This window comes from Actinoallomurus vinaceus, assembly GCF_039542055.1.
GTDB lineage: Bacteria > Actinomycetota > Actinomycetes > Streptosporangiales > Streptosporangiaceae > Actinoallomurus > Actinoallomurus vinaceus.
On sequence record NZ_BAABHK010000019.1, the window covers coordinates 113533 to 223101 of the forward strand.

98 protein-coding genes, 1 other RNA gene and 2 pseudogenes (1 of these 101 only partly in view) are annotated in these 109569 nt (G+C 70.7%); 65 read left to right on the forward strand and 36 right to left on the reverse strand.

The window, feature by feature from the left end; genetic code table 11:
• Together ABEA24_RS44550 and ABEA24_RS44555 are read left to right on the forward strand one after the other, a co-directional pair.
• Positions 1-28, forward strand: the 3' end of a protein-coding gene (locus ABEA24_RS44550) for a glycoside hydrolase family 3 protein (protein ID WP_345440219.1). 1802 nt of this gene lie to the left of the window's left edge; 28 of the gene's 1830 nt are visible here — the last part of the coding sequence; its start codon lies off the left edge, out of view; the stop codon is at positions 26-28.
• 270 nt (positions 29-298) lie between these two features.
• Positions 299-1948 carry a hypothetical protein gene (locus tag ABEA24_RS44555; RefSeq protein WP_345440222.1) on the forward strand — a complete coding sequence of 550 codons (1650 nt, stop codon included), beginning with the start codon at positions 299-301 and terminating at the stop codon, positions 1946-1948.
• 56 nt (positions 1949-2004) lie between these two features.
• Here the strand turns inward: ABEA24_RS44555 and ABEA24_RS44560 are convergent, their stop codons facing one another.
• Positions 2005-3042 (reverse strand): N-acetylglucosamine kinase, encoded by a 1038-nt coding sequence (locus ABEA24_RS44560; protein WP_345440225.1) that lies wholly within the window; start codon positions 3040-3042, stop codon positions 2005-2007.
• 60 nt (positions 3043-3102) lie between these two features.
• Here ABEA24_RS44560 and ABEA24_RS44565 point away from each other — a divergent pair, with 60 nt between their 5' ends.
• The 6 genes from ABEA24_RS44565 (at position 3103) to ABEA24_RS44590 (ending at position 9617) form a co-directional block, all read left to right on the forward strand.
• Positions 3103-4032, forward strand: a complete 930-nt coding sequence (locus ABEA24_RS44565; RefSeq protein WP_345440228.1) for a MurR/RpiR family transcriptional regulator — start codon at positions 3103-3105, stop codon at positions 4030-4032.
• On the forward strand, positions 4029-4952 hold the full coding sequence (gene murQ / locus ABEA24_RS44570; RefSeq protein WP_345440231.1) for an N-acetylmuramic acid 6-phosphate etherase: 924 nt from the start codon (positions 4029-4031) through the stop codon (positions 4950-4952). Before ABEA24_RS44565 ends, murQ begins: the two co-directional genes overlap by 4 nt.
• 40 nt (positions 4953-4992) lie before the next feature.
• Positions 4993-6258, forward strand: coding sequence for an ABC transporter substrate-binding protein (locus ABEA24_RS44575; RefSeq protein WP_345440234.1), 1266 nt, complete (start codon positions 4993-4995; stop codon positions 6256-6258).
• Complete coding sequence (locus tag ABEA24_RS44580; protein ID WP_345440237.1) at positions 6234-7184, forward strand: carbohydrate ABC transporter permease; 951 nt, start codon at positions 6234-6236, stop codon at positions 7182-7184. Before ABEA24_RS44575 ends, ABEA24_RS44580 begins: the two co-directional genes overlap by 25 nt.
• Positions 7181-8074, forward strand: a complete 894-nt coding sequence (locus tag ABEA24_RS44585) for a carbohydrate ABC transporter permease (RefSeq protein ID WP_345440240.1) — start codon at positions 7181-7183, stop codon at positions 8072-8074. Before ABEA24_RS44580 ends, ABEA24_RS44585 begins: the two co-directional genes overlap by 4 nt.
• A gap of 154 nt (positions 8075-8228) precedes the next feature.
• Positions 8229-9617 (forward strand): serine/threonine-protein kinase, encoded by a 1389-nt coding sequence (locus ABEA24_RS44590; protein WP_345440243.1) that lies wholly within the window; start codon positions 8229-8231, stop codon positions 9615-9617.
• Between the two features lie 63 nt (positions 9618-9680).
• On the opposite strand, the gene ABEA24_RS44595 is transcribed toward ABEA24_RS44590, so the two are convergent.
• Complete coding sequence (locus ABEA24_RS44595) at positions 9681-9926, reverse strand: hypothetical protein (RefSeq protein WP_345440246.1); 246 nt, start codon at positions 9924-9926, stop codon at positions 9681-9683.
• A gap of 214 nt (positions 9927-10140) precedes the next feature.
• Between ABEA24_RS44595 and ABEA24_RS44600 the strand changes: the two genes are divergently transcribed.
• Together ABEA24_RS44600 and ABEA24_RS44605 are read left to right on the forward strand one after the other, a co-directional pair.
• On the forward strand, positions 10141-11781 hold the full coding sequence (locus ABEA24_RS44600) for an HNH endonuclease signature motif containing protein (RefSeq protein ID WP_345440249.1): 1641 nt from the start codon (positions 10141-10143) through the stop codon (positions 11779-11781).
• Positions 11782-11805: 24 nt separating this feature from the next.
• Positions 11806-12372 carry an SMI1/KNR4 family protein gene (locus tag ABEA24_RS44605; protein ID WP_345440252.1) on the forward strand — a complete coding sequence of 189 codons (567 nt, stop codon included), beginning with the start codon at positions 11806-11808 and terminating at the stop codon, positions 12370-12372.
• A 91-nt stretch (positions 12373-12463) separates the two neighbouring features.
• On the opposite strand, the gene ABEA24_RS44610 is transcribed toward ABEA24_RS44605, so the two are convergent.
• Positions 12464-12805, reverse strand: a complete 342-nt coding sequence (locus ABEA24_RS44610) for a hypothetical protein (RefSeq protein ID WP_345440255.1) — start codon at positions 12803-12805, stop codon at positions 12464-12466.
• A 23-nt stretch (positions 12806-12828) separates the two neighbouring features.
• Positions 12829-13134 carry a hypothetical protein gene (locus ABEA24_RS44615; RefSeq protein WP_345440258.1) on the reverse strand — a complete coding sequence of 102 codons (306 nt, stop codon included), beginning with the start codon at positions 13132-13134 and terminating at the stop codon, positions 12829-12831.
• A gap of 118 nt (positions 13135-13252) precedes the next feature.
• On the opposite strand from ABEA24_RS44615, the gene ABEA24_RS44620 reads away from it, so the two are divergent.
• Together ABEA24_RS44620 and ABEA24_RS44625 are read left to right on the forward strand one after the other, a co-directional pair.
• Positions 13253-14071, forward strand: coding sequence for a helix-turn-helix domain-containing protein (locus tag ABEA24_RS44620; RefSeq protein WP_345440261.1), 819 nt, complete (start codon positions 13253-13255; stop codon positions 14069-14071).
• Positions 14068-14205 carry a DUF397 domain-containing protein gene (locus ABEA24_RS44625; RefSeq protein ID WP_345440264.1) on the forward strand — a complete coding sequence of 46 codons (138 nt, stop codon included), beginning with the start codon at positions 14068-14070 and terminating at the stop codon, positions 14203-14205. Before ABEA24_RS44620 ends, ABEA24_RS44625 begins: the two co-directional genes overlap by 4 nt.
• Positions 14206-14271: 66 nt before the next feature.
• Here the strand turns inward: ABEA24_RS44625 and ABEA24_RS44630 are convergent, their stop codons facing one another.
• The 4 genes from ABEA24_RS44630 to ABEA24_RS44645 all read right to left on the reverse strand — a co-directional run bounded on the left by ABEA24_RS44630 (position 14272) and on the right by ABEA24_RS44645 (position 18389).
• Positions 14272-14829 (reverse strand): hypothetical protein, encoded by a 558-nt coding sequence (locus ABEA24_RS44630; protein ID WP_345440267.1) that lies wholly within the window; start codon positions 14827-14829, stop codon positions 14272-14274.
• A gap of 73 nt (positions 14830-14902) precedes the next feature.
• Positions 14903-15643, reverse strand: coding sequence for a copper homeostasis protein CutC (locus ABEA24_RS44635; RefSeq protein ID WP_345440270.1), 741 nt, complete (start codon positions 15641-15643; stop codon positions 14903-14905).
• A 40-nt stretch (positions 15644-15683) separates the two neighbouring features.
• Positions 15684-17144, reverse strand: coding sequence for a M81 family metallopeptidase (locus tag ABEA24_RS44640; protein WP_345440273.1), 1461 nt, complete (start codon positions 17142-17144; stop codon positions 15684-15686).
• Between the two features lie 123 nt (positions 17145-17267).
• On the reverse strand, positions 17268-18389 hold the full coding sequence (locus ABEA24_RS44645) for an ROK family transcriptional regulator (RefSeq protein ID WP_345440276.1): 1122 nt from the start codon (positions 18387-18389) through the stop codon (positions 17268-17270).
• 323 nt (positions 18390-18712) lie between these two features.
• Between ABEA24_RS44645 and ABEA24_RS44650 the strand changes: the two genes are divergently transcribed.
• The 6 genes from ABEA24_RS44650 (at position 18713) to ABEA24_RS44675 (ending at position 25667) form a co-directional block, all read left to right on the forward strand.
• Positions 18713-20536 (forward strand): peptide ABC transporter substrate-binding protein, encoded by a 1824-nt coding sequence (locus tag ABEA24_RS44650; RefSeq protein ID WP_345440279.1) that lies wholly within the window; start codon positions 18713-18715, stop codon positions 20534-20536.
• A gap of 61 nt (positions 20537-20597) precedes the next feature.
• Positions 20598-21551: an ABC transporter permease gene (locus ABEA24_RS44655; RefSeq protein ID WP_345440282.1), complete on the forward strand. Its 954-nt coding sequence runs from the start codon at positions 20598-20600 to the stop codon at positions 21549-21551.
• 102 nt (positions 21552-21653) lie between these two features.
• The gene (locus tag ABEA24_RS44660) at positions 21654-22553 is read left to right on the forward strand and encodes an ABC transporter permease (RefSeq protein WP_345440285.1); all 900 of its coding nucleotides are present in this window, start codon (positions 21654-21656) and stop codon (positions 22551-22553) included.
• A 26-nt stretch (positions 22554-22579) separates the two neighbouring features.
• Complete coding sequence (locus ABEA24_RS44665; RefSeq protein WP_345440288.1) at positions 22580-24346, forward strand: ABC transporter ATP-binding protein; 1767 nt, start codon at positions 22580-22582, stop codon at positions 24344-24346.
• 115 nt (positions 24347-24461) lie between these two features.
• Positions 24462-25106: an HAD family hydrolase gene (locus ABEA24_RS44670; protein WP_345440290.1), complete on the forward strand. Its 645-nt coding sequence runs from the start codon at positions 24462-24464 to the stop codon at positions 25104-25106.
• A 54-nt stretch (positions 25107-25160) separates the two neighbouring features.
• The gene (locus ABEA24_RS44675; protein ID WP_345440293.1) at positions 25161-25667 is read left to right on the forward strand and encodes a DUF6912 family protein; all 507 of its coding nucleotides are present in this window, start codon (positions 25161-25163) and stop codon (positions 25665-25667) included.
• Between the two features lie 65 nt (positions 25668-25732).
• Here ABEA24_RS44675 and ABEA24_RS44680 read toward each other — a convergent pair whose 3' ends face one another.
• The 3 genes from ABEA24_RS44680 to ABEA24_RS44690 all read right to left on the reverse strand — a co-directional run bounded on the left by ABEA24_RS44680 (position 25733) and on the right by ABEA24_RS44690 (position 28559).
• Entirely contained in the window at positions 25733-26791 is a 1059-nt protein-coding gene (locus tag ABEA24_RS44680) for an ABC transporter substrate-binding protein (protein ID WP_345440296.1), read from the reverse strand.
• A 71-nt stretch (positions 26792-26862) separates the two neighbouring features.
• The gene (locus ABEA24_RS44685) at positions 26863-27744 is read right to left on the reverse strand and encodes an ABC transporter permease (protein ID WP_345440299.1); all 882 of its coding nucleotides are present in this window, start codon (positions 27742-27744) and stop codon (positions 26863-26865) included.
• Positions 27741-28559, reverse strand: a complete 819-nt coding sequence (locus tag ABEA24_RS44690) for an ABC transporter ATP-binding protein (RefSeq protein WP_345440301.1) — start codon at positions 28557-28559, stop codon at positions 27741-27743. The genes ABEA24_RS44685 and ABEA24_RS44690 overlap by 4 nt, the downstream gene beginning before the upstream one ends.
• Positions 28560-28733: 174 nt before the next feature.
• Here ABEA24_RS44690 and ABEA24_RS44695 point away from each other — a divergent pair, with 174 nt between their 5' ends.
• From ABEA24_RS44695 to ABEA24_RS44755, 13 genes are all read left to right on the forward strand, one after another.
• A complete protein-coding gene (locus tag ABEA24_RS44695) occupies positions 28734-30425 on the forward strand; it encodes an ATP-binding protein (RefSeq protein ID WP_345440303.1) in 1692 nt (563 codons plus the stop codon).
• Positions 30422-31126: a response regulator gene (locus tag ABEA24_RS44700; RefSeq protein ID WP_345440306.1), complete on the forward strand. Its 705-nt coding sequence runs from the start codon at positions 30422-30424 to the stop codon at positions 31124-31126. Before ABEA24_RS44695 ends, ABEA24_RS44700 begins: the two co-directional genes overlap by 4 nt.
• A gap of 120 nt (positions 31127-31246) precedes the next feature.
• The gene (locus ABEA24_RS44705; protein ID WP_345440309.1) at positions 31247-31882 is read left to right on the forward strand and encodes an HAD family hydrolase; all 636 of its coding nucleotides are present in this window, start codon (positions 31247-31249) and stop codon (positions 31880-31882) included.
• A 136-nt stretch (positions 31883-32018) separates the two neighbouring features.
• Positions 32019-33647: an L-glutamate gamma-semialdehyde dehydrogenase gene (pruA, locus tag ABEA24_RS44710; RefSeq protein WP_345440312.1), complete on the forward strand. Its 1629-nt coding sequence runs from the start codon at positions 32019-32021 to the stop codon at positions 33645-33647.
• A gap of 117 nt (positions 33648-33764) precedes the next feature.
• A complete protein-coding gene (locus ABEA24_RS44715; RefSeq protein WP_345440314.1) occupies positions 33765-34298 on the forward strand; it encodes a hypothetical protein in 534 nt (177 codons plus the stop codon).
• Positions 34299-34552: 254 nt separating this feature from the next.
• The gene (locus tag ABEA24_RS44720; protein WP_425551310.1) at positions 34553-35257 is read left to right on the forward strand and encodes an HAD family hydrolase; all 705 of its coding nucleotides are present in this window, start codon (positions 34553-34555) and stop codon (positions 35255-35257) included.
• Positions 35258-35375: 118 nt separating this feature from the next.
• Positions 35376-37331 (forward strand): acetoacetate--CoA ligase, encoded by a 1956-nt coding sequence (locus tag ABEA24_RS44725; RefSeq protein WP_345440319.1) that lies wholly within the window; start codon positions 35376-35378, stop codon positions 37329-37331.
• A gap of 306 nt (positions 37332-37637) precedes the next feature.
• A complete protein-coding gene (locus tag ABEA24_RS44730) occupies positions 37638-39563 on the forward strand; it encodes a serine/threonine-protein kinase (RefSeq protein WP_345440322.1) in 1926 nt (641 codons plus the stop codon).
• 270 nt (positions 39564-39833) lie between these two features.
• Entirely contained in the window at positions 39834-40046 is a 213-nt protein-coding gene (locus ABEA24_RS44735; protein ID WP_345440325.1) for a hypothetical protein, read from the forward strand.
• A gap of 111 nt (positions 40047-40157) precedes the next feature.
• Positions 40158-45050: an NAD-glutamate dehydrogenase gene (locus ABEA24_RS44740; RefSeq protein ID WP_345440328.1), complete on the forward strand. Its 4893-nt coding sequence runs from the start codon at positions 40158-40160 to the stop codon at positions 45048-45050.
• Between the two features lie 104 nt (positions 45051-45154).
• The gene (locus ABEA24_RS44745) at positions 45155-46060 is read left to right on the forward strand and encodes a DUF8094 domain-containing protein (protein WP_345440331.1); all 906 of its coding nucleotides are present in this window, start codon (positions 45155-45157) and stop codon (positions 46058-46060) included.
• 198 nt (positions 46061-46258) lie between these two features.
• A complete protein-coding gene (locus tag ABEA24_RS44750; RefSeq protein ID WP_345440334.1) occupies positions 46259-48070 on the forward strand; it encodes a serine/threonine-protein kinase in 1812 nt (603 codons plus the stop codon).
• A gap of 191 nt (positions 48071-48261) precedes the next feature.
• Positions 48262-49218 carry a DUF8094 domain-containing protein gene (locus tag ABEA24_RS44755; RefSeq protein ID WP_345440337.1) on the forward strand — a complete coding sequence of 319 codons (957 nt, stop codon included), beginning with the start codon at positions 48262-48264 and terminating at the stop codon, positions 49216-49218.
• A gap of 64 nt (positions 49219-49282) precedes the next feature.
• Here the strand turns inward: ABEA24_RS44755 and ABEA24_RS44760 are convergent, their stop codons facing one another.
• Positions 49283-50329, reverse strand: coding sequence for a DUF8094 domain-containing protein (locus ABEA24_RS44760; RefSeq protein WP_345440340.1), 1047 nt, complete (start codon positions 50327-50329; stop codon positions 49283-49285).
• A 207-nt stretch (positions 50330-50536) separates the two neighbouring features.
• Between ABEA24_RS44760 and prfB the strand changes: the two genes are divergently transcribed.
• On the forward strand, positions 50537-51658 hold the full coding sequence (gene prfB / locus ABEA24_RS44765; protein WP_345440343.1) for a peptide chain release factor 2: 1122 nt from the start codon (positions 50537-50539) through the stop codon (positions 51656-51658).
• A 96-nt stretch (positions 51659-51754) separates the two neighbouring features.
• Here prfB and ABEA24_RS44770 read toward each other — a convergent pair whose 3' ends face one another.
• Positions 51755-51940 carry a hypothetical protein gene (locus tag ABEA24_RS44770; RefSeq protein ID WP_345440346.1) on the reverse strand — a complete coding sequence of 62 codons (186 nt, stop codon included), beginning with the start codon at positions 51938-51940 and terminating at the stop codon, positions 51755-51757.
• A 269-nt stretch (positions 51941-52209) separates the two neighbouring features.
• Here ABEA24_RS44770 and ftsE point away from each other — a divergent pair, with 269 nt between their 5' ends.
• The 6 genes from ftsE to ssrA all read left to right on the forward strand — a co-directional run bounded on the left by ftsE (position 52210) and on the right by ssrA (position 58157).
• A complete protein-coding gene (gene ftsE / locus ABEA24_RS44775) occupies positions 52210-52908 on the forward strand; it encodes a cell division ATP-binding protein FtsE (protein ID WP_345440348.1) in 699 nt (232 codons plus the stop codon).
• 54 nt (positions 52909-52962) lie between these two features.
• A complete protein-coding gene (ftsX, locus tag ABEA24_RS44780) occupies positions 52963-53868 on the forward strand; it encodes a permease-like cell division protein FtsX (RefSeq protein ID WP_345440350.1) in 906 nt (301 codons plus the stop codon).
• A gap of 55 nt (positions 53869-53923) precedes the next feature.
• Positions 53924-55075 (forward strand): S41 family peptidase, encoded by a 1152-nt coding sequence (locus ABEA24_RS44785; protein WP_345440353.1) that lies wholly within the window; start codon positions 53924-53926, stop codon positions 55073-55075.
• Positions 55076-55079: 4 nt separating this feature from the next.
• Positions 55080-55553 carry an SsrA-binding protein SmpB gene (smpB, locus tag ABEA24_RS44790; protein WP_345440356.1) on the forward strand — a complete coding sequence of 158 codons (474 nt, stop codon included), beginning with the start codon at positions 55080-55082 and terminating at the stop codon, positions 55551-55553.
• A 2-nt stretch (positions 55554-55555) separates the two neighbouring features.
• Positions 55556-57418, forward strand: a complete 1863-nt coding sequence (locus tag ABEA24_RS44795) for a penicillin-binding transpeptidase domain-containing protein (protein WP_345440359.1) — start codon at positions 55556-55558, stop codon at positions 57416-57418.
• 364 nt (positions 57419-57782) lie between these two features.
• Positions 57783-58157: a transfer-messenger RNA gene (gene ssrA / locus ABEA24_RS44800) on the forward strand.
• Positions 58158-58513: 356 nt separating this feature from the next.
• Here ssrA and ABEA24_RS44805 read toward each other — a convergent pair.
• On the reverse strand, positions 58514-58870 hold the full coding sequence (locus ABEA24_RS44805; RefSeq protein WP_345440362.1) for a tetratricopeptide repeat protein: 357 nt from the start codon (positions 58868-58870) through the stop codon (positions 58514-58516).
• 183 nt (positions 58871-59053) lie between these two features.
• Between ABEA24_RS44805 and ABEA24_RS44810 the strand changes: the two genes are divergently transcribed.
• Positions 59054-59482 carry a helix-turn-helix domain-containing protein gene (locus tag ABEA24_RS44810; RefSeq protein ID WP_345440365.1) on the forward strand — a complete coding sequence of 143 codons (429 nt, stop codon included), beginning with the start codon at positions 59054-59056 and terminating at the stop codon, positions 59480-59482.
• 52 nt (positions 59483-59534) lie between these two features.
• On the opposite strand, the gene ABEA24_RS44815 is transcribed toward ABEA24_RS44810, so the two are convergent.
• The gene (locus ABEA24_RS44815) at positions 59535-60026 is read right to left on the reverse strand and encodes a VldE C-terminal domain-containing protein (RefSeq protein WP_345440368.1); all 492 of its coding nucleotides are present in this window, start codon (positions 60024-60026) and stop codon (positions 59535-59537) included.
• Between the two features lie 148 nt (positions 60027-60174).
• Between ABEA24_RS44815 and ABEA24_RS44820 the strand changes: the two genes are divergently transcribed.
• The 15 genes from ABEA24_RS44820 (at position 60175) to ABEA24_RS44890 (ending at position 82884) form a co-directional block, all read left to right on the forward strand.
• Positions 60175-61530, forward strand: a complete 1356-nt coding sequence (locus ABEA24_RS44820) for a cryptochrome/photolyase family protein (RefSeq protein WP_345440371.1) — start codon at positions 60175-60177, stop codon at positions 61528-61530.
• 2 nt (positions 61531-61532) lie between these two features.
• Positions 61533-63041 (forward strand): SDR family oxidoreductase, encoded by a 1509-nt coding sequence (locus ABEA24_RS44825; RefSeq protein ID WP_345440374.1) that lies wholly within the window; start codon positions 61533-61535, stop codon positions 63039-63041.
• Positions 63042-63094: 53 nt separating this feature from the next.
• Complete coding sequence (locus tag ABEA24_RS44830; protein WP_345440377.1) at positions 63095-63877, forward strand: EI24 domain-containing protein; 783 nt, start codon at positions 63095-63097, stop codon at positions 63875-63877.
• 102 nt (positions 63878-63979) lie between these two features.
• Entirely contained in the window at positions 63980-65959 is a 1980-nt protein-coding gene (locus ABEA24_RS44835; RefSeq protein ID WP_345440380.1) for a hypothetical protein, read from the forward strand.
• A gap of 109 nt (positions 65960-66068) precedes the next feature.
• On the forward strand, positions 66069-68267 hold the full coding sequence (locus ABEA24_RS44840) for an acyl-CoA dehydrogenase family protein (RefSeq protein ID WP_345440383.1): 2199 nt from the start codon (positions 66069-66071) through the stop codon (positions 68265-68267).
• Positions 68268-68292: 25 nt separating this feature from the next.
• Positions 68293-70719, forward strand: a complete 2427-nt coding sequence (locus ABEA24_RS44845; RefSeq protein WP_345440386.1) for an acyl-CoA dehydrogenase family protein — start codon at positions 68293-68295, stop codon at positions 70717-70719.
• A 130-nt stretch (positions 70720-70849) separates the two neighbouring features.
• A complete protein-coding gene (locus ABEA24_RS44850) occupies positions 70850-72172 on the forward strand; it encodes a Dyp-type peroxidase (RefSeq protein WP_345440389.1) in 1323 nt (440 codons plus the stop codon).
• A gap of 24 nt (positions 72173-72196) precedes the next feature.
• Positions 72197-73243, forward strand: coding sequence for a YVTN family beta-propeller repeat protein (locus tag ABEA24_RS44855; RefSeq protein ID WP_345440392.1), 1047 nt, complete (start codon positions 72197-72199; stop codon positions 73241-73243).
• A 75-nt stretch (positions 73244-73318) separates the two neighbouring features.
• On the forward strand, positions 73319-75349 hold the full coding sequence (locus ABEA24_RS44860) for an MmpA family trehalose lipid delivery protein (RefSeq protein WP_345440395.1): 2031 nt from the start codon (positions 73319-73321) through the stop codon (positions 75347-75349).
• Positions 75349-75480, forward strand: a complete 132-nt coding sequence (locus ABEA24_RS44865) for a hypothetical protein (protein WP_345440398.1) — start codon at positions 75349-75351, stop codon at positions 75478-75480. Before ABEA24_RS44860 ends, ABEA24_RS44865 begins: the two co-directional genes overlap by 1 nt.
• Positions 75481-75483: 3 nt before the next feature.
• On the forward strand, positions 75484-76257 hold the full coding sequence (locus ABEA24_RS44870; protein ID WP_345440401.1) for a glycosyltransferase: 774 nt from the start codon (positions 75484-75486) through the stop codon (positions 76255-76257).
• On the forward strand, positions 76254-77417 hold the full coding sequence (locus ABEA24_RS44875; RefSeq protein ID WP_345440404.1) for a glycosyltransferase family 4 protein: 1164 nt from the start codon (positions 76254-76256) through the stop codon (positions 77415-77417). The genes ABEA24_RS44870 and ABEA24_RS44875 overlap by 4 nt, the downstream gene beginning before the upstream one ends.
• 83 nt (positions 77418-77500) lie before the next feature.
• The gene (locus ABEA24_RS44880) at positions 77501-81568 is read left to right on the forward strand and encodes an alpha-(1->3)-arabinofuranosyltransferase domain-containing protein (RefSeq protein ID WP_345440407.1); all 4068 of its coding nucleotides are present in this window, start codon (positions 77501-77503) and stop codon (positions 81566-81568) included.
• A 140-nt stretch (positions 81569-81708) separates the two neighbouring features.
• Positions 81709-82125: a peptidase inhibitor family I36 protein gene (locus ABEA24_RS44885; RefSeq protein WP_345440410.1), complete on the forward strand. Its 417-nt coding sequence runs from the start codon at positions 81709-81711 to the stop codon at positions 82123-82125.
• Positions 82126-82458: 333 nt separating this feature from the next.
• On the forward strand, positions 82459-82884 hold the full coding sequence (locus ABEA24_RS44890) for a flavin-dependent monooxygenase (protein ID WP_345440413.1): 426 nt from the start codon (positions 82459-82461) through the stop codon (positions 82882-82884).
• A gap of 11 nt (positions 82885-82895) precedes the next feature.
• On the opposite strand, the gene ABEA24_RS44895 is transcribed toward ABEA24_RS44890, so the two are convergent.
• On the reverse strand, positions 82896-83966 hold the full coding sequence (locus ABEA24_RS44895; protein ID WP_345440416.1) for an oxidoreductase: 1071 nt from the start codon (positions 83964-83966) through the stop codon (positions 82896-82898).
• Between the two features lie 71 nt (positions 83967-84037).
• Between ABEA24_RS44895 and ABEA24_RS44900 the strand changes: the two genes are divergently transcribed.
• Positions 84038-84913, forward strand: coding sequence for a sigma-70 family RNA polymerase sigma factor (locus ABEA24_RS44900; protein WP_345440419.1), 876 nt, complete (start codon positions 84038-84040; stop codon positions 84911-84913).
• Here ABEA24_RS44900 and ABEA24_RS44905 read toward each other — a convergent pair.
• The gene (locus ABEA24_RS44905) at positions 84902-85816 is read right to left on the reverse strand and encodes an alpha/beta fold hydrolase (protein ID WP_345440422.1); all 915 of its coding nucleotides are present in this window, start codon (positions 85814-85816) and stop codon (positions 84902-84904) included. The genes ABEA24_RS44900 and ABEA24_RS44905 overlap by 12 nt on opposite strands.
• A 214-nt stretch (positions 85817-86030) precedes the next feature.
• Positions 86031-86726 carry a hypothetical protein gene (locus ABEA24_RS44910; RefSeq protein WP_345440425.1) on the reverse strand — a complete coding sequence of 232 codons (696 nt, stop codon included), beginning with the start codon at positions 86724-86726 and terminating at the stop codon, positions 86031-86033.
• Positions 86727-86962: 236 nt separating this feature from the next.
• Here ABEA24_RS44910 and ABEA24_RS44915 point away from each other — a divergent pair, with 236 nt between their 5' ends.
• Positions 86963-87643, forward strand: a complete 681-nt coding sequence (locus tag ABEA24_RS44915) for a TetR/AcrR family transcriptional regulator (RefSeq protein WP_345440428.1) — start codon at positions 86963-86965, stop codon at positions 87641-87643.
• A 22-nt stretch (positions 87644-87665) separates the two neighbouring features.
• Here the strand turns inward: ABEA24_RS44915 and ABEA24_RS44920 are convergent, their stop codons facing one another.
• The 3 genes and pseudogenes from ABEA24_RS44920 to ABEA24_RS53855 form a co-directional block, all read right to left on the reverse strand.
• Positions 87666-87872, reverse strand: coding sequence for a WD40 repeat domain-containing protein (locus ABEA24_RS44920; protein ID WP_345440430.1), 207 nt, complete (start codon positions 87870-87872; stop codon positions 87666-87668).
• Positions 87873-87968: 96 nt separating this feature from the next.
• Positions 87969-88058, reverse strand: a pseudogene (locus ABEA24_RS53850) (hypothetical protein); the annotation flags it as partial.
• A 344-nt stretch (positions 88059-88402) separates the two neighbouring features.
• Positions 88403-89173: pseudogene (locus ABEA24_RS53855) on the reverse strand (serine/threonine-protein kinase); the annotation flags it as partial.
• Between the two features lie 125 nt (positions 89174-89298).
• Here ABEA24_RS53855 and ABEA24_RS44930 point away from each other — a divergent pair.
• The 3 genes from ABEA24_RS44930 (at position 89299) to ABEA24_RS44940 (ending at position 92031) form a co-directional block, all read left to right on the forward strand.
• Positions 89299-89655 carry a hypothetical protein gene (locus ABEA24_RS44930; RefSeq protein ID WP_345440436.1) on the forward strand — a complete coding sequence of 119 codons (357 nt, stop codon included), beginning with the start codon at positions 89299-89301 and terminating at the stop codon, positions 89653-89655.
• Between the two features lie 149 nt (positions 89656-89804).
• Positions 89805-91445: a serine/threonine protein kinase gene (locus tag ABEA24_RS44935; RefSeq protein ID WP_345440439.1), complete on the forward strand. Its 1641-nt coding sequence runs from the start codon at positions 89805-89807 to the stop codon at positions 91443-91445.
• Positions 91446-91464: 19 nt separating this feature from the next.
• Entirely contained in the window at positions 91465-92031 is a 567-nt protein-coding gene (locus tag ABEA24_RS44940) for a YciI family protein (protein ID WP_345440442.1), read from the forward strand.
• 345 nt (positions 92032-92376) lie between these two features.
• Here the strand turns inward: ABEA24_RS44940 and ABEA24_RS44945 are convergent, their stop codons facing one another.
• On the reverse strand, positions 92377-92586 hold the full coding sequence (locus ABEA24_RS44945) for a hypothetical protein (RefSeq protein ID WP_345440445.1): 210 nt from the start codon (positions 92584-92586) through the stop codon (positions 92377-92379).
• Positions 92583-92966: an ATP-binding protein gene (locus tag ABEA24_RS44950; RefSeq protein WP_345440448.1), complete on the reverse strand. Its 384-nt coding sequence runs from the start codon at positions 92964-92966 to the stop codon at positions 92583-92585. The genes ABEA24_RS44945 and ABEA24_RS44950 overlap by 4 nt, the downstream gene beginning before the upstream one ends.
• A gap of 127 nt (positions 92967-93093) precedes the next feature.
• Between ABEA24_RS44950 and ABEA24_RS44955 the strand changes: the two genes are divergently transcribed.
• Genes ABEA24_RS44955 through ABEA24_RS53865 form a run of 3 tightly spaced genes read left to right on the forward strand, consistent with a single transcriptional unit; the run spans position 93094 to position 94152 of the window.
• The gene (locus tag ABEA24_RS44955; RefSeq protein WP_345440451.1) at positions 93094-93918 is read left to right on the forward strand and encodes a helix-turn-helix domain-containing protein; all 825 of its coding nucleotides are present in this window, start codon (positions 93094-93096) and stop codon (positions 93916-93918) included.
• Between the two features lie 5 nt (positions 93919-93923).
• Complete coding sequence (locus ABEA24_RS53860) at positions 93924-94031, forward strand: DUF397 domain-containing protein (RefSeq protein ID WP_425551311.1); 108 nt, start codon at positions 93924-93926, stop codon at positions 94029-94031.
• Between the two features lie 13 nt (positions 94032-94044).
• On the forward strand, positions 94045-94152 hold the full coding sequence (locus ABEA24_RS53865; protein ID WP_425551309.1) for a DUF397 domain-containing protein: 108 nt from the start codon (positions 94045-94047) through the stop codon (positions 94150-94152).
• A 33-nt stretch (positions 94153-94185) separates the two neighbouring features.
• Here ABEA24_RS53865 and ABEA24_RS44960 read toward each other — a convergent pair whose 3' ends face one another.
• Positions 94186-95559 (reverse strand): aldehyde dehydrogenase family protein, encoded by a 1374-nt coding sequence (locus ABEA24_RS44960; protein ID WP_345440454.1) that lies wholly within the window; start codon positions 95557-95559, stop codon positions 94186-94188.
• On the reverse strand, positions 95559-96650 hold the full coding sequence (locus ABEA24_RS44965) for an AMP-binding protein (RefSeq protein ID WP_345440457.1): 1092 nt from the start codon (positions 96648-96650) through the stop codon (positions 95559-95561). The genes ABEA24_RS44960 and ABEA24_RS44965 overlap by 1 nt, the downstream gene beginning before the upstream one ends.
• Positions 96651-96773: 123 nt before the next feature.
• Here ABEA24_RS44965 and ABEA24_RS44970 point away from each other — a divergent pair, with 123 nt between their 5' ends.
• The gene (locus tag ABEA24_RS44970) at positions 96774-97379 is read left to right on the forward strand and encodes a TetR/AcrR family transcriptional regulator (RefSeq protein ID WP_345440460.1); all 606 of its coding nucleotides are present in this window, start codon (positions 96774-96776) and stop codon (positions 97377-97379) included.
• 37 nt (positions 97380-97416) lie between these two features.
• Here the strand turns inward: ABEA24_RS44970 and ABEA24_RS44975 are convergent, their stop codons facing one another.
• From ABEA24_RS44975 to ABEA24_RS45005, 7 genes are all read right to left on the reverse strand, one after another.
• Positions 97417-98610: an ABC transporter permease gene (locus tag ABEA24_RS44975; protein WP_345440463.1), complete on the reverse strand. Its 1194-nt coding sequence runs from the start codon at positions 98608-98610 to the stop codon at positions 97417-97419.
• 67 nt (positions 98611-98677) lie between these two features.
• Complete coding sequence (locus tag ABEA24_RS44980) at positions 98678-99406, reverse strand: ABC transporter ATP-binding protein (protein WP_425551312.1); 729 nt, start codon at positions 99404-99406, stop codon at positions 98678-98680.
• 80 nt (positions 99407-99486) lie between these two features.
• The gene (locus ABEA24_RS44985) at positions 99487-100569 is read right to left on the reverse strand and encodes an efflux RND transporter periplasmic adaptor subunit (RefSeq protein ID WP_345440465.1); all 1083 of its coding nucleotides are present in this window, start codon (positions 100567-100569) and stop codon (positions 99487-99489) included.
• Positions 100566-101066 (reverse strand): hypothetical protein, encoded by a 501-nt coding sequence (locus tag ABEA24_RS44990; RefSeq protein ID WP_345440467.1) that lies wholly within the window; start codon positions 101064-101066, stop codon positions 100566-100568. Before ABEA24_RS44990 ends, ABEA24_RS44985 begins: the two co-directional genes overlap by 4 nt.
• A gap of 115 nt (positions 101067-101181) precedes the next feature.
• Complete coding sequence (locus tag ABEA24_RS44995; protein ID WP_345440469.1) at positions 101182-102057, reverse strand: hypothetical protein; 876 nt, start codon at positions 102055-102057, stop codon at positions 101182-101184.
• Complete coding sequence (locus ABEA24_RS45000) at positions 102054-102611, reverse strand: RNA polymerase sigma factor (RefSeq protein WP_345440472.1); 558 nt, start codon at positions 102609-102611, stop codon at positions 102054-102056. Before ABEA24_RS45000 ends, ABEA24_RS44995 begins: the two co-directional genes overlap by 4 nt.
• A 179-nt stretch (positions 102612-102790) precedes the next feature.
• The gene (locus ABEA24_RS45005) at positions 102791-103747 is read right to left on the reverse strand and encodes an NAD-dependent epimerase/dehydratase family protein (protein ID WP_345440475.1); all 957 of its coding nucleotides are present in this window, start codon (positions 103745-103747) and stop codon (positions 102791-102793) included.
• Positions 103748-103833: 86 nt separating this feature from the next.
• Here ABEA24_RS45005 and ABEA24_RS45010 point away from each other — a divergent pair, with 86 nt between their 5' ends.
• The gene (locus ABEA24_RS45010; RefSeq protein ID WP_345440478.1) at positions 103834-104283 is read left to right on the forward strand and encodes a MarR family winged helix-turn-helix transcriptional regulator; all 450 of its coding nucleotides are present in this window, start codon (positions 103834-103836) and stop codon (positions 104281-104283) included.
• Positions 104284-104336: 53 nt separating this feature from the next.
• Here ABEA24_RS45010 and ABEA24_RS45015 read toward each other — a convergent pair whose 3' ends face one another.
• From ABEA24_RS45015 to ABEA24_RS45025, 3 genes are all read right to left on the reverse strand, one after another.
• A complete protein-coding gene (locus tag ABEA24_RS45015) occupies positions 104337-104834 on the reverse strand; it encodes a DUF3592 domain-containing protein (protein WP_345440481.1) in 498 nt (165 codons plus the stop codon).
• Between the two features lie 91 nt (positions 104835-104925).
• On the reverse strand, positions 104926-106158 hold the full coding sequence (locus tag ABEA24_RS45020) for an acyltransferase family protein (RefSeq protein ID WP_345440484.1): 1233 nt from the start codon (positions 106156-106158) through the stop codon (positions 104926-104928).
• On the reverse strand, positions 106155-106844 hold the full coding sequence (locus ABEA24_RS45025) for a class I SAM-dependent methyltransferase (RefSeq protein WP_345440526.1): 690 nt from the start codon (positions 106842-106844) through the stop codon (positions 106155-106157). The genes ABEA24_RS45020 and ABEA24_RS45025 overlap by 4 nt, the downstream gene beginning before the upstream one ends.
• A gap of 187 nt (positions 106845-107031) precedes the next feature.
• Between ABEA24_RS45025 and pgfA the strand changes: the two genes are divergently transcribed.
• Positions 107032-108069: a cell envelope lipid trafficking protein PgfA gene (pgfA, locus tag ABEA24_RS45030; protein WP_345440487.1), complete on the forward strand. Its 1038-nt coding sequence runs from the start codon at positions 107032-107034 to the stop codon at positions 108067-108069.
• On the opposite strand, the gene ABEA24_RS45035 is transcribed toward pgfA, so the two are convergent.
• A complete protein-coding gene (locus ABEA24_RS45035) occupies positions 108070-109434 on the reverse strand; it encodes a M1 family metallopeptidase (protein ID WP_345440490.1) in 1365 nt (454 codons plus the stop codon).
• Between the last annotated feature and the right edge of the window lie 135 nt (positions 109435-109569).

Here is a 109569-nt window from a genome sequence, read left to right on the forward strand (position 1 = left end):
CGGCACGGGCCTGACCTTCCGCAAGTAGTCCGCCCCGCCTCCCGCCTCATCGATGTCCGGATCGATGAGGCGGGGTCGGCGTCCCTGGACCGGGCGTGGGACGGCGGGACCCCGCCGGTCGCCGTCCCACGCCCCGCTCATCCGGGTGATCGATGAACACCATTCCCGGCTTCGGCGAAGCATGGAAGGACGTCGATCTTCGGGAACCCCATGCCCCTCTCCGGCCAGGTACGGGGGACGTTGATCAACGACGTCCGTTCCCCGGCGCCGCGACGGCGCCCGAAGGCAAGGAGTGGGAATGGTCAAGAGGACGCTGATCGGGCTGGGAGCCCTCGCCCTGGTCGCGGCGGGACCCGTGCCGCACGCCTGGGCGACGGCACCGGCCTCGCCGGTCAAGGTCGAACCGGCGCAAGGCGGGCACGGCACCTTCCAGCGCGGAACGGTGATCAAACGTACGAAGAAGGCGCCGTCGTTCCGGCGGCTGTCGCGGACCAAGGCGGCGGACGAGCACAAGCTGCAGGTCACCGTGCTCGATCGCAAGGGCGCGGTCGCCACGTCGGAGGAGGCGAGCCGGCTCTACATGTGGCCGCTGGACGGCAGCGACCCGTCCGGCGCCGACGTGGAGAACGGGCACGCCGAGGGTTCGCTGCCCCCCGGCGACTACGCGATGCACGCGGAGGTGCGAACCCCGGAGGCCGACGGTACGACGTCGACCACACTGATCTACCTGCCGAAGGTGACGGTGACCGGCGACCTGTCGCTCACGCTGGACGCCCGGAAGGCCGCCCCCGTCCAGGTGGAGGTGGACAGGGCAGGGGCGAAACCGGTGGGCGGAGCCGTCGTGATGATCTCCCAGCGGCTCGGCGGCGTGTTCCGGGACATCACCGAGATGGACGGAGACCACCTCTACGTCACGCCCGCAGCCGCGGAGGGCGGCCTCGAATACGAGGTGCAGTCGCTGCTGAGCCAGGACGGGAAGCAGGAGGGGAGTCCCTACACGTACAACGTCGCGAGCAAGGCGGCGGGCATCCCGGCGGACCTGAAGCTCAGCGTGCGCACCAAGGACCTGGCGGCCGTCAAGGTCGGGTACGCGGGCGAAGGCCGACCTGCCTGCGCCGGCGAACATGCGGGGGTCGACTGGGGCAGCGGCATGATCACCTTGTCCTACTGGCAACCGGGGGCCGTGCCGACGACGCAGACCCAGTACTACACCCCAGGGTTCGACTGGTCGCTGGATCAGGCCGTCACCACCCCGGACTGCGCCTTCAACGACCTGGACGTCCGGTTCCGTACCGACCGGTTCCCGAAGGCGGGGACGTACACACGGAGCTGGAACAAGGGCCCGCTCGGCCCGGCGGACGGTGAACTCGTCCTCGACACGGGTGACGGGACGGGGTACGACGCGGCGATGCTGTCCGGGACCGACGGGGTGAGCAACGTCGGGGGCTACTCCTTCATGAAGGGCGACTCGGCGTTCGTGAGCTCGACCGGCGAGTCCATCGGCCAGAGCATCGTCCCCGGATTCGGCCGGATCTGGGCGCGCCCGGCGCCGGGCAAGTACACCCTCACTACGAACGCCACCCGGTCGGCGCCCTGGTCGGACCTGGCGACGAGTCAGCACGTCGTCTGGGACGTCACCGTGGGCACGGACAACGTCATCAAGCTGCCGACCGTGCAGTACCGGACGGCGCTCGACGATACGAATCAGGCCCACGCGAACACGACGCAGACCCTGAACGTGGTCCCGCAGCAGGCGAAGGCGGGCGCGAAGGTATCGCTGTGGACGTCCTTCGACGACGGTGACTCCTGGACGCCGGTGCCCCTCCGCGCCGACGGTGACCAGTGGGTGGCGTCCTTCCGTAACCCGGCCAAGGGCTTCGTCTCCCTGCGGACGAAGATCGAGGGTGCGGTCGACCAGACGGTGATCCGCGCCTACGGCATCCGCTGACGCCGAACCGCATGACGTGACGGCCCTCCGAGGCGAGGGCCGTCACCTCACATGACTCACTCGCGGATGGTCACGCCGGCGCGGCGGAGGGCCAGGCGGGTGGCGCCCAGCGTGCCGTCGTGGGCCACGGACGCCTCGACGCCGAACCGCTCGCGGAGCCCGGCGCGTACGGCGTCGGCGACCGGTCCGTTCTCCAGCAGGGAGCCGGCCACCACGACGCCCGGACGGCCCCGCGACCGCGTGGTCTCCTCCAGCGCGGGTCGTACGGCGTCGACGTCGGCGAGCAGCCAGTCCGCGGCCTCGGCGACGATCCGCCGGGCCACGTCGTCGCCCGCCGTCGCGGCGGCGGTGACCAGTGGGGCGAGACGGCCGAGCCCGGCGGGCGGCCCGTCGTACACCTCCTTGAGGATCGCCTGCGGGAGCGCGGCCCCTGAGGACATCGCCGCTCCGGTCGTGTCGCCGGTGCCGATGGTCAGCGTCTTGAGGTCGACTTCCGCGAGGAGGGGCGCGGCGGCCTCCCCGAGCAGCAGCCTCGGCACGCTCTCGGCCAAGGTGGTGGGGGCGCCGCGCCCGTCGTACGCGCGCAGCGCCGCGCGAACCGCCTCGGTGCCGATCCACACCGCGGATCCCTCGTCCCCGACGAGCCATCCGTAGCCGTCGGCACGGCGGACGAGCGCGCCGTCGTCGACCACGGCGGCGCCCGCGCCCGTGCCCGCGAAGATCACCAGGCCGGCCGGCTCGGGGCTGGCCGCGGCGAACGCGATCGCGATGTCGGTGACCACTTCCGGCTCTCCGTGGATGCCCAGCGCCCGCCACGCGGCGTTCGCGGCGGCGACCGCCTTCGGCCGCCCCGCCGACCCGGCACCCGCGATGCCGAAAACGCCGCCTACTACCTGTAGCGGGTCCAGATCGCCCAGCGCGGCCCGTACCGCCGTGGTCAGCGCACCGGCCGGGTCGGCACTGGAGTTAGGATTGGCACCTGGGCCACGGCCACGACCAGCGACAACGCCGTCGACAGTGACGATCGTGGCACGAGTGTTGGTGCCTCCCGCGTCCACACCCACGACGTACGGACCCCTCACGTTAGAGCACACACTGTGACCGTAGAACATGGCATATTGACAGTGAATCATTTTCGTAAGAAAATTTCCTGCATGAGCAAGGTCGGGCCCGACCCCGGGCCGGCGGCCGACGGTGCGAGCGCGTCGCTCAGCACGGTCGTTCGCGTCCGTTCCCTGTTGCCCTCGCTGCCTCCCGCTGAAGCGCGTGTCGCCCAGCGCGTCATCGACGATCCGGAGGCGGTGGCCAACTCCACCATCACCGAGCTGGCGCAGGCCTGCGGCACCTCGGAGACGACGGTCATCCGGTTCTGCCGGGCGATCGGCTTCGCCGGCTACCCGGAGCTGCGGCTGACCCTGGCCACCGAGGCCGGGCGCGCCCAGGGGGTCACCGGCGGGCGCGTCGTCGGCAGCGACATCAGCACCGACGACACGCTCCAGCAGGTCGTGGAGAAGATCTCCTTCGCCGACGCGCGGGCCGTCGAGGAGACCGCCAACCAGCTCGACATCGAGGCGCTCGAGCGGGTCGTCGCGGCGATCGTCGACGCGCGCCGGGTCGACATCTACGGCGTGGGCGCCAGCGCGTTCGTCGCCCTGGACTTCCAGCAGAAGCTGCACCGCATCGGGCGCACCTCCTACGGCTGGTCGGACGCGCACATCATGCTCACCAGCGCGGCCGTCCTGGAGCCCGGCGACGTCGCGGTCGGCATCTCGCACACCGGCACCACGGTGGACACGATCGACGCGCTCAACGTCGCGAAACGGCGCGGCGCGACCACGGTCGCGCTGACCAACTTCCCGCGCTCGCCGATCGCCGAGGTCGCCGACTACGTCCTGACCACGGCGGCCCGGGAGACCACCTTCCGGTCGGGCGCGACGGCGAGCCGGCTCGCCCAGCTGACCGTCGTGGACTGCGTCTTCGTCGGCGTCGCACAGCGCACGTACGAGCCGACCCGTGAGCATTTGGAGGCGACCCGCGAAGCGGTCCGGGTCCGCCGCGTCGGACCGGATCGGAGGCGCCGGTGACCGATCGCCTCTCCGTCGGGGTTTTGCAGGGGGTCCCCACCGAGGGTCGCAATCCGCGCACCGTCGACATCGATCTGCTGCCCACCCTGGACGTGCTCCGTCTCATCAACGCCGAGGACGAGCAGGTGCCCGGGGCGGTGGCGAAGGTGCTGCCGCAGGTCGCCAAGGCCGTCGACCTCGCCGTCGACGCGCTGCGCGGCGGCGGGCGCGTGCACTACTTCGGTGCCGGCACCTCGGGGCGGCTGGCGGTGCTGGACTCCGCCGAGCTCCCGCCGACGTTCGGCATCGAGCCGGGCCTCATCGTCGCCCACCACGCGGGCGGGCTCGGCGCGCTGTCCCAAGCGATCGAGGACGTCGAGGACGACGAGGACCTCGGGGCCCGTGACGCCGAGGACGTGCGCCTCGGCGAGTTCGCCGTGGGGATCACCGCGAGCGGCCGCACGCCGTACGTCGTGGGCGCGCTGCGCGCCGCGGCGGCGCAGGGCGCGCGCACCGCATTGATCAGCTCCAATCCGGGCGCGGCCTTCGGTACGGAGGTCGACGTCAACATCGCCGTGGAGACCGGGCCCGAGGCCGTGACCGGCTCGACCCGGATGAAGGCGGGCACCGCCACCAAACTGGTGCTCAACGCCATGTCCACGGCCGCGATGGTGCGGCTCGGCCGCACCTACTCCAACCTCATGGTCAGCGTGAACGCGCTCAATTCCAAGCTGCGCGGCCGCGTGATCAAGATTCTGGTCGAGGCGACCGGTCTGGACGCCGAGACGTGCGCGGCGGCGCTGGCGGATGCCGGCGGTGACACGCGCACCGCATTGCTGTCCCTGTTGTGCGACGTACCCCCCGACCACGCGGCCGAGGCGCTGGCGGCGGCGGGGGGCTCCGTACGGGACGCCATGCGCGGGATCCGGCCTGAGGTCTAGTCAGACGTCGGGGGCAGCTGAGAAAGGGGTCATCCTCCTGATGCGGAAGTTCTGCACGCTTGTCGCGGCGCTCGGCGTCGCCTTCGCCCTCCCGGCGTGTGCACCGAGCACGAGCAGTGGCGGTGGCAAGGTCCACCTCACGGTCCTGTCGTGGCGTCCTGAGGACACCGCGGGATACAAGAAGATCTTCGCCGCGTACGAGAAGAAGCACTCGAAGGTGACGATCGACTTCAAGCCGATCAAGTCCACCGACTACCTGACGGTGCTGCCGAACGAACTGAAGAAGTCGATGGGCGGGCCGGACGTCGTCCAGCTGAAGCCGTACGGGCCGCTGCAGTCGTACGTCAAGGCGGGCAACCTCGTGCCGCTCGACGGCCAGGTGAACACCACCGGCTGGCCGGACAAGGTCCTGCAGGCCGCCAAGGGCAAGGACGACGGCAAGCTGTACGGCGTCCCGTACGCCCTGCAGACCCTGCAGATCATCTACAACAAGAAGATCTTCGCGGACCAGAAGATCGACCCGCCGAAGACGTGGGCCGACTTCACCGCCGCCTGCGACAAGCTCAAGAAGGCCGGCATCACCCCGCTGGCCACGAGCGGCCTGCAGCCGTGGGTCCTCGCCATCGACCACCAGATCTTCGGCGCGACCCGCTACGGCGGCAACGACTTCGAGCAGGCCGTCCTCACCGGGAAGAAGAACTTCACCGACCCGGACTACACGGCCTCGCTGGAGACCGTCACGAGCCTGAAGTCGTACTTCCCGGACAAGGTCGCCGCCGTCGACTACCCGGACGCGCAGACGCTGTTCACCAGCGGCAAGGCCGCGATGTACCCGGGCGGGTCGTACGAGGTCGGGCCGTTCACCAAGACGGCTCCGGACCTGCAGCTCGGGTTCTTCGACGCCCCGCCCGCGCCGGGCGCCAAGGTGAACCAGCCGCTCACCTCCGGCTACGTCGACGGGTCGTACGGCGTCAACGCCCACTCCGAGCACAAGGCCGAGGCCACCGAGCTGGTGAAATGGATGGCGACGCCGGAGTTCGGGCAGCTGTACGCGAGCACGCTCAAGCAGATCTCGCTCGTGCCCGGCACGACGCCCGGCGACCCGCTGCTCGCCCAGGCGTACCAGAACTATCAGTCTCACGGAGCGACCTACATGATGGTCGTCGACTTCGGCTACGGGAACCCGCTCGGCCGTGACCAGGAGGGGCTGGCCCTGCAGAAGATGCTGGGCGGCACCTCGGCCGCGGACGCGGGCAAACTCGTCCAGAAGGGCATTTCAGCGTGGTTCAAGCCCAGCGGAGGCTGAGGCGTCCGGTCGGCACCGGCGGCGGGCGACCCCGCCGCCGGGTCCTGCTGACCTTCCTGCTGCCCGCTCTGGCGCTGTACACGGTGTTCATCGTCTATCCGCTGATCTCCGCCGCGCAGTACAGCGTGTACTCGTGGTCGGGGAACAAGCAGAGCGGCTTCGCCGGCCTCTCGAACTTTCGTGACCTGTTCACCAAGTACCCGCTGAGCGAGCAGGTGTGGCGCGCACTCGGCCACAACGTCCTGTTCTTCATCGGCACGATGCTGATCCAGACCACCCTCGGACTGACGTTCGCGGTGCTGCTGCACAAGTCGCGGCGCGGCAAGCGGTTCCTGCAGACCGCCTACACGCTGCCGCACCTGGTCAGCCCGATCGTCGTCGGCTACCTGTGGTCGATCATGCTCAACCCGCAGTTCGGCGCGATCAACGCCGCCCTGCGCGAGGTCGGCCTCGGGTCGCTCGCCCAGCCGTGGCGCGGCGACCCGCACCTGGCGCTGCCCGTGGCGATCGTCGTGAACGCCTGGCAGTGGGTCGGCTTCCCGATGCTGCTGTTCGGCGCCGCCCTCGCCGGGATCCCCGACGAGTACGAGCAGGCCGCCCGCGTCGACGGCGCGTCGTCGTGGAAGGTGTTCCGGCGGATCACGCTGCCGCTCCTCACGCCCGTGATGGGCATCGTGACCGTGCTGACCTTCATCGGCACCTTCAACGTGCTCGACCTGATCTACGCGCTGCAGGGGTCCCAGGGCAACCCGCAGTACGCCACCGACGTCCTCGGCCTGGTGTTCTACCGGACGGCGTTCGAGAACCCCGACCCGAACGCCATCGGCCAGTCCTGCGCGCTCGCCGTCTGCATGTTCGTCCTGATCTTCGGGGTCTCTTTGGCGGCCAACCACGTCTTCCGCCGGATGGAGGAACGCGTGCGATGAGCAGCACACTCACGGTCCGTAAACCGACCGCCGTGGCCGCGGCCACGCGGACCTTCCGCAAGCGCCCGCGGGTCGGCGGGGTGGCCTCGGTCCTCCTGCTGTGGGTGTACGCCCTGGCGGCCCTCGCGCCGCTGATCATCATGGCGTTCAACTCGCTGCGCACCGAGCAGGACCTGGCGAACCAGCCGCTCGGGCTGCCCCTCCACCCGGCGTTCGAGAACTACGCCCACGCCTGGTCCGAGGGCAACTTCAGCACCTACTTCGTGAACTCCGTGGTGATCACGGTGAGCTCCGTGGTGCTCGGCACGGGGGTCTCGGTGCTCGCCGCCTACCCGCTGGGGCGCTACCGCTTCCGCGGCCGCGGGGTGCTGTCGTCGTACTTCCTCGCCGGCCTCATGCTGCCGATCCGGCTCGGCGCGGTCCCGGTGTTCTATCTGGTCAACTCGCTCACGACGGCGATGCCGGGCGTCGACTCCCGGTTCTGGCTGATCTGCGTGTACGCGGGCAGCGGCGTGCCGTTCTCGGTCTTCGTGCTGACGGCGTTCTTCCGGCAGCTGCCGATGGAGCTGGAGGAGGCGGCCCGCATCGATGGCGCGGGCGAGCTGCGGCTCTTCGCCCGGATCATGGTGCCCATGGTCCGGCCCGCGCTCACGACCGTGGCGCTGTTCCAGTTCATTCCACTCTGGAACGACTTCTTCTTCCCGCTGGTGTTGCTGAAGGACGATCAGTACACGCTGCCGACCGGCCTGACCCGGTTCTTCGCCGAGTTCGAGGCCGCGCACGCGCAGCTGTCCGCCGGACTCGTCATCACGACGATCCCACTCGTGCTGCTCTTCCTGGTGGCCACCAAACAGATCGTCGCCGGCCTTACGGCCGGAATGTCCAAATAGTTCTGGCGTGTTGATCGCGCGTCCGGCTGGCGTGAATCAGGTCCGTTCAGGTCGGCTGTAGCATGCCATCGTTAAACAGACGATAGTGTTTGCTCAGTGAGGAGTGCGATGGACGAGAGCCCACCGCAACCGCCGTCCTCCAGGGATCTGTGCCGTGGCTGAGGATCTTGGGCGTGTGCTGCTGGGAAGGTACCGGCTGATCGAGCCGCTGGGGCGGGGCGGAATGGGCACGGTCTGGCGTGCGCACGATGAGCGGCTCGGCCGGCAGGTAGCCATCAAGGAACTGCGGTTGCCCGACGACCTGGACAGCGAGCAGCGGGCCACCTGGACGGCGCGCCTCGACCGGGAGGCACGCGCGGCCGCCCGGCTGCGCCACCCCGGCATCGTCGGCGTCCACGACCTGGTCATCGGCGACGATGGGCAGCCGTGGATCGTCATGGAGCTGGTGCAAGGCCCCTCTCTGGCCACGCTGCTCGCCGAGCAGGGGCCGATCTCACCGGCCCGCGCCGCCGCCCTCGGCCTGCAGATCCTGGAGGCGCTGGCTGCCGCGCATCAAGCAGGAATCATTCATCGCGACCTCAAACCGGCCAACGTGCTCTTGGAAGGCGACCGGGTCCTGCTGACAGACTTCGGCATCGCCGTGGTCGATGGCGATGCCACCCTCACCCGGTCGGGCGCGCTGCTGGGCACGCCCGCGTTCATGGCCCCCGAACAGATCCGCGGCCAGGCCGTCACCGCCGCCTGTGACCTGTGGGCGCTGGGGGCGACCTTGTACACGGTCGTCGAGGGGCATCCTCCGTTCGAGGGCGCGACCACCGGGGCCGTCCTGGTCGCCGTCGCCACCGACGATCCGGCCCCGATGACCGCCGCGGGCCCGCTCGCGCCCGTCATCGGCGCCCTCCTCCACAAAGACCCGGCGCAGCGTCCGACCTCCGACGACCTTCGGGCGATGCTGACCCACGTCACCTCCGCCCCGTCGAACCCCGCCCCGTCCACACCTGCCGCGGTGACGGCAAGCGAGCCGCCGCCACCGCGCGCTTACGCACCACCGGTCCCCGGCCCGACCCCTCGATATCCGCATCCCGCACCGCTCCCGCCAAAACGCAGACCGGCTGTACTGATCGGGGCGGCCGCCGCGGCCATACTCATTCTCATAGGGGCCGGTGCGGCGCTCGTCTATGCCCTCAAGAACCCCGCCTACGATGCCAACAAGCGCGCCGCCGCGGCCCTGGGAGCGCCCTCCGGATTCACCCTGAAAAGCGAGCACAAGATCGAGGGCGACCGGGTGCGCCGGACGTTCTCGGGGTGCCGAATGTTCTGCGGCCAGGGCGCGAGGTTGCAGGCCACACAGATCAACTACGTCCGCAACTGGCTGCGGACGCTCCATTCGGTGGCCGCAGTGTCCCCGCCCCAGATCATGCCGGACGGCACGAGCTGCGTCGTCCCCGTCCGGACCGCCACCGGACCCGAGATCTCCAACGTGCGGATCACGATTTCACAAAAGCCGAAGGAGGACTTCCTCCTCCAACTGGACGTCGGCTGACGCGCGGCGGCCACACCGGCCCGGGGAACTTGCTGTGGGTCACCGGGTGGGGACACGAGACGCTCAGCCTCCGCGGGGAGTGTCAACGAGTTCCTCGACGAGCACGGTGAGCAGGTTTCGCGGGAGGTGGCCGACTTCCTGCAGAACAGTCGGCAGGTGCTGAGCATCGGTCTCAGACCGGACCTTCTGAACGACGACGCGTGGGAACTGCTCGACCAGACCCAGGCGTTCATCGCCGGACGACTGGACGGGATACTCGCCATCACCGGTGACGGTGTCTACGACCGGGATCTTCAACTCCGAGTCCATCTCGGCGAATCCCCGACCTGACCAGGCCGGCCTCACCGGCGACCGCCTCGTTTGAAACAGGTTTTTAGGGGCTCCCGAGTCGTCGCTCAATATTTTCGAGTCCAGTTTTTCGTCTGTCGTTTTTGTGGAGATATGAGACGTCGTTTAGTAATGATCTTGCGATAGTATGTTCGATGATTTGACGCGTTGAGAGCATGTCCAAAGGGGGTGCGGCATGACTCAGATAGCGTGTGCCGTTCCCTCATACGGATATGCGACGGGGCGGGACGGGGATTCGCCCTACGTATGGCCGGGTGAATTCATCGAAGAGTCGGCACCGGCGCTGTGGTTCGACGACGGCCTGGACGTTGACGTGTCCCACCTGGAGGTTTCACCGGGCCCAAGGTCGGCGGCGGCGCTGGCCGCCACAAGTCCGGCATCGCTGGACGATGATGGTCTGCTGACTGCGATCGGCGCGTGGCGACGGCTGGGATCGTGGGCGAAGGCCGGGGAACTGGCCGCCGTGGCCGCGTTGCTCGAAAAGCGCACCCGGTGTGGGGGCGGCGTGCAGGCGTTCGAGTCCGCCGTGAGTGAGATCCAGTTGGAGCTCACCTTGACCGGATGGGGCGCCGCGCGGTTGCTGGAGCTGGCCTGCCCGCTGGCCGACAAGCTGCCGGGCACCCTGGACGCTCTTCGCCAGGGGCTGATCGATGAGGCCAAGGCGCGGGTCATTGCCCAGGCCGTCGACGGTGTTGTAGACGCGACTGCCGCGCGGCTGATGGAGCGTCGTGTGCTGCCCGAGGCGCCACGGCAGACGACAGGGCAGTTGCGGAGCGCGGCCCAGCGGGCGCTGATCGAGGTCGACCCCGGCGCGGCCGAGCGCCGGCGCGTGAATGCCGAAGCCGGTCGCCGCGTCGAGTTGCGGGCTACGGACGGCCACACCGCCGATCTGTGCGGGCGCGACCTTCCCGCCGACCGGGCATTGGCCGCCGACAATCGCATCACCGCATTGGCACGGGCGCTCAAGACCGACGGATCCTCGCATTCCCTGACCTTCCTACGTGCCCAGGTCTTCCTCGATCTCCTGCTGGGCACCGGCCCCACGCCCAGCCGGCCGCCGGCGAGCGATCTGCCCGACACCGGTCGAATCGATGAGGCAGGCGACATCGATCCGGCCGACCAGTGGGTGGGCACGCACCGAGCGAACCAGCCGGCCGCCCCGTACGCGGCCGACCGACCCGCAGGCGCCGGCGTCGCCGGCACGGTCCATCTGATCGTGCAGCTTCACACGCTGCTCGGCATGGCGGAGTGGCCCGGCGAAGTTCCCGGCTACGGCGCGGTCCCGGCCTCGGTGGCGCGCGCGATCGCGGCCACGGCCACCGGACGGCGCTGGTGCTACACCGTGATCGACCAGTCCAGGTGTGCCGTCGGTCACGGGCACATTCCGCCACCTCATGACGGCGGCGAGACGATGAGCCGAGAAGCCTTGGCCGACCTCATCACCGCACATCTCGGCGGTCTCGAGACGCGCCCTGGCTGTGGGCATGGGCCCGACTCAGTCGATGATCCGGACGACCGGCACACCCAGGGCTCCTACCGGCCACCGGGGGCCCTGCGTCACAGGGTCGAGACCCGCGACCGTACGTGCAGATTCCCGACGTGTCGAAGACCGGCGGAAGCCTGCGACCTCGACCACACCGTTCCGTATGACGAGGGCGGAACGACCTGCGATTGCAACCTCGCGCCGCTGTGCCGGAAACACCATCGGCTGAAGCAGTCCGCGGAATGGACATTGCTTCACCCGGAGCCAGGGCGGCTGGTCTGGGTGACACCCGCCGGGCGGAAATACTTCGTCAGCCCAGACCCGTACGTATAGCGGGCTTTGGTACCTATGGGCGGCATGGACGCTGATCATGCTGACCCTGCTGATCTGGAAGCCCTTCGGGCTGCCTTCGATGTGGACTCGTGCGAACCGCCTCTGGGCTGGGAAGCGGTGCGTGCTTATGAAGCGGAACGCGGGATCGTGCTGCCCGAGCCGTATCGGACGTTCGTCGCGGAGGTCTGCGACGGCTCTGCCTCGGGGCCGCCGGACTACGGACTCCTCCCGCTGGTGGAGATGCCTGAGGACTGGGGAGATGACCGCCCTCAGCGGGTGCTGGCCAAACCGTTCCCGTTGACCGTGCCTTGGCTGTGGGAGGGAGACGAGGGCGACCCGCGGCAGCCAGAAGAGATCGACGAAGCCAAGTCCCAGGTCTTCGATCACGGTTCGATCGTTCTGGGCACTGACGGCTGCGGCATGTATTGGCATCTCATCGTCACGGGGCCTCACCGCGGACATATCTGGAATATCAGCGGCGAAGGCGCCGCTCCTTTCGGTGCCGAGTTCGGGTTCACTACCGGATCCCCCGGCTTCGCCGGATGGGTGAAGCATTGGGCTGCCCACGAGCCCTGGTTCGATGCCGTATGAGGCAGGAGTCATGACCTGACCTGACCTGACCTGATCCAGCACACATTGTCACCAGCGCAACTGGGCGTAACTGCGTACGCTGTCCGTCCGGTCAGTCGCGCAGGTAGGCGTCGAGTTCCTCGGCGGTCATCTCATCGAACCGTCTCAGGGCGACTCCGAGGAATCGGAGCTGGTCGGTGTCACCGGTGGCCGCACAGACCTGGCCGCCGGCCCACCGCCATAGTGGCAGCCCGCCGGTGTCCAGGGCCGACGACCATCCCTGTGGCGGTATCGGCAGGTCGGTATGAGCCCGCTGCCGACGCTGCAGGCTCATCCGGGCGGCGGCCGGGTACTTGCGGACGAGGAAGTCGAGTTGTAGCAGGTCCCTCGCCTCGGACGGTGGTCGTGCCGCCAGCGAGTCGACCAGGGCGCGTAGCGCCGGAAGTGAGCGCATGAGCCGTTCTTCGGGCGTCATCGTCACATGCCCCGCCGCACGGGCACGCAGACGACCTTGCTGATCGAGCTGATCAGCTCTTCGATGTCGTCGACGGCGAGGAGCCGGGACGAGTCGTTCAGGCGGCCGATCGGGACTCCCCACGACCAGTGCCATCGGAGGCGATCTTGTGCATCCGGTTTGCAGATGATCCTCTCGCTGAGGTGATTGCTTGCTCCGTGTATAAAGATCTCCGCGCCGTACTGCTCGGCGTTCAGCCCCGCCGCCTGGCATTCCTGGGTCAGCCACTTTGCGTACGCGTGAATGTCTTCTGGTCTGTACGGTCTCACGACTTATTCCCTTTTATTCGCCTGCCGATTTTCGGTGACCAGACTCACACGCTGAGTTACTTTGGGGCTACATACAGCCAACAACCCAAGGACACCCTCGCCCCCCGAAGGACTCACCATGGCGAATGGCGCTCTCACCCGAGACCCCCTGATCCGAGCGTTCAGCGCGGTGTTGCGCGGCCACCGCGAGGCGGCCGGTCTCTCCCGTCCAGCGCTGGCCAAGGCGCTGGGCTGCACACCCCAGTGGATCGAGAAGCTGGAGACCGGCCAGCGCGCACCATCGGAGGCGGCTGCGGAAGACCTCGACACCTACTTCAAGACCCCGGAGACCTTCCACCGGATGTGGATCGAGATCCGGCGCGCCGGCAAGCACGCGGAGCTACCCCCGGGTTTCTCTGGATTCGTCGGTCTAGAGGCCAAAGCGAGCATGATGTGCATCTTCGAGAACATGGTCGTCACGGGTCTGTTCCAGGCGCCTCGGTACGCCCATGAGGTGCTCAGGACCGGGCGGAAGCCAGAGGTGGTCGAGCATCTGGTCGCCACGCGTATGGAACGCCAGGAAATCCTCGCCCGAGAGGCGCCACCCGAGATCGTGCTCGTCCTCGACGAAGGCGTCCTCCACCGGCCGATCGGCGACGAGGAAACCCGTAAAGAGCAAATCGGTCACTTGATCAAGCTCGCCGAAGAACCGAATATCACGATGCAGATCGTTCCGAGTCGAACTGGCGCCTATCCCGGCGTCATGGGCGCATTCACCTTGATGAGCTTCGACGATGGACCAGATCTGGTTTACGTCGAGGGCCACACGGAAGGGCAGGTAATCGATCACCCCGACAAGGTTCGAACCCATACAGTACGCTTCAGCTTGATCAGGGGTGCGGCCATGTCCGTAGATGATTCCCTGAAGCTGCTTCGCACGGTGTGGGAGAGCTTATGAAGACGCTGGACTGGTCGGACACAGCGTGGCGCAAGAGCAGCCGTAGCGGTGACACGGGCGGCCAGTGTGTCGAGGTCGCCGCCGTATCTCCGATGGTCACCGCTCGCGACGCCGCCCCGACGACGGACGCGTAGCCGACGCGATCGAGGCCGGCGACGTTCTCCGCCGCCGGGTCGAACGGCCGGTGGTGGCGAGGGCGGTCAGTAGCCGGGGTCCGTGCCGCCGCTCGCCTCGATCAGCCAGTACAGCGTTCCGGTGCCGAAAGGCAGTCCGGTCGTGGCGACGTCGATCCAGCCCGTGCCCGGTGCGTCGGTTCCGGCATGCCACCACCACCAGCTCCGGTCGTCGCCACCCTCCTCTTCGTTCGGGTCGAAATAGAAGAGCCAGTTCGAAAGGCTCCACGGCGCCTTGTCAGCGGTGGTCTCCTCTGCAGCGGTGGTCTCCTCTGTCGGAGTCGTAGCCTGCCAGCGCTCCAGCCAGGCGGCGGCCCGGTCGGCAGGATCGAAGACCGGTCCCGGCGGCTTGACCTCCGGTGCGGACCGCTCGACGAACCAGGAGGGGAGGATCTTCGGCCACTCTTCCTCAGCGGGCCATGAGTCCATCCGCTCGACGACGCATCCGAGCACCTCGCGCGCACGGGTGATCACGGCCGCCGGATCGGTCGCCGTGAAGAACACTCGTACGAGCAGCAGGCCTTCGTCGTCATCTTCGGCGGGGCCGGACCGGATGCGCCGCAGCTCGCTATCGGAGATCCTCATATCCCGAATTTTGCAGGATCTTGGTGAATGCTCGGGCTTTGGGATGCATCCTCCGCCTCCGCTCGACAAGAAATCACCCGGCGGCGGCGATGATGCTCTGGACCCGAGCCGTGGTGGTGACCGCGCGGACGGCCTCCGGCGGGTACAGCGCGCCGCCCATGTAGATGTCCGGCCGGGCGAAGCGGGACGGCGACGGCAGCGCCTCGGAGGCGGTGAAGTGCATCTCCTCGGTGCCGGTCTGCTCGGCGACGCGGGCGGCGGTGCGTTCGTTGATCCCGCCGGCCGCGAGGATGACGATCCGGCCGGCGGCCTTCTGGACGAGCCGCGCGATCAGGTCCGCGCCCTCCAGGGCCGACGGGGCCGCGCCGGAGGTGAGCAGCCGGTCCACGCCGAGGGCGACGACGTCCTCGAACGCCGCCTCGGGGTCGCGGGTGACGTCGTACGCCCGGTGGAAGGTGACGCTGAGCGGGCGGGCGGCCTCGACGAGCCGTGCGCACAGTTCGGTGTCGATGTCCGCGTCGGGGGTCAGGGCGCCGATGACGACGCCGTCCGCGCCGCCGGCCTTGACCGCAGCGATGTCGCGCAGCATCACCTCCGCCTCGGCGGGGGTGTACACGAAGTCCCCGCCACGCGGGCGGATGATCACGTGGACCTTGATCCGGCCGGCCGCGGCGGCGACCGCCTGCTCGATCATCCCGATGCTGGGCGTGATCCCGCCCTCGAACAGGGCGGCGCAGAGCTCCACCCGGTCGGCACCGGCCTCCGCCGCGGCCGCGACGCCGTCGGCCGAATCCAGGCAGATCTCGTAGCGCACGTTTCGGTTCCTTTCGGAGAGGGGCAGAGCAGCTCTGAGGTCAGAGCAGTTCCGGGGTCAGGTCCGGGTCGGGCATGTCGGAGTCGAATGGGAACAGCGGCCGCCGTACGCGGTGGTGGCCGAGCCGGAGCAGGTCCTGGTCGACGCCGCCCGGCGTGAGGGCGAGCAGCCAGTCGGCCGCGAGGTCGTAAAGCTCCGGCTCCAGGTAGCCGATCTTGACGATGACCAGGTCGGTCGCGGCGGGGTCCAGGCCGAGGAAGGTGAAGTCGCGGATCTCGTGGTACGGCTTGCGGCGGGCCGTCACGATCACCTGGAGCCCGCCGGTCCGGATCACGGCGATGTCGCCGCCGACCGGGTCGTCGCGGCGGAGCGCCTGGACCGTGCCCGCGAGGGCGGCCGGGCCGGCCGGGCCCGAGTCGATCTTGCCGCCGACCCGCAGCATCACCTCGGCGCCCTCGCCGGCGGCGAACGCGGCGTCCACCGCCTCGGGATCCACGATGCTCGCGTAGATCGCGCTGACCTTGCCGAGCCGCAGTTCCTCGACGCCGAGCAGGTACTCCAGCGTGGCGGAGACGTCGCCGGCACCACCGGCGGTGGGGTTGTCCCCGGAGTCGCTGATCAGGAACGGCCGGGCGTCGCTGTCGATCGCGGACCGGACGCAGTTCTCAAGGTCGCCGGTGGGGGCGACGAAGGCGAAGTCCGCGCGGGCGTCCCAGTACGCCTCGGCCAGGCCGCGCGCCTGCGCGGTGACGGTCGCCTCGTCGTCGCCGGTGACGACCACGGCGGCCCGGCAGCGGGGCTCGTCGGCCCAGGCGTACCCGACCCAGATCGCGGCGTCGAGCACGCCCGGCGTCGCCTCGACCTCGGGCACGCGGGCGTACAGGCTCTTGGCGGGCTCGATGCGGGTGCTCGTCTTCTCGCCGGGCAGCAGCACCGGCACCTGCACCCAGGCCTTGAGCGGGCGCCCGCCCTCGCGCAGGCGGGCCACGAGGTTGCGCGCCGCGCGCTCCCGGGACTCCCAGGCGTCCTCGTGCGGCGCCATCCGGTAACAGGTGATCAGGTCGACCGTGGAGGCCAGCTCGCGAGAGACGTTCCCGTGGAGGTCCATGGACGCGGAGATCAGCGTCTCCGGGCCGACGGCCGCTCGTACGGCGGCGGCCAGGCCGGCCTCCGCGTCGGTCCGTCCGGTGACGCTCATGGCGCCGTGGATGTCGAAGAACAGGCCGTCCAGCGGTCCGGCGGCCGTGGCACGTTCCACGATCTCGGCCTCGAGGGCGTCGTACACGTCCGGGTCGACGGCGCCGCCCGGCAGGGAGACCGCGTGCAGCAGCGGCACCCACTCGACCGCCGCGCACCACGGCCGCGGCTCCCGGATCCAGGGATACCGCGCCAGCAGGGCGTCGTCCCGGGTGACCGTGAAGTCGGCCAGGCGGGTCAGGTGCGGGGAGAACGTGCTCGACTCGATCGCGATGCCGGCGATGCCGATGCGCAGTGGTCTCACGGGGCTCCTTGGCTAGGAGGGGCGGGTCACGCCCTGGTCGAGGATGAGCCGGCGGATTCTCACGAGGGCTCCTTGGCTAGGAGGGCAGGGCCACGCCTTGGTCCAGGATGAGCCGACGGGTTCTCACGAGGGCTCCTTGGCCGGCAGGGCCACGCCCTGGTCGAGGACGAGCCGGCCGATGCCGAGCAGGCCGGCGTCGGGCCCGGCGACGCTCTCCCCGATCTCCAGGTCCTGGGTGGTGGGGGGCAGGCATCGCTCGTACAGGACGCCGCGCGCCGCCGCGACGAAGAGGTCGCAGGCGGCCAGCGCGCCGCTGAGGATGACCGCCTGGGGGTTGAGGAAGTTCACGATCGTGGTGAGGACCTCGCCGAGCTGCCGGCCGGCGAACCGGACGTTCGTCGTGACCGTCGGATGCCCGTCACGGGCGAGGCGCACGAGGTCGGCGGTGTTCTTGACGTCGACGCCGTCGGCGTTCACGGCGGCGACCAGCGCCGCGCCGCTGGCGATGGTCTCCAGGCAGCCGAAGTTGCCGCAGCTGCACGGCCGCTCGCCGCCCGCCGGGACGCGGTTGTGGGTGATGTCGCCGGCGAAGCCGCGGGCGCCCCGGTGCAGCCGGCCGTCGCTCACGACCGCCGCGCCGACGCCGGTGCCGGCCTTGACGAAGACGAAGTCGCGCAGGGCCGGGCCGCGCGCGACGGTCTCGCCCATCGCCATGAGGTTCGCGTCGTTCTCGACGACGAGCGGTGCCGTGAACCGCCGGCCGAGGCGCTCACGTACGGAGTAGCCGTTCCAGCCGGGCATGCGGGCGGGCCCGATCATGACGCCGTCGAGGTCGACCGGACCGGGCAGTCCGATCCCGGCGCCGAGCACCGGGCGTCCCGCGCCGAGGTCCTCGAGGGCGTCCATGACCTGATCCAGGATGGGCTCCGGCCCGGAGCCGATGTCGATCTCCAGATTGCGGACCGTCTCGGGCCGGCCCGTACCGTCCAGCGCCGCCAGGCGTGCGTGGTGGCCGCCCAGGTCGGCGGCCAGCATCACGCCCTCGCCGGCGGGCACGCTGAGCAGGCGCGGACGTCGGCCGCCGCGTGAGCGGCCCTCGCCGGACTCCAGGAGCAGACCGGAGTCGAGCAACTCCTGCACGTGGGCGGAGACCGTCGACGGGGCCCAGCCGAGCAACCGGGCCAGCTCGGCCCGCGACGTGGCCTGGCCCGACGCGACGAGCCCGATGATCTGCGCGGCCGACACGGCGGCTCCTTCGTCGAACGACTGGGAACTTAATTCGATTCCGAACATTCATAGACCGGATCGAGCGGAACAATAGCAAGCGGATGCCCGAGAGTCCATCGAGTGGTCGCGTAACACGACGGTAATCGGGGGATTCGTGAGGGTCGAGGGTGTTACTTGATTCGAATCAGTCTTGTCTTGATTCGATGAGGCGATGTATCGTCGCCGCCACATCGCCACTGATCCCCACCGGACCGGCCCCCTCGTACGAAGCCGCCGGCCCGGTCGGCCGAACCGACTCGCTGAACCGCGGACGACGTCCGTCCCTCCCGGCAGGAGCACCGATGAAGAGACCTTCGTTCCCGGCGGCCGCTCGCACCCCGCTGGCGGTGCTCGGCGTGGCCGCCACCCTGCTGGCGGCCGGATGTTCCTCCGGTACGCAGGGGTCGACGGCGACCGGCGGCACACCGCAGAAGGGCGGGGCGGTGACCTTCGCGCTGCCGCCCAACGCCACCCCCAACTGGATCTTCCCGCTCGGCACCCCCGGCCACCTGGCCTCGTACAACAGCTCGATCCGGCAGAACGTCTTCCTGCCGCTGTACGCCTACAACGGGTCGAGCGGCACCGTGGCCCTGGACGAGAAGGCCGGTGCGGCGAAACCGCCGGTCTACTCCAGCGACGGCAAGACCGTCACCATCACGCTGAAGGACCTGACCTGGGCGAACGGTCAGAAGATGACCAGCCGCGACGTGGAGTTCTGGTTCAACCTGGCCAAGGCCAACAAGGACCAGTGGGGCAACTACAACAAGGGTGACCTGCCGGACAACGTCGCGAAGTTCACGACCGTCAACGACACGACGTTCAAGCTCGACCTGACTCAGGCGTACAACCCGGACTGGTTCACCGCCAACCAGCTCACCTACGTCACGCCGATCCCGCAGGCCGCCTGGGATGTCGAGGCCGCCGGCGGCAAGGTCGGCGACTACGACCGTACGACGGACGGCGCCAAGAAGGTCTTCAAGTACCTCACCGGCGAGGCCGGCAAGCTCGCGGAGTACGCCACCAACCCGCTTTGGAAGGTCGCCAACGGGCCGTTCACGGTGAAGGAGTTCACCACCACCGGCCAGGTGACGCTCGCCAAGAACCCGAAGTACACCGGCGACGACGCCGCCCACCTGGACACCGTCACTTTCAAGCCGTTCACCTCCGCCCAGGCGGAGCTCAACGTCCTGCGCTCCGGCGGCGTCGACTACGGCTACCTGCCGGCGCTCGCGCTCTCGCAGCAGAAGACGCTCGAGAACAGCGGGTACCAGGTCAAGCCATGGAACGGCTGGGCGATCACCTACATCCCGTACAACTTCAACAACCCGGACATGGGCGCGGTGTTCAAGCAGCTCTACATCCGGCAGGCCGTGCAGACGTCGATCGACCAGGCGACCATCTCGCGCGTCATCTGGCACGACCAGGCCGCCCCCGGGTACGGGCCGGTGCCCCAGCAGCCCGTGTCGAAGTACCTGTCGGCCGACCAGAAGAACAACCCGTACCCCTACGACGTGAACAAGGCCAAGGCGCTGATCACGTCGCACGGCTGGACGATCACGAACAACGTGGCGTCCTGCACGAAGCCGGGCACCGGGGCCGACCAGTGCGGGGCCGGGATCAAGGCGGGCACGCAGCTGAAGTTCTCCCTGCTGACCGAGAGCGGCAGCACCGAGACCGACAACACGATGCAGGAGCTGCAGTCCTCCCTGTCGAAGATCGGCATCGCGCTGTCGATCAAGTCGGAGCCGCTCAACTCCGTCCTCGACCACACCCCGGAGTGCAAGCCGAGCCAGTCGACGTGCTCCTGGCAGCTGTCCTTCTTCGGGACGCAGGGCAGCTGGTACTTCCCGGCGTACCCGAGCGGCGAGCAGATCTTCTCCACCGACGCCGGCACCAACCTCGGCAGCTACAGCGACCCGGCCGTCGACAAGCTGGTCAAGGAGTCGACGAGCTCGTCGTCGCCCGCGGCGATGCAGGAGTACAGCTCCTACCTCGCCAAGAACCTGCCGGTGATCTGGATGCCGAACCCCGCCTACCAGGTGTCGGCGATCCGCAACAACCTGCGCGGCGTCGTCCAGGACCCGCTGGCGTCCATGCAGCCGCAGCGCTGGTACCTCGCGAAGTGACCGACGCGCCCGGGACGGCCGGCCGCCGTCCCGGGCCCCACTCTGGCCGGAGGAACCCCCGTTGATCCGCTTCCTGGCAAAGCGCCTCGGGCAGGCGATCGTCGTCATCCTGCTGGTGACCGTGATCGTCTTCCTGCTGCTGCACTCGGTCCCCGGCGGGCCCGCCCGGGGCATCCTCGGTCCGCAGGCCAGCCCGCAGGCGATCGCGGCGTTCAACCACGAGCACGGCTTCGACAAGTCGCTCGTCCAGCAGTACTGGGCGTTCCTCAGCCGCCTGCTGCGGGGCGACCTCGGCGACTCGTACACGCTGAACCAGTCGGTCGGCTCGCTCATCGCCCAGCGCCTGCCCAAGACGCTGGTCCTGACCGGCATGTCGACGCTGCTGGCGCTCGTCATCGCCGTCCCGCTGGGGGTGTGGCAGGGGCGGCGGCGCCGGGGCCTGACCGACTACGCGGTCACGGCCGTGGTGTTCATCGGGTACGCGACGCCGGTCTTCTTCCTCGCGCTCATCCTCGTGATCGTCTTCACCGAGAAGATCCCGATCCTGCCCCCGCAGGCGCCGCAGACCCAGTCGCTCGCCGGGCTGTTCGCCGACTCACGCGGGCTGATCCTCCCGGTCCTCGCCGGGGCGATCGCCACGGTCGCGGCGTTCAGCCGGTACATGCGGTCGGCCGTGCTCGACAACCTCGCCGAGGACTACGTACGGACCGCCCGCGCCAAGGGCGCCTCGGAACGCCGGGTGGTGTGGCTGCACATCATGCGCAACTCGCTGACCCCGATCATCGCGATGCTCGGCTACTACCTGCCGGTGCTGTTCTCCGGCGCGCTGGTCATCGAGTCGGTGTTCAACTACCCCGGGATGGGGCTGCTGTTCTGGAACGCCGCGCAGACCTCCGACTACCCGATCCTGCTCGGCACGGTCCTGGTGATCGCGCTGGCCACCGTCATCGGCTCGCTGCTCGCCGACATCGTCCAGGCGCTCGTCGACCCCCGCGTCCGGGGAGCGATCCGTTGACGGGCACCGCCAGGGTTCCGACGAAGGAGGATCCGTGACCGAGCGAAGCGAGGGAGCCAATCAGCAGAGCACCTCGGTCATGAGGCCGACGAAGGAGGACACATGACCGTCTCCGCCCCGCTCCTTACCGAGCAGGCGCCCGCGACCACCGCGGCCGGGCCGTACCGCCGGATGGTGAAGCTGTTCTTCGCCAACCGGCTGGCCGTCACGGGCCTGGTGATCCTGGGAACGCTGCTGATCTTCTGCTTCCTCGGCCCGCTGATCCACCACACGGACCAGACGCACACGCGGTTGTCCGACGCCAACCTCTCGCCGGGAACGCGCGGGCACCTCCTCGGCACCGACGACGTCGGCCGCGACGTGCTGGGACGCCTGATGGTCGGCGGCCAGACCTCCCTGGAGATCGGCATCGCCGCCGGCCTGCTCGCGACGCTGATCGGCACGGTCTGGGGCGCGATCTCCGGGTACGCCGGCGGCTGGGTCGACGCGGTGATGATGCGGGTCGTCGACGCGGGCATCGCGATCCCCGCCCTGTTCCTGCTCCTCGTGACCGCGACGATCCTCCGCCCCACGGTGCCGGTGCAGATCCTGATCATCGGCTGCGTGTCGTGGCTCGTGCCGGCCCGGCTCGTACGCGCGGAGGCGCTGTCGCTGCGCAGCCGCGACTACGTGCAGGCCATGAAGGCGATGGGCGGCGGTCACGGCCGGGCGGTCTTCCGCCACGTCATCCCCAACGCCATCGGGACGGTGGTCGTCAACGCCACCTTCCAGGTGGCCGACGCGATCCTGCTGATCGCCTATGTCAGCTTCCTCGGTCTCGGCGTGGCCCCGCCGAAGACCGACTGGGGCGGCATGCTCAGCAAGGGCATCTCCTACACCTACGACGGCTACTGGTGGCTGATCTTCCCGGCGGGCCTGGCGATCGTGCTGGTCGTGTGCGCGTTCAACTGCATCGGCGACGGCCTCCGCGACGCCTTCGAGGTACGGCTGCAGGGGCGCTGATGCGGAACACGACGGAAGGTGAGACGGTGAGCGACTCTCCGGCGCTGGCCATCGAGGACCTGAGCGTCTCCTTCTCGGGCGGCCCCGAGACGGTGCGCGCGGTCGACGGCGTCAGCATCCGCGTCCGCCCGGGCGAGATCGTCGCGGTCGTCGGCGAGTCCGGGTCCGGCAAGAGCGTCACGTCGATGTCGACCCTGGGCCTGCTGCCGCCGACCGCCACCGTGAGCGGCACGATCCGGGTCGGCGACGTCGACGTCACGACACTGGACGGCGCGGCACTGCGGGCCGTACGCGGATCCGAGATCGCCATGGTGTTCCAGGAGCCGATGACCGCGCTGAATCCCGCGTTCACCGTCGGCTGGCAGGTGGCCGAGGCGCTGCGGCTGCACATCGACGGCCTGTCGCGGAAACAGGCCCTCGACCGCGCCGCCGAGCTCCTGGAGACGGTCGGCATCCGGGACGCGAGGCGCAGGCTCGGGCAGTACCCGCACGAGCTGTCCGGCGGCCTCCGCCAGCGCGTCATGATCGCCATGGCGATCGCCTGCGAGCCGAAGGTGCTGATCGCCGACGAGGCGACCACCGCCCTCGACGTCACCGTGCAGGCGGAGATCCTCGACCTGCTGCGCGGCCTGCGGGACCGGTTCGGCACGGCGATGCTCGTCATCACCCACAACATGGGCGTCGTCGCCGACATCGCCGACCGCGTCGTCGTCATGTACCAGGGCAAGGTCGTCGAGGAGGCACCGGTCGAGGAGCTGTTCGCCCGGCCGCGCGCCGACTACACCAAGCGGCTGCTGAGCGCCGTCCCGCGCCTGGCCCCTCGAGGCGACGCACCGCGGACCGCGCCGGTACGGGATGAGGAGACCGCACCGGCGGACGTCCCCGGGCACGAGGAGGACGCCGCCTCGGCGACGTCCCGGGACGGCGGATCGCCCGGCGTCTCCCCGGACCGCGCACGACCGGACACGCCCGACGGCGAGTCGGCGCTCGCCATCGAGAACCTCGTCGTGCAGTTCCGCGGCAAGGGCGGCGTCAAGGTCCGCGCGGTCGACGACGTGTCCCTCACCATCGCCCGGGGCGAGGTCCTCGGGCTGGTCGGCGAGTCGGGTTCCGGCAAGTCGACCGTGGGCCGCGCGGCGATCGGGCTGATCACGCCGGCCTCGGGCACCGTACGGCTGCTCGGCGACTCGCTGACCGGGGCGCGGGGGAGCGCGCTGCGGAAGCTGCGGCGACGGTGCGGAATCGTCTTCCAGGACCCCGCGTCGTCCCTGGACCCCCGGATGACCGTCGGCGACTGCGTCGCCGAGCCGCTGGTGATCAACAAGGTCGGTGGCCGGGACGAGCGGGTCGTCGCCCTGCTGGAGAGCGTCCGCCTCGACCCGGCGGTACGGCTCCGCTACCCGCACGAGCTGTCCGGTGGCCAGCGGCAGCGGGTCGGCATCGCGCGGGCGCTCGCCCTCGACCCCGACCTCGTGATCGCCGACGAACCGACCAGCGCACTGGACGTCTCGGTGCAGGCCGCCGTGCTCGACGTGTTCCTGGACCTGCAGGCCCGCCTCGGCTTCGCCTGCCTGTTCATCACGCACGACCTCGCCGTCGTCGGGTTGGTCTCCGACCGGGTCGCGGTGCTGAACGAGGGGCGGCTCGTGGAGGAGGGCCCGCGCGAGCAGGTGCTGTTCGACCCGCGTGAGGACTACACGCGCCGCCTGGTCACCTCCGCGCCCGTTCCCGACCCGGTGGAGCAGCGCGAACGCCGGGCCCGTGCGGCGGAGCTGAGAGCGGCCCGCGGCTGACCGCGGCCGCCGCCGTCGGCCCGGTGCCCCAGGGCCCCGGGCGAGGGCGGCCGCCGGCCACTGTCCCGTAGAACCGCGTTCGGTTGTCGGAGGATCGGTGGCTTACGATCGGCGCGTGACGGTTCGCGGACTCATCACCGACTGGGGCGGCGTGCTCACCACGCCGCTGAAGGAAACGATCACGGCGTGGATCGAGGCGGACGACATCGACCCCGACACCTACAAACTGGTGATGCGGGAGTGGGTGAGCCAGGCGTACGCCGGTGACGGCGTCGTCAACCCGATCCACGGGCTGGAGGACGGGTCGCTGAGCCCCGCGGAGTTCGAACGCCGCCTGGCCGAGCGGCTGCGCACCCGGACCGGCGCGGCGGTGCCCGCCGACGGCCTGCTGACCAGGATGTTCCTCGCCTTCGAGCCGGTCGAGCCCATGTACGACGCGCTGCGCCGTGCGCGGGCCGCCGGCGTCCGTACGTGCCTGCTGTCGAACTCCTGGGGCAACACCTACCCGCGGGAGCTGTTCGCCGAGCTGTTCGACGCGGTCGTGATCTCCTCGGAGGTCAGGCTCCGCAAGCCGGACCCGGCGATCTTCAACCACGCCCTGGAGCTGATCGGGCTGCCGCCCGAGGAGTGCGCGTTCGTCGACGACATCGAGCACAACGTCAGCGCCGCCGAGGAGCTCGGCATCACCGGCGTGCACTACGTGGACACCGGCAGCACGGTCGCCCGGCTGGAGCACCTGCTGGGAATCTCGCTGAGCTGAGTCCGTCGGCGGAGCGCGCATTAGCGGCCCCGTACTGGCACACTCTCCAGGGTCATGCGTGTCTATTTGCCGTCCACCCTCAACGGCCTGGCCCGGATCCTCCGTGATCGGGAGCTCGGGCCGGTGCCGCTGACCGCCTACGCCGTGACCCCGGCGTTGCGTGAGTGGTATGCCTCCGCGGACCTCGAAGAGCTCGAGTACGCCGCGATGTCGGACGCCGCGAAGGCGTCCCTCCGGCTGCTGGCCGATGACCCGGAGGCGCCGTCCCGTCGCGTCGTCATCGTCGCCGAGGCGCCCGACAAAGCCGTCACCTACGCCGCCGGCGACCTCGTCGACGCCGAGGACCGCGCGGTCGTACGGGTGTCGGAGCCGATCCCGTTCAGCCGGATCGTCTCCGGGCACATCGACGACGCCGAGGCCGAGCCGGACATCCGTGCCGCGCGCGCCGCCATCGGGGCCGCCGACGCGGGCGACGAGGACGCCCGGTTCACCGTCGACGGGGCCGCCGGGCATGACCTCATGTGGTACGCCACCCAGGAACTCCCGCATTTGCTGCCCTGACGACTGCGGCCACGGCCCTCGGGGGCTTTCTTCCAAGGACCGCGGCCGCGCTGCTTGGTCGAGTCCTACTGGCCGGCCTGCTGGACGAAGGCGTTCGTGTAGGTCTTGCTCAGGTCGACCTGGTGGCCCTTGACGTCGGGGGAGAAGCTGCTCAGGACGTTCAGGACCGTCTTGGGGCCGTCGGCCGGCATGAGGCCGTCCGGGCTGTACATGCCCTTCTCGTTCTGTAGTGCCTTGACGTAGGCGTCCAGGCCGACGCCGGAGTAGTAGGCGGTCGGCATTTTGCCGGCGATCTCGGCCGCGCTGTGGGTGTTGATCCACTTCAGCGTCTTGACGAACGCGGTTACGAGCTTCTGCACGGTGTCCTTGTGGGCGCTCACCCAATCCGTGCGGAGGTACAGGCACGACGACGGGTAGGTGCCGCCGAGCGCCTGGCGGGCACCCTGGGCCGTCCGCATATCGATGAGCGGCTGCGCCAGGTGCTTCTGGATCAGCGCGGTGATCGTCGGCTCGGTGGTCATTCCGGCGTCGATCTGGTGATGCTGCATCGCCGCGATGAACGTCGGACCGGCTTCCACCGGGATCGAGGTGATCTGGTTCACCGGCACTCCGGCGTGCACGGCGAGGGCCTTGGTGAGGAAGTTGGTGGAGGAGCCGAGGCCGGTCACGCCGAGGTGCCTGCCCTTGAAGTCCGCCGCGGACTTGATCTGGCCGGCCTCGTCGGTGCGGACCATCTCCACCTCGCCGGGCGCCTGTAGCAGCTGGACCACGGACTCGGTCTGCTTGCCCTTGGCCTGCAGATCGATGTTGTGGTCGTAGAAGCCGACGACGCCGTCGACGTTGCCGGCGAGCATCTGGTTCTCGGCGTCCACGCCGGCCGGTTCGTCGGACAGCTGCACGTTCAGACCCGCGGCCTGGAAGTAGCCGAGCCGCTGAGTGAGCATGGCCGGTAGGTAGATCTGTTTGTCGAGCCCGCCGACCATGAGTTTCACGGTGGTGGACCCGCCGCCGCCCGACGTGCCGCTGCCGGCGGACGCCTTCGAACCGCTCGAACCGCAGGCGGTCGCGGACAGGGCGAGTGTGGCCGCGGCCATGCCGATCAGGACTCTTCGTGGCAGGGACATGACGAATCTCCTTTGGAGTGATGCGGCCGGGACACGTGCCCGCGGACGGGGGCCGGGCCGCCGGGGGTTCTCTACAGACCGCTCTCGGGGTCGCGGTCGTTGGACGGGCGCCAGGCCAGCAGCCGGCGTTCGAGCACCGTGAGCAGGAATTCGGCGGCCAGCGCCATCACCGCGACCAGCACGGTGCCGGCGTACACGCCGTTGGGGTTGAAGTTGCCCTTCGCCTGGTTGATCAGCAGGCCCAGGCCGTGCTGGGCACCGATGATCTCGCCGACGACCGCGCCGATGAGGGCGAAGCCGAAGGCGACGTGGAGGCTGGCGATGATCCACGTGAACGCCGACGGGATGACCACCTGTGTGGTGACCTTCCACGGCGAGGCGCCGAGGATCCGCGCGTTGGCGATCAGGTTCCGGTCGACCTCGCGGGTGCCCTGGAAGGCGTTGAAGAACACCACGAAGAACACCAGGACGACGGCGGTCGCCACCTTGCCGGGAATCGCGAGGCCGAACCACAGCGCGAAGATCGCTGCGAGCACGATCCGGGGGATGGAGTTGAAGAGCTTGATGAACGGGCCGAAGACCGCGGCGAGGATCCGCACCCTGCCGAGCGCGACACCGAGCACGATGCCCGCGACCGAGCCGATCAGGAAGCCGAGGAGGGCCTCTTCCAGCGTCACCTCGAACTGCTGCCAGATGGACCCGACCTCGGTGCCGTGCTCGAACCAGTCGACCAGCTGCTTCCAGACGCCGGACGGCTGCCCGTAGAGGAAGGTGTCGATCCATTTCTGACGCGCGGCCAGCTCCCAGCTCCCCAGCACGGCGACGACCAACACCGCCTGGATGGACAGGATCGTCGCCCGGCCGCGCAGTCGGCGCCTCCTCGCCGCCGCTGCCGTCTGTGTGTCACGAGGCGTCGCCTCTCGCGGGTCGGACACCGCCGTCTGCTCGCTCATGCCGCCTCACCTGCCGTACGCGTGTAGGCCGCCTGCACCTCGTCGCGCAGCGAGTTCCAGATCCGCTCGTACAGGGCGACGAAGCGCGGCTCGAACTTGATCTCCTGGACGCGGCGCGGGCGGGGAAGGTCGATCGGGAAGACGTCCTTGACGCGGCCGGGGCCGACGGTGAGGACGACGACCTTGTCGGCCAGGGCGATGGCCTCTTCGAGGTCGTGCGTGACGAAGACGACCGAGGGCCGGGTCAGTTCCCACAGGTCGAGCAGCTCGTCCGACATGATCTGCCGGGTCTGCACGTCCAGGGCGGAGAACGGTTCGTCCATCAGCAGGATCCGCGGCTCGTTGATCAGCGTCTGGGCGAGCGCCACGCGCTTGCGCATGCCACCGGACAGCTGATGCGGATAGTGGCCCTCGAACCCAGACAGTCCGACCCGTCGCAGCCAGTCCCGCGACCGGTCGATCGCCTCGCGTCTGGCGGCGCCCCGGAACAGCGGCCCGGCCGCGACGTTGGTGAGCACCGACTTCCACGGGAAGACGGCGTCCTGCTGGAACATGAAGCCCACCCGCCGGTCGATCCCGCCGACCGGCCTGCCGTCGATCGTCACCGTTCCCGTGCTCGCCTCCTCGAGGCCGGAGATGAGCGAGAGGGTGGTGGACTTACCGCAGCCGGTGGGGCCGACCACGGCGCAGAACTCGCCGGGCGCGACCGTGAGATCGATGTCGCGCAGTGCGGTGTAGGTGGAGCCATCCGGCGTCCGGAATCTCTTGGTGACGCCGCGCAGCTCGATCGGCGGTGTGGCCTCGGACTGGGTCATGGGACTCTCCCCGCGTTCGTGTTGCGGAGACGTTAAGGAGCCCTCACGCCGCAGGGCGATCCTTCTGTTCGTTGTGGCGGATCTTCGGCTTTCTCGCTGTTTTGAGCGTTTTGTTTATCGTTCCGAAACGGACAAAACGGGTGTTACGGCTGTGTTGCTTGGCATACTCATCCCATGTGGCCCGCCCGTGGCCGGAAGCTGTCCACCCGCATTTTGACCAGCCAGCTCAGCATTCTGGTGGCGAGCATGCTGGTCGGCTTCGCGCTGTTCGCCCACGAGGAAAGGGCGAAGCTGGACGAGCAGTACCGCCGCCGGGCCCTGGCGATCGCCCAGACGACGGCGGGCACGCCGGAGATCCAGGCGGCGATGGAGTACGGTGGCGCCGGCGATCTGGTGCAGAGCACCGCGGAGCGGATGCGCAAGGCCTCCGGCGCCGGCTACATCGTGGTGCTCGACCTTAAAGCGGTCCGGCACTCCCACCCCAACCCCGCCCTGATCGGAAAGCCGGTCGCGGAACCACTCGTCGCGGCCGACGGGCGCGGCCATACCGGCATCGACCACGGCAGTCTCTGCCGGTCCGCGAACGGCAAGGCCCCGCTGTACGGGCCGTCCGGCGCTCTCGTCGGGGAGGTCTCCGCCGGGATCTGCGAGCGCGCCGTCTCCAGCACGCTTTGGAGTGAACTACCCGCGTTCGGCCTGTGGCTGGGCATCGCGCTGGCCTTCGGCGCGGGCGCGTCGTACGTGCTCGCGTCGCGGCTGAAGCGCCGCACGTTCGGGCTGGAGCTGGAGGAGATCGCCAAGCTCCTGCAGGAACGCGAGGCCATGCTGCACGGGATCAAGGAGGGCGTGATCGGCTTCGACCGCGCCGAGCGGATCACCATCGTGAACGACGAGGCCCGGCGGCTGCTCGGGCTCGGCGCGTCGGCGGTCGGGCGCCGGCTGGAGGAGGTCGTGCGGCCCGGGCGGCTGCGCGACGTCCTGGCCGGCGCGGACGGCGGCGCCGACGCGTCCGTGCTCACCGACGAGCACTATCTGACGGTCAACCGCCGGCCGGTACGCCTGCGCGGCCGGGAACTGGGCGCCGTCGTGACGCTGCGGGACCGCACCGAGCTGTCGGGGTTGCTGCGCGAGCTGGACGGCGTGCGCGCCCTGACGGATGCGCTCCGGGCCCAGCAGCACGAATTCTCCAACCGCATGCACACCGTCGCGGGGCTGCTGGAGCTCGGCGACCATGACGAGGCGATCGCCTACCTCACCACCGCGCAGGGCGCCGAGGCGGCGCTGTCGGAGTCGGTGCGGGAGCGCATCGCGAACCCCCTGGTCGTCGGCCTGATCCTGGCGAAGTCCGTGGTCGCCGCCGAGCGCGGCGTCACCCTGACGCTCACCGAGGACTCATGGTTGGGAGAGTCTCCCTCGCACGTCCAGGCGGTGCTCACGATCCTCGGCAACCTCGTGGACAACGCCATCGACGCCGCCGGGAGGCCGCGGCCGGGAGCGCCGGCGGCGCGGCCCACCGAGGTGACCGTTCGGCTCACCGACGGTGACGGGATCACGATGGTCGTCTCTGACACCGGTCCCGGTATCCCGCCCGGCTGCGCCGATCTGATCTTCACGGACGGGTACAGCACCAAGCACACCGATCGCGGCGGCACGGATGACGCGAGGCGAGCGTTCGAGGTGCGCCGTCGCGGGCTCGGCCTGGCCATCGTCCACCGGCTCGTCCGCCGGATCGGCGGCAGCATCCACGTCGGCGAGGGCCCGGGGGCCACCTTCACGGTGCGACTGCCCGACTCCACCCGGCTCCACGAGGCCGGTGAGCATCGCGAGCCCGGTCCGCAGCCACACGCGAAGGAGACGATCGGATGATCGGTGTGCTGGTCGCCGATGACGACTTCCACGTCGCCAAGATCCACACGAAGTACGTCGAGCGCGTCCCGGGGTTCTCGGTCCTCGGGCAGGCGCACAGCGCCGCCGACGCGCTCACCGCCGTCGCCGAACTGCACCCCGATCTGGTGCTGCTCGACATCTACCTGCCCGACGACAACGGCCTGAACGTCATCCGGCGGGTGCTCGACCAGGCGGCCAGTGACGACGGTTCCGCGCCTCCGGACTTCATCGTGATCAGCTCGGCCCGCGACGTGGCGAGCGTGCGACGGGCCATGCAACTCGGAACCGTGCACTACCTCGTCAAGCCCTTCGGCTTCGCGGCACTGCGGGAGCGGCTGACCGCGTACGAGGAACTCCACGCCCGGCTCACCACGCTGGATGACCAGACCGCCGATCAGGCCGACGTCGACGCGCTGTACGGCCTGCTCCGCGGGCCCGCGGCCCTGCCGTCGACCCTGCCGAAGGGGCACTCGGCGCCGACGCTGCAACGCGTCCGGGACGCCGTACGGTCGGCGTCCGACGACATGTCGGCCGCCGAGGTCGCCGCACTCGTGGGCATCAGCCGCCCGACCGCCCAGCGGTACCTCGCCTACCTGGCCCGGCACGGCGTCGTCGAGCTTCGGCTCCGCTACGGCGTCACCGGCCGGCCGGAGCATCGCTACAGCGCCGCCACCTCCTGACCTTCACCGTCATCGCGGTGCGGGGCCGGCCTGAGCCGGCTGCTGGGGCCACCGCCCCTGACGGGACGCGGCGCCCGGTGGACCTTTGATCTACGGTCCGTGGATTATCCTCTGGACGTTATGGCGCACATCGTGTGGGACTGGAACGGCACGCTCTTCAACGATCTCGACGCGGTCGTGGACGCCACCAACGAGATCTTCATCTCGTACGGCCTGGCGCCGGTGGACCTGGACTCGTTCCGGGCGATCTACACCCGTCCGATCTGGGCCTGCTACGAGCGCATGCTGGGCCGCCCGCTGGAGGACGGGGAGTGGGAGCGGCTCGACGCCGCCTTCCACGACTCCTACCACCGGCTGATGGAGCGCTGCCGGCTCGCGGCGGACGCCCAGCACGCGATCGACACCCTCGCCGGCGCCGGGCACAGCCAGTCCCTGCTGTCGATGTGGCACCACGACCGGCTGACCGTCGCGGTTCACGAGCACGGCATCGGGAAGGTCTTCCGCCGGGTCGACGGCCTGCGGCCGGAGGAGGCCGGCGGGTCGAAGTCGGAGTTCATGGTCCGGCACCTGTCCCGGCTCGGGGTCGACCCGGCCGAGGTGATCGCGATCGGGGACAGCATCGACGACGCGGTGGCCGCCCGGCACGCGGGGGCGCGCGCGGTCCTGTACGCCGGGGGCATGCAGGCGAGGGCCGAACTGGACCGGTTCGGGGTCCCCGTGGTGGACCGGCTCACCGAGATCTCCGCATACATTTGACCTGCATGAAGCGTGTTTTGTCCGCTTGACGAGGGCATGCGAGGATGCACAGAGCGATCCTCACGAGGGATCGCGACCATGATCCCGACCCCGGGATCGACTGACGACGCTGTCACGAACTGCGGGGAGCTTTCTCATGGACGCTGTGACGAACGTGCCGGTCCCCGTGAACGAGCCGGTCAAGGCGTACGCCCCCGGCAGCCAGGACCGGACCGCCGTCGAGGCGAAGCTCAAGGAGCTCGCCGGCGAGCAGATCGACCTCACGATGACCATCGGGGGCGAGCAGCGGCTCGGCGGCGGGCGGCCCGTCGACACGGTGCAGCCGCACAAGCACCGGCACGTCCTCGGGCAGGCCCGGGAGGCCACCGACGACGACGTGCGCGCGGCCGTCGACGCCGCGCGGGAGGCCGCTCCGGCGTGGCGGGCCCTGTCGTTCGACGACCGGGCCGCGATCTTCCTCAAGGCGGCCGACCTGTTGTCCGGACCGTGGCGGTCCACGCTGAACGCCGCGACCATCCTCGGCCAGTCGAAGTCGGTGCAGCAGGCCGAGATCGACGCGGCGTGCGAGCTGATCGACTTCCTGCGCTTCAACGTCGCCTTCGCGCGCGAGCTGCTCACCCAGCAGCCGATCTCCTCGCCGGGCGTGTGGAACCGCCTGGAGTACCGGCCGCTCGAGGGCTTCGTCACCGCGATCACGCCGTTCAACTTCACGGCGATCGCCGGCAACCTGCCCACCTCGCCCGCGCTGATGGGCAACGTCGTCGTGTGGAAGCCCTCCCCGACGCAGCAGTTCGCCGCACACTTCACGATGCGGCTGCTGGAGGAGGCCGGCCTGCCGCCCGGCGTGATCAACCTGGTGACCGGCAACGGTGAGGCGGTCTCCAACGTCGCGCTGCGCCACCCGGACCTGGCGGGTATCCACTTCACCGGCTCCACCGCGACCTTCCAGCACCTGTGGCGCACCGTCGGGGAGAACATCTCCGGCTACCGCTCCTACCCCCGGCTGGTCGGCGAGACCGGCGGCAAGGACTTCGTCGTCGCCCACCCGTCGGCCGACCCTCGGGTGCTCGCCACCGCGCTGATCCGCGGCGCGTTCGAGTACCAGGGCCAGAAGTGCTCGGCCGCCTCGCGCGCGTACGTCCCGCGCTCGGTGTGGAACACCATGCGCGACGACTTCCTCGCCACCGTCGAGTCCCTGACCGTGGGGAACGTCGCCGAGGACCTGTCGGCCTTCATGGGCGCGGTGATCGACGACCGGGCGTTCGCCAAGCACCGGGCGGCCATCGAGCGCGCCCGCTCCCACGACGGCATCGACATCCTCACCGGCGGCGGCCTCGACGACTCCGAGGGCTACTTCGTCCAGCCCACGGTCCTGCTGAGCGGCGACCCGGAGGACGAGATCTTCACCAAGGAGTACTTCGGCCCGATCCTCGGCGTGCACGTCTACGACGACGCCGACTACGACACCGTGCTCACCCAGATGGAGAGCGCCGCGCCGTACGGGCTGACCGGGGCGGTCATCGCCCAGGACCGTCAGGCCATCGCGGAGGCGTCGGAGAAGCTGCGGTTCGCCGCCGGCAACTTCTACGTCAACGACAAGCCGACCGGCGCGGTCGTCGGCCAGCAGCCGTTCGGCGGCGCGCGGGCGAGCGGCACCAACGACAAGGCCGGCTCGATCTTCAATCTGATCCGGTGGGTGAACACCCGCTCGATCAAGGAGACGTTCGTGCCGCCGACCGACCACCGATACCCCCACATGGGGTGATCGCCTCGGCTCCCCCCGGCCGGTAACGTTCGTCTTGGAAGTGCCATGACATAGCCTGTGAGCAGGCAGGATGCGTGGCACGCCTGAAGCAGACCGGGGGGCTGTGTGGGGCGCTTGATGTCGGTTGGCGCCGTCGTCGCCTGTGCGGCGGCGGCGGGGTTCGCGGTCAAGGCCCTGACCGTGCCCGAGTCGCGTCCCGCACGCGTGGTCGACGCGGAGGGCGACGCCGACCTGGGCCGCCTCACGCTGCGCGCCGATCCCCGGCTGGCCCCCGCGGCGGGGGACCGGCTGGCGCCCGGAGAGCGGGCCGGCTACAGCTTCAGCGTCACCAACGCCGGCTCGGACACCATCCGGCATGTCGTGGTCCGCAGCGTCAAGGTCGCCGCACCGGGGACCGACGAGCGGCTGGCCGTCGTGTCCGTGAGCGACCCGTCATGCTGGGGAATCGGCCGGGTCGAGTGCATCTTCCAGGAGCTCGCCCCGGGACGGACCAGGACCGTCCACGTGGTCGTGGACACCCCGGCGAACCGGCCGCCGCGCGGCCGCATGGTGATCCAGACGTTCATGGGCCGCTTCACCGAGCCCGTCGGCGGGGCGATCCCGCTGGAGGTGATCGGCGAGATCAAGGTGACGACGGGCCGCTTTCCCTGACGTGCCGGGCTGACGCAGCGCGCTGACGGAGCGGGCTGCCCCCGACGGAGTGGGCTGCCCTCCCTGGCGGGGCGGGCACTTTCCCCGGCGGGACGTGGCTCCTTTCCCTGACGGTTTGCGTCGGCGGGCCGCAGCCTCCACGATTGACCAGCGAGTCGACCGGCTCGACGGCCGAGATCCACGGCTCCCGGACGCACAAACGTCCGGCGGTGCCCTTCGGCCGTACTCGCGGGGAGTACGTCCAGGAGACCGCCATGCCTCGTCTGGTGCTGTGGAACGTCGATCACACGCTGGTCGACGTCGGCAAGGTGACCCGGGAGGCGTACGCCGAGGCCTTCGAACGCGTCACCGGGCGGCCGCTCGTCCGTCTCGCCCCGACCCACGGGCGTACCGAGTCGGAGATCATCTTCGAGACGCTGGCGTTCAACGACGTCGAGACCACCGAGGAGCACCTGCCGGCGTTCATGAGCGCGCTGGCGGACGCGTTCTCGGCGCGCAAGGGGGCCGTCCGCAAGGAGGGGCGGGTGCTGCCCGGCGCCCGCGAGGCCCTCGCGGCGGTGGCCCGGCGGCGTGACGTGGTGCAGTCGGTCCTGACGGGCTCCATCCAGCCGAACGCGATCACCAAGCTCAAGGCGCTCGGCCTCGACAAGTACCTCGATTTCAAGGTCGGCGGGTACGGCTCGGAGACCTACCCCAAGGCCGCGCTGGTCGAGCTGGCCCGCACCCGGGCGGGGGAGAAGTACGGCGCGGTGATCGCGGAGTCCGCGACCGTGCTCGTGGCCGACTCGCCGCGCGACGTGCAGGCGGCCCGGATCAGCCACGCGAGGACGATCGCGGTGGCGACCGGCACGGCCACCCAGGCGGAGTTGCGTTCCGCGGGCGCGGACGTCGTGCTGCCGAGCCTCGCCGAGACCGATCAGGTCGTCGCCGCGATCGAGGACCTGACGTCCGGCTCCTGACGGACAGATCCGCCCGGGGCGCGTATTCCGGCACGCGATAACGTCCGATCAGCGGCCGTTTGCGGCCCGGTGGCCGTCGGCTCGATGCTGGAGCCACGAGACTGCGAGGAGGCGTGCCGTGTCCGTTGCCGAGGGTGACCTGCTGTGGGATCCGTCCGAGGAGGTCCGCCGGACCGCCCGTGTCGCCCGTTTCATGCGTGAGCGCGGGTTCGGTTCGTACGAGGAGCTGTGGCGGTGGTCCGTCACCGACCTGGACGGCTTCTGGGACGCGATCTGGGCGTACTTCGGCGTGCTGGGCGAGCGTGGCGACGGGCCGGTGCTGGAGCGGGCGGAGATGCCGGGCGGCCGCTGGTTCCCCGGGGCGACGATCAACCACGCGCGGAACATGCTGCGCCGGGCCGAGGAGGATCCGGACGCGACGGCGGTGGTGTTCCGTACGGAGGCCGACGACGACGGCGGGCCGCGCCGCTCGCGGACGCTGACGTATCGGGAGCTCGCCGCCGAGGTCGCCGAGGTGCGCGCGGGGCTGCGGGCCCTCGGCGTCGGCCGGGGCGACCGCGTCGCGGCGTACGTGCCGAACATCCCCGAGGCGCTGGTCGCCTTCCTCGCGACCGCGTCCCTCGGCGCGATCTGGTCATCGTGCTCACCGGACTTCGGCGCGCCGAGCGTGATCGACCGGTTCACCCAGATCGAGCCGAAGGTGCTGATCGCGGTGGACGGCTACGCCTACAACGGCAGGCGGTTCGACCGGTCCGCGGTGGTCCGCGACATCCAGGCGTCGCTGCCCACGCTGGAGGCCACGGTCACGATCCCGTACCTCGACTCCGGCGCCGCCGCGATCGGCGAGGGCCGCGCGCTCCGGTACGCCGACCTGCGGCGCTCCGGAGAGCCGCTCGCCTTCGAGCCGGTGCCGTTCGACCATCCCCTGTGGATCCTGTACTCCTCGGGCACCACCGGGCTCCCCAAGCCCATCGTCCACGGGCACGGCGGCATCGTCCTGGAGCACCTCAAGGCCCTCACGTTCCACCAGGACCTCGGCCCCGGCGACGTCTTCTTCTGGTACACCACGACCGGCTGGATGATGTGGAACTACCTCATCGGCGGCCTGCTCGTCGGCGCCACGGTCGTGCTGTACGACGGCGCGCCCGGCGGCGACGTCCTGTGGCGGCTGGCCGCCGAGACCGGGGTCACCTATTTCGGCGTCGGCGCGCCGTACGTCCTGGCGTCGATGAAGGCGGAATCAGACCCCGCCCGGGAGCACGACCTGTCCCGGATCCGCGGGATCGGCTCGACCGGCTCCCCGCTGCCGCCCGAGGGCTTCCGCTGGCTGTACGACCACGTCGGACGCGACCTGCTCGTCGGGTCCTTCTCCGGGGGCACCGACGTGGCGACCGGATTCGTCGGGCCGTGCCCGCTGCTGCCGCTGCGCGCCGGCGTGATCCAGTGCCGGGGGCTCGGCGCGAAGGTCGAGTCGTACGACGAGAAGGGCGAGCCGGTCGTCGGCGAGGTCGGCGAGCTGGTGGTCACCGAGCCGATGCCGTCCATGCCGATCTACTTCTGGAACGACCCGGACGGCGAGCGCTACCGCGACTCCTACTTCGGGGTGTTCCCCGGCGTCTGGCGCCACGGCGACTGGATCAAAATCCTGCCCGACGGCGGATGCGTGATCTACGGGCGGTCCGACTCCACCCTCAACCGCGGGGGCGTCCGCATGGGCACCGCCGACTTCTACCGCGTCGTCGAGGGGTTCGAGGAGATCGCCGACTCCCTGGTCGTCGACACCGGACAGCTGGGCCAGGAGGGGCGGCTGCTGCTGTACGTTCAGCTCGCCGAGGGCATCGCCCTGTCCGACGACCTGGTCGGCCGGATCCGTGTCGCGCTGCGGTCGACGCTGTCGCCCCGGCACGTTCCCGACGAGATCCGGGTGGTGCCCGGAGTCCCGCGGACCCTGTCCGGTAAGAAACTCGAGGTTCCAGTCCGTAAGATCTTGCTCGGCACGCCCATCGACAAGGCGGCGAATCCGGACGCGATGGCCAACCCCGAGGTGCTTCGGCACTTCACTCCGGATTCGTGACCCTGGGGCATGTCCGGTGGATCTTGTTCGCGCAGCCGAACGGAGATCCACCGGACACACCCCGGAGCTGGGCGCGTCTCTTGTACGGGACATGTCCGTCACCTGGTGCGGCCTGCTCTGGGCTCGCGGAGTCGGTGGCGGATATGTTCGGCAGATGCGGTTCGTCGTCCATGACCGGATCGGCGGGTTGACCGGGGGCTGACAATCCCGGTCGATTGAACCGGCCGGACGTAAGCCGCATCTCAACCGATATGCCCGACCGTGGGGACGGTCGGCGGGGAGCTCACGGAAGGGATGCGGTCGGCCATGGATCGGTCTGCGGAGGGCCATAACGCGATTCCCCTGCAGCCAAGGGATCCGCGGCGGCTGGGGGCGTACGAAGTCATCGGCCGGTTGGGGAGAGGCGGCCAGGGCGCCGTCTTCCTGGGCACCTCCCCGGAGGGCACCCAGGTCGCGATCAAGCTGCTCCACCCCGAACTGGCCCAGGACGCCAAGGCGCGCGCCCGCTTCGTCCGCGAGGTGGCCGCCGCCAAGCGGGTCGCGCGGTTCTGCACCGCGCAGGTGCTCGACGCCGACGTCGAGGGCGACCGTCCCTACATCGTCAGCGAGTACGTCCCGGGCCGGTCGCTGTACGACCTGATCAAGGAGAGCGGGCCGCTCAGCGGCGCGCCCCTGGAGCGTCTGGCGATCGGCACGGCCACCGCGCTCGTCGCCATCCACCAAGCGGGCGTCGTGCACCGGGACCTCAAGCCGCACAACGTGCTGATCGGGCCCGACGGCCCGCGGGTCATCGACTTCGGCATCGCGAAGGCGCTGGACACCACCGCGACGGTGTCGAGCCGGATCGTGGGCACGCCCGCCTACATGGCCCCGGAGCAGATCCGCGGCGAGACGGTCGGACCGGCCACCGATGTCTTCGCGTGGGCCGCCACGATCGTCTTCGCGGCCTCCGGCGCGCCGCCGTTCGGCAGCGACGCGATCTCCGTGGTGGTGAGCCGGATCCTGCTCGAGGAGCCCCGGCTCGGCGACCTGCCCGCCCCGATCCGCGCGCTCGTCGCCGGGTGCCTGCAGAAGGACCCCGCCGATCGGCTCACCGCCAGCGCCCTCCTGCTGCACCTGCTCGGCGGGGGCGGTCAGGAGGCCCGTCCCCAGGAGCCGCGCACCGAGGTGCTGCCGCCGGTCGAGACCATGGCCGACGCGGGCCCCGCGACGGTCCCCGCCGACCTGCTCGAACACGCCGCCACGGTCGCGGCCTACCGGACGCCGCCGCACGGCACGGCCCTGGCCGGGAACCCCCAGCCCGGCACCACGGCGTTCCCCAAGACACCCGTCGGGGCCCCGAAGACCCCGGTCGGAACCCACAAGCCGCCGGTCGGGGCTCCGAAGACCCCTGTCGGGAGCCACAATCCGCCCGTCGAGCTCCGTGCGACGGCCGCCGAGGCGCCCACGGCGCCCGTCACGGCCCAGGGAACGCCCGACTCGGGCGGGCGGACCCCCTATATCGGCGCGGCCGGACAAGCAGCGGGCGCGGGGGCTCCGTACTTCGGCGCGGCCGCGGAGACGCCAGGCGCGGGGCTTCCGTATCTGGGCGCGGGGGAGCCGACGTCGCCCGCCCTGTCGGGCATTTCGGGCACGGCGCGTGGCCGGTGGTCGGGGCTGTCGCGCGGCCGCCGGGCGCTGGCCGCCGCCAGTGCGGCGTTCGTCGCGGCCGCGGCGGTCGTCAGCGCGATCGCCCTGACTTCCAACGCGGACGACCGCCACGGACAGCAGACCGGTTATCAGCCCCAGGGCACCCAGAGCAGCGTCTCTCCGTCGAAGTCCCGGCGGACGTACGGAGGCGTGCCGGTGCACCCGGCGACCAGCCACACGACGGACCGGTCACCCACGCCGACGGACTCCGAACCCTCGAACTCCTCGGAGCCCTCCACCCCGACGAGCCCGGACCCGAGTTCGAGCGGTGGCACGACCCACACTCCGGGTGGCGGGACCCACACTCCCGGTGGTGGCTCGACTCATACTCCGGGTGGCGGGACCCACACTCCCGGTGGTGGCACGACCCACACTCCGGGCGGCGGCTCGAGTCCCGGGAGCGGTGCCACGCACGGATCCGGGAGCGGCGGCGGCTCGGGCGGCGGCAAGACCTCGGGCTCCGGCGTGACCGGCGGCGGCGCGGGATCCCACGCCTCGCCCGCGGCCCATTCCGGCGCCACTACCAGCGCCGGGGGCCGGTGAACCCGCTCCGCCGAGTCGGCTGATTTCGGATTTCGCGTTAACCTGGCCGCCGTGAGCACAACACCACAACGGCGTGGTGCGGCCGCGTCCGATTCCGGCGTGTCCGGATTCGGGTCCGGCGTGCCCGGGCGTAGCTTCGTAATCCTTCCGCGAAAACACGGTCCGCCCACCAGGGACGCCCACAGCGGGCGTTCCCCGGAGCCGGCACCCGACCGTGACCGTCATGACGACCTCAGGCGACTCGCCGAAGATCTTCTCGAATCCGACGAGATGGCGGCGCCGCACCGCGCACCGCACGGCCGGCCGACCGAGCGGCGGCCCGTTCCCCGACCGGGGACGGGCGGCTCCACCGGCACGCCGCACCCGTACGGCCGATCGATCCACGCGATCACCGTCGCCGTGGCGAACGGCCGCCCCGGCTCGCCTTCCCCGCCTGTCCTGACGGGAACGACGGTCGCCGGAGACCGCGAGCGTGTGAAGTGAAGCAATGGATTTGCGAAGGTACTGAGGGAGACTTGAGATGAGGGGCGAACCGACGACGGGTCGGAGCCGACGAGCCTGCGAAGGTCCGGTCCGGCCGTCCGGGGGGCACGAATGAACACGAGTGCCAAGGTCAACGGCACCGGTGGTCTTGACGACGCGAAGGACGAGCTGCTGGGACGCGCCGCACAGGCGTGCAGCCAGACGCCGGGGGCGCGGCACGATCCGGAGGACGCCCTGGCCTACCTGCGGCTGTACTACCGTCACGTCGCGCCGGAGGATCTCCTCGACCGTGACCCGGTGGACGTGTGCGGTCCGGCGATGGTCCACCGGCACCTGGGCGAGGAGCGCCCGCAGGGGCGGGCGAAGGTGCGGGCGTTCACGCCGACGCTGGAGGAGTACGGCTGGGACCCCGGGCACAGCGTCGTGCAGGTGGTCACCGACGACATGCCGTACCTCGTCGACTCGGTCGTCATGGAGCTCAACCGGCACCGCCTGTCGACGCACCTGATCGTCCACCCGCAGCTCAGGGCCGCCCGCGATGTCGCCGGGCACCTGCAGGGGATCGGCGACGGGGACGGCCTCGTCCTGGAGGAGTCCTGGATCCACATCGAGATCGACCGGCAGAGCGATCGCGTGCTGCTGGACGAGCTCGAGGCCGACCTGCAGCGGGTGCTGAGCGACGTGCGCGCCGCCGTCGAGGACGAGCAGAAGATGCGCGCGCTGGCGGGCACCCTCGCGGTGGAGCTCGCCGAGAAGCGGCCGCCGCTGCCGGACCAGGAGATCACCGACGGCGTCGAGCTGCTGGACTGGCTGGCCGACGACCACTTCACCTTCCTGGGCTACCGGGAGTACAAGCTGGAGGACGGCCCGGACGGCGAGCAGCTCCGGGCGGTGCCGGGCACCGGCCTGGGCATCCTGCGCTCCGACCAGGCCAAGTCCACGAGCTTCGCGTCCCTGCCGCCACAGGTGCGTTCCAAGGCCCGCGAGCCGCACCTTCTCGTGCTCACGAAGGCCAACTCCCGGGCGACCGTGCACCGGTCCGCCTACCTCGACTACGTCGGGGTCAAGAAGTTCGGCGACGGCGGCGAGGTCATCGGCGAGCGCCGCTTCCTGGGGTTGCTCACCCACACCGCCTACAGCGAGAGCATCGAGCACATCCCCGTGCTGCGGCACAAGCTGGTGGAGGTGCTGGAGCACGCCGGGCTGGCCGCCGACAGCTACGACGGCAAGGACCTCATCGAGATCCTCGAGACCTACCCGCGGGACGACCTCTTCCAGATCTCCGTCGACGAGCTGCTGCCGATCGCGCTGGGCGTGCTGCGGCTGCGCGAGCGCAAGCAGCTGAAGCTGTTCGTCCGCAAGGACGACTACGGCCGCTACATGTCGTGCCTGGTCTTCCTGCCGCGCGACCGGTACACCACGCAGATCCGGCTGCGGATCCAGGACATCCTGCTCAAGGCGTTCGACGGCCTCTCCGTCGACTACAGCGCGATGGTCGGTGACTCGATCTTCGCGCGCCTGCACGTCGTCGTCCGCGGTGAGCGGGGCCGCCCGCTGCCCGACGTCGACCCGGCCGACCTGGAGCGGCGTCTGATCGCCGCCACCCGGTCGTGGACCGACGACCTCGCCGAGGCGATCGTCCAGCAGTGCGGCGAGGAGCAGGCCAGCGCGCTCATCCGGCGCTACACCGACGCGTTCCCCGAGGGCTACAAGGCCGACTTCCCGGCCCGTACGGCGTGCGCCGACCTCAAGCGGCTGGAGGACCTGGCCGAGCCCGGCGAGATCTCGATCAACCTGTACGAGCCGTACGACGCGGGGCCCGGCGAGCGCCGTCTCAAGATCTACCGGCTCGGCTCGCCGATCTCGCTCTCGCACGTCCTGCCGCTGCTGCAGGAGATGGGCGTCGAGGTCGTCGACGAGCGGCCGTACGAGATCGCCCGCGCGGACGGGCGGCAGGCGTGGATCTACGACTTCGGCCTGCGGTACGAACCGTCGCCCGACGTGGACGACGACGAGGTCAAGGGGCTCTTCCAGGAGGCCTTCGAGGCCCTGTGGCGCGGCGACGTGGAGAGCGACCGGTTCAACGCGCTGGTGCTGCGCGCGGGCCTGGACTGGCGGTCGACCATGGTGCTGCGCGCCTACGCCCGCTACCTGCGGCAGACCCAGAGCACCTTCGGCGAGCGGTACATCGAGCAGGTGCTCGTCGCCAACCCGCGGGTCGCGCGGCTCCTGGTCCGGCTGTTCGAGGCACGGCTCGACCCGCGCCTGAACCACGCCGGCGACGACCGGTCGGCGGCCGCCCACGAGGAGCTCGAGGCGGCCATCTCCGAGGAGATCGAGGGCGCCCTCGACGCGGTCAGCAGCCTGGACGAGGACCGCATCCTCCGCAGCTACCTGGCGATGATCCGCGCCACGCTGCGCACCAACCACTACCAGCGGACCGCCGACGGCCGGCCGAAGCCGTACCTGTCGCTGAAGTTCGACCCGGAGGCGATCCCGGACCTTCCGCAGCCGCGGCCGAAGTTCGAGATCTTCGTCTACTCGCCGCGCCTGGAGGGCGTGCACCTGCGGTTCGGGCCGGTGGCCCGCGGCGGCCTGCGGTGGTCCGACCGCAAGGAGGACTTCCGCACCGAGATCCTCGGCCTGGTCAAGGCCCAGGCGGTGAAGAACACCGTCATCGTGCCGGCCGGGGCGAAGGGCGGGTTCGTCTGCAAGAAGCTGCCCGACCCGAGCGACCGCGAGGCGTTCCTCTCCGAGGGCATCGCCTCGTACAAGCAGTTCATCAGCGGCCTCCTGGACATCACCGACAACCTCGTCGGCGGAGAGGTCGTTCCGGCGCCGGACGTCGTGCGTCACGACGGCGACGACACCTACCTGGTGGTGGCGGCCGACAAGGGCACCGCGACGTTCTCCGACATCGCCAACGAGGTCGCCATCTCGTACGACTTCTGGCTGGGCGACGCGTTCGCCTCCGGCGGCTCGGTCGGCTACGACCACAAGGCGATGGGCATCACCGCGCGCGGCGCCTGGGAGTCGGTGAAGTACCACTTCCGCTCGCTGGGCGTCGACGTGCAGAAGGAGGACTTCACCGTCGTCGGCATCGGCGACATGTCCGGTGACGTCTTCGGCAACGGGATGCTGCTGTCGGAGCACATCAAGCTGGTCGCGGCGTTCGACCACCGGCACATCTTCCTCGACCCGAACCCCGACCCGGCGACGTCGTTCCAGGAGCGCAAGCGCATGTTCGCGCTGCCGCGCAGCTCCTGGGCCGACTACGACGCCTCGCTGATCTCCAAGGGCGGCGGCGTGCACCCGCGCACCGCCAAGAAGATTCCGATCACTCCGCAGGTGCGCGAGGCGCTCGGCATCGACGAGGGCGTCTCCGCGATGACCCCGCACGAGCTGCTCCACGCGATCCTGTGCGCCCCGGTCGACCTGCTCTGGAACGGCGGGATCGGCACGTACGTCAAGGCGTCGGGCGAGAACAACGCCGACGTCGGCGACCGGGCCAACGACGGCCTGCGGGCCGACGCGACCGAGCTGCGCTGCAAGGTCATCGGTGAGGGCGGCAACCTCGGCCTCACCCAGCGCGGGCGGATCGAGTTCTCCCGAGGCGGGGGGCTGGTCAACACCGACTTCATCGACAACTCGGCCGGTGTGGACACCTCCGACCACGAGGTCAACATCAAGATCCTGCTCGACCAGGTGGTCCGCGACGGCGAGATGACCCGCAAGCAGCGGGACGCGCTGTTCCTCGAGATGACCGACGAGGTCGCCGACCTGGTGCTGCGCGACAACTACGCGCAGAACGTCGTGCTCGCCGCCTCGCGCAAGCAGGCCCCGTCGATGCTGCACGTCCACGCGCGTTACCTGCGCAAGCTGGAGCGGGACGGCAAGCTGAAGCGGCGGCTGGAGGACCTGCCCGACGACAAGGCCCTGGCCGAGCGCCGCCAGGCGGGGCTCGGCCTGACCGGGCCGGAGTTCGCCACGCTGCTCGCGTACACCAAGCTGACGCTGGAGGAGGAGATCCGGGCGTCCGACCTGCCGGACGACCCCGAACTCGCCACCCGGCTCGTGGAGTACTTCCCCACGCCGCTGCGGGACCGCTTCCGGGACTACATGGACCGGCACCCGCTGCGCCGGGAGATCATCTCCACGTCCGTCGTGAACAGCATGGTCAACAACAGCGGCACGACCTTCGCGTTCCGGATGAACGAGGAGACCGGCGCCTCGGCCCCCGACATCGCCCGCGCCTACCTGGTGGCGCGCGCGGTGTTCGACATGCCGAGGTTCTGGCGCTCGGTCGACGCCCTGGACTACCAGGTCGACACCGCGACCCAGATCCGGATGCGGCTCGAGGCGCGGAAGCTGACCGAACGCGGGGCCCGCTGGCTGCTGCACAACCGGCGGATGCCGTTCGACCTGCGCGAGACGGTCGACTTCTTCGCCGAGGGCGCGGCCACCCTCGCGCCGCAGCTGCCGAAGCTGCTGACCGGCAGCGACCTGCAGGGGTTCGAGGATCGGCGCGACCGGTTCGCCGAGGCGGGCGTGCCGGACGAGCTGGCCGAACAGGTCTCGATCATGGTTCCCGCCTACTCCACCTTCGACCTGGTGGAGATCGCGCACAGCACGGGACGGTCGGTGGGCGAGGTCGCCGAGGTGTACTTCGACCTCGCCGAGCGGCTGCAGATCGCGCGGCTGCGCGAACGCGTCATCGCGCTGCCCCGCGACGACCGCTGGCAGTCGATGGCCCGCTCCGCGCTGCGCGACGACCTGTACGCCGCGCACGCGGCGCTCGCCCGTGACGTGCTGGTGACCAGCGAGCCGGGAGCGACTCCCGAACAGCGCCTGGCCACCTGGGCGGAGAAGAACAGCGCCGCGAGGGCACGCGCCGGGCAGACCCTCGGCGAGATCTGGGAGAGCGACAGCTTCGGCATCGCGACCCTGTCGGTGGCGCTGCGCGCGATCCGCACGCTCGTCACCGCCAGCACGCTCCCCGGCTGACGTGTCAGAGAGGAGAAGCCCCGATGACCGCCGGGGCTTCTCCCCGCTGGGTGATTTTCGGATTCGCAGAGTAATCGAATGATCACTGTGCGAATCTGGTCCGCATGTTCCGACACCTCAGCGCCTTGACGGCCGTCCTGCTGCCGCTGGCCGCGTGCGGCGGATCTCCGGCGACGGCCGAGCCCGCCGTGACCAAGGACCGGGCCGCCCAGCTGCTCGCCCACTACCAGTCCATCAACAACCGGGCCAACAGCACGCTCGACGAGAAGCTGCTGGCCACCGTGGAGACCGGCGCCCAGCTCGACATGGACCGCGCCGAGTACCGGCTGCGCGCGGCGGCGAAGGCGAAGTACACCCCCTTCGCCTACACCGCTCCGGCGTACTACATCCCCCGGGAGTCGGGGTTCCCCAAGTGGTTCGCGGTCACCGCGACCTCCGGGAAGACCCGGCACGCCCTGCTCTTCACTCAGGAACGCCCCGGCGGCCGGTGGCTGCTCACCGCCGATCCGTTCCCCACCGCGACGATCACCGGGGTGGCCCTCGACAAGGACGGCTACGCCACCGCGGTCGACCCGGACGACGCCAAGCAGGCGCCGGGGAAGGTCGCCGCGATGCACGCCGCCGCCCTGTCGCACGGCACGTCCGGCATGGCGCCGGGGCCGTACACCACGCAGGCGCACGCCGAGCTGGTCAAGGCCGAGTCCGCGCTCAAGCACCGGGGAGTGACGCTCACCTCCGACTTCCAGCCCGACCAGCAGCGGGCGTTCGCGTTGCGCACCACCGACGGCGGCGCGCTCGTCTGGTACGTCGTGCGGCAGAGCGAGACCTACGACGTGACCAAGGCGGGGGTCATCGGCAGCGGCGGCGACCTCACCGGCCTGATCAGCGGCAAGATCCGCCACCACCTGGCCACCACCGCGCTGACCCAGTACCTCGCCGCGGTGCCCGCTCAGGGGGGCGCCCGGGTCGTCGGAAGCTACCGCAAGGCGATCCAGGCCACCGCGTCATAGGCGGCGCCGCCTCGTCCGGCTCCGGCGCGAGTTCCGCATCGGACCGGCGAGGCCGGCCGCGGCGATCAGGCGATGTGAGCCACCCGGTGGCCGACCGGCGAGCTGACGGTCCCACGACCGTGCCCCGAAGATAACGGCGGCATTCCGGTTCTCCCGATCCTCACCCGGTATCGCCATCGAGTAGATCATTATCTATCTGTGGACGAATGGTCACTTCCCGGATACAACACCCTCCGAGAGCTGGGACGGGGCAGCTTCGGTCGCGTCGTTCTCGCCCGGCACGAGGCCTCGGGCACGCATGTCGCCGTCAAGTACCTCACCGTTCCGGATGAGCGCTTCCGCACGGAGTTCCGGGAAGAGGCACGGATCCTGCGCGGGCTCGACGACCAGAACGTGGTGCGCCTCTTCGAGTACGTCGAGCAGCCGCAGGGCGCGGCCATCGTCATGGAGGCGATCGACGGGGTGTCGCTCCGGACGCTGCTCGACGAGCGCGGCCCGCTGGAGCCAGAGGCCGCGCTGGCGGTGCTGAAGGGATCGCTGCTCGGCCTCTGGGCCGCGCACGACGTGGGTATCGTCCACCGCGACTACAAGCCCGCCAACGTCATGGTCGAGGCCGACGGCCAGAGCAAGCTGATCGACTTCGGCATCGCGGTGCGCTCGGGCGTGGCAGGCCAGATCATCGGCACCCCGGCGTACATGGCGCCGGAGCAGTGGGCCGGGGCGCCCGCCTCGCCCTCCACCGACGTGTACGCCGCCACGTGCGTGTTCTTCGAATGCGTGACGGGCCGCAAGCCGTACCCGGGCGACACGACCGAGGCCTACCGCGCCCAGCACACGAGCGGCGAGATCCCCGCTGACCAGGCACCGCCGCCGATCCAGGCGCTGATCTACCGGGGCCTGGCCAAAGACCCGGCCGACCGGCCGCCGAGCGCGCTGAAGTTCGCCGAAGAGCTGGCGATGGCGGCGGCCGCCGAGTACGGGCCCCAATGGGAGTCCAACGGCTGGAGGCGGCTGGCCGAGGCCGCGGCCGGCCTCGCCGCGCTGTTCCCGTTCGCGGCTCTGGTGGCGGGTTCGGCCCCTGGTGCGGGCGGGGCAGCGGGTGGTGCAGCGGCCGGCCACGCGGGTGGCGCAGCGGGGGGCCACGCGGGCGGGGCAGCGGCGGGCAAGGCCGCAGCGGGAAAGGCCGCAGCGGGAAAGGCGGGCGCGGCTACGAAGATCTTCGGTGCCAACGCCGGGATGAAAGCGGCCGCCATCGGCACCGCCGTCGTCGTGGCGGGCTCGGCGACGACCGCCGCCATCGTCCTGAGCCAGCACAAGCCGAAGAAACCGAAACCGGCCGCCGCAGCGCCCATACGGGTCGAACTGGCCTCCTACACCCGATCCGTCGCCGGCCTCGACCTGCGAAACGCGAGCTACGTCCACGTGAGCGGCGTCCGGAACGCCGCCGTGCAGCGCAAGATCGATCAGGCGCTCGTCGCCCCGCTCGACTGGGGCATCGACGCATTGCAGAAAATGAACGCGGAGGCCAGTCCGCCCTGCACGAAGCCGACTATCCTGCGCGCACAACCCCAAATCGGGATGAACGGGCCGCGTCTGGCATCGGTCCAGTACGCGCTGCCGATGACGCTCTGTTTCCCTCTCGACTTCGAACTACCCCGGATCAACGTCACCGTCGACCTGCGCACCGGGAAGGCGCTGACCGCCGACGACGTGTTCCGGCCCGAGACGCTCCTCCAGAGCGGGCTCGCGACGCTGGAGAAACGGGTGTCCGCACATGTGACCAAGCCCGACCTGCATCTCGTATGCGTCCGCCCGCCTCTGCAGCGCAAGGACTTCTACCCGACGTCGGACGTCCGGGAGCCGATCATCTCGCCATTCTTCACGGCCAATGGGATGGTCATGACCTGGTCGCGCGGGGGCACCGAATGCCCCTCCTACACGGTCACCGTGCCGTACTCCGAGGTACGGGACCTGCTCAACCCGCAGATCGCCGCGGAGCTGCCCCGGTAGCCGGGCGACGTCACCTTGATCTCCGGGCCGGCGTGGATCCCGCGATCCACGTCGGGGGGACCCCAGGGCACCGCGTCGCCGGGCGCGTGCGGCCACAGCGTCGTAACGCCGGTCGGAGCGGTCCTCGCCACACCGGCCGGCCGGTGCCGGGGCGCGTGCGGCCTCGGCGGCCGCGATGCCAGAATGCGGCAATGCGCCCCCGCCGTGTCGTCTCGGCCGTGCCGGCGGTCCTGCTGGTCGCCGGTTGCCAGGGCGGCCACGGGGACGGTGCCCCGGCGGGCGGGACCACCGCCGCCCCCGCCGTCTCCGCGGAGGCGTCGGCGCAGGTCCTCGACGCCTACGTGCGCCGCTACAACAAGGCCGTCACGGCGGGTGACACCACCGCGTGGCGCGCGCTGGGCGCCGACGCGATCGACGCGACCGCGGAGGCCGCCCTGCGCCGCGGCGGCGGACGGCCGCCCCGTCTCGGGGCGATCTCGCTGCGCAACCCCGTCATGTACGTGCCACGGCTGCGGGGTCTTCCCCGATGGTTCGCGGTGTCGGCGCTGGAGCGGCGCGGCCGTGCCGAACGCCCGATCTTCGCGGTGTTCGCCGAGGAGACCGCGCGGTCGGGATGGCGGCTGGCGAGCCAGGTGTACTTCACGGGCCGGCCACCCCGGATCGCCACGGACGCGCAGGGGTACGCCGAGGCGGTCGATCCGGGCTCCGCTGCGTCGGCGACCGCGCCGGCCGCCCTGCCCGCGGCCCACGCCGCGTACCTCGATCGCGGGGACGAACACGCGCTCCACGCCGGCGCCGCCGACCGGGAGTGGCGCCAGGCCGAGGCACGGCAGGAGAAGCAACTGCGCGCCCACGGAGTGATCGTCTCGGGCCGCTCGGCACCGACGGGCTATCCGATCTACGCGCTGCGCACCACCGACGGCGGGGCGATCGTGACCTACTCGCTGCGGCGGACGACGACGTACACCGCTGCCGGAAGCGGCGACGTCACGGCGGTGCCGGCGGACGTCCGCGCCTACCTCCACGGCAGGACCGGGCATCGGGTGACCGCGACCTGGGTCTGGCGGGCCGTCGCCTATCTCCCCGTACGCGGCGCCGCCAGCGTGCTCATCGAGGACCTCGACCTCGCCTCGGCCCGGGTCTCCTGACGGCCTCCCGCCAGGCGGGCCCAGGGGCGTCCGGTGGGAGGAGATCCACCGGGCACCCGTCGGCTCACTTGTTGGGAACGGTCGCCTTGACGGTGCCGCCGTCGGCACCGATGATCTCCGCCTTGACGCTGCCGTCGTCCTTCTTCGGCTTGGCCGGGACCACGGCGACGTACTGCATGGTCTGGTTGACGTCGATCTCGTTGCGCACGAGCTTCGAGGTGAGGAACGGCGCGACGTCGTCGGGCACCGGCACTTGGCCGGGCTTCTTCTTGCTCTTGCTGATCACGGTGTCGCGGCTCAGCGCGTACAGCACCATGCCGCCGCCGTCCTCGGTCGCCAGCGGGAAGATCGGGAAGGAGGTCGCGGCGTAGAGCGCGCTGCTGCGCAGGCCGATCTTCTTCTCCTTCTTGCTCTTCTTCATGGCCTTCTGATCCGTCGTGTAGTAGCCGGTGGTGTACTTCCCGGTGTCCATGACGTGCGCCGCGACGTTCTGCGGGCCCTCCTCCGCGAGCGTCGCCTGGATCGACGGGACCAGCCGGGGCGGGATCAGCAGGTGGCTGTCGAACGTGGGTAGGGCCTTGGCGTAGCCGTCGGCGCCCACCGCGATCTTCGGCGGCTTCTGCTTGTCGTCCAGCACGGCGGCCAGGCTCAGCCGCCAGCGCTTGACCGACTTGGACGCGAGGAACCCCATGAACACGGTGTGGGGGTCCTTGCCGTCCGCGGTGGTCCGGCGCGCGCTGACCACGAACCACTGGGGGCCGTTCACGAGCAGGTGCGGGACGTAGAAGACCGGTGAGTCGTAGCGGTAGCGGGGGACCGGATCGCCCGCCGCGACCGCCCGGCGGAACGCCGCCGCGGTGAGCTGGGACTGCCCCTCACTCGTCCACCACAGCGCGAGCCGCTCGTCTCCGCTGGCCCGCGCGACGTCGTCGTTGTTGACGAACGAATGGAACGCCTTGGCCGCCGTCTCGGGGTTCACCGCCTCGGGGGGCGGGCTGCTCTCGGCGGCGACCGGGGTCGTGTGGACGGTACGGTGCGGTTTGCCCGAGCAGCCTGCGGCGCCGGTGAGGGTGAGCACCGCCACCAGCGTGGACGCAACCGCCTTGTTCATGTTCCCCGGCCGATCATCGTTACAGCTGTCGGGCAGAGTATGCCAGGGATCTCCCAGTGCGCCGGTGTGAGGGCCGGATGAGCCCGCTCGGCAAAGACGTATGCCGGGGATCCCCACGTGATCGGATATGAGGGCCGACAGAGCCTGGTCGGCAAAGACGCTCGGAGCGCGTACGCGGAGAGTACGGGCACGGGTAGGCTTTCGAACGTGGCAGCCATGGACCCCTCTGAAGAGATTAAGGAACTCGGCTCGATGCTGACGGGCATCGAGGCCGTCCTGGACCTCGACGCGATGCGTCGTGACATCGGAGAGCTTCGCGAGCAGGCTGCCGATCCCGACCTGTGGAACGATCAGGACCGGGCCCAGCAGGTGACCCGGAAGCTGTCCTATCTCGAGGGCGAGCTGGGCAAGGTCGAGGGCCTGCGCAACCGGCTCGACGACGCCACGGTGCTGCTGGAGCTGGCCTCCGAGGAGGCCGACGACGACGCCCGCGGCGAGGCCGAGCGGGAGCTCGGGGCGCTCCGCAAGGAGATCGAGCAGCTCGAGGTCCGCACCCTGATGTCGGGCGAGTACGACGCGCGTGAGGCGCTCATCACGATCAACGCGCAGGCGGGCGGCGTGGACGCGGCCGACTTCGCGCAGCAGGTGCAGCGGATGTACCTCCGCTGGGCCGAGCGGCACGGCTACCCCACGGAGGTGTACGACACGTCGTACGCCGAAGAGGCCGGCCTCAAGTCGACTACCTTCACCGTCAAGGCGCCGTACGCCTACGGCACGCTCCGCGGCGAGCACGGCACCCACCGCATGGTCCGGATCTCCCCGTACGACAACCAGGGCCGCCGGCAGACCTCGTTCGCCGGCGTCGACGTCGTGCCGGTCGTCGAGCAGACCGACCACGTCGAGATCCCTGAGGACGAGCTGCGCATCGACGTCTACCGCTCCAGCGGTCCCGGTGGGCAGGGCGTCAACACCACCGACTCGGCGGTGCGGATCACGCACCTGCCGACCGGCATCGTCGTCTCCTGCCAGAACGAGCGCAGCCAGCTGCAGAACCGCGCGACCGCGATGACGGTGCTGCAGGCCAAGCTCCTGGAGCGCAAGCGTCAGGAGGAGGCCGAGCGGATGAACGAGCTGCGCGGCGAGTCGACGAGCTCCTGGGGCACCCAGATCCGCAACTACGTCATGCACCCGTACCAGATCGTCAAGGACCTGCGCACGGGCGTCGAGGCGGGCAACCCGACCGCTGTTCTCGACGGCGACATCGACGAGTTCATCGAGGCGGAGATCCGGTGGATGCGCCGCCGGGAGGCCGGGGAAGAGCAGGACTGACCGCCGCTCCGGTCAGGTCACGACGATCGCATAGAGCAGGACCGACCGCCGCTCCGGTCATGATGATCGGATGCTGACGGGGTCGCTCCCGATGGCCTAGTGCAGGCCCAGCTTCAGCGCGATCAGCAGCGTCAGCGCCAGGATCAGGGCGCCGAGCAGGATGGGGGAGATCCCGAACGGCCCGGGACGGTGCACCTCCGCCCGTGCCGCGCGGCACGCGGGGCAGCGCCCCTCGACGACGGGTCCCGAGCATCGTGCGCAGATCAGATGTTCGCAGCTCATCCGGCTCCTTCCCGAACGCTGGGCGTCGAATCCGCCCAGCCTATGCGTTCCTGGCCGGTGGCCCGCCGTCCTGGGGCGGCAGGTGTCCGTGATGCCCGGTTGGTTTTCCCTGGGTGTACCCAAGTTGGACGATCCATGCCAGTCTCCCCCCTAGACTGCTGCTTGGCCAATCGGCCCGCCAAGCCGGGAAGCCGCGGCAGGACGCCTGTCGACGAAAAGACAGTCGTCGCCGTCCCCCAGCCCCTAGACTGGCACGTCGTGATGCAGCCGTGATCCACTTTGATAACGTCACCAAGGTCTATTCCAATCAGGGTCGACCCGCCCTCCAGGGTGTCAACGTGGCCGTGGAGAAGGGCGAGTTCGTCTTTCTCGTCGGTCCGTCCGGGTCCGGCAAGTCGACCTTCCTGCGCCTGATCCTCAAAGAGGAGCGGCCGACGCAGGGAGGTATCCACGTTGCCGGCAAGGACCTGAGTCGACTGACCAACTGGAAGATCCCGCACCTGCGCCGCCGTATCGGCTGCGTGTTCCAGGACTTCCGCCTGCTCCCCAACAAGAACGTCTACGAGAACGTCGCGTTCGCCCTTGAGGTCATCGGCAAGCCGCGGCGCTTCATCCGCAAGGTGGTCCCCGAGGTCATCGACCTCGTCGGCCTCGAGGGCAAGGCCCATCGGATGCCCGATGAGCTGTCCGGTGGCGAGCAGCAGCGCGTCGCGATCGCGCGGGCGTTCGTCAACCGGCCGATGATCCTCCTGGCCGACGAGCCGACGGGGAACATCGACCCGGCGACGAGCATCGGCATCATGAAGGTGCTCGACCGGATCAACCGGACCGGCACGACGGTCGTGATGGCGACGCACGACGCCGCCATCGTCGATGCCTTCCGCAAGCGAGTGGTCGAGCTGGAGGACGGTCGCGTCGTGCGCGACCAGTCGCGCGGCGTCTACGGCCAGGCGTACGGCGGCGTCTGAGCACGCCGCACCGCCGCGACACGACCCACACCGGACGACCAAGGACAGCGAGGCATGCGCGTACAGTTCGTTTTTCAGGAGATCTGGATCGGTCTCCGCAGGAACCTCACCATGACCATCGCGCTCGTCGTCACCGTCGCGATCGCGATGGCGCTGTTCGGCACCGGTGTGCTGCTGAAGATGCAGGTCGACAAGTCGAACAACTACTGGTCGAACAAGGTCGAGGTCTCGATCTACCTGTGCAACAAGCTGAGCGCCAACCCGACCTGTAAGAAGACCGCGCCGACGGCGGATCAGAAGTCTGAGATCCAGAAGCAGCTCGAGAGCATGCCGCAGGTGCAGAAGGTCACCCCGGAGACGGCGGAGCAGGCGTACCAGCGGGCCAAGGAGCAGTTCAAGGACAGCCCGGGCATCGCCGGCTCCATCCAGCCGGGTGACATCCCCGACTCCTTCCGGGTGAAGCTCAAGGATCCGAAGAACTTCGCGGCGGTCGTCGCGCAGATGCAGGGTCGCGCGGGCGTCGACCAGGTCGTCAACGAGCGCGCCATCCTGGAGAAGTTCTTCAAGATCCTCGGCGGTCTGCAGTGGGCCGCGCTGACCATCGCGGCGATCCAGCTCATCGCTGCCGTGCTGCTGGTGGCCAACACCATCCGACTATCGGCGTTCAACCGGCGGCGGGAGACCGGCATCATGCGGCTGGTCGGCGCCTCGAACATCTACATCCAGTTGCCGTTCGTCCTCGAGGGCGCGATCGCCGGCCTCGTGGGCGGTATCTTCGCCGCGATCCTGCTGAGCTTCTCAAAGGTCTTCCTGCTCGGCAGGCTCCAGAAGAACCTGCAGTTCGCGACGCCGTTGGGCTGGGTGGACGTGACGACCGTCATCGTCGCCTCGATGTGCTTCGGCGTCCTGCTCTGCGCCCTGGCGTCCTTCCTGACCCTGCGTCGCTACCTGAAGATCTGACGCTGCGGCCGGCGATGTGCCGGTCCGGTGATCGGGTCGCTCGTAGAATCCTGGCATGCCCCGGCTGACCGGTCGTGTGCTCCGCGGGGCGGCCGTCGTGGCCGCTCTGGCGTTCGCGTACGCCATGGGAGCCGGGGCGGGTGGGCCGGGTACGCGTGCGCCGGAACACCCCTGGCAGCCTGCGGTCGGGCAGGCGGCGGCCGAGGTGGCCCGTGCCGCGCCGGACCCCGAGCGCGAGCGCGTCGCGGTCGAGAAGGCCCTACGCCGCATGGGCGACCGCTGGGCGCGGTTCTACACCGCCGCGGAGTTCAGCGGCCTCGAGGACACGCTGAACGGCTGGTACAGCGGTGTCGGCCTGTGGCTGGAGAAGGCCGGCGAGGACGTCGAGATCGTCGGCGTGCAGCCCGGGTCGCCCGCCGAGCGCGCGGGCGTCCGCTCGGGCGACGTCATCGTGACGGTCGACGGCACCTCGACGCGGGACCTGACGGTCGCCACGGTGGCCGCCGCCCTGCGCGGGCAGCCCACCACGAGCGTCGGCCTCGACGTACGGCGTGACGGCGTCCCCCTGCGCTTCGCGCTGGTACGCGCGGCGATGGCGTCGCACGACGTGAGCGCCTCCCTGACCCCCGACGGCGTGGTGGTCATCCGGATCGCGGCGTTCACGCGGGGGGTCGGCCAGGAGGTGCGCGCGGCGGTGGCGGGCCGCCCCGGGCACCGCGGCGGCGTCCTGCTGGACCTGCGGGGCGACCCCGGCGGCCTGCTGGACGAGGCGGTCGACACCGCGTCCGTCTTCCTCTCAGGCGGCCCGGTGGTGATGTTCGAACGCGCCGGGGCCCCGCCGGAGCGGCTCCTCGCCCGTACGGGCGGTGACACGAGGGTCCCGCTCGTCGTCCTCGTCGACGGGGGCACGGCCAGCGCCGCCGAGATCGTCGCGGGCTCATTGCGGGATCGAGATCGCGCAGTGATCGTCGGATCGCGTACCTTCGGAAAGGGGTCGGTGCAGGAGCCGTTGCGGCTGGCCGACGGATCCGCGATCGAGATGACCGTCGGTCGATACCGGACTCCGAGTGGCCGTAACCTCGATGGGTCCGGGATCGATCCAGACGTCGCGGTCAACGCGAACCGCCCACCCCGGGAGGCCGAGCGGCGCGCGCTCACCGTCGTGCGCGAACTGCTGGCCACCCTGCCGACGAAGGACCGAGGCTGAGTCATTGCCACGCGAAGAGGGACGCAAACTGATCGCGCAGAACAAGCGAGCGCGTCACGATTACCACATAGAGGACACTTACGAGGCGGGCCTCGTGCTCACCGGCACCGAGGTGAAGTCGCTGCGCGCCGGGCGGGCCAACCTCACGGACGGGTACGCTCTGATCCGCGACGGAGAGGCCTGGCTCGAGGGAGTGCACATTCCCGAATACACGATGGGGACGTGGACCAACCACGCGGCGAGGCGTCCCCGCAAGCTTCTGCTGCACCGGCGAGAGATCGGCAAGCTGATCGCTAAGACGAACGAGCCCGGCCACACGCTGGTCCCGCTGTCCCTGTACTTCAAGGACGGCAAGGCGAAGGTCGAGATCGCGGTCGCGCGCGGCAAGCGCGAATACGACAAGCGACAGGCCATCGCCAAGCGGGACGCCGCTCGGGAGATGGAGCGCGCCCGCGCCGCACGGCTGCGGAGGCGCTGAGGGTGGGCATCCGACGGCTCCGGTCGACGGCCGCGCTGGCCGCGACCCTGCTGGTCACGACGACGAGCGCCGGCTGCTTCGCCGAGCCCTCACCGCTGCCGACCATCCGGAACTTCCTCGTCGCGTGGCAGAGCGGTAAATACGGCAAAGCCGCGAAACAGACCAACGGGGACCGCGCTGCGGTGGCGGCGGCGCTCGGCGCGGTACCGTCCCAGCTGGACCTCGCGTCGCTGCACCTGGCGCTCGGCCGGGTACGGCAGATCGGCGAGGACGCGACGGCGCAGTTCTCGGTGAGCATCGACCTGGGCGACGGCGGTTCGCCGTGGAGCTACGGCAGCTCGATGCGCCTGCACCGGACGAACGGCAAGTGGAAGGTCGCCTGGAGTCCGTCGATCATCCATCCGGCACTCGGCCAGGGCCAGCGGCTCGCCATCGTCACGACCACGCCGAAGCGCCAGGGCATCCTCGACGACCGGGGCCACACGCTCCTCAAACCGGTGAAGGTCGAGATCTTCGGCGTGACGCCCGGCAGGCTCGCCAACGCCGATCAGACCCTCGGCCGGCTCGCCAAGATCACCCACCTGGACAAGGACCGGGTGATCGCCCACGTACGGTCCGCTCCGCCGCAGAAGTTCCTGCCGCTGGTCACCCTCCAGCCCGACCAGGTCGCGGACGCCGCCCAGCTCCGGCAGGTCGCCGGTGTCGAGCGGAGCTCCCGCCCCATGTACGTCGCCCCGGCGGTCGCCGACGAGATCGTGGGCAAGCTCGGTCCGGCCACGGCCGAACGCCTCCAGCAGGTCGGCGCTCCCTACCAGCCCGGTGACACGATCGGCGTCTCCGGGCTGCAGGTGCTGGAGCAGCGCAAGCTGGCCGGCACCCCGACCGTCGAGGTCGTCGCGCAGGACTCTTCCGGGTCCAACACCAAGAGCCTCTTCCAGGTCCTCGGCACCGAGAGCCAGCCGGTGACCACCACGATCGACCGCAAGACGCAGAACGCCGCCGAGAACGCCCTGAAGGCGTTGCACTCCCCGGCGTCGCTCGCGGCGATCGACCCGGCCACGGGCAACATCCTCGCCGCCGCGAACAACGCCGCCTCGCAGCGGAAGTACGGCGCCGGACAGAACGACGACACCCCACAGCAGAACAGCGCGGCGTTGAACGGCCACTACCCGCCGGGGATGACGTTCAGCATCGTGACCACCCGCGCGCTCCTGCAGTACCCCAACCAGGAGGTCACCTCGTCGCTGACCTGCCTGAGGGGCACGCGGAACATCGGCGGGCAGACGGTCACCTACTCAGGCCCTGTGGAGAGGACCTTCCAGGCCAACTTCGCGGTGGGCTGCACAACGGCGTTCGCCTCGCAGTACCGCGCCATCGCGCCCCAGGACCTGCCTGCGAGCGCGGCCCGCTTCGGTATCGGCGCCCCCTGGAGCCTGCCGCTGCCCTCGTTCTCCGGTTCGGTGCCGGCCCCGGCCAACGAGGCCGAGCGCGCCGCGGAGATGATCGGGCGGGGCAGGATCGAGGTCAGCCCGCTGTCCATGGCGCTGCTCGCCGGGGCGGTCAGCAGCGGCACCTGGCGGCCACCACAGTTCCTCAAGGACGCATCACCGTCGGTGCCGGTCCGGAACACGGATTCCTCAGACAGGATCCCGACCCTGCAGAACCTCATGCTGCGCGCAGCGACGTACGGCACCGCGAAGGGCACCAGGGTCTCGGGCGGCGTCAGCGACACGGTGCCGTACGGCAACGGACAGTACGTCTCCTGGTTCGTCGGCTATCGCCAGGGCGTGGCCTTCGCGATCGCCGTAGAGGGCAAGGCCAAGGCGGACGACCTGGCCGCGAAGTTCGTGAGAGCCCAGAGCTGACACGGGGCCGCGGACGCGGCGGTGACCGCTGTGACGGCTTTGTCATTTCTTGACTCAAGGGCCGCAACCATCCGAGTGCGACCGGACGTCTTAACAAGTGACTGAGACACCGCTTGGGGGGTTGCGGACTCAGTCGCCGTGATGAGACCAGAGCCTCGTCTCGGGGGAGGCTCTGCCGTCCGGACCGGCCCGACCCTGCCGGTCACCCCCGTGGGTGTGCCTAGTTCACACCCACGGGGGTTCTCGTCTTCCACGGAACTTCCGCCGCGTACGGCGTCCCACCGGGAATCTCTTTGGCATCCGGAGCGTTGACCATGTACGGTCGACGCGACGGGTGCTTCGGTGCCCGGTTGACAACTCAAGAGGGGGTGACCGGTTTCGACTTCGGTATGTCGAGACATGGGGAAGCGGGCCGAGGGCTGCGGTTGTGACCTCGTAAATCCTGTGACCGCAAACGAACAAGTGCCAACTCTAAGCGCACTCAGTTCGCCCTTGCCGCCTGAGGTTAGGTAGCGAACTTGTCAGCCCGGGAGTGTCTCCGGCCCGGGACCTGGCATCGCTAGGAGACTCAACCTGCCACTCCGGCCACGGGAGTGACGGGGAAACCTAACAGTGGCTGAGCCTGTCGGCGACACGCCTGCGTGAGCGCCGGGGCTGAGAAAACGACTAGCAGGCTGCGCCCGGAGAAGCCCTGTCTTGGTACTGAAGGACGCGGGTTCGATTCCCGCCACCTCCACGAGGCGGGCCACTGTGCTCGATGGCCTTGCGGCCGTCTTCGCCGTGGCCCGCTATGTTTTTCGGGGGGAGACCCCCCGAGCCCCCCGGTGTGCGGCTTCGCCGCACCTCCCGGGGGTTTCTGTTTTCCTGCGGGCCTGTGTGCTCGATGGCCTTGCGGCCATCCTCGCCAGGGCTCGCTGACCCCTCGGTGTGCGGCTGCGCCGCACCTCCCGGGGGTTGCTGTGTTCTTGCGGGCCTTTGCTCATCGACCCTTCGGGTCGATGTCGCGGGGCCCGTTTGCTTTTGGCGGGACGACCCCCGCGCGGTTCAAGAGCCGTTGACCTGAGGCCCAGGGCAACGGCTCTTTGTGTGTTGGGGTTAGTCGGCCAGGTTGGCGGCGGTTATGGAGAGGGTGGGGTGCTCGGTGGGGGCGATGCCCATGGCGGTGGCCAGCTTGCGGTAGCGCTGGGCCTCGGCGGGGCGGCTGCGGCGCTCGAGAGTACGGGCCAGGGCTTCGTAGGCCCAGCCGTTCGTCGGGTCCAGGTCGACCAGGCGGCGGAACGTCTCCTCGGCGCGGCCGAGTTGGGCGCTGTGGAAATAGGCTCGGCCGAGCAACTCCACCGCCGCCCGGTTGGCCGGGTCGCGCTCGACGATCGGGGCGAGGATGCGGCCGGCTTCGGCGTAGTCCTTCGCGTCGAAGAACAGGCATCCGCGCTGGTAGTCCTCGTAGGTCATGGTTCCTCCGTCCCCTTGACTTGGTGCCTGACGTGGCAACACTGGGACGAGTCGGTCTGTTCCCGGGGGGAGGGTCACCGGGACTTCTGGATCAGACCAGCGCTTCATTGAAGTTCGGGGCGTGATCCGCAAGACTCGATGATCATTTTCGCTGGCTCGAAGTGAGGGCTTGTGTCGGGACTGATGTCTGAGCCACCGCCCGATGCGGCGGGCACCGTGGCCGAGTTCGTCGCCGGGCTCCGGCGCCTGAAGGCATGGTCCGGCTTGTCGTACCGAGAGCTCGAGAAGCGGGCGGCGCTTGCGGGAGACGCCCTGCCGCACAGCACCGTCGCGTCATCGCTGAGCCGGGACCGGCTGCCGCGCGAAGAGGTGGTGAAGGCGTTCACCCGGGCCTGTGGCTGCGCACCGCGGACCGTCGACGCGTGGGTCGCCCGACGCAGGCACCTCGTGCTGCTCGACGAGTCGGGGACCGTCTCGCCCGACGCGCGGAGGGCGTCCGTACGGGGCTCGCGGATCACCAGGCGGCATCTCGTCACGGCCGGGGGTGTCGTCGCCGCGGCGGCCGTCGGGGCGGCGCTCACGCTCACCGCGATGGGGCGGTGGCGTCCGTAAGGTTCGTCCTGGCCCGGCCGTCCGGCTCGCGTGCCGGACGGCCGGGTCGTCGTCACTTGCGGACGGCGACGTGCACGTGGTCCCGGTGGCACACGGTGACGCCGGAGCCCTTCTTGCAGGTCTTGTCCTTGTGGCCCTTCCAGTTGCCGTTGGGCGAGTAGATGATGCCCTGCCAGATGATGTGGTCGATGGAGTACGCGCCGTGGTGGTTGACCAGCCACTTCACCATCTTGTAGCCGTCGGCCCGGTTGTCGCCCGTGGCCGTCTTGCCGATCTTTCCGTAGACGAGGTCGCAGGCGCGGCCCTCTGGGTGGTAGGGGAGCCGGTCCTTGTGTTTACATCCCTGCGAGTCCCAGTGGTAGTGGCCCTTGATGGAGGCGCTGCTCGCGGCCTTGTATAGCTTGCACATCTTCGCGGTGACCTTCCCCGCGGAGCCGCATCCGACCAGCTGGGCGCTTGCCGCCTGGGCCGTGCCGGCCGTCGCGGCGAAGAGGGTCACGGTGACGCCCGCGGAGGCGAGCAGGGCGGGGATTCTGGTTCTCATGGATCTTCCTGGCGGTGTCTGGGGGCACGTCGCGGCCAGAAGCTACGGATGTGACCGCCGGGGCGGAAGATCATTTACTGTCCCGGACAGTCCAGGACGCCCGGTCGAGGAGCGTTGGGCGGGCTGCGGGGTGGGCATGCCGACAGTGATGTCCGTCGCGATCTGCCTGTTCACCGCCGACCTCCGGGTGCGGGACAACCCGGTGCTGCGCGCCGCGCTGAAGGCGGCGGACGAGGTGGTGCCGCTCTTCGTCGTGGACGACCGTGTGTGCGCGTCGGGGTTCGTGACGCCGAACCGGGCGGCGTTCCTCGCCGACTGTCTCGCGGACCTCGACAGCGCTCTTCGGGGGCGGGGCGGCCGCCTGGTCGTACGGCACGGGGACGTCGTCCGCGAGGTCGTCGCGGTGGCGGATGAGACCGGGGCCGGCACGGTGCACCTGGCCAGGGACGTCAGCGCGTTCGCGCAGCGACGCGAGGCCCGGCTGCGTCGGGTGATGGGCGGGCGGGTACGCGTCCATGACTCGGTCCAGGTGGTTCCGCCGGGCGCCGTCACTCCGGCGGGAAGGGGGCACTTCGCGGTGTTCAGCCCCTACTTCCGGCGGTGGGGCCGGGTCCGGGTCCGGGAGCCGCTCGCCGGCCCGGAGAGGGTGCCCGTCCCGGCCGTACGGTCCGAGCGCCTGCCGGGGCGGGCGGATCTCACCGGTGGCGAGCCGTCGCCCTTCCTGCCTCGGGGTGGGGAGGAGACGGCCTGGCGGCGTGCGGAGGACTGGCTCGACGGTCCGATCGACCGGTACGCCGACCTGCGCGACGATCTCGCCGCCGACGCGACGTCGCGACTGTCGCCGTACCTTCACTTCGGCTGCCTGTCCGCGGTCGAGCTGACGCACCGGGCCAGGGCGGTGGGCGGCCCCGGCGCCGAGGCGTTCGTACGGCAGCTGGCCTGGCGGGACTTCCATCGGCAGCTGCTCGCGGACCGGCCGGTCGCCGCGCACGAGGACTACCGGCCCCGCGGCGACCGTTGGTGCTCCGACGACGCGTCTGTGGTGGCCTGGCGACGGGGGCGCACCGGGTATCCGCTGGTCGACGCGGCGATGCGGCAGCTGGCGGCGGAGGGCTGGATGCACAACCGAGGGCGGCTGATCACCGCGAGCTTCCTGGCCAAGACGCTGTACGTCGACTGGCGGGTCGGCGCGCGGCACTTCCTCGACCTGCTGGTCGACGGGGACGTCGCCAACAATCAGCTCAACTGGCAGTGGGTGGCCGGGACGGGTGCCAACACCCGGCCGAACCAGGTGCTCGATCCGCTCGCGCAGGCTCGGCGGTTCGATCCGCGCGGCGACTACGTACGCCGGTGGGTGCCGGAGCTCGCGGAGATCGAGGGAGCCGCCGTCCATCGGCCGTGGCTCCTGCCGGAGGCGATTCGCGGGCGGCTGGACTACCCGGCGCCCATCGTGGATCTGTCGGCGAACGCGGCGCGCTTCCGCCGCGCCCGGTCCGGGATGTGACGGTGGTGGAAGAAGGACGGTTGTGCCTCGTCACCGGGGCGACAGGGTACATCGGCGGGCGGCTGGTGCCGGAACTGCTCGACGCGGGGTACCGCGTGCGTTGCCTGGCCCGGTCTCCCGAGCGGCTGCGCGACCATCCGTGGGCCGGGCGGGTGGAGATCGCCCGTGCCGACGTGACCGACCCGGCGGCCGTCCGGCACGCGCTCGAGGACGTGGACGTCGCCTATTACCTGGTGCACGCGCTTGGCGGCGGCCGTGACTTCGCCGATCAGGACCGGCGCGCGGCCCGGATCTTCGCGGCGGCCGCCCGCGACGCCGAAGTCGGGCGGATCGTCTATCTCGGCGGGCTGGGACCGCCCGCGACCGCCGGAGTGTCGGAGCACCTGCGCTCGCGCGCGGAGGTCGGGTCCATCCTGCTGGCCGCCGGGGTGCCCACGGCCGTGCTCCGCGCCGCCGTGGTCGTCGGCTCCGGTTCGGCGTCCTTCGAGATGATGCGGTACCTCACCGAACGGCTCCCGGTGATGATCACTCCGCGGTGGGTGCGCACCCGGACCCAGCCGATCGCCGTGCGCGACGTGCTGCGGTACCTCGTCGGCTGCGCGGACCTGCCCGCCTCGGTGCACCGCGCCTTCGACATCGGCGGTCCCGACGTTCTGACGTACGAGGAGATGATGCGCCGGTACGCCGTCGTGGCGGGGCTGCCGCGACGCGTCGTCCTGCCGGTCCCCGTGCTGTCGGCCGGCCTGTCGAGCCTGTGGGTCGGCCTGGTCACGCCGGTTCCGGGCGGGCTGGCGCGGCCGCTGGTCGAGTCGCAGCGCCACGAGGCGGTGTGCCGGGAACACGACATCGCGCAGTATGTCACCGACCCGCCGGACGGCCTGATCGGTTTTGACGAGGCGGTGCGCCTGGCCCTCCAGCGCGTCCGCGACGCCGACGTCACGACCCGATGGTCGTCCGCGTCCGTGCCGGGTGCCCCCAGTGACCCGTTGCCGACGGACCCGGACTGGGCGGGTGGGACGGTGTACTCCGACATCCGGGAGTCGCCGGTCAACGCGTCGCCCGGCGAGCTGTGGCGGGTCATCGAGGGCATCGGCGGCGCCAACGGCTGGTACTCGTGGCCCGCTGCCTGGGCGGTCAGGGGCGGCATCGACCGGCTTCTGGGCGGCGTCGGGACGCGCCGGGGGCGGCGTGACCCGCACCGGCTGCGCGTCGGTGACGCGCTGGACTTCTGGCGCGTGGAGGAAGTGATCCCCGGCGCACTGCTGCGGCTTCGCGCGGAGATGAGACTCCCGGGTCTCGCCTGGCTGGAGCTGGCCGTGGAGGAGCGGGGCGGCCGGACCTGGTTCCGGCAGCGCGCGCTGTTCCACCCGCGCGGCTTCTTCGGTCATCTGTACTGGTGGGCGATCCGGCCGTTCCACGGCGTCGTCTTCGGCGGGATGCGGCGGGGGGTACGGCGCGCGGCCGAGCGCGCGGTCACGCGAGCGCCGGCGCGCGGGCCGTACGCGCGGTGAGTGGAGGGTGAGTTCCGCGACGTCGCACCATGATCGGCCTCTAATGTGGGCGCGTGCGAGATTTGGTGGACGGAGTCCGGTATTTCCTGCGGGGGATGGGGTGGGTCGCGCGGCGGCCCGGGCAGTGGCTTTTCGGTCTGATCCCGGCCCTCATCGTCCTTGTCGGCTACGTCGTCGCCCTGGTGGTCCTGGCGCGCTACGACTGGGACGTGGCGAAGGCCATGAGCCCGTTCGCGGACCACTGGTCGAAGGGCCTCCGGGACGCCACCCGCGGGCTGATCGCCGTTCTCGTCTTCGGGGCGGCGGTCATGATCGCGGTCGTCACGTTCACGGCCGTCACCCTGATCGTCGGCGATCCCTTCTACGAGAGCCTCTCCGGGCGCGTGGAGGAGAGCGCGGGCGGGCTTCCTCTCGAGGCGCGGGTCCCGCTGCTGCGGCAACTCGCGCGCGCCATCGCCGACGCGATCATCGTCGGGACGGTGACCGCGCTGTTCGCGGTGCTGTTCTTCGCTCTGGGCTTCGTGCCGGCGATCGGGCAGACCGTCGTCCCCGTCGTCGCGGCGTTCGTGTCGGGCTATTTCCTCACGTTCGAGTTGACGTCCATCGCGCTGGAGCGGCGCGGCATACGGCGGCGGCAGCGTTTCGCGCTCCTGCGCCGCGACAAGTGGCTGGTCGTGGGGTTCGGCGTCACGGTCTTTGTGGTGTTCCTCATCCCGCTCGGCGCCGTGTTGACCATGCCCGGAGCGGTGGCGGGCGGTACCCTGCTCGCGCGCGAAAGACTGGCCCGACCGGCGGTTCCGCCGGATCGGGGGGCTTTGACCGAGAATGCCGCGTGAGGGAGATGTCACGTTCCCGCCATGCCATGGCTAACAAGCTGTGGCCGTAGCGTAATTACCGGTCGAAGCGAGAATTGTTGATCTTCACGTAACCTGTGCGGCATGTCTGATCAGGGGAGCGCCGGGCAGTGGCGCCCGGCGAGCAGCCACAACGGCCCGTACTCCGAACCGGATGAGCCGACAGGCCCGCTTCCCGCGGTCAGCGGACAAGACGCCGCGCCCACGGGTTTTCCTTCCGTGAGCGGTCAGCCCGGTTCCTGGCCTGCGGATGAGGACGCGCCGACCGGCGGGTTCCCCAGTGTCTCGACGCCGCCGGAGCCCCGGGAGACGGGGCACCGTGAGCGCGCGCCGTTCGAGCCCGCCGACCCGCCGCGCGAGCCGGCCACCGGCCCGTCGACGTCCGCCGAACCGGGTGAGCCGAACGGGTTCGGTCCGGCTGCGGAGTCCGGCGGGTTCGGCCAGTCCCTGGAGCCGGGCGGGTTCGGTTCGGCCTCTGAGCCGGGTGCGTTCGGTTCGGCCGGGGAGTCCGCGAGGTTCGGTTCGTCCGCCGGATACGGCGCGGGCGCGTCCGAGCCGGGTCCGTCGTTCCCTTCCGCCGGCTCGTTCGGGGCCGAGGCGTCCGCCGACCCTGAGCCGTACGTCGAGCCGACCATGGCGTTCGAGTCGGTGACGCCGCCGGAGGAGACGCCGTCGAGTTCGTTCGGCCGCCCCTCGACGACGGAGTTCTCCTCCGACGTCGCGGGGTCCGCTCGGAACGGGTCCGAGCCCTCCGGCTCGACGCCGCCGTTCGGCTCGGAGGCCCCGCTCGTCGATCCGTACGACGCGCGCGACGCCGCGTACGGGTACGAGGTGTCGGACCCGTCGTTCGGCACCGGGCCGTCCCACCCGGGGCGGGACATGGTCGCCGGATCTCCGGAGATTGCGAGTCCCGGCACGGACGCCGGGCCTCAGGGGTTCGGCTTCGAGTCGCTGCTCGCGCCGGGGGAGGGCACCTCCGGCGGGGCCGCGCCGAACGGCCCGGAGGCGTACGACGATGCGCCCGTGCCGCAGCCGTCCCGCGCTCCGGGCGGGACGTTCGCCGGTGAGCCGGCGGCCCCGCCGCCTCCGGCGGACCGTCGCGTGTCGGCCGAGGACCAGGCCGCGGAGAACGACTTCTTCGCGCAGGACGACCACCCGCAGATGTGGGACAAGATGGTGGCGCCCTCCGGGCCGCCGCCGCAGCCCGGCAAACCGAGCAGCGGCAACCTGCGGCTGCCGGACTGGATGCGCGAGGAGGGGAACGCCGCCACCGGCGGTGGCGGGGGTCTGACCGCTCCGCCGAGCGACGACTTCGAGGAGGAGGGCCGGACGAAGGGGCGGCTGTTCGCCGGGCTGGGCGTCCTCGTCGTCGGCGTGGTCGCGGCGGCGGGCGCGTACTTCATCAAGGCGCACGGGGGTTCGGACTCCACCGCTCACTCCGCCGTCCCGAGCCGTCCGGCGAAGACGTCGCCGAAGGGCGGGCAGTCGGCGAACCCGGAGCCGGAGAAGGCGCTCGCGCAGTTCAAGGGCGACCACACCAAGCCGGTGGGGCACATCACCGACCCGCGCTCCGGGCTTTCGTACCCGAAGCTCGGCAAGCCCTGGCAGATGCAGACGCAGAAGAGCGCCATGGCCGAGCTCGGGTTCAGCGCCGGTCAGTTCGCGGTGACCGAGAAGGCCGGAAACCAGCCGAAGCGCTGGGGCCGGCTGCTGAGCGCGCAGCTGGGCGGCGCCGACAAGAACGCCTATGACGGACCGGGGACGGAGCAAAGCGCCGCGACGCGGGTGGCCGCCACCTACGAGGCGCGGATGTACGGCTACAAGCACAAGAAGAAGGTGCTGGCCTCCCAGCCGCTCGAGGCCGACGGCCACAAGGGATGGCTGGTCGGCTACTACCTGACGTTCCACCGGCCGGGCGTGAAGGCCACGGGGGAGATCTTCACGGTCGCCCTCGTGGACACGGGCAAGAAGGTGCCCGGGGTGGTGCTCATGACGGTGCCGAACACCGACAAGAAGCTGTGGCCGGACGTGAACTTCGTGATGCGCTCGATCAAGGTGACGTGATCCGGGCCTCGGTTCTCGAGGCTCGGATCATATACCGAATCCCATTCCACTCGGCGTCTGTGGCGATCTAAGGTAGGCCGCAACAGGACGTTGCGAATGAGGTGGGGACATGGCCATCGGGCTGACCGAGGAGCACGAGGCGCTCGCCGACGCGGTGCGTGGTTGGGCGGAGCGCAACGCGCCCGTGGACGTCGTACGCGCGACGCTCGACGCGAAGGAGGAGGCCCGCCCCGCCTTCTGGTCCGGCCTGGCAGACCAGGGCCTCCTCGGCCTCCACGTGCCCGAGGAGTACGGCGGGCAGGGCGCGGGCCTGCTGGAGCTCGCCGTCGCGCTGGAGGAGCTCGGCCGGGCCGTCGTCCCCGGCCCCTTCCTGCCGACGGTGCTGGCCAGTGCCGCGCTGCTGCGCGCCGAGCAGGCGGCCAAGGCCCACGCCGAACTGCTCCCGGGCCTGGCCGACGGCTCGCTGATCGGCGCCCTGTCCCTGGCGGGCGGTCTCACCGGCCACCACGCGGACGGCGGCTTGACGATCAGCGGTACGGCCGAGCCGGTGCTGGGCGCGGGGCTCGCCGACGTCATCGTGCTCCCGGTCGCCACTGACGACGGCGAGGAGTGGGTGGCCGTCGACGCCGCCCGGCTCACCGTCACGCCGGTCAAGAGCCTGGACCGTACCCGCCGCGTCGCCCGCGTGTCCGCCGACGGCGTCACCGTCCCGGCCGACCGGATCCTGACCGGCCTCACCGGCCCGGAGGTCCTCGACCTGGCCGCGCTGCTCCTCGGCGCCGAGGCCGCAGGTCTCGCCGACTGGTGCGTGACCACAGCCGCGGAGTACGCCAAGGTGCGCGTGCAGTTCGGCCGTCCGATCGGGCAGTTCCAGGGCGTCAAGCACAAGTGCGCCCGGATGCTGATCGAGCTGGAGAAGGCCCGCGCCGCCGTCTGGGACGCCGCCCGCGCCTCCGACGACGCCGCGGACGAGTCCGCCTTCGCGGCCGGCGTCGCCGCCGCCGTCGCGCCCGACGCCGCCCTGCGCTGTGCCCGCGACTGCATCCAGGTGCTCGGCGGCATCGGCTTCACGTGGGAGCACGAGGCCCACCTCTACCTGCGCCGTGCCTCGACGCTGCGGGCGCTGCTCGGCCCGGGCAAGGAATGGGCCGGTTCGGTCGCGCGGCTGGCGCTCGACGGCGTGCGCCGCGCGGTCGAGGTCGAGCTGGACGAGGACACCGAGCCGCTGCGCAACCGCATCCGTACGGAGGTCGGGCAGCTCGCCGCGATCACCGACGACCGGGAGCGGCACGCGACGATGGGCGACGAGGGCTGGGTGTTCCCGCACCTGCCCCGCCCGTGGGGCAAGGCCGCGTCCCCGATGGAGCAGGTGCTCATCCTGCAGGAGCTGCGCGCCGCGAAGGTCAAGGGCCCGCAGCTCGGCATCGGTGCGTGGGTGGTGCCGTCCCTGGTGACGTACGGCACACCGGAGCAGCAGGAGCGGTGGCTCGCGCCGACGCTGCGCGGTGAGCTGGTGTGGTGCCAGCTGTTCAGCGAGCCCGGCGCGGGCTCCGACCTCGCCTCGCTGCAGATGCGGGCCGAGCGCGTTGAGGGCGGGTGGCGGCTCACCGGGCAGAAGATCTGGACGTCCATCGCCCAGCGCGCCGAGTGGGCGATCTGCGTCGCCCGTACCTCGGTCGAGCCGAAGAAGCACGACGGCATCACGTACTTCGTCGTCGACATGAAGGCCGAGGGCGTCGACGTACGGCCGCTGCGGGAGCTGACCGGCGACGCGATGTTCAACGAGGTGTTCCTCGACGGGGTGTTCGTGCCCGACGACCAGGTCGTCGGCGTGGTCGGGCAGGGCTGGAAGGTCGCCCGCAACACCCTCAGCAACGAGCGGGTCCAGCTGTCCAGCGGGCAGGGCCTCGGTGCGGGGACCAAGGAGCTGCTGGGCTTCTTCCAGGGCAAGGACCTCGACCCGGTCGCCCTCGCCGACCTCGGCGGGCTGCTGTGCCAGGGCCAGGCCATCGACCTGCTCGGCCTGCGCCTCACGCTGAAGCAGATCTCCGGGGCCGAGCCGGGCGCCGAGGCGAGCGTCCGCAAGCTGCTCGGCGTGCAGTACAACCAGGAGGTCGCCGACTTCATCTGGGAGGCGCAGGGCGCGGTCGCCGCGGAGGAGGAACCGGGCCAGGCCACCAACATCTGGGCCCGCTACATGCTGTTCAGCCGGTCGATGACCATCTACGGTGGCACCACCGAGGTCCAGCTGAACGTCATCGCCGAACGCCTGCTCGGCCTGCCCCGCGACCCGGAGCCCGGCAAGTAGGTACGGGACGACGGGGGAGCGGCGCATGGGGATCGGACTGACCGAGGAACACGAGGAGCTGGCCGCCACCGTACGCCGCTTCACCACGCGGCACGTGCCCCGTACGGTCGTGCGGGCCGCCGTGGCGGACGAGGGGGCGGTGGGGCGAAGCCACGGGGGTGAAAAGCAGGGGGCGGTGGGGCGAAGCCACGGGCGTGAAAAGCAGGGGGCGGTAGGGCGAAGCCGCGGGGATGGAGAACCGGGGGCGGTGGGGCGAAGCCACGGGGGTGGCAAACAGGCCGTACGCGCGTCGCGGCCCGGCTTCTGGCCGGAGCTGGCCGCGCAGGGGCTGCTCGGCCTGCACCTGCCGGAGGAGTACGGCGGGCAGGGCTTCTCGCTGCTGGAGCTCGCGGTGGCCGTCGAGGAGATGGGACGGGCGCTGGCACCGGGGCCGTACGTTCCGACGGTCCTGACGAGCGCGGTCATCGCCGCGGCCGACGCGCCCGAGGCACACGAGGAACTGCTGCGCGACCTCGCCGAAGGCACGACGACCGGCGCGGTGTGCCTGGCGGCCGGGTTGACGGGCCGACGTGCCGGCGATGCCCTGGTGGTGGACGGCGACGCCGGTCCGGTCGCCGGCGGGCTCGCCGTGGACCTCATCGTCGCCCCGGTCGCCGTCGGTGGCACTGAGGAATGGGTGGTGCTGGACCGGCGGGGGCTAGGCGGCATCGAGGAGCTGAGCGCCGTCGACGTGGTCTGCGGGATGGCGCGCGTCACCGCCGGCGGCGTGACGGTGCCGGCGAACCGGAGGCTGACGGGCCTGACCCGGCCGGGCGTCCTGGCCCTCGCCGCGGTGGTGCTCGGCGCCGAGGCGTGCGGGGTGGCCGGGTGGGCGGTCGAGGCGGCGGCGTCGTACGCCCGGTCGCGTGAGCAGTTCGGCCGCCCGATCGGGCAGTTCCAGGGCGTGAAGCACAAGTGCGCCCGGATGCTGATCGAGCTGGAGAAGGCCCGCGCCGCCGTGTGGGACGCCGCGCAGGGGGCGGCGGGGCGAAGCCATGGGGGTGAGAAGCAGGGGGTGGCGGGGCGAAGCCATGGGGGAGAGAAACAGGCCGTCGCCGCCGGAGAGCAGGTCCCGTACGCGACCGAGGTCGCCGCCCTCGTCGCCCCGGACGCGGCCGTCGCCTGCGCCGAGGACTGCATCCAGGTGCACGGCGGCATCGGGTACACCTTCGAGCACGACGCCCACCTGTACTACCGGCGCGCGCTGGCGCTGCGGGCCGTCCTGGGCCGCGCGGCGCGGTGGCGGGCGTCGATCGCCGGGCTCGCCGTCGCGGGGAAGACCCGGGAGCGCGAGCTCGACCTGCCGCCCGAGGCCGAGCCGCTCCGGCGGGAGATCCGGGCGCACGTGGCCGAACTGGCCGCCCTCGGCGAACGGGAGCGCGTCGCGAAACTGGCCGCCGGCGGCTGGGTACAGCCGCACCTGCCACGCCCATGGGGCCGGGCCGCCTCCCCGCTCGAACAGGTCGTCATCCACCAGGAGCTGCGGGCCGCCTCGATCCAGGGGCCGCAGCTGGGCATCGGCGCGTGGGTCGTGCCATCGCTGGCCGCGTACGGCACGCCCGAGCAGCAGGAGCGTTTCCTGCCCGCGACACTGCGGGGCGAGATCGTGTGGTGCCAGCTGTTCAGCGAGCCGGGAGCGGGCTCGGACCTGGCCGGCCTGCGCACCCGCGCCGAGCGAGTTGACGGCGGCTGGCGGCTGTCGGGGCAGAAGATCTGGACCTCCCTCGCCCAGTACGCCCAGTGGGGGATCTGCGTCGCCCGCACCGACCCGGGGGCGCCCAAGCGGGAGGGCATCACCTACTTCCTGGTCGACATGGCGTCTCCGGGCGTCGAGGTGCGGCCGCTGAAGGACCTCACCGGCGCGGAGGTCTTCAACGAGGTGTTCCTGGACGAGGTGTTCGTGCCCGACTCCCTCGTCGTCGGTACGGTCAACGCCGGCTGGCAGGTCGCGCGGGTGACGCTCACCGCCGAACGCGTCAACCTGTCGACCGGCTGGCAGCTCGGCGCGGACCTGCCCCGGCTGCTGGACCTGATCGGCGACCTCGGCCTCACCGACGACCCGGTCGTCCGCGACGGCCTCGGCGAGCTGGTCGCCGACGCGCACGTGTTCGCGCTGCTGGGCCTGCGCGCCACTCTCAAGCGGCTGTCCGGCGTCGACGTCGGCGCGACCGCGAACGTCAGCAAACTCGTCGGCATGGAGCACGGCCAGCGGGTCACCGAGTACGGCTTCGGGCTGCTGGACGACGACGGCGCGCTGACCGGGCCGACCGGTGCGGGGCCGCGCGCGGAGTGGACCAGGCTGCTGCTGGCCTCCCGGGCCATGACCATCGGCGGAGGCACCACCGAGGTCAACCTCAACGTCATCGCCGAACGCCTCCTCGGGCTGCCCCGGGACCCCGAACCGGGACATTAGGGCGTTGTCCCGGTCGGGGATCCTGCGGTCGGTGAGATCTACTGTCGGAGGGTTTACCCGCGACCAGGCGCGGAGTGAGGATTGACGTATCGCCAGAACCGCTTCGAAGGAGTGCTTCTGGAGGTCAGGTATGGCGGGGCACGAGCCACCGGCGCCGGATGGCGGCTGGGGCAGCGGGGGTTGCCCGGCGGATCTCGGCCGACGGTCCTTCCTCCAGGGGATGGCCGCCACGGGCATTGCCGCCACCACGGCCGGGAGCGGTCCCAGCCCGCCTCCCGGCGGGAAGCAGGAGAGCGCACCGGCGTATGCCGGGGAGCCGGGCAATGACGGCGCCGTCCCGTTCTATGGTGAGCATCAGGCGGGCATCACCGTCCCGCCGCCCGACACCCGGCAGGCGGCCGGCAACTTCGTCGCCTTCGACGTCACCGCTGCCGACCGCAGCGAGCTCACCGACCTGTTCCGCACGCTGACCGCGCAGGCGGCTTTCCTCACCGCGGGCGGCAAGGCGCCGACCGCGCCACCGGGCTCACCGCAGCCGGACGACGGCGTCATGGGCCCGCGGATTCCCGCCGGCGCCTTGACGATCACCGTCGGTGTCGGCGCCGGCCTCTTCGACGGCCGATACGGGCTGGCCGCGCGCAAGCCCGTCGAACTGGTCACGATGGCGCCTTTTCGCCACGACGACCTCGACCCCGCGCTGTCCAACGGCGACCTGCTGCTCCAGTTGTGCGCCGGGAGCCGCGACACGGCGATCCATGCGCTGCTGCAGATCATCTTCCACACCAAGGGCGTGATGCGGCCGCGCTGGAGCATCAACGGTATGCACAGCCCGCCGCGCCCGGTCGGTGTCTCGCGGGACTTCTTCGGTTTCAAGGACGGCATCGCCAACCCCGATCCCACGAGCGCCGATGAAATGAACCAGTGGGTGTGGGTGCAGCCGCACTCCGAGGAACCCGCGTGGGCGGCGGGCGGCACCTACCAGGCGGTGCGCATCGTCCGTTTCGATGTTGAAAAGTGGCAAGCGGTCCCGCTCGCCCAGCAGGAGCGGATCTTCGGCCGCCGCAAGGTCAGCGGAGCGCCGATGTACGCCCTGGACCCCAACGCCCCCGACACCCTCGACCCCATTTACACCAACGACCCGAAGGGGCTGATCACACCGCTGAACTCCCACATCCGGCTCGCCAACCCCCAAACGCCCCAGACCGCCTCGACCAGCACAATCCTGCGCCGCAGCTACGAATACCAGCACAGCCCCGAGGTCGGCGGGGGCCCCGACGTCGGACACGCGTTCTGCTGTTTCCAGCGCCATCTCAACACCTACATCGCCATGCAGACCCGGCTGGAAGACGAACTGCTGGTGCCCTACATCACCCCCCGAGGCGGCGGCTACTTCTTCGTCCTGCCCGGCGTACGCGATCGCCGGGACTATTACGCCCGTGGGCTGCTGACCTGACCGTCACCGCGCACAGGAGTCACGATGCATCCTCGCCGCAGGAAACGGCCGGCACTGGGCGCCGGCGCCGGAGCGCTGCTGGCGACCGGCCTGCTCACCGTGTGCGGCACCGGCCAGTCCGTACGCCCCGTGTCCGACATCCGCGCGCCGGCGGGCCCGGCACCCGCCATGGCCGCGCCGGCGCCGGCGGCCGGGCGCGTCTATGTCACCAACCAGGCCGACGACACGCTGTCGGTGATCGATGCCCGGACGAACAAGGTCACCGCCACGGTGCCGGCCGGGGCCGGACCCGAAGGCGTCGTGGCCGGCCCGGACCACGCCCACGTCTACATCGCCGACAGCGGATCAGGTCGGGTATCGGTGCTCAGCACCGCGAACAACAACATCACCGGTAGCGTTCCCGTCGGCAAGGACCCGACGGGCCTCGCGCTGAGCCCGGACGGCGGGCGGCTCTATGTGGCCAACGGCGGCTCGGACAGCGTGTCGGTCGTCGACACTCGGGCCGCGCGGGTCACCGCGACCATCCCGGTCGGCGTCTCTCCGGTCGACCTGGCCGTCACGGGCGACGGCACCGCCGTTTACGTCGCCAACCAAGGGTCGGCGAATCTTTCGGTCATCGACCCCCGCACCGATCGGGTCATCCGCACCCTTTCCGCGGGCCGCTACCCGGTGGCCGTCGCCGTCGCCCCGGACAAGGACTCGGTCTATGTCGCCAACGAGGTGAACGCGAGCGTCTCGGTCGTGTCCTCCCGTACCGGCAAGATCACCACGACCGTCCCGACCGGAGCCGGCCCGTTCGACGTGGCACTCGCACCGGACGGCCGGGCCGCGTACGCCGCCGTTCTCGGCCCGGGCAATGTGGTCGAGATCAACACCCGGACCCACCACATCTCACGAACGGTCAACCTGGGGCCCGCGGGAACCGACCCGTTCCGCATCGCGGCCACCCGCAGCGCGATCTACGTCGCCGACCAGGGAGCCGGCACCCTCACCGTCATCAGCCCGAGCACTCTGAAGATCACCGCTACCGTCACCGTCGGCAACAGCCCCTACGGCATCGCGACGACATGACGCGTTCCCGGCACCGCAAAGATCACATTCGGCGACCTGGTTCGGAGAACCGCCCCGGACCGGGACACTTGGGGGGTGTCCCGCCGCCAGACGGTCGTGGCCGCCGCGACCGGACTCGTCCTGGGAGCGGCGGCGCTCGGTCCCGCGCTCGCGCCGGGGTTCGTCCTGGCGTACGACATGGTGTTCGTGCCGCGTCCGGTGTTCGACCGGGAGACGTTCGGGCTGACCGGGATGCTGCCGCGGCACGTGCCCAGCGACGCCGTTGTGACGGCCCTGGCCCACTTCGCGCCCGCCGACCTCGTCCAGAAGGCGATCCTGCTGGCGATCTTCGTCATCGCCTGTGTGTCCGCGGCGGCCCTGGTCCCGTCCGAGCGGCTCACGGCCCGGCTGGCGGGGGGCGTCGTCTACGCCTGGAACCCGTTCGTCGCCGAACGCCTGCTGCTCGGCCAGTGGGCGCTGCTCCTGGGGTACGCGGCGCTGCCCTGGGTCGTCCGGGCCGCCGCGCGCGGCGATCCCCGGCGGCTGGTCCTCGCCCTGGTACCGGCGGCGATCGGCGGCTTCGCCGCGATGGCCGTCTCCGGCCTGGTCGTTCTGGTGGTGTCGCTCCGCCGGAGATCGATCCTCTGGCCGCTCGCCGTGCTGGTCGTGATGAGCCTGCCGTGGCTCGTACCGTCCCTGCTGCGGTTCTCCGGTGTCCCGGCGGACCCGGCCGGGGTCGCGGCGTTCGCGGCCCGCGCGGACACGCCGTTCGGCGCGCTCGGCAGCCTGCTCCTCCTCGGCGGCACGTGGAACGCCGAGACCGTGCCGCCCGGGTACGGCGCCGCCGTCACGGCCGTCCTCTGGCTGTGCCTCGTCGTGCTCGCCCTGGTCGTGTACGCGCGCGCTGGCCAAGCGGCGGGGGTGCGTGGGCTGGGGGCGGCCGCGTGCGACGGCGGGGCGGCGGGGGTGCGCGGGTTGGGGGCGGCCGCGTGCGACGGACGGGCGGCCGCGTGCGACGGCGGGGCGGCGGGGGTGCGCGGGTTGGGGGCGGCCGCGTGCGACGGACGGGCGGCAGGGGTGCGTGGGCTGGGGACGGCCGCGCTCGCCGGCCTGGTCGTCGCCGCCCTCGGGGCCGTCGCGCCCGGCGTGCTGCGCGGCGCGATCGGCCTGTGGTCCGGGTTCGCGGTGCTGCGGGACGGCCAGCAGTTCATCGCGCCGCTGGCCCTCGTCGTCGCCGTCGGGATGGGGACTGCCGTCGACGCTCTCAGCCGTGGCCGCGGAATCGGCACCCCTGACGCGGATGCCCGCCAGACGGGGTCGGTGATCGCCGAGGGTTGTCGGAGCCATGACCCCGACAACCCTCGGCAGGTCACCGAACACGACCGAACGGCAGCTCGGCCGGGGGCTTCGGCCTGGTGGCGTTTCCCCCGGAGCGGCGATGCCGGTCGTCCCGAGCTCGCGGTCCTGGCCCTGCTGGCACCCGTCGTGTTGCTGCCGGGACTTGCCTGGGGTGCGGGCGGGCGGCTGCACGCGGTGCGCTATCCCGCCGACTGGGTGCGGGCGCGGGCCGCCGTACGGGCCGCTCCCGGCGACGTGCTCGTCCTGCCCTGGGAGGCGTACCGGAGCTACGCCTGGAACGGCGGGCGGCGGGTGCTCGACCCGTTGCCGCGCTTCCTGCCCGGCCGGGTCATCGTCAACGACGCCGTACGGGTGGGGACGGGCGGGCGCGACCTGCGCATGGCGGTGGAGGACCGGCGCGCGCGGGCGCTGGACCCGCTGATCCGGTCGGGCGCACCGCTCACCGCCGCGCTGCGTTCCCGGGGCGTCCGGTACGTCGCCGTCGACGCGCCGGACGCGACCGACGCCCCGACGTCACCCGACGCATCGACCGACGCGCCGGACGCGCCCGACGGCATCCGGGCGGACCGCCTGCCTGGTGCCGAGCGTGTCGTCGCAGGGCCTGACCTGGTGCTCTACCGCATCCCGGGCGCGACCACGAGCCGGGAGTCTCGCGGGCCGCAGTGGCCTGTGGAAATTGCGTGGTTCATTACTTTTGCGGGTGTTCTCTGGTCAATGCGGCTACCGGTCGGTAGCCTCGTCGCACGATCATTGCCGAAGGAGCCATGATGCGGATCGCCGTCGCCACCCTGGCCGGAATCGTGCTGGCCCTCCTGACCTCGTTCGGCATCGTGCGCGTCGTCACGACCGCCCAGCAGGACCCGGTCGTCAAGCCGCTCTACAACTACGGCACCCGGTGACCGGTGCGCCCGGAGGGCTCGCGCGCTGAGGCGCTGGACGTCGTCATCCCCGCGCGCGACGAGGCCGGTCGGCTCCCGCACGGCCTCACGGTGCTGTCGGCCAAGCTCGCCGGACTGCCGCTGAGCGGCTCGATCATCGTCGTCGACAGCGCCAGCACCGACGCCACCGCGGACATCGCCGAACGCTGGTCCGGGCCGGTGCCGGTACGCCTCGTACGGTGCCCCACACCCGGCAAGGGCGCGGCGGTCCGCGCCGGTCTCCTGGCCACCGCCGCCCCGTACGTCGGCTTCTGCGACGCCGACATGGCCACCGGCCTGGACGCCCTCGACGAGGCCGTCGCCCTCCTCCGGGCCGGGCACCGGGTCGTCATCGGCGCACGCCGCCACCCCGCCTCGGTCGTCGAGGCGTACGGGCGTCCGCTCCGCCGTCTGGGCGCCCTCACGTTCAACCGGCTCGTTCGCGACCTCGCCGGAGGTGTGACCGACACGCAGTGCGGGTTCAAGTTCTTCACCGGACCGCTGGCTCGAGCCGCCGCCGCCGACCTGCGCACACCCGGATTCGCCTTCGACGTCGAACTGCTGCTGCACTGCCGCCGCCGGGGTGCCGAGGTCGTCGAGATCCCCGTCCGGTGGCACGACGTGCCCGGCTCGACCTTCTCCGTCCGGCGGCACGCGGCCGTCTGCCTGCGCGACCTGATCCGCATCCGCACCGAGGCCCGGCGTTCGGTGACACCGCAGCGGGCCCGCGCCGTCGCCGACGAACTGCGGGCCGGATGAGCGCAGGGAGGGAACTGCGAGCGCTCGCGATCGTCAACTGGCGCGACCCCTGGCACCCGGAGGCCGGCGGGGCCGAACGGTACGCCTGGGAGATGGCCCGGTGGCTCGCCGCGCGGGGGACCCGGGTGCGGTTCGTCACCGGGCGCGCGCCCGGCCAGGCCCGGCGGGAGCGGATCGAGGACGTCGAGGTCGTACGCCTGGGCGGCCGGTTCACCGTCTATCCGCTGGTCCTGGCGTGGATGCTGCTCCACCGACGGGCGTTCGACGCCGTGCTCGACTGCCAGAACGGCATCCCGTTCTTCACCCCCTTGGCGCTGCCGCGCCGCGTACCGGTCCTGTGCGTCGTGCACCACGTCCACGCCGACCAGTTCCACCTCTACTTCCCGGCGTGGCTGGCACGCATCGGCCGGTTCCTCGAAGGCCCGGTGGCCCGCCGCGCGTACCGGCGGCACGCCTGCGTCGCGGTCTCCCCGTCGACGGTGACCGCCATGCGGGAGCGCCTGTCCTGGACCGGACCGGTATACCTCGTCCCGAACGGCGTCACGCTCGCGGACGCGGCTCCTGGCCTTGGGGAGACGGACGGCGAGCCGGAGCTCGCGTGCGTGAGCAGGCTCGTCCCGCACAAGCGCGTCGGCCGGCTGCTCGACGTCGCCGAACGGCTCCGCGTCCGGGTGCACGTCATCGGGCGTGGGCCGCAGGAGGCCGCGCTGCGGGCCCGGGTCGCGGCGCGCGGCCTGGAGGACCTGGTGGTCCTGCACGGCTACCTGCCAGAGGAGGAGAAGGACACGCTCGTCGCACGGGCCAGGCTCCACCTCAGCGCCTCGCAGGGAGAGGGCTGGGGACTCAGCGTCGCCGAGGCGGCGGCCTTCGGCGTGCCGACCGTCGCGTACGACGTCGACGGGCTGCGCGATGCCGTCGTCGACGGTGTGACCGGCTGGCTCGTGCCCGAGGGCGAGGAACTGGCGGACGTCGTCGAGCGAGCGCTGAAGGAGCTGAGCGTCCCGGAGCGGCGCCGCGAGACGGCCGCCGCGTGCCGGTCCTGGGCCGCGGAGTTCGCCTGGGCCCGCAGCGCCGAACGGATGGCGGCGCTGCTCGACGCCGCCGTCCGGCGCGGGACGGCGCACGGCCTGCAGGACCGGTCGTTCCCATGGCCGCGTTGACCCGGATCGAGGCGTTCCCGTGGCCCCATTGATCCGGACGGAGGCGTTCCCATGGCGGCGTTGACCCGGACGGAGGCGTTTCCGTGGCCGCGTTGACCGAGACGGAGGCGCTGCCCGGCGCGGCCGACCGGCCGGACGGCGTCGATGAGCGGCTCCGCGAGCGTCTGCGGACCTTTCTGTGCTGCGCGCTCCTGACGCTGCTCGCGACGGCGACGCGGCCGGGCCTGATCGTCCCCGACACCAAGATCGACATGGCGCTGAATCCGCTCGGTTTCCTCGGGCGGGCGCTGCACCTGTGGGACATCGAGCAGTTCGGGCAGTTGCAGAACCAGGTGTCGGGCTATCTGTTCCCGATGGGCCCGTTCTACGTGCTGGGCCACCTTGCCGGGATGCCGCCCTGGATCACCCAGCGCCTGTGGCTGGCGACGCTCCTGTGCACGGCCTTCCTCGGCGCCCGCCGGCTCGCCGAACGCCTGGGCGTCGGCACGCCGGCCACGCGGCTGGTCGGCGCGCTCGCGTACGCGCTCGGCCCGCACGGCCTGGCCTCTCTCGGCATCAACTCCTCCGAGTACCTGCCCCTCGCCATGCTGCCGTGGATGGTGGTGCCCCTGGTCGGCGCCGCCCGCGGTGGCGGGCGGGTGCGCGCGGCGGCGCGGTCCGGCCTGGCCGTCGCCTGCTGCGGCGGCATCAACGGCGCCGCCACGCTCGCGGTGCTCGTCGTCCCGGCCCTGTACGTGCTCACCCGAAGAATCGGAGCCCCTCGGCTGCGCATCCTCGCCTGGTGGGCGGTCGCGGTCGGCTGCGCGACCGCCTGGTGGTCCGTGCCGCTCCTCCTCCTCGGCCGGTACGCCTACTCCTGGCTGCTCTACACCGAGAAGGCCGCGACGACGACCGCGACGACCGGCCCGGCCGACGTCCTGCGCGGCGCGGAACGCTGGGTGAACTTCCTCGTGGTCGACGGACGCGCCTGGTGGCCGCTCGGGCACGCCTTCGCGACGCAGACGGCCCCCGTCCTGTGCACGGGCCTCGTCGCAGCCCTCGGGCTCGCCGGTCTCGTCCGCGCCCGGCTTCCCGAGCGGACCTTCCTCATCCTCACCCTGCTGACCGGCGTGACCGTCATGGTCGCCGGGCACGCGGGTCCGCTCGCCCCCGCCGTACGGGACCTGATCGACGGGCCGCTCGCCCCGTTCCGCAACCTCTACAAGTTCGACGGCCTGGTACGGCTCCCGCTCGCCCTGGGCATCGCGCACCTGCTGTCCGCTCCGCGCCCGTCCCGGCGGCCCTGGGCGGCCGTCGCGACGGCGGCCGGCCTGGCCGGGGTGATGCTGTCCGCGCTGAGCACCGGCCTGACCGCCGACGGCGCCTTCCCGAAGGTCCCGCAGTACTGGCGCGACGCCGCCGACTGGCTGAACGGCCGCGCCGGCGACCAGGGCGTCATGGCCGTCCCCGGCGCGCGCTTCGGCGAGTACCTGTGGGGACGCCCCATGGACGAGATCACCCAGCCGCTGCTGAACGTCCGCTGGGGAGAGCGGCAGCTCGTTCCCGCCGGGTCCTCGGGCTTCACCCGGATGATGGACGCGATCGATCAGCGGATCACCAGTGGCCAGGGCTCCGCGGGACTGACCGAGGTCCTGGCCCGGATGGGCGTCCGGTACCTCCTCGTCCGCAACGATCTGCGCCGCGACGACCTGCGCGGCGCGTGGCCCGCCCGCGTCCACCAGGCCCTGGACGCCTCGCCCGGCATCCGGCGCGTGGCCTGGTTCGGCGGCGTGCCTGCCGGCTCGACCCTGCCCGACGACGCGGTGGGCTCCCCGGACCAGCCCTACGCGCCCGTCGAGATCTACGAGGTGGAGGGCGCGGACGACGCCGTCGGCCTGCTCGACGCCGACCGGGCGCTGCGGCTGTACGGCTCGCCGGAGGCCCTGCTCACGATGGCCGACGACGGCCTCCTGAAAGACCAGCCCGTCCTGTTCGGCGACGACGACCCGGCGGCCACCGGCAGACCCGTCGTCGCCGACTCCCTGCGCCGGGTCGAACGCGACTTCGGGGAGTTGCGCGGCCACACCTCGCCGACCCTGACCACCGCCGAGCGGGCGAACGTGCCCGCCACCCGGCGGGACATCCTCGAACCCGGCTGGGACCGCTACTCGACGGTCGCCGCCTACACCGGCGTCAAGGACGTCACGGCCTCCGCCTCCGCGTCCGACGTCACCTCACCGGCCGAACTCGACCAGCCCGGCGCCCTCCCGTACGCCGCCCTGGACGGCGACCCGCGGACGCGGTGGGAGAGCGGCGGCTGGACCGGCCCCGTCGGCCAGTGGCTGCGCGTCGACTTCGACCACCCGCTGACGCCCCGGAACGTCACGGCGACGTTCGCCCAGGACGACCGGCTCGGCCCGCCGCCGGACGAGATCGCCGTGGAGACCGAGACCGGCCGGACCGTCCAGCACCTCGCCCGTACCTCCGCCGCCCAGCCCCTCACCGTGCCCGCCGGGACCACCCGCTGGCTGCGGATCCGCGTCCTCTCGCTCACCGCGCGGCCCGCCGTACCCGCAGCCGCCCGCGTCGGGGTCTCCGAACTGCACGTCGACGGCGTCCACGCGGCCCGCGAGTACCGCCTGCCCGCCGTCCCGGCGGGCGCCACCGTGGTGATGTCCCGGGCGCCGGGCGGATTGCCCGCCTGCATGCAGGGCTCGATCCGCTGGGTCTGCTCCCCCTTCTTCGAACGCCGGGACGAGGAGCCAGGCTTCGACCGCGTCCTCACCGCCGCCCGTACGGGCACCGCCAGGCTGACCGGAACGGCGGCCCTCACCGACCCGGGCCTGATCCAGCGCTACACCACCACCGATCCCCGCCTGAAGGTCACGGCGAGTTCGACGCTGACCCAGGAGCCCGCGACGCTGCCGCGCGCCGCGTTCGACGCCGACCCGGCGACCACGTGGGTATCCGCGACCGGGGACCGCGCCCCCTGGCTGTCGCTGTCGTGGGGCCGCAAGATCCAGGTCGGGCAGATCACCGTACGGCGTCCGGCGGGCGCGGCCTTCCTCACCCAGGTCCGCCTGGAAGGGGACGACGGCCAGTGGCGCGAGGTCCCGCTCGACGACACCGGCCGCCTCTCGTTCAAGCCCATGCGCACGAGCCGCCTGACGCTGCGCTTCTCCGGCCTGCCGCAGGTGACGGACGTGACCGTGCCCGGAGTGAAGCCGTTCCAGACGTTCCCCGGCGCCCGCGTCTCCATACCGTGCGGCTTCGGCCCGAGGCTGCGGTTGAACGGCGCCGACGTTCCGACGCGCGCGACGGCGACGTACGCGGACCTCCTGCAGGGCCGTTCCATCCGGTTCCAGGCCTGCCGTACGGTCACGCTCAAGGCCGGGGACGACCGGCTGGCCCAGGTTCCGTTCGACGCCTTCCGCGTCGACTCCGCGGCGCTGAACCCGGCCGACGACGGTACCGCCCCGGCCCGCGAATCCTCGGACGTGACCGTGACGCGGTGGACGTCCGAGCACCGGCAGGTCGAGGTCTCGGCGCAGCGCGCCTCGTACCTCGTCGTCAACGAGAACTTCAACGCCGGTTGGCGGGCGACGATCGGCGGCCGGACGCTGCGCCCGGTGCGCGTCGACGGCTGGCGGCAGGCGTGGGCGCTCCCGGCGGGCACGGCCGGCGCCGTCCGCCTGTCGTACGCGCCCGACCGCCCCTATCAGGCCGCCGTCCTGCTCGGCCTGAACTTCCTGGTGATCCTGGTGATCGCCGCGCTGTGGCCGGCCCGCTCCCGACAGGAGGTCGAGCCGGTCGTGCGCGAACGACGCCCGAGGAGAGCCTTGGCCGTGGTCCTGACGATCGGAGCGGCCGCCGGCCTCGGATACTGGATCGGAGGCGTCGCCGCACTGGCCCTGGCGGCGGTCGCCGCGATGGTGTTCGCCGTGGCGCCCGGCAGGTGGCGCGCACGCGCGGCCGTTCCATGGCTCCCGGCGGCGGCCATGCTCACCGCGACGGTGTCCCTGATCGTCGGTTTCCGACTCCAGGCGGCGCAGAACACCGGGGCACACTTCTTCGCCGAGACTCTGCCTCAGCTGCTCTGCCTGCTCATAGTCGCCCGCCTCGTCGCGGCGCTTGCCGACCGCCTGGCCGCCCCTGGTTCAGGTCGGGGGTAGATCGGCCGACAGGGGCTTGGGGCCCAATTTCGGGGCAGTCGGATTGGGCCCTGAGTCCTATTTATACGGTCAGCGATAGGTTCGTTACTGATGTGCTGTATTGTTCCTCGAGAAATGATCAAACCGATAAAAGGAGGCTCATGAAGAAGACGGTCACCGGCGCGCTGGTCGCAGGGCTCGTCGGTCTATGCCTGTCGAGCGCCCCTGCCGCCCATGCCGACGCATCGAATGCCGCTGGCGCCGTTCACGCGGCGGCCACCTACTTCTGCATCTACGAGAACGGCGACTTCGGGGGCGGGCAGTTCTGTGCCACGCCGCCGACCAGCGGCTTCAAGACCATCGGTCTTCCCGGGAAGCGCTGGAAGAACACGAAGCGCTCGGCCAACAACGCGGCAAGCTCCATGAGGAATGGCACGCGGTGTAACGTCTGGCTTGATGACACTCCCTATTATGGGACTAAAAAATATATCGCAAAAGCCCACTCCGTTGACAAGACCTTTAAAAACAACGGGTTCAACGATAAGGCTTCTCAGATCGTTTTCGATTGCCCTCGATAGGAGTGGTAGCCGTCAGGCGGCGGCGAAGAACGCCCGGACGGTGAAGCCGATCCACTCGGGGTCGGCCCAGGTGCTCCAGCGGACGCGGGCCTCCTGATCGAGCCGGTCCACGGCCTCCTCGACGGACGTGCCCGCCGTCCTGCTCGGCCTGAACTTCCTGGTGATCCTCTCTGCCTGGTGATCGCCGCACGTCTCCTCGTGGCTCTGGCCGGCCGGCCGCGGACGGGCACCGGTTCAGGGCGCGTCGGCGCGTAGTTCCCGGGTGGCCGATCGGTACGCCTCGCCGACGCGGGCGAACATGTCCAGCAGCAATGGGACCTGTTCCAGCCCGAAGTGCGCGCCTGGTACGGCTTCCAGACCAGGACGATCCCCCGCCGCGCCCTCATGGAACGCCTGGCCGACGGCCTCCCCGACGACCTCATCCGCCACGGAAAGGGCTGCCAGAGCGTCACCCAGGACGACGACCGGGCCACGGTGACCTTCACCGACGGATCCACCGACATCGGAGATCTCCTCATCGGAGCCGACGGCCACCACTCCGCGGTACGACGCTGCCTGTGGGGCGACGACGCCGTCCAGCCGGCGGCCTTCGGCACATGGCAGGGCCTCAGCCCCATCGACATCGACATCACCCACTCGAACCGCAGTCTCATGATCACGGGACGAGAGGGCGCGTGCGGTCTCATGCCCGCCGGGGACGGCTCCCAGGCCGCCATGCTCGCCCGCTACAGCAACCGCCTTTCCACGCCCGCCGAGTAACCTCCGTGGCCCTACATCGAGCGCATCGCCGACACACCCAACGGCCAGGTCGGATAGTCGACGTAGCCGCGTGCCCCGCCGGAGTAGTGGGTGTCCGGATCGCTGCCGGCCGTCTCGTGGCCCAGGGCGAACCGGCCGACCAGGTCGGGGTTGGCGATGAAGAGCCGGGCGAAGGACACCGCGTCGGCGATCCCCGCCTCGACGATCGCGTCACCCGTCTCCCCGTCGAAGCCGTGGTTGGCGATCAGCGGCCCGTCGAACAGCTTGCGGTACCGGGCGAACGCGTCGACGTCGGGGACGGGACCGCGGGGAGCCGGACCGCGAAGGTGCAGGTACGCGAGCGGGCGTTCGTTCAACTCGGCCACGAGGGCGTCGTAGTCCGCGAGCGTCCGTTCGTCGGCGTTCCACGGGTAGTCGCCGCCCCGCCGGTCGGCGGAGGGCTCGTCGTCGATCGTCCAGTACGGCGACAGCCGTACGCCGAGGCGCCGTCCCTCCCAGGCGGCGGCCGCCGCCTCGACGATCTCGAAGAGCAGGCGGTCGCGACGGGTGCCGTGTCCGTCAGCCCGCCGGTTCAGCCGCGGGTTGAGGAACCGTGCGATCAGGTGTGTGCCGTTGGCGGCGATCTCGACGCCGTCGAACCCGGCCCGGCGCGCGTTCTCGGACGCGGCGCCGAAATCCGCGATCGTTCGCTCGATGTCCGCGACGGTCATCTCCCGGTCGGACCGCGGGTCGCCGGCATGCCAGAGCTGAAGGACGATGCGACCGCCCAGGGCGTGCACGACGTGCGTGACGCGGCTCCACGCGGCGACCTGCCGCTCGCTGTAGACGCCGGGGACGTTCGGATAGAAGCCGATCGTGCGCTCGCTCGTCCAGGTGCCCTCGGCGATGATCAGACCGGCACCGGCCCGCTGTCCGTAGTACGCGGCGTGCAGGTCCGTCGGCGCCAGGTCATCGTTGGTCGCGCGGCACCGTGTCACCGGCGCCATGACCACCCGGTTCGGCAGCCGGAGGTCTCCGAGGGTCACCGGCCGCAGCAACGCCCGGTCCCCGTCCCACTCGCTACGCTGCTCCTGTCGGATCATTGACCTTTCTCCCTCATCGTTCGCTGATCGGTGGCACGAGACAGACGGAGCGCGAGGGTGAAAGGTGACCGATGGACGAGCATGACGGGCCGGCCGAGCGGTTCGAGGCACATCGCGAGCAGCTGCGCGCGGTGGCCTACCGGATGCTGGGCTCCCTGAGCGAGGCGGACGACGCGGTCCAGGAGGCGTGGCTCCGGCTCAGCCGCACCGACCTCGACGGCATCGACAACCTGGAGGCCTGGCTCCGTACGGTGGTGTCCCGGCTCTGCCTCGACATGCTGCGCACGCGCACGTCACGCCGGGAGGACCCGCTCGGGTGGCAGGCCTCCGCCCTGGCGGGGGAGGACGACCCGGAGCACGAGGCGGTCCTCATCGACTCGGTCGGCCGCGCGATGCTCGTCGTACTGGACCGGCTCCCGCCCGCCGAACGCGTCGCCTTCGTGCTGCACGACCTGTTCGCCATACCGTTCGACCAGATCGCCCCCATCGTCGAGCGCACCCCGGTCGCGGCCAAGAAACTCGCCAGCCGGGCCCGGCAGCGGGTACGCGGCGCCGACACGGTCCCGGACGCGGAACTCGGCCGGCAGCGGCGCGTCGTCGAGGCCTTCCTCGCCGCCGCCCGAAGCGGCGACCTGCACGCCCTGCTCGCCGTCCTGGCCCCGGACGTCGTACGGCGAGCCGACCCCATGGTGCTGACACCGGGCCGGGAGACGGTCGCCCGGGGCGCGGACACGGTGGCGCGCGAGACGCTCGTCTTCGGCCGCCGCGCGAAGTACGCGGAGCCGGCCCTGGTCGACGGGCGGGTCGGCGTCGTGATCGCCCCGCACGGCCGGCTCCTCCTCGCCCTCGCCGTCACGACGGCGGGGGACCGCGTCATGGAGTACGACATCATCGCCGACCCGGCACGCCTGAAGCGCCTCGACCTCGCGCTCCTCTCAGGTGGGTAGGGAGGAGAGCCAGTTGGTCAGGATCTCGTTGACCTCCGTGGGGCGCTCCTGCTGGATCCAGTGGCCGCAGCCGTCGAGGATGTGCGAGGAGACCAGGCCCGGCAGGGTGGTGGGGTATGCCGCGATGGCGTCGGCCATCCAGGTGGTGGAGGCGTCCAGCGCGCCGCCGACGAACAGGGACGGCTGGGTGATGGGGGCGCCGTCGAGGTCGGCGAGGTCCTTCCAGTCCCGGTCCATGTTCCGGTAGCGGTTCAGCGCCCCGCTCAGACCCGTCCGCTCGAATTCCGCGGCGTAGACATCGAGGTCGTCCTCGCTGAGCCAGGCGGGCAGCCGACCGGCGGGGAACCGGTCGCGCAGCGTCCCGCCCGTGGAGACGAAGTGCGGGTCCGGGGCGTCGGTGGGCGGCATGGTGTCGGCGGACAGGGCCGCGTAGAAGCCGGAGAGCCAGCCGCGGACGTCGGGTTCGATCTCGGCCTCGGCCCGGCCGGGCGTCTGAAAGTAGCTGACGTAGAACTCCTGCTCTCCGCCCATCCGCGCGAACACCTCACTGGGCAGCGGCCCGCCGCGCGGGGCGTACGGCACGCTCAGCAGCCCCACCGCGCGGAAGACGTCGGGCCTGATGAGAGCGGAGTTCGCGGCGATGGTCGCACCCCAGTCGTGGCCCACGATCACCGCTGTCCGCTCGCCCAGGGCGTGCACCACGGCGGCGCTGTCCTCGACCAGTTCCAGCATCCGGTACGCGGCCACGTCCGCGGGCTTGGAGGAGCGGCCGTAGCCACGAACATCGACGGCGACGGCCCGGTAGCCGGCCGCGGCCAGCACCGGCAGCTGGTGGCGCCAGGAGTACCACGACTCAGGGAACCCGTGGACCAGCAGCACCAGCGGCCCGGAGCCCTGCTCCACCAGGTGGATACGGCCGGCAGGAGACGAGACCAGACGATGCGTGGCCGTTGCGGCAGGAGCGGACTGCGACATCAATCCCCCAAGATCTTGAATCGGTGCGCCGAGTGCGAACCACGGTCGGCGCCTCTCGCATCGATCGTCCGCTGTACGGTGCGGCCGCCGCGAATCCTGTTGCCATTTCGGCAAACCGCCCACGTCGGGGCCCGGGCGCAGGTCAGCCGTAGTAGCGGTACAGGGCGAGCCAGAGAATCGCCACGTGCTCGTCGGAGGCGAACGCGATCACCTCGTCGCGGGACAGGTAGTCCTCGGACCAAAGATCCCAACCGGCGTGTGCGCCGACGAAGTACCGGCTTCGTTCGGGCGGGAACGCGGTGAGGAGCCGGTCGGCCAGCGCCACCCGGTCGGCCTGTGTGGCGGAAAGCCGGGTTCGCTCGTGCTCGGTCTGCGGAGACTCGCTGTAGTCGCCATCGTTCATCGTCCAGCGCATCCGACCGATCAGCCAGGTCCGCAGGAGGTCAGAGGCACCGGTCACCTCCTGCCAGGGCTCTCGACGATGCGGCGCGTCGTCGTCCGGGTCGTCGTCCTCGTGCCCGAACGCCGCGCGGGGAAGGTCGAGATTCCCGTCAGAGATCAGAGTGATCCGCTCGCCGGCGGATCCCAGGGCCCGCACGCCCGACCCGTACGGTCCGGGCCCGGCCGGAAGGGGCCCGGCTTCTTCATCGTCGTCTTCCCAATGTTCGCGCTCTTCGAGCGGTGTGAACGCTTCCGGCAGCCGCTTTTCAAGAAGCGTGTCGAGTAGCCGGAATATCTCCTCTGTCGCCGTGATGAGGTCGCCGTGGATGGACCGGTAGGCCGCCGATGCCGCGCCGTCCGCTACGGCCTCCAGAGCCTCCGCCCGTAGGTCGTCCACACTGCGAACCTTGATGACGCACCTTTCCTGATGCAGGTACGCGATTTCAGAGTCGGCCAGATCCGCCATTTTTCTCGCTGATCTTCTAAAGGTGAGAGGCGCGCTATATCGCCAGAGATCGGATCCTACTGGGGTGCAGGCGAGCGGGCGTGGGACGACGGCGAAAACCCGAGTTGATGGCTCGACGCGGCGGCCCTCTGGCGCCGTGGCCCTCGCGGGCGATCTATGGTGAACGCGTGTCGGAGTCATCACAGCGTCGGTTGCCCCGGGGGCGTTACGCGCTCTCGCGGGAGGAGGTAGAGCGCATCCAGCGATCGCGGCTGTGCGCGGCGATGGCGGAGGTGATGGCCGAGAAGGGGTACGTGGCCACCTCCGTCGCCGACGTACTCCAGCGTTCGGGGGTTTCGCGGCAGAGCTTCTACCAGGTGTTCGAGTCGAAGCTGGACTGTTTCATGGCCGCCTTCGACACGGCGGGCGACCTGCTGATACAGCGGTTGCTGGAGATGGTCGGCGCCGACGAGCACGGCGTGCCCGGTCCGGCGATGGCCGGCGATCCGCTGCAGAGGTTCGAGATGGCGTTCACCGCCTACCTCGAAGCGCTCGCCATCGAGCCGGCCTACACGCGGCTGTTCCTGATCGAGGTGTACGCCGCCGGGTCTGAGGCCATGGGGCGTCGGAGCGAGTTGCAGGCCGCCATCACCGCCTCGTTCGCCGACCTGATGGGGGTCACCGATGAGGCGGGCCGGTTCGCCTGCCAGATGGTCGTCGCGGCGACCAGCACCCTGGTGACGAAGGCGGTCGCCGACAACGACCTCGAGGGCCTGCGCGCCATCGGGCCCCCGGTGATCGACCACGTCCGTACCCTCTGGCGGGCCGGTGCCTTCGGACCACAGGACGGTCGACCGGGATCATCATGATCCGGCGAGCCGCCGGTGACTTCTAGCTGATCGTCCACATCGTCAGGTTCCTGCCCCCGGCGGCGACGGTCCTGCCGTCCGGGCTGAAGGCGACGCAGTTGATTTTGGCGTCGGTGCCGGTGTTGAGAACGGTGATGCTCTTACGGCCGGTGACGTCCCACAGCGTGACGGTGCCGTCGCTGAAACCGCCCGCCAGGATGCCGCCCGGGCCGGACGCGATGCAGGTCACGCCGGATCCCGGCCCGGTGAGGTCGAATGTGCTCGTACGGGCCGTGACGTTCCACAGCGTGATCTTCCCGTCGTTGCGGACGTTCGCCAGCGTCTTCCCGTCGTGGCTGAACGCCAGGGAGTGCAGGTCGGAGTTGGTATGGGCCAGGGTGGCATGGTTCTGCCGTCCGGGCTGAACGTCACCGATCGCATGTTGCCGGCGTCGAGGAGCGTCACGGGGGTTCCCGGGCGGAGGGAGCGACCGGTCGCGTCCGGCGTGGGAGTCGGGTGCCCGCCCGCGCCCGCGGAGCGCAGCAGCGACGTCGCCGGAACGGCCGCGACCGCGGCGACGGCGGCGGCGCCCAGCCCGGCCACCATGAAGTCGCGGCGGCTCGGGCGCCGCTGCCGAACGTCGGACTTCGTGGTCAGCGCCCCGGTGTCCTGTCCCCGGGCCTCGTACGAGAGTTCCCGCTCGCGCTCACTGATCATCGAGGTGACGCCGGGTGGGAGCCATGTGCCGGTCGGCCCGGTGGGAACCGCGAGCCGGTCCAGGATCTCGGTGAGGCAGGGTCGTTCCTCCGGGTCCTTGGCCAGGCAGGCGCTGATCAATCCGGTCAGGTGGGCGGGGAGGCCGGTCAGGTCGGGGTCGTGGTGGACGACCCGGTACACGACCGCTTCGGCCGAACCCGTACCGAACGGGCCGTGCCCCGTCGCGGCGAACGTGAGCACCGATCCCAGCGCGAACACGTCACTGGGCGGCCCCGCCTGGCGTCCACTCGCCTGCTCGGGGGACATGAACCCGGGAGTTCCGAGCACGGTGGTCGAGGCGTGGGTGGCGTCCAGCGCGCGGGCGATGCCGAAGTCGATGACGCGGGGGCCGTCGGCGGCGAGGATGATGTTGCCGGGCTTGAGATCTCGATGCACCAGGCCCACGCCGTGGATCGCGGTCAGTCCCTCCGCCAGCCCCGCCCCCAGGACACCGACCGCCTGAGCCGGTAGCGGCCCGTGTACGTCGACGGCTTCTTGGAGCGATGGGCCGGAGATGAAGGCGGTGACCAGCCACGGCGGATCGGCGTCGGGATCGGCATCGACCACCGGGGCGGTGTAGAAGCCGCCGACCCTGCGGGCCGCGGCGCCCTCCTGGGCGAACCTGCGGCGGAAATGCGCATCGCTCGCCAGTTCAGGGCGTACGAGCTTCACCGCGACCAGGCGGCCTCCGCGAGAGCGGCCCAGGTAAACCTGCCCCATCCCGCCACCGCCCAGCCGCCCCAGCAGCCGATACGCCCCTACCTGCCGCGGATCGCCAACCTGCAGAGGATCCATGGGAAAGCGCCCAATCTGAAAAGAACATCAATGTCTGTCAGACTGGCCTGGATTCTGCCAGGAAACAACCTGGGAGATGAATGCCCATCGGGGCACCTACGAGCCACGCTGGAGGGGTTCTGACCATGACCATGCGGCGCAACGACAACAATGGCTGGACCGTCGAGGAGTCGTCCGATGGCAGCACCCTCATTCGCTGGAGGGTCCACCCGGAGCGGGTCGACTATCTCGAGGACCACCAGCGAGCCATCCTCACCGAGGACGCTCGTGGCCGGGGGATGACGCTGCTCGAGTACGTCGGCTGGGTGGGCAGGATGCCCGACTCGGAACTGCACGTGTACCGCGACCAAATCATGGCGGGCAACGGCGGGCCGCGCCTGGCGGCTGTGTATGACGCCTGGTTGGACGCACGGAGCATCGTGCGGGAGTTCCAGATGCTGTTCCCCGGCTTGCGGCCGGGTGAGCCGGACACGTGGGCATAGCAGGGCCGACGTCGTCGACCGGCTCGCGGCCTCCGGACCGCCGTCGCGGCAACCGTGATGGAGCCCGATCACTTTCCGCAAGGGTCGTTTCCTGGGATGATCCACCTCAGATGTACGTGGATGTTCTTCTGAGGGGGAGTAGATCCCGGATGGAGCCGCTACGGGAGGACGACCCGCGCCAGGTGGGGCCGTACCGACTGGAAGGGCGGCTGGGCGGCGGCGGGATGGGGCAGGTGTACCTGGGGCGCTCCCGGGGTGGGCGTACGGTCGCGGTCAAGGTGGTGCGTCCCGAACTGGCCGACGACCCGGGGTTCCGCCGCCGGTTCGCCAGTGAGATCACCGCCGCGCGCAGGGTCGGCGGGTTCTACACCGCGCAGGTGGTGCAGGCCGACACCGACGCCGATCCGCCATGGATGGCCAGCGCCTACATCACCGGCCCCTCCCTGTATCAGGCCGTGGAGACGTACGGACCGCTGCCGCCCGCGGTGATCGGCATTCTGGGGGCGGGCCTGACCGAAGGGCTCACCGCCATCCACGCCTGCGACCTGGTGCACCGCGATCTCAAGCCCTCCAACGTGATCCTGGCCGAGGACGGCCCCCGGGTCATCGACTTCGGCATCGCCCGCGCGCTGGACGCCACCTCGCACACCCAGTCCCGGGTCGTGGTCGGAACCCCGGCGTTCATGTCTCCCGAGCAGGCACGAGGCCGCCAGGTCGGCCCGCCCGGTGACGTGTTCTCTCTGGGAGCGGTGCTGGTGTTCACCCTCACCGGCCGCAGCCCGTTCGGCACCGGCCAGCCCGACGCGGTCATCTACCGCGTCGTCCACGATGAACCCGATGTGACCGGCCTGCCCGCCCACCTCACCGACCTGGTCACCGCCTGCCTGGCCAAGAACCCGGCCGACCGGCCGAGCCTCGCCCAGATCCTCGACCGGTTCGCCGCCCTGACCGAGACCACCGCGCACTGGCTCCCGTCGGACGTCACCGCGATGATCACTGAACGTCACACGGCCACTCAGGTGCCGACCGTCGAATCGGAACCCGTCGCCATCCCCACCGTCCCCCTGGCACCGGCGCCTCAGCGCCCGGCGGCCGGTACGCGCCTGGCTCCTGTCAAGGCACGTGCGCGGAAGACCATCGGTGGGATCACGCCCGTGACCCTGCCGTGGCTGCCGGGTGAGACCGCCGGCGCGCGGAAGGCGACGGTGATCCGCTGGCACAAGCAGGTGGGCGACAAGGTCAGCGTGGACGATCCACTGCTCGAGGTCCGCTCGGTCCGAGGCGACACCGTGATCACCTCACCGGACAAGGGCGTCCTGTACGCCATCCGCCGTCGCGTGGGCCAGTCCGCCCGCACCGGTTCCGTGATCGCGATCGTCGGCGCGCCCGGGGCGACTCCGCCGTCGGAGCCCCTTCCCCGTCCGGTACGGATCGGTCTGGTGTCCCTCGTATTCCTCCTTCTCGGGTCCCTCATCATGGGGCTGGTGAGCGTGGCGAGTCCTCTCTTCACGGATGACATAAACAAAGCCCAGGTCGGCGACTGCGTCGCCCGCGAGTATCCCGTGCACGACAAGCGGATCGACGTTGAGCACGTGAAGTGGTTCACGATGCCGTGCGCTCTCATGAAGGTACGTGCGTCTTTCAGGTCCAAGAACGACGTCAACGGTTACTACAAGGTGCTCTACCGCGATCCGCCCGGTGAGTGCTCCCGATACGTCAACGGCTGGTCAGAGCGTGACGATCACAAGTGGGCCTTGGACTCCATGGTCTTGTGCGTGAGGGATCTGTGAAAGACGGGGAACCCGTGGGGTGGTGCAGACTCTGGGCATGGAGTTCTTCTGCTACCACCGCGATCGGCCGGGCTCCGGGGCGCTGCGCTACGAGCTGCTGGAAGAGCACTGGTCCTACATGGACCGGTACGAGAAGGAGCTGATCGCTCGCGGCCCGACCTTTTCCCGTGACGACGAGATGCCCACCGGCAGCGTGCACATCGTCGACCTGCCGGATCCCACCGCCGCCCGCGCGTTCGCCTTCGACGAGCCCAACTACCAGGCCGGCGTGTACCGGGACGTGCTGCTGCGCCGGTGGCGCAACCTGCTGGGGCGCACGATGTGGGACTTCCCCGGTGGCCGGACCGGAGACGACCGGTACCTGGTGCTCGGCCTCGGCTCGGGCGAGGCCGCCGACCTCACCGTGCCGTCCGACCAGGACGAGCTGGTCGCGTACGGGCCGCTGCTGTCGGACGACGGTTCCACCTGGGTGGGTACGGCGGCGCTGGTCCGAGCGCCAAACCCGGACACGGCACGCGCCGTCCTGACCGCCGACCGGTACGCCGACATCGAGGTCCACGCCTGGGAGTTCGGCGGCCGGCGGTAGTGACGGCTTCGACGAAGTCCGCGTGACCACTGCGGGCGGTTCGCGGCCCGCAGTGCCGGGGGCCCTGTGGCAGCGGCATCCCGACGGCTCCTGGCGGCTGGCGAGACCGGGTCGTCCATTGTGCGTCGTGCGAGATCGAAAGTGGGCACACCCCAGCCATGGGTAAGCCGCGCCGAGCCTCCCGACATGGGGTCGACCTCGACGCCGTACATGGGCTACCCGAAGGGCGAGAGTGTTTATCTGAGGGTGTCCGCTGAGACGATAAAATTCTCTGCTGAGTAGACGGGCTGGAAAGTGACGGGGCCTGGCGGGAGCAAGAAATGTCTGTTCCGTTCGGGTAAATGTCTATGAGCGCTGGCGTGGATAGCTGCTTTCCATCAGGGCGATCCGGCGATACAGCTCTGTGGAATTCCCAGCGGTGATCCATACGCCCGGCCGGCCGAGCATGTAGCCGTGCGCCACATAGCGGCGCGTGTAGGCGCCGAAGAGGATCAGCCAGTCCGGATGTGCGCGCCGGAGGCCATGCAGCGCCGCCTCGATGTCCTCGGCCTTCATGAGGCGACCCGGGCCCAGACGACTTTCTGCCTGTTCTCTCGGCGGACGCCCCAGCCGGCTGCGAGCGCGTCGACGATCAGCAGGCCGCGTCCGCCCTCCGCGTCGGAGTCCCCGAACGCGTCCTTGATCTGGGGTTCGTTCGGCGATGAGTCCACGACTTCGATCAGCAGGGCACCGTCTTCGGGGATCAGCCGGACGGCGAAGTCCTGACCGAGCCGGGCGGCGTTGGCGACCAGTTCGCCCGTGACGGTGCTCGCGTCGTCCAGCAGTTCCGTCAGGCCCCATTCCTTCAGCCGGTCCTTGAGCACGAGGCGGGCGCAGGGGGCCGCCGCCGCGTTCGGGCTCAGCGAAATTTCATACGGAAGACGCGATTCGATCACGAGACCTCCTCCGAGGTCGACTATTTCTCCTATCCCTCGCAGGTCGCTGAAGGGATCGGTTTCTCAGCGTGTCTTGTTGCGGTTACCGTCGATACGGTTTCATCCCTACAGATCCCAACGCTCGAACGTGGAGGTCAAGCCGATGGGGCGCGAACGGGAGATCGATCCGCGGGTATCGGCGATCGCGCAGTACGGATATCGTCTCCGGCATTACCGGAAAAAGGCCAATCTGTCCCAAGATGCATTAGGAGCGCGATTCGGCGTGACCGGCCAGATGATCGGTCACATCGAGACCGCCAAGCGCCCGACCACCCCGGAGATGTCCAAGGGCTTCGACGATCTCTTCGGCCTCGACGCGTACTTCGAGGAGCTCTGGTGGCACGTCCGCCGCGAACAGACCCCCAGCTGGTTCCGCGACTACGTCGCCGCCGAGGCCCGCGCCGCATCCATCCGCCTCTTCGATCCGCTGCTGATCCCCGGTCTGCTCCAGACCGAGGCCTACGCAAGGGAGGTGCTGCGCGCGGGCCAGCCGGACGACAAGCTGGAACAACTCGTCGCGGCGCGATTGGCCCGGCAGGAAATCCTCGAAAGGGAAGAGCCGCCGTGGCTGGTCTTCGTCATCTCCGAGTTCGCGCTGCGACGCGTCGTGGGTGACCCCGACGTCATGCGCGAGCAGTACGCCCGGCTGCTTGAGCTGGCGGAGCGGCCGAACATAACCATCCACGTCCTACCGGACACCGCACCCGTCTACCCGTCTGGAGCGCTCACCCTCTTCAGCTTCAACGAGGTTCCCGACCTGGGGTACGCCGAGGCCGTTAGAGGCCACGGCGTGCTGATAGAGCACCGCAAATCGATCGAGGGACTTAAAGTGGAGTTCGACCTGATCAGATCCGCCGCCCTGTCTGCGGCGGCGTCGGCTGATCTGATCCGATCCCTGATGGAAGGGACGTGACGTCCATGGACTCCCTCTCCCTGGACTGGCGGAAGAGTACTCGGAGCGGTCACGACGGTGGGCAGTGTGTCGAGGTCGCGGTCCTCGGCCACGACAACCGGTCCGATGCATAACCAGGAGTCTCCGATGAGCTCGGTCCTGGTGGATTGGCGTCGAAGCAGCCGCAGCGGTCAGGAGGGCGGGGAATGCGTCGAGGTCGCCCTGCTTGGTCGTGATGACCGGCTCGGTGTCTGACCGAGCCGGTCGCCATGAGACCGGTCGGCGCGGTCAGTCACGGATCACGGCCTTGGTGCGCATCAGGAACTCACCCAGGTAGGCGTCGTGCGGCACGCCCGGTGCCATCCAGTACGTCGGGTGGTCACCGATGTACAGGTTCTTGATCGTGGGGTCGGCGAGCAGGTCGTCCAGCAGGCGCTCGTCCTTGGTCACGGCGGTGAGGACGAGGGTGTCCTTGAACACCGCGGTCCCGGCCTCCCGCGTCCACGGCGCCACCCACACGCACGGGAACGCCAACTCGACGCCGGCCTGCTCGGCGAACGGGTCGTCGAGCTGGTGCACGGCCGGCCGGAGCACGGCGCTGCCGTCGGCGAGTTCGTCGACCACGCCGTCGCCGCCGAGGTGAGCCGTGGTGCCCGCGGCCTTGGCCAGGAGGTAGCCCTCGATCTTCTTGGCGGCCTCCAGCGAGTAGGCGGTGAGGACGGCCTTGTCGTCTTCCGGCGGCAGGCTTGGGATCGCCGAGAGCCGCTCGGCGATCGCCTCGGCGACCGGGGTCGGGTCGCCCTCGACGAAGACGGCCGTGGTGTTCACGCAGGCCGTACCGCCCTGGTGGCTGATCGAGTCGACGATCATGTCGATGTGGTCACGCCAATCGGAGTCGGCGGTGACCAGGATCTTCGACCGGCCGGGACCGTTCGGCAGGACCGTCGGGTCCGCGGCGTACTTGTCGATCACTTCCTGCCCGCCGTACACCATGCTCAGGTCGGCCTGGCGCAGGATCTCGTCCGCGGCGGCGTAGTCGGTCGGCAACAGCACGATCTGGTCGTCGCCGAACCCGGACGCGCGCAGCGCGGAGATCAACCGGTACGGGGTGAGGGGCTCGCGCCGGGAGGGCCGCACGGCCACCCGGTAGCCGAGCGCGATGGCCTCCAGCCAGAGGCTGTGCACGCCGGGGTGGTTGCCCGCCGCATGGACCGCGAAGACGTCTCCGCGCCGGATCCAGGTCGCGGTGCCCCGCCGGGCGTTCGGATCACGCCAGTCGTTCACCGCGCCGACCGGCCGTGCCTGCTGGGCGCTCCGGTACGCGTCGGCGGCGCTACGGGCGATGGCCTGCACCGCCTCCCGGACGATCGGCAGCGGCGTGCCGGACATCCGGCTGACCGTGTACTGGTAGTCGGCGGCGGACATGCCGTCGACCACGCCGGTGGCGAACAGCTCGCCCGCCTTGGCGAGCGCGGCCAGGCGCTCCTCCAGGGGAAGAGTGTCGGCCTTGCGCAGCGCGGACATCGCACGGCTGACGAACAGCTTGGGGACGAGGCTGAGCTCGACCAGCGGATCGCCGGCCACGTCGGAGACGGTCAGCCTGTTGCGCGCCCGATACGGCCCGTTGGGTCCCAGCGCGTCGATGTAGATGGGATTGGTCATCAGTACACCCCCTCGATGACGGCCTCGTCGTCGAAGCGGGCGACGGGGGACACGTCGGCCACCGAGTCGCCGGCCTGGTCGGCCTGCGGTTCGACCCGGGTGGCAAGGTCTCGTTCCAGGTTGTTGGGCAGCAGCATGTTCTTGCTGACGTGGTTCATCACGACCTGGCCGCGCTCGCCGTACTTGACCGTACGGCCGGTGTCGGGGTCGACGACGCGGAACGTGATGAAAGGCGCGGGCGGGTCGAAGATGCACGGATCGTCGTCCGTGAGGTCGACGCGCTCATTCGTGCCGCCGAGGATCATCGTGCTTCCGTAGCCGCCGCGGAGCCTGACTCCGGGGAAGACCTCGGTGCGGTACAGGTAGCGGGTGTCGGCGTCCATGTGCGCCCCGCCCCAGAGGATGCCCCCGACCTTCGCGTTGATCAGGTCGACGAGGTCGTCGTGGCGGGCGATCCGCTCCAGCAGCGGCGGCGTCGTCATGATGACGCCGACGTCCTGGGTCCGCAGCACGAACGCGGCCTGCTCGACGAGGTGCTCGGCGTAGGCGTCGGCCTCCTCCGCCTTGCCGGCGGCGATGAGCTTCTTCACCCAGCGCGGATCCATGTCCACCGAGTACCTGATGCCGCCGCGGTCGGCCGCCTGCTTGGTCGCCAGTTCCCCGGCGATGTGCGGCCCGCTCGGCATGACGGCGAGCCAGTTGGCGTTCGTCGGGAACCCGGCGGCGTCCAGGCCGGCGTTCATCCACGCCATGATCCGGTCCCACCAGTCCCGCAGGACGACCACGCGCTTCGGGGCGCCGGTGGTGCCGCCGCTCTCGTACACGCCGACGACGTCGGGGTTCGGGCCGTAGCCCCGTGGGATGAGGTCCTCCACGCGGACATCGCGCAGCTCGTTGATGATGTTGGGGAAGAGCGCCAGGTCCTCGATGCTCTTGACGTCCGCGCGCGGGTCGAAGTCCAGCGTCTTCGCCCTCTGCAGCCAGTACGCCGAACCCGTCTCGGGGCTGAAATGCCACTCCATCGCGGCGCGGACGAACTCGTCAGAGTCCGGTCGCGCGCCGATTGGAAGATCCAGGATGTTGTCGATCATGTTGCTCCACCTCCCAGGCCGACACGGTCGGCCAAGCGGTCTCGTGGGCGTTCCTTCATCAACTTGTATTACAATACTGTCACGTAAATTATTCCCGATCATCGCAGGTCAGGCAGGTTTCCAGTGGGAGCAGAGGCTTCGAAGAAGCAGCGGGGGCGGCCGCGGGACCCGCTGGTCGAACAGACGATCCTGAGCGCGGCCCGCCGTCGGCTCGCGGTCGACGGCTACTCCCGAATGACCATCGGCACCGTCGCCGCCGATGCCGGCGTCAGCCGGCCCACCGTCTACCGGCGCTGGCAGAGCAAGCACGACCTCGTCGTCGACGCCCTCGACCAGTCGTTCCGCGCAGAACAGGAGGCGGTCCCGCCCGTCGACCTCGACGTACTGACGGCGCGAGAGGCGGTGACCGCGGCGGTACGCCGCCTCGACCTCCGCGCGCCGGACGAGACGAAAATCATGCTCCTCGGCCACGCGCTGGCAGAGATCAAACACAATCCGGAACTGCTGGAGATCGTGCGCGAGCATGCGGTGCGGCCCCGGCGCCGCCTGCTGCTCGACACGCTCCGTGCCCTCCAACAGCGCGGCGAACTCCGCCTTGACCTTGATCTGGAGGCCATCGCCGACATGTGCGTCGGCAGCTACTACTCCGCGTTCATCCGTGGCGCGCAGGACTACGACCTCGCGACCCGCGTCGTCGACACCCTGTGGCCCGCCATCACGGCCCGGTGATCCCATCGCCGCGGCTGAGCATCGCAGGGCCTGACGATCACTCGGTCGTGAGGGCTACGGTCGGCGGAAGCCGGGCGGCTCGGACGGCGGGGTAGAGGCCCGCGAGCATGCCGACGGCCAGGGTCGCGGCGAAGGCGCCGCCTGGGGCCCAAACCGGCACGGTCGGCGGCCAGCCCTGCCAGGTCGCGTAGCCGATCGTGACGGCCGTGCCGATGACGAGGCCGGCCGTGCCGCCGAGGGCCGACAGGATCAGCGACTCGGCGAGGAACTGCGTGCGGATCTGGGCACGGGTCGCGCCCAGGGAACGCCGCAGGCCGATCTCGCCCCGGCGCTCCAGGACCGAGATGACCATCGTGTTGGCGACGCCCACGCCGCCGACCAGCAACGCCACCGCGCCCAGGCCGAGCAGCAGCGTCGTGAACGTCCCGGCCGCGGCCGCGCGGGCGGCGAGCGCGTCCGAGGGGCGCGACACTGCGACCTCCTCCGGATTCTCCGGGTTCACCGTGCGCGGGAGCACGTCCCGTACGGCGTCGACCGAGCTGTCGGGGGAGCGTTCGTAGATCGTGGTCGGGTTGCCGTCGAAGCCCAGGTACGTACGGCCCGCCGCGAAGCCGACCAGCGCGGCGCGGTCGATCTCGGGAGCCAGGGGGAGCGGCTCGAGGATGCCGATGACGGTGAACCAGCGGTTCTCGATCCAGACGGGCATGCCGACGCGGTCGACGCCGAGCCGTTCGGCGGACACCGCGCCGAGGACGACGGCCGGGTAGCGGGCGGTCGCGTCGTTGAGCCACGTTCCGGTGCGGACGCGTCCGCCGAGCGTACGGAGCAGGTCCAGGGTGGTCGCCTCGACCGTGATGCCGCCGGTCTGTTCGCGGGGGATGCGGTCGGTGCGGCGGACGGACGCGGACAGGTCGCCGGTCGAGCTGACCGTCGTGACAGGGCCGATCCGGCCGACCATCGCCGCGGCGCCGGCGGGGAGCGTCGCCGTGCCGCCGCCGATCGTCTCACCGGCCTTGACGCGCAGCAGGTTGGTGCCGAGCCGGTCGAGCTGCCGCAGCAACCGCTCCTGACCGGACGCGGAGATGCCGATCACCGCGACCATGGTGGCGATGCCGATCGCGATGCCGAGGGCCGACAGCGCCACGCGGGCGGGCCGGGAGCGCAGCCCTGACGCGCCGGTGCGCGCGACGTCGCGGGGGCCGAGCCGGGCGGGGGCGAGAGGTGCCGTCAACGTGGTTCGTCCTTCGTTAGCGTGGCGACGCTGTGGTGCTCCGCGCCGGACGGGGTGAGCGGTGTCGTCAACGTGGTTCGTCCTTCGTCAGCGCGGCGACGCGGCGATGCCCGGCGCCGGTCCCGTCGTCGGCGGTGACGCGGCCGTCGCGCATCCGTACGCGGCGCGGGCACCACTCGGCGATCTCGGAGTCGTGGGTGATGAGGACGACCGTCGTCCCCCGTACGTGCAGGTCGCGGAGCACGGCCAGGACCTCCGACCCCGAGGCCGAGTCGAGGCTGCCGGTGGGCTCGTCGGCCAGCAGCAGCGGAGGGTCGCCCGCCACCGCACGGGCGATCGCGACCCGCTGCTGTTCACCGCCGGACAGCTGGTGCGGGCGGTGGTCCAGGCGGTGGCCGAGGCCGACGCGTTCCAGGGCGGTGCGGGCGCGTTCGCGGCGGGCTCGTGGGGCCATGCCCGTGTACAGCAGACCGTCGGCGACGTTGTCGAGGGCGGACGTACCGGCGGCGAGGTGGAACCGCTGGAAGACGAAGCCGAGGTACGCGGCGCGCAGCGCCGACAGCCGCCGGTCGGCCCGGCGCCCCGATCCGGACGCCGACACGTCGTGTCCGGCGACGCGTACGGTGCCCGACGACGGCCGGTCGAGCGTGCCGATCAGGTGGAGCAGCGTCGACTTGCCCGAGCCGGACGGGCCGACGATGGCGAGCAGTTCGCCGGGCTCGACGGCCAGGTCGACCCCGCGCAGGGCCTCCACCTGGCCGTGGCGTTTGATCACGCCCTCCACCTCGACGACCAGGTCGACCCCGCGAAGGGCTTCGACCCGACCGTGGCGTTCGGTCACGCCCTCGACCTCGATGATGCGCGGGTGAGGCGACGTCACTGGGCGGGCACCCCGACCTTCATGCCGGGCGTCAGGCCCGTCCCGGAGATCTCCACCCGGCCGCCGCCGTACATGCCGGTCGTCACGGCGACGATCCGCCGCGCCCCGCCCGGGTCGAGGACCTCGACGCCGAACCCGCCCTCGCGCAGCGCCAGCAGGGCCTCGACCGGCACGCTGAGCACGTCGCGGCGGCGCCGGCTCTCCATCGTCACCGTCACCGGCGCCTGGTCCAGGGTGCCCGACCGCTTCCCGCCGCTCAGTGTGATCTCGACGTCGATGGTCGCCGCCGGGCTCTGACCCGACGAGGGGGTGTCGCCCTGGGTGTTCTTCTTGTGGGCGACGGTCCCCACCGAGGTGATGCGTCCGGTCGCGGTCGCGCCGCCGGGGAGCCGCACGGAGACGGTACGGCCCTTCTGTGCCGTCTGCTGCTCGTCGGCGTCCAGGTCGACGTGGACGACGTGGTGAGTGCCGGTGACGGACAGGACCTGCCGCCCGGGGCCGATCCGGTCGCCGACCGCCGCCTTCGCCTCGACGACCCGGACGTCGGACGGCAGGAACACGACCTGCGCGGCGTCGACCGACCCGGTCTGCTTCAGGCCGTGGTCCTTCTGCCAGCGGCGTACGGCATGTGCGGTCGCGGCGGAGAACGTCCGGTCCACGGTGAGCCCGTCGCCGTACCCGAGGTCCTGGAGGGCGTTCTCCAACTGCCGTACGTCGGGGCCGGACGTGACGCCCGGCCCGAGTGCCCGGTAGAGGGGCACGGTGCCGTGCATCAGCACCACGGGCCGGCGGTCGACCGCGTAGAGGGCGCCGCCCTGCCCGACCACTCGGCCGGGGGAGGGGAGCGACGTGACCGTGCCGGTGGTCTGCGCGGCGATCCGGCGCTCGGCCGCGTACGTCAGCGTGCCGTCCACGGTGATCGTGTCGATCAGGTCGCCGCGCCTGACGTCGGAGGCCGACAGGGCCGTCCGGCCAGGGGCCGGACGGCCTTTCTCTCCGGAGCCGAAGAGGAGGGCGCCGCCGGCCACCCCTGTCACCACGAGCGCCACGGCGCCGATGACGAGCGGGGCGCGTCTCATCCGCCCGTGCCCTTCGTCATGGCCTTTCCGCATTCCTTCATCGCCGCCTCCATCCGGGCCTTGTTCTTCACGCCGCTCAGATCCGGCGGCGGTCCGCCGAGCGAGCCGGGTGCGGGATCGGGCCAGTCGAAGCCGCGGGCGCGCATGCACCGGGCGAGCTTCAGGAACCGGTCCCGGGTCTGTGGGTCGTTCGGGTCGACGATGTAGCTGCGCATCGCCTTCTGCCACTGGGCGCAGGCGTCCATCGCGTGCTGCGGGATCGCGATGCCGCCGGAGGGGATCTTCTTCGGGTCGTCGGGGTAGTCGGGGACGCCGTTCTGCCGCAGGCAGCGCGCGTACATCAGACGGGCCTGCTCGGGCGAGAGGGACGCCGACGCCCGCGCGCGGGCGGAGGCCTTCCCGCCTCCCGCGCTGGCGACGCCGTCGCCGGACCGGCCGCCGCCACACGCCGCGACCAGCACGAGCGGCAGGACGAGCAGGGACGATGTGCGTTTCATGGACACTCCTTAAGAGGGCATGCGGAAGTACCCGCCGGGACCGGCGAGAGGTCGAGGTCTCAGGGGTGGGCGATCGGGCCCGATGGAACGGGCGCGATCGACAGGTGTTCGCGGGTCAGTGCCGCGCCGGGCAGTCCTTGGAGAACGGCCACGGGTGGGGGTTACGGCCGGGAGCGGCGACCAGGAGCGCCTTCCCTGGTTCGGTCAGCCAGCCTTCGTGGACGTGCCAGGAGGCGGGCACATCGGAGCGGGGGCCCTTCAGCGGCACCGCGAAGACCCCGATCACGACGCCTCGCCGGCTCAGCATCGACCGCACCTCGCCGACGGTCCGGTTGACGAAGGCCTCGCACTGCAGCGGCTCGCCGAGGTTGTTGAGCTGGCCGAACGCCAGGAACCGTTCGCGGGGCCGCCCCTTCCGGCCGAGCATGACACTCGCCTTGCCGCGATACCCCACCGGGATCTTCAACCCGATCGCGCAGCTCCAGGAGTCCTCGCAGCCTCCCGGGCGGGTGATGGGCGAGATCAGGTCCTTCCGGCGCGCGATCTCCTCATTGGTCAGGCCGTTGTACCTCTGGTCGAAGGGCGGCATGACGGATCCGACGAGACCCGGCGACACCGGTTTCACGGTGAGGGAGACGTTGAGGCCGCGGTCACGGAGCTCCTTGGCGTACCGGGCCGGATCGGCGAAGAGCTGTTTGACGGTGATGACGTAGTAACCGTCTTCTCGTCTGATGTCGAGGGCGTTCGCGGCATGGGGACCGAGCACCCCGGGCAGCAGCCAGCTGACCGCCACGGCACAGGCCGCGAACGCGGCGATGAGCGGCACGGCGAACCGGCGCCGCAGCAGGCGAGAACGCGTACGAACGACGGAGCCGGCCGTGTACGGGGCATCGGTTGTGATCTCCCGCAGCAGTTCGCGTGCTCCAGTGGTCATTCCGGGGCCGGGGTCGGGGGCGATCCGGGCGACCAGGTGGTCGATGTCGCGCTTCATCGGCGCTCCTCCACGAGTGCGGTGGCCCGCGAGCCGTACCGGGTGACGTCGAGCCCGGCTGAGTCGAGTTCCTTGGCGAGGCGCTTGCGAGCGCGGTGCAGCTGGACGCGTACGGCACCGCGCGACCGGCCCAGGACCCTGGCGGCCTCGGCCGGGGTGAGGCCCTCCCAGCCGACCAGCGAGAGCAGCTCCCGGTCGTCGTCGCCGAGCCGCCGGAACGCCTCACGGACCGCGCCGACGTCCCGACCGGCGGCCGGGGCCTCCTCGGCCCACGCGCTCAGCTCCGCCCGCAGCCTCGTGGCGAGGGCGGTCCGCCGGGACTCCCCGCGACGGTGGTTGGCGAGCACCCGCCGCGCCACGCCGTACAGCCACAGCCGTGCCCCGTCGCCGTCCGGAATGTCGGCCACCCGGCGCCACGCGGTCGCGAACGTCTCGGCGATCGCGTCCGCCGCGTCGTCCGGGGAGTCGGTACGCCGGCGGACGTAGCTGAGCACGGCCGCGTAGTGCGCCATGTACACCGCCTCGAAGCGTTGCTCGGGGTCGGGTGGACCCATGCCGCCGTCCTTCCGCTGGGGGCTCGTCGACTCGGCAGATGTCCGGATATGGGGGACTGTTACACGGCCCGCCGACGTCTCCTACCCGGCGAGGAGAGGCAGGCCCGCCTCAGGACGTCTCACCTCGGTGTGAGTTTCCCGCTCCGCCGGCCGGGTCTTGTCGACCCGGCCGGCGGCGCCTACCGCTCGTGGCCCGCCCGCAGCCAGCCGGCGTAGTCGCGGACCGCGCGTTCGACGCCGTAGGCGGGCCGGAAGCCGGTGTCGTCCCGCAGCCGGGTGACGTCGAGGTACGGGTCGGCGGCGGGGGCCTCCTGGCCACGGCCCGCGGGCAGACCGGTCGGCGCGTCGGGGAGGACGGCCCGGATCGCGGCGACCACCTCGCCGTTGGTCGTCACCCGCCCTGACCCGACGTTGTACGTGCGGTGGTTCAGCCGCTCGGCGGTCTGCAGCAGGGCGATGGCCCGGCCACAGTCCTTCACGTACAGGTGGTCGCCTCCGTCACCGGCGTACGCGGGGCGCCGCGGCGGCGAGAAGTCCGGTGCCTCGCCCCGCACCGCGGCATGGACGAGGCGGGGAGCCGCGAGGAAGACCGACTCCGGTCGGCCGAGCGGGCCCCAGATCGCCGCGATGCGGAGACTGATCAGGTCCAGGCCGGACCGCTCGGCGACCGAGGCCGCCAGAAGCTCGGCGCTCTTCTTGAACGCGGGGATCGGGTGAGACGCCGTCATGGGAAGAGGCGCGTCCTCGCGGAACGGGATGTCGTCGACACCGACGTAGACGCCGATCGTGCTGGCGACGCAGACGCGCCGTACCCCCCAGGCCGAGGCGGCCCGCAGCGTGTTGAGCAGGCCTCGCAGGTTGACCTCGAACTCGTCGACCGGGTCGAGGGCCCCGATGGGAGCGCCGGCCAGATGCACGATCCCGGTGATCTCGTGACGCTTGCCGAGATCGAGGAACGCCTCCCGGTCGGTGACGTCGAGGTCCTCGACGACGACGCGTCCGCCGATCTCGTCGCTCAGGAACGCCGGGATCCGGGCCGTACGGCGCCGGGTGAGCACACAGGACTCGCCGAGGTCGAGCAGTGCGCGGGCGGTGTGGGAGCCGATGAAGCCGAGCCCGCCGGTGATGAGGATCATGGCCGTCCTTCACAGAAGTCATTAGCGTGCTAATGAGACCGTAGCGGGAAGGTCATTAGCATGCAATCGACCTCTAGGATCGTGTCGTGGACGAGTTCCTGACGCTGATCACACAGGCCCAGAAGCTGCTGCACGCCGCCTCCGACGAGGCGATGAGCCGCCACGGGGTCCGGATCGGCCAGAACCTCATCCTGGAGGTGCTCTGGGAGACCGACGGTCTGACCCCCGGCGAGATCGCCGCCCGCGCCCGCCTCCCGATCACGACGCCGACGATCGTCAACACCGCCACCCGCATGGAGGCCGCCGGCCTTCTCACCCGCCGCCGCGACCCGAACGACGGCCGCCTGGTCCGCCTCCACCTCACCGACCGCGCCCGCGCCGCCCAGCGCCCGATCCAGGAAGCGCGCCGCGACCTGGCGGAGCACGCCACCGCCACCCTCACCGACGAGGAGCGCCACCACCTCCGCACCGCCCTCACCAAAATCATCCAGCAACTCACCGCAGAACCGGCTGAATCGGACGGAGAAAGCGAGTGACAGCGTTCCATCCAGCGGCGGGTCGTGGCGCGGTGCCGGTCGGTGGGCCGACTTCACGACGTGGCGGCGTTCCGGCGGCTTGTCCGGCGGTCGAGAACATGCGCGATGGCACCCGCGGTGACGAACAGGGGGCACAAGGCGAGCACTACGCCCAGCACCATCTTTCCTGCCGCCCAGAAGTGGCGTGTCGTCAGCGACTCCGTGACGGCCACGTCGGGATCGGCGGGGTCGTACAGGATGTGGATCCGGGCGCCCACGCGGTGGTCGCCGTTGACGCCCACCACATGCTCGGTGCCGTCGGCGGCGGTGAACCTGACCTTCATCGGTTTGATGTCGGTGGCGATCGGCGCGTCCCCGCGTACCCGCTTGGAGACCACCGTGGCGACGGCGGTCCGCCCGTGTCGGTTCAAGGCCGAGGCGTCACCGTACGCCCGCGCCCCACGGTGTACGACACCGATGCCCTCCACGACAAGGACGACGGCGAACGCCACACCCAGCAGTCCCGCGGCGACCGTCGCCAGGCGCAGCGCCCACTTCGTCGACCGCCGCATTCCCGACTCCGCACGCAGGGGAGCGTGGTGTCCCGCACCATCGCTCAGGATGAGGGCCTGCCGCCGAGCCTAAGCCGTGCCCGTCAGGTGCTCAATGGCGTCGACGACCCATCGTCGTGAGGCGGAGGGCGGGGCGTTCGAGGCCGTAGAAGCTCAGGGTCGCGACGGCGAGCGTCAGGGCGGTGATGACCGGGAACTCGGTGAGGAAGTCGCCGGTGAAGGCGACGTGGCCGGTGGCCTTGTACCAGGTGACGGAGACCGCGACCTGCCAGAGGAAGACGCCGTAGGAGATGCGGCCCAGGAAGCGCATGACGCGGTTGCCGAGGATCCGGTCGATCGGGGTGTCGCCGTGTCCGGCGAGGGCGATGGGGGCGACGAAGAAGGCGGCGACCAGGCCGTACAGCAGGACGCGCAGCTCCGAGGTCCAGGTCGTGTCGAGGGTGGCCAGGTCGGAGGGGCCGGTGAGCGGGGAGGCGGCGACGCAGTAGAGCACGCCGGCGGTGGCCCAGCAGGTGCCCCATGACCGTGCGACCGTGCGGCAGAACCGGGCCGGTGCCGCCGAGCCCGTACGGGCCCAGACGGTCACCACGGACAGCGCCATGCCTATCGCGAACCAGGCGAAGTAGCGCGGCACCAGCACGCCCAGCTGGATCGACAGGTGCGGCGTGAACATGAAGATCGTGAAGACGAACGACACCGCCGCGTACGCCGCGATGCCGCGCAGCAGGCGCCGGGCCCGCCGGTCGGTCTCCGTCTCCTCGTCGCCGGGCGTTCCGCGGCGTGCGTACCGCCCGAGAAGGGCCGCGGTGACGGGGAGGAGGGCGTACCAGGTGGCCTCGACCGTGAGGCTCCACATCTGGCCGAGCCCCGACGGGCCGAGGTACGTGCCCCACCACGGGTGCGGGTCGTAGGTGTACGTGAGGGTCAGCAGCTTCAGCCAGGTCCACGGGTCGCGGACGTGGTCGGTCAGGATCGTGGCCATGACGAAGCCGACGACGAGCCAGTACGCGGGCAGGATCCGCACGGCGCGCCGCCACAGGTAGCGGCGCGTACGCGGCCGGCGATGTCCGTCGAGGAGCAGTTCCGCCGCCCACGGGCGGTACAGCAGCAGGCCGGACAGGGTGAAGAAGACCGGCACGCCGATCGCGCCGCCGGACAGCAGGTAGGCCGTCGCGTCGTGCTTGAACGTGTGGCCGGTGTCGGCGGCGACGTGGAAGACCAGCACGGCGAGCGCCGCGACGGCCCGGACGCCATAGAGGGCGTCCTGATGACCCGAGATCGCCGGGAGGCCGACTGTCCGCTCGGCGGCTCGCGTCGTGGTCATGGCGCCTTGCGGAGGACGAGCACCAGGTTCCAGGTGAGGACCTCGCGGACGCCGGGCATCCGGACGACCGGGGCGGCCCAGCCGGGGAGGTAGCGCGGCGTCGCCGCCTCGACGGTGACGCCGTCGCGGGCGTGCGCCCAGCGGAGGGCGGCGGCGACCGAGACGGGGTGGAGGCTGTGGCCGTACCGGTTCTTGGGCGGCCGGCCGTGCCGCCGCTCGTAGCGGCGGGCGGCCCGGTCCCCGCCGAGGTAGTGCCAGGGCGAGGTCTCGTGGCCGCCCCAGGGGGACAGCCAGTTGGTGAAGGCGAGGAAGACGACGCCGCCGGGGCGGACGACGCGGACCATCTCGTCGCCCATCCGCCACGGGTCTGGAACGTGTTCCAGGACGTTCGAGGAGAAGCACACGTCGACGGCGCCGGAGGCGAGCGGCAGGCTCAGCGCGGTGCCGAGGACGGAGCCGGGCGGTGGCGGGCCGTGCCGGGTCAGCTCACCGGCGTCGCACTCGATGCCGACGCACCGGGCGCCCGCGTCGCGCAGCGCGGCGGTGAAGAAGCCGGGGCCGCTGCCGATGTCCGCGACGACCCTGCCGTCGAGGGGCGTGTACCGGCTGAGCTGGGCGATCGTGTCGGCGGCGAGCAGCCGGTAGAACCCCTCCGGGTCGGACTGCTCCTCGCGGAACGCGCGCATGAGGCGTACCGAGCGGGCCAGCGTCGCACGGTGCGGAGCGGTCGGCGCGGTCGGCAAAGGGGACCTCCGGGAGGCAGAGGCCGCAATCCTACGCCCGGGTAACGTACTCATCACGGCAGAGCGGCATAACCACCCATCAATTGCGCGATCTTCTAGAATCCGGTCTCATTCGTGGCGGGAGGTCAAGGTGCGGCGGAACGTCGGATTGGTCCTGACCGGTGCCGGGGCGTTCTTCCTCGCCTTCGCCGCACTCCTGCGCTTCTACGTCGCGGACCAGGTCATCGCCGCCCCGGCGAACTTCTTCCAGCAGTCCACACTGGAGGCGACGAACGCGTCGTACCTGGACACCGCCACCCTGAAGGTCCGCAAGGGCGTGCACCTGCGGGCCGTCAACACGATCCGCGGTGACGTACGGGCGGCGAGCGGGAAGATCGCCGTCTGGGACTCCTTCACCTCGATCGAGGACCCGGCCACGAAGAAGAGCGTGGAGATCCAGCAGCAGCGCGCGGCGTTCGACCGCCGCACCGGCACGCTGTACAACGTCCGGGGCGCGTCGGTGGGCGGTGACACGAGCGTCCGGCAGTCGGGGGTCGGGCTGTTCTGGCCGATCGGCGTGAAGAAGCAGACCTACCAGTACTTCGACCTGTCGACGAAGCGCCCGTGGCCGGCGACGTTCGAGGGGGAGGAGCGGATCCACGGCGTCCGGGCGTACCGCTTCGTTCAGCGGATTCCCCCGACCGTGACCGAGTCCGTCAAGGGCGGGGTCCCCGCCGCCCTGCTCAAGGTGAAGAAACCGAAGCGGCTGCCGGGCTATGACAAGAAGACCGGGAACGTCGCCGCGGACCGCGTCTACGACGCGACCGTCACGCTCTGGGTGGATCCGCGCACCGGCGGCCAGGTGAGCCAGGAGCAGAGGATCCGGACGGTGCTGCGCACCAGGGACGGGGTGGACCGGCTCGTCGCCGGCGACCTCGACCTGAAGATGACCGACGCGAGCCAGAAGTCCCTCGTGCACGTCAACAAGAGCCAGGCGCTGAAGATCACGCTGCTGCGGATGGTCCTGCCCCTCGGCGGTGCTGCCCTCGGGCTGGTCCTGCTCGTCGTCGGGCTGGTGCTGGCGATCCCCGGTCGCCAGACGATCATCCCGCTGCCCGACGCGGCCGAGGACGACAAGACGAAGGCGGACGGCCTGAGTTCGGCCGCCCGCCCTCGTTCCGGCGGCTGATCAGCCGTCGATGCGGTGCTGCGTCCAGAAGGACGTCAGGTCGGTCGAGGTCGCGGCTTGGGCGGCCGCCTTGAACTCGGCCGTCGTCGACACGCCGTACCAGTGGGACTGCGCGTAGGAGCGCAGCAGGTTGGTCATCGCCGTCGTGCCGATCAGGCGGCGCAGGTCGTGGAGCGCGCACTTGCCGTACGTGTAGACGACCGTGCCGTAGCGGCTCGAGTGGGCGTCCCAGTACGCCATCGAGTTGCTGATCTTCTCGGCGGACGACGCCCAGGAGACGTTGTTCCAGCAGCCCGTGCCGCTGATGCCCTGGTAGACGTCGGTGGCGTAGTCGGCGAACGCCTCGTCCAGCCACGGGTTGTTGTACTCGTCGTCGCCGACGATGCCGTACCACCACTGGTGCGCCAGCTCGTGCGCGAGCGCCGTGGAGCTGACCAGGTCGAGGATGAAGCCCGGGTACTCCATGCCGCCGAACCAGAAGTTGTTGTCCAGGACGACGTCGACCTCACCGTACGGGTAGGCGCCGTACCGTGAACTGTGCGAGTCGATCGCCGACTCCGCCGTGCTCAGCATCGACTGCGCGGAGCTCGACCCGATGGAGCTGACCCGGTACACGTTGACCTTCACGCCACCCGGCGAGGTGCCGGAGATGACGCTGTACGGCCCGGCCCCCCAGGCGAAGTCGCGGACCTTCGTCGCGGTCGCCGTCGTGATCGTGCGGCCGGACGATCCGGGCGTGTCCACCGACGTGCCGGTCGCCGGGACGCTGATGGAGCTGGGGTGGTCGAGTGTGACCTTGAAGTCACTGGCGAGGCTGTAGAACGACTCGCCGTTGTTGGTGTAAGGGTCGAGGTGCCAGCCCGCGCCGTCCCGGATCGCCAGCACCGGCAGGGCGTTGCCGATGAAGTTGAACGACCCGTCGTGCCCGAACCGGTCCGCGCCGCTCGGGACGGCGATGCTCAGGTCGAACCCGACCGACCCGCTCTGCCCCTGGCTCAGTGGGCTCGGCAGCGTGACCTTCAGGGCCGTGCAGTTCACCTCGAGCGAGCCGGCGGTGCCGCCGGTGACGTTCGACACCGTGATCGGCGTCGTCGGGCAGCTGCCGTGGTAGTTGTCCCACAGCCGCAGGTACACCTCGGTGAGCGCGGTGGCCGAGGCGTTCGTGAAGCTCACGCTCTCGTGCCCGGTCCAGGTCGAACCGCTGCTGTTGCTGGTCAGGTTGACCGTGTACGACGGCGTCGCCGGCGTCCGTACGGTGTCCGCGGCCGCCCGTACCGTGGCGTGCGGGGTGGAGGCGTGAGCCGCCACCGCCGGGGTGAGCGCGGTCGCCGCCGAGGCGAGCACCGCGATCAAAGTCTTCTTCACTTGGGACTCCTGGTGATGAGAGGGGCCCCGCGCGTGAGAACGCGCGGGGCCCCGATGGATCACGGTCAGGATGCGTTGATGGCGACGTCGTCGAGCACGAAGCTGGTCTGCAGTGCCGAGTCCTCGGTGCCGCTG

Bases quoted from the DNA above. Each gene is read 5' to 3' on its own strand.
- ABEA24_RS45020 (WP_345440484.1), bottom strand. From the start codon at position 106,158: ATGACCACGACGCGAGCCGCCGAGCGGACAGTCGGCCTCCCGGCGATC.
- ABEA24_RS44675 (WP_345440293.1), top strand. From the start codon at position 25,161: ATGCGTGTCTATTTGCCGTCCACCCTCAACGGCCTGGCCCGGATCCTC.
- ftsX (WP_345440350.1), top strand. From the start codon at position 52,963: ATGCGCGTACAGTTCGTTTTTCAGGAGATCTGGATCGGTCTCCGCAGG.
- ABEA24_RS44605 (WP_345440252.1), top strand. From the start codon at position 11,806: ATGGACGCTGATCATGCTGACCCTGCTGATCTGGAAGCCCTTCGGGCT.
- ABEA24_RS44935 (WP_345440439.1), top strand. From the start codon at position 89,805: ATGGAGCCGCTACGGGAGGACGACCCGCGCCAGGTGGGGCCGTACCGA.
- ABEA24_RS44840 (WP_345440383.1), top strand. From the start codon at position 66,069: ATGGCCATCGGGCTGACCGAGGAGCACGAGGCGCTCGCCGACGCGGTG.
- ABEA24_RS44885 (WP_345440410.1), top strand. From the start codon at position 81,709: ATGAAGAAGACGGTCACCGGCGCGCTGGTCGCAGGGCTCGTCGGTCTA.
- ABEA24_RS44930 (WP_345440436.1), top strand. From the start codon at position 89,299: ATGACCATGCGGCGCAACGACAACAATGGCTGGACCGTCGAGGAGTCG.
- ABEA24_RS44650 (WP_345440279.1), top strand. From the start codon at position 18,713: ATGAAGAGACCTTCGTTCCCGGCGGCCGCTCGCACCCCGCTGGCGGTG.
- ABEA24_RS44715 (WP_345440314.1), top strand. From the start codon at position 33,765: ATGTCGGTTGGCGCCGTCGTCGCCTGTGCGGCGGCGGCGGGGTTCGCG.
- ABEA24_RS44805 (WP_345440362.1), bottom strand. From the start codon at position 58,870: ATGACCTACGAGGACTACCAGCGCGGATGCCTGTTCTTCGACGCGAAG.
- ABEA24_RS44770 (WP_345440346.1), bottom strand. From the start codon at position 51,940: ATGAGCTGCGAACATCTGATCTGCGCACGATGCTCGGGACCCGTCGTC.
- ABEA24_RS44810 (WP_345440365.1), top strand. From the start codon at position 59,054: ATGTCTGAGCCACCGCCCGATGCGGCGGGCACCGTGGCCGAGTTCGTC.
- ABEA24_RS44855 (WP_345440392.1), top strand. From the start codon at position 72,197: ATGCATCCTCGCCGCAGGAAACGGCCGGCACTGGGCGCCGGCGCCGGA.
- ABEA24_RS44945 (WP_345440445.1), bottom strand. From the start codon at position 92,586: ATGAAGGCCGAGGACATCGAGGCGGCGCTGCATGGCCTCCGGCGCGCA.
- ABEA24_RS44740 (WP_345440328.1), top strand. From the start codon at position 40,158: ATGAACACGAGTGCCAAGGTCAACGGCACCGGTGGTCTTGACGACGCG.
- ABEA24_RS44815 (WP_345440368.1), bottom strand. From the start codon at position 60,026: ATGAGAACCAGAATCCCCGCCCTGCTCGCCTCCGCGGGCGTCACCGTG.
- ABEA24_RS44900 (WP_345440419.1), top strand. From the start codon at position 84,038: ATGGACGAGCATGACGGGCCGGCCGAGCGGTTCGAGGCACATCGCGAG.
- ABEA24_RS44960 (WP_345440454.1), bottom strand. From the start codon at position 95,559: ATGACCAATCCCATCTACATCGACGCGCTGGGACCCAACGGGCCGTAT.
- ABEA24_RS44755 (WP_345440337.1), top strand. From the start codon at position 48,262: ATGCGCCCCCGCCGTGTCGTCTCGGCCGTGCCGGCGGTCCTGCTGGTC.
- ABEA24_RS44895 (WP_345440416.1), bottom strand. From the start codon at position 83,966: ATGATCCGACAGGAGCAGCGTAGCGAGTGGGACGGGGACCGGGCGTTG.
- ABEA24_RS44720 (WP_425551310.1), top strand. From the start codon at position 34,553: ATGCCTCGTCTGGTGCTGTGGAACGTCGATCACACGCTGGTCGACGTC.
- ABEA24_RS44690 (WP_345440301.1), bottom strand. From the start codon at position 28,559: ATGACCCAGTCCGAGGCCACACCGCCGATCGAGCTGCGCGGCGTCACC.
- ABEA24_RS44865 (WP_345440398.1), top strand. From the start codon at position 75,349: ATGCGGATCGCCGTCGCCACCCTGGCCGGAATCGTGCTGGCCCTCCTG.
- ABEA24_RS44850 (WP_345440389.1), top strand. From the start codon at position 70,850: ATGGCGGGGCACGAGCCACCGGCGCCGGATGGCGGCTGGGGCAGCGGG.
- ABEA24_RS44700 (WP_345440306.1), top strand. From the start codon at position 30,422: ATGATCGGTGTGCTGGTCGCCGATGACGACTTCCACGTCGCCAAGATC.
- ABEA24_RS44600 (WP_345440249.1), top strand. From the start codon at position 10,141: ATGACTCAGATAGCGTGTGCCGTTCCCTCATACGGATATGCGACGGGG.
- ABEA24_RS44785 (WP_345440353.1), top strand. From the start codon at position 53,924: ATGCCCCGGCTGACCGGTCGTGTGCTCCGCGGGGCGGCCGTCGTGGCC.
- ABEA24_RS44875 (WP_345440404.1), top strand. From the start codon at position 76,254: ATGAGCGCAGGGAGGGAACTGCGAGCGCTCGCGATCGTCAACTGGCGC.
- ABEA24_RS44625 (WP_345440264.1), top strand. From the start codon at position 14,068: ATGAAGACGCTGGACTGGTCGGACACAGCGTGGCGCAAGAGCAGCCGT.
- ABEA24_RS44695 (WP_345440303.1), top strand. From the start codon at position 28,734: ATGTGGCCCGCCCGTGGCCGGAAGCTGTCCACCCGCATTTTGACCAGC.
- ABEA24_RS45000 (WP_345440472.1), bottom strand. From the start codon at position 102,611: ATGGGTCCACCCGACCCCGAGCAACGCTTCGAGGCGGTGTACATGGCG.
- ABEA24_RS44685 (WP_345440299.1), bottom strand. From the start codon at position 27,744: ATGAGCGAGCAGACGGCGGTGTCCGACCCGCGAGAGGCGACGCCTCGT.
- ABEA24_RS53865 (WP_425551309.1), top strand. From the start codon at position 94,045: ATGAGCTCGGTCCTGGTGGATTGGCGTCGAAGCAGCCGCAGCGGTCAG.
- ABEA24_RS44620 (WP_345440261.1), top strand. From the start codon at position 13,253: ATGGCGAATGGCGCTCTCACCCGAGACCCCCTGATCCGAGCGTTCAGC.
- ABEA24_RS44610 (WP_345440255.1), bottom strand. From the start codon at position 12,805: ATGCGCTCACTTCCGGCGCTACGCGCCCTGGTCGACTCGCTGGCGGCA.
- ABEA24_RS44730 (WP_345440322.1), top strand. From the start codon at position 37,638: ATGGATCGGTCTGCGGAGGGCCATAACGCGATTCCCCTGCAGCCAAGG.
- ABEA24_RS45015 (WP_345440481.1), bottom strand. From the start codon at position 104,834: ATGCGGCGGTCGACGAAGTGGGCGCTGCGCCTGGCGACGGTCGCCGCG.
- ABEA24_RS44555 (WP_345440222.1), top strand. From the start codon at position 299: ATGGTCAAGAGGACGCTGATCGGGCTGGGAGCCCTCGCCCTGGTCGCG.
- ABEA24_RS44660 (WP_345440285.1), top strand. From the start codon at position 21,654: ATGACCGTCTCCGCCCCGCTCCTTACCGAGCAGGCGCCCGCGACCACC.
- ABEA24_RS44575 (WP_345440234.1), top strand. From the start codon at position 4,993: ATGCGGAAGTTCTGCACGCTTGTCGCGGCGCTCGGCGTCGCCTTCGCC.
- ABEA24_RS44995 (WP_345440469.1), bottom strand. From the start codon at position 102,057: ATGAAGCGCGACATCGACCACCTGGTCGCCCGGATCGCCCCCGACCCC.
- ABEA24_RS44965 (WP_345440457.1), bottom strand. From the start codon at position 96,650: ATGATCGACAACATCCTGGATCTTCCAATCGGCGCGCGACCGGACTCT.
- ABEA24_RS44990 (WP_345440467.1), bottom strand. From the start codon at position 101,066: ATGAAACGCACATCGTCCCTGCTCGTCCTGCCGCTCGTGCTGGTCGCG.
- pruA (WP_345440312.1), top strand. From the start codon at position 32,019: ATGGACGCTGTGACGAACGTGCCGGTCCCCGTGAACGAGCCGGTCAAG.
- ABEA24_RS44760 (WP_345440340.1), bottom strand. From the start codon at position 50,329: ATGAACAAGGCGGTTGCGTCCACGCTGGTGGCGGTGCTCACCCTCACC.
- ABEA24_RS44745 (WP_345440331.1), top strand. From the start codon at position 45,155: ATGTTCCGACACCTCAGCGCCTTGACGGCCGTCCTGCTGCCGCTGGCC.
- ABEA24_RS45005 (WP_345440475.1), bottom strand. From the start codon at position 103,747: ATGATCCTCATCACCGGCGGGCTCGGCTTCATCGGCTCCCACACCGCC.
- ABEA24_RS44680 (WP_345440296.1), bottom strand. From the start codon at position 26,791: ATGTCCCTGCCACGAAGAGTCCTGATCGGCATGGCCGCGGCCACACTC.
- ABEA24_RS44595 (WP_345440246.1), bottom strand. From the start codon at position 9,926: ATGGACTCGGAGTTGAAGATCCCGGTCGTAGACACCGTCACCGGTGAT.
- ABEA24_RS44845 (WP_345440386.1), top strand. From the start codon at position 68,293: ATGGGGATCGGACTGACCGAGGAACACGAGGAGCTGGCCGCCACCGTA.
- ABEA24_RS44835 (WP_345440380.1), top strand. From the start codon at position 63,980: ATGTCTGATCAGGGGAGCGCCGGGCAGTGGCGCCCGGCGAGCAGCCAC.
- ABEA24_RS44820 (WP_345440371.1), top strand. From the start codon at position 60,175: ATGTCCGTCGCGATCTGCCTGTTCACCGCCGACCTCCGGGTGCGGGAC.
- ABEA24_RS44735 (WP_345440325.1), top strand. From the start codon at position 39,834: ATGGCGGCGCCGCACCGCGCACCGCACGGCCGGCCGACCGAGCGGCGG.
- ABEA24_RS44585 (WP_345440240.1), top strand. From the start codon at position 7,181: ATGAGCAGCACACTCACGGTCCGTAAACCGACCGCCGTGGCCGCGGCC.
- ABEA24_RS44985 (WP_345440465.1), bottom strand. From the start codon at position 100,569: ATGAGACGCGCCCCGCTCGTCATCGGCGCCGTGGCGCTCGTGGTGACA.
- ABEA24_RS44565 (WP_345440228.1), top strand. From the start codon at position 3,103: ATGAGCAAGGTCGGGCCCGACCCCGGGCCGGCGGCCGACGGTGCGAGC.
- ABEA24_RS45025 (WP_345440526.1), bottom strand. From the start codon at position 106,844: ATGCGCGCGTTCCGCGAGGAGCAGTCCGACCCGGAGGGGTTCTACCGG.
- ABEA24_RS44630 (WP_345440267.1), bottom strand. From the start codon at position 14,829: ATGAGGATCTCCGATAGCGAGCTGCGGCGCATCCGGTCCGGCCCCGCC.
- ABEA24_RS53860 (WP_425551311.1), top strand. From the start codon at position 93,924: ATGGACTCCCTCTCCCTGGACTGGCGGAAGAGTACTCGGAGCGGTCAC.
- ABEA24_RS44705 (WP_345440309.1), top strand. From the start codon at position 31,247: ATGGCGCACATCGTGTGGGACTGGAACGGCACGCTCTTCAACGATCTC.